This window comes from Albibacterium bauzanense (assembly GCF_004339765.1).
Taxonomy (GTDB): Bacteria; Bacteroidota; Bacteroidia; order Sphingobacteriales; family Sphingobacteriaceae; genus Albibacterium; species Albibacterium bauzanense.
The window spans coordinates 953014-1068356 of the sequence record NZ_SMGO01000002.1; the positions used below are offsets into that span (position 1 = coordinate 953014).

At 36.3% G+C, this 115343-nt stretch carries 119 protein-coding genes and 1 tRNA gene (2 of these 120 only partly in view); 87 read left to right on the forward strand and 33 right to left on the reverse strand.

Annotated elements, in window-relative coordinates; translation table 11 throughout:
• The 29 genes from rplD to dnaK form a co-directional block, all read left to right on the forward strand.
• Nucleotides 1-157 carry the 3' portion of a 50S ribosomal protein L4 gene (rplD, locus tag C8N28_RS10085; RefSeq protein WP_132224428.1) on the forward strand. 473 nt of this gene lie to the left of the window's left edge, so only the last 157 of its 630 coding nucleotides appear in the window; the start codon falls outside the window, past its left edge; the stop codon is at nucleotides 155-157.
• Between the two features lies 1 nt (nucleotide 158).
• Complete coding sequence (gene rplW / locus C8N28_RS10090) at nucleotides 159-452, forward strand: 50S ribosomal protein L23 (protein WP_132224430.1); 294 nt, start codon at nucleotides 159-161, stop codon at nucleotides 450-452.
• A 3-nt stretch (nucleotides 453-455) separates the two neighbouring features.
• Nucleotides 456-1280, forward strand: a complete 825-nt coding sequence (gene rplB / locus C8N28_RS10095; RefSeq protein ID WP_132224432.1) for a 50S ribosomal protein L2 — start codon at nucleotides 456-458, stop codon at nucleotides 1278-1280.
• Nucleotides 1280-1546, forward strand: a complete 267-nt coding sequence (rpsS, locus tag C8N28_RS10100; RefSeq protein ID WP_132224434.1) for a 30S ribosomal protein S19 — start codon at nucleotides 1280-1282, stop codon at nucleotides 1544-1546. Before rplB ends, rpsS begins: the two co-directional genes overlap by 1 nt.
• A 3-nt stretch (nucleotides 1547-1549) precedes the next feature.
• Nucleotides 1550-1918, forward strand: a complete 369-nt coding sequence (rplV, locus tag C8N28_RS10105) for a 50S ribosomal protein L22 (protein ID WP_132224436.1) — start codon at nucleotides 1550-1552, stop codon at nucleotides 1916-1918.
• A gap of 4 nt (nucleotides 1919-1922) precedes the next feature.
• On the forward strand, nucleotides 1923-2729 hold the full coding sequence (gene rpsC, locus C8N28_RS10110; RefSeq protein ID WP_132224438.1) for a 30S ribosomal protein S3: 807 nt from the start codon (nucleotides 1923-1925) through the stop codon (nucleotides 2727-2729).
• 46 nt (nucleotides 2730-2775) lie between these two features.
• Nucleotides 2776-3198 carry a 50S ribosomal protein L16 gene (gene rplP, locus C8N28_RS10115; protein WP_132224440.1) on the forward strand — a complete coding sequence of 141 codons (423 nt, stop codon included), beginning with the start codon at nucleotides 2776-2778 and terminating at the stop codon, nucleotides 3196-3198.
• 94 nt (nucleotides 3199-3292) lie between these two features.
• Nucleotides 3293-3523, forward strand: a complete 231-nt coding sequence (gene rpmC, locus C8N28_RS10120) for a 50S ribosomal protein L29 (RefSeq protein WP_132224442.1) — start codon at nucleotides 3293-3295, stop codon at nucleotides 3521-3523.
• 12 nt (nucleotides 3524-3535) lie between these two features.
• The gene (gene rpsQ / locus C8N28_RS10125) at nucleotides 3536-3790 is read left to right on the forward strand and encodes a 30S ribosomal protein S17 (protein WP_132224444.1); all 255 of its coding nucleotides are present in this window, start codon (nucleotides 3536-3538) and stop codon (nucleotides 3788-3790) included.
• Nucleotides 3790-4158: a 50S ribosomal protein L14 gene (gene rplN, locus C8N28_RS10130; RefSeq protein ID WP_132224446.1), complete on the forward strand. Its 369-nt coding sequence runs from the start codon at nucleotides 3790-3792 to the stop codon at nucleotides 4156-4158. The genes rpsQ and rplN overlap by 1 nt, the downstream gene beginning before the upstream one ends.
• Nucleotide 4159: 1 nt before the next feature.
• On the forward strand, nucleotides 4160-4501 hold the full coding sequence (gene rplX / locus C8N28_RS10135; protein ID WP_132224448.1) for a 50S ribosomal protein L24: 342 nt from the start codon (nucleotides 4160-4162) through the stop codon (nucleotides 4499-4501).
• Nucleotides 4501-5076 (forward strand): 50S ribosomal protein L5, encoded by a 576-nt coding sequence (rplE, locus tag C8N28_RS10140; protein WP_132224450.1) that lies wholly within the window; start codon nucleotides 4501-4503, stop codon nucleotides 5074-5076. The genes rplX and rplE overlap by 1 nt, the downstream gene beginning before the upstream one ends.
• Nucleotides 5069-5338: a 30S ribosomal protein S14 gene (rpsN, locus tag C8N28_RS10145; protein WP_132224452.1), complete on the forward strand. Its 270-nt coding sequence runs from the start codon at nucleotides 5069-5071 to the stop codon at nucleotides 5336-5338. Before rplE ends, rpsN begins: the two co-directional genes overlap by 8 nt.
• 85 nt (nucleotides 5339-5423) lie before the next feature.
• On the forward strand, nucleotides 5424-5822 hold the full coding sequence (gene rpsH / locus C8N28_RS10150) for a 30S ribosomal protein S8 (RefSeq protein ID WP_132224454.1): 399 nt from the start codon (nucleotides 5424-5426) through the stop codon (nucleotides 5820-5822).
• Nucleotides 5823-5837: 15 nt separating this feature from the next.
• The gene (gene rplF, locus C8N28_RS10155) at nucleotides 5838-6395 is read left to right on the forward strand and encodes a 50S ribosomal protein L6 (protein ID WP_132224456.1); all 558 of its coding nucleotides are present in this window, start codon (nucleotides 5838-5840) and stop codon (nucleotides 6393-6395) included.
• 5 nt (nucleotides 6396-6400) lie between these two features.
• Nucleotides 6401-6754 carry a 50S ribosomal protein L18 gene (gene rplR, locus C8N28_RS10160; protein WP_132224458.1) on the forward strand — a complete coding sequence of 118 codons (354 nt, stop codon included), beginning with the start codon at nucleotides 6401-6403 and terminating at the stop codon, nucleotides 6752-6754.
• An 11-nt stretch (nucleotides 6755-6765) separates the two neighbouring features.
• Entirely contained in the window at nucleotides 6766-7284 is a 519-nt protein-coding gene (rpsE, locus tag C8N28_RS10165) for a 30S ribosomal protein S5 (RefSeq protein ID WP_132224460.1), read from the forward strand.
• A 5-nt stretch (nucleotides 7285-7289) separates the two neighbouring features.
• The gene (rpmD, locus tag C8N28_RS10170; protein WP_132224462.1) at nucleotides 7290-7469 is read left to right on the forward strand and encodes a 50S ribosomal protein L30; all 180 of its coding nucleotides are present in this window, start codon (nucleotides 7290-7292) and stop codon (nucleotides 7467-7469) included.
• A 97-nt stretch (nucleotides 7470-7566) separates the two neighbouring features.
• Nucleotides 7567-8013 (forward strand): 50S ribosomal protein L15, encoded by a 447-nt coding sequence (gene rplO / locus C8N28_RS10175; protein WP_132224464.1) that lies wholly within the window; start codon nucleotides 7567-7569, stop codon nucleotides 8011-8013.
• A gap of 3 nt (nucleotides 8014-8016) precedes the next feature.
• Nucleotides 8017-9351, forward strand: coding sequence for a preprotein translocase subunit SecY (gene secY, locus C8N28_RS10180; protein ID WP_132224466.1), 1335 nt, complete (start codon nucleotides 8017-8019; stop codon nucleotides 9349-9351).
• Between the two features lie 4 nt (nucleotides 9352-9355).
• Nucleotides 9356-10141 (forward strand): type I methionyl aminopeptidase, encoded by a 786-nt coding sequence (gene map, locus C8N28_RS10185; protein WP_132224468.1) that lies wholly within the window; start codon nucleotides 9356-9358, stop codon nucleotides 10139-10141.
• Nucleotides 10142-10213: 72 nt separating this feature from the next.
• Entirely contained in the window at nucleotides 10214-10432 is a 219-nt protein-coding gene (gene infA, locus C8N28_RS10190) for a translation initiation factor IF-1 (protein WP_132224470.1), read from the forward strand.
• Nucleotides 10433-10446: 14 nt separating this feature from the next.
• Nucleotides 10447-10563, forward strand: coding sequence for a type B 50S ribosomal protein L36 (gene ykgO / locus C8N28_RS10195; RefSeq protein ID WP_132224472.1), 117 nt, complete (start codon nucleotides 10447-10449; stop codon nucleotides 10561-10563).
• 17 nt (nucleotides 10564-10580) lie between these two features.
• The gene (gene rpsM / locus C8N28_RS10200) at nucleotides 10581-10958 is read left to right on the forward strand and encodes a 30S ribosomal protein S13 (protein WP_132224474.1); all 378 of its coding nucleotides are present in this window, start codon (nucleotides 10581-10583) and stop codon (nucleotides 10956-10958) included.
• 16 nt (nucleotides 10959-10974) lie between these two features.
• Nucleotides 10975-11364 (forward strand): 30S ribosomal protein S11, encoded by a 390-nt coding sequence (gene rpsK, locus C8N28_RS10205; RefSeq protein ID WP_132224476.1) that lies wholly within the window; start codon nucleotides 10975-10977, stop codon nucleotides 11362-11364.
• 63 nt (nucleotides 11365-11427) lie between these two features.
• On the forward strand, nucleotides 11428-12036 hold the full coding sequence (rpsD, locus tag C8N28_RS10210) for a 30S ribosomal protein S4 (protein WP_132224478.1): 609 nt from the start codon (nucleotides 11428-11430) through the stop codon (nucleotides 12034-12036).
• An 84-nt stretch (nucleotides 12037-12120) separates the two neighbouring features.
• Nucleotides 12121-13113, forward strand: a complete 993-nt coding sequence (locus tag C8N28_RS10215; RefSeq protein ID WP_132224480.1) for a DNA-directed RNA polymerase subunit alpha — start codon at nucleotides 12121-12123, stop codon at nucleotides 13111-13113.
• 78 nt (nucleotides 13114-13191) lie between these two features.
• The gene (gene rplQ, locus C8N28_RS10220) at nucleotides 13192-13743 is read left to right on the forward strand and encodes a 50S ribosomal protein L17 (protein ID WP_132224482.1); all 552 of its coding nucleotides are present in this window, start codon (nucleotides 13192-13194) and stop codon (nucleotides 13741-13743) included.
• A 250-nt stretch (nucleotides 13744-13993) separates the two neighbouring features.
• Nucleotides 13994-15910 carry a molecular chaperone DnaK gene (dnaK, locus tag C8N28_RS10225; RefSeq protein WP_132224484.1) on the forward strand — a complete coding sequence of 639 codons (1917 nt, stop codon included), beginning with the start codon at nucleotides 13994-13996 and terminating at the stop codon, nucleotides 15908-15910.
• A gap of 73 nt (nucleotides 15911-15983) precedes the next feature.
• On the opposite strand, the gene C8N28_RS10230 is transcribed toward dnaK, so the two are convergent.
• From C8N28_RS10230 to C8N28_RS10245, 4 genes are all read right to left on the reverse strand, one after another.
• Nucleotides 15984-16898: a nucleotidyltransferase family protein gene (locus C8N28_RS10230; RefSeq protein ID WP_132224486.1), complete on the reverse strand. Its 915-nt coding sequence runs from the start codon at nucleotides 16896-16898 to the stop codon at nucleotides 15984-15986.
• A 31-nt stretch (nucleotides 16899-16929) separates the two neighbouring features.
• Nucleotides 16930-18468, reverse strand: a complete 1539-nt coding sequence (locus tag C8N28_RS10235) for a helicase HerA-like domain-containing protein (RefSeq protein WP_132224488.1) — start codon at nucleotides 18466-18468, stop codon at nucleotides 16930-16932.
• Nucleotides 18469-18532: 64 nt separating this feature from the next.
• Nucleotides 18533-19642 (reverse strand): M42 family metallopeptidase, encoded by a 1110-nt coding sequence (locus tag C8N28_RS10240; protein WP_132224490.1) that lies wholly within the window; start codon nucleotides 19640-19642, stop codon nucleotides 18533-18535.
• 13 nt (nucleotides 19643-19655) lie between these two features.
• Entirely contained in the window at nucleotides 19656-21197 is a 1542-nt protein-coding gene (locus tag C8N28_RS10245; protein WP_246012792.1) for an acyl-CoA carboxylase subunit beta, read from the reverse strand.
• Between the two features lie 196 nt (nucleotides 21198-21393).
• Here C8N28_RS10245 and C8N28_RS10250 point away from each other — a divergent pair, with 196 nt between their 5' ends.
• Nucleotides 21394-22059: a carbonic anhydrase gene (locus C8N28_RS10250; RefSeq protein ID WP_132224492.1), complete on the forward strand. Its 666-nt coding sequence runs from the start codon at nucleotides 21394-21396 to the stop codon at nucleotides 22057-22059.
• A 6-nt stretch (nucleotides 22060-22065) separates the two neighbouring features.
• On the opposite strand, the gene pruA is transcribed toward C8N28_RS10250, so the two are convergent.
• Nucleotides 22066-23700 (reverse strand): L-glutamate gamma-semialdehyde dehydrogenase, encoded by a 1635-nt coding sequence (pruA, locus tag C8N28_RS10255; protein WP_132224494.1) that lies wholly within the window; start codon nucleotides 23698-23700, stop codon nucleotides 22066-22068.
• A 103-nt stretch (nucleotides 23701-23803) separates the two neighbouring features.
• On the opposite strand from pruA, the gene lpxK reads away from it, so the two are divergent.
• Genes lpxK through C8N28_RS10280 form a run of 5 tightly spaced genes read left to right on the forward strand, consistent with a single transcriptional unit; the run spans nucleotide 23804 to nucleotide 28687 of the window.
• Entirely contained in the window at nucleotides 23804-24862 is a 1059-nt protein-coding gene (lpxK, locus tag C8N28_RS10260; protein WP_246012793.1) for a tetraacyldisaccharide 4'-kinase, read from the forward strand.
• 34 nt (nucleotides 24863-24896) lie between these two features.
• Nucleotides 24897-25709, forward strand: coding sequence for a purine-nucleoside phosphorylase (locus C8N28_RS10265; protein ID WP_132224496.1), 813 nt, complete (start codon nucleotides 24897-24899; stop codon nucleotides 25707-25709).
• A 3-nt stretch (nucleotides 25710-25712) separates the two neighbouring features.
• Nucleotides 25713-27728, forward strand: a complete 2016-nt coding sequence (locus C8N28_RS10270; protein WP_246012794.1) for a putative porin — start codon at nucleotides 25713-25715, stop codon at nucleotides 27726-27728.
• 41 nt (nucleotides 27729-27769) lie between these two features.
• Nucleotides 27770-28207 carry a peptidylprolyl isomerase gene (locus C8N28_RS10275; protein ID WP_132224498.1) on the forward strand — a complete coding sequence of 146 codons (438 nt, stop codon included), beginning with the start codon at nucleotides 27770-27772 and terminating at the stop codon, nucleotides 28205-28207.
• 45 nt (nucleotides 28208-28252) lie between these two features.
• On the forward strand, nucleotides 28253-28687 hold the full coding sequence (locus C8N28_RS10280) for a DUF5606 family protein (protein ID WP_132224500.1): 435 nt from the start codon (nucleotides 28253-28255) through the stop codon (nucleotides 28685-28687).
• A gap of 48 nt (nucleotides 28688-28735) precedes the next feature.
• On the opposite strand, the gene C8N28_RS13920 is transcribed toward C8N28_RS10280, so the two are convergent.
• Nucleotides 28736-28864 (reverse strand): hypothetical protein, encoded by a 129-nt coding sequence (locus C8N28_RS13920; protein WP_262708403.1) that lies wholly within the window; start codon nucleotides 28862-28864, stop codon nucleotides 28736-28738.
• An 84-nt stretch (nucleotides 28865-28948) separates the two neighbouring features.
• Nucleotides 28949-29422: a 23S rRNA (pseudouridine(1915)-N(3))-methyltransferase RlmH gene (gene rlmH / locus C8N28_RS10285; protein ID WP_132224502.1), complete on the reverse strand. Its 474-nt coding sequence runs from the start codon at nucleotides 29420-29422 to the stop codon at nucleotides 28949-28951.
• Between the two features lie 88 nt (nucleotides 29423-29510).
• Between rlmH and C8N28_RS10290 the strand changes: the two genes are divergently transcribed.
• From C8N28_RS10290 to fabG, 3 genes are all read left to right on the forward strand, one after another.
• Nucleotides 29511-31319, forward strand: coding sequence for a MutS-related protein (locus tag C8N28_RS10290; RefSeq protein WP_132224504.1), 1809 nt, complete (start codon nucleotides 29511-29513; stop codon nucleotides 31317-31319).
• A gap of 17 nt (nucleotides 31320-31336) precedes the next feature.
• Nucleotides 31337-32179, forward strand: coding sequence for an urea transporter (locus tag C8N28_RS10295; RefSeq protein ID WP_132224506.1), 843 nt, complete (start codon nucleotides 31337-31339; stop codon nucleotides 32177-32179).
• Between the two features lie 290 nt (nucleotides 32180-32469).
• Nucleotides 32470-33213, forward strand: coding sequence for a 3-oxoacyl-[acyl-carrier-protein] reductase (fabG, locus tag C8N28_RS10300; protein WP_132224508.1), 744 nt, complete (start codon nucleotides 32470-32472; stop codon nucleotides 33211-33213).
• 15 nt (nucleotides 33214-33228) lie between these two features.
• Here fabG and C8N28_RS10305 read toward each other — a convergent pair whose 3' ends face one another.
• The 10 genes from C8N28_RS10305 to rpoN all read right to left on the reverse strand — a co-directional run bounded on the left by C8N28_RS10305 (nucleotide 33229) and on the right by rpoN (nucleotide 43030).
• Nucleotides 33229-33519, reverse strand: a complete 291-nt coding sequence (locus tag C8N28_RS10305) for an FtsB family cell division protein (protein WP_132224510.1) — start codon at nucleotides 33517-33519, stop codon at nucleotides 33229-33231.
• A gap of 348 nt (nucleotides 33520-33867) precedes the next feature.
• Nucleotides 33868-34752: a hypothetical protein gene (locus tag C8N28_RS10310; RefSeq protein WP_132224512.1), complete on the reverse strand. Its 885-nt coding sequence runs from the start codon at nucleotides 34750-34752 to the stop codon at nucleotides 33868-33870.
• Nucleotides 34753-34794: 42 nt separating this feature from the next.
• The gene (locus C8N28_RS10315) at nucleotides 34795-35172 is read right to left on the reverse strand and encodes a hypothetical protein (protein WP_221410217.1); all 378 of its coding nucleotides are present in this window, start codon (nucleotides 35170-35172) and stop codon (nucleotides 34795-34797) included.
• A 271-nt stretch (nucleotides 35173-35443) separates the two neighbouring features.
• The gene (locus C8N28_RS10320) at nucleotides 35444-35839 is read right to left on the reverse strand and encodes a hypothetical protein (RefSeq protein WP_132224514.1); all 396 of its coding nucleotides are present in this window, start codon (nucleotides 35837-35839) and stop codon (nucleotides 35444-35446) included.
• Between the two features lie 28 nt (nucleotides 35840-35867).
• Nucleotides 35868-36524 (reverse strand): DUF4145 domain-containing protein, encoded by a 657-nt coding sequence (locus C8N28_RS10325; RefSeq protein ID WP_132224516.1) that lies wholly within the window; start codon nucleotides 36522-36524, stop codon nucleotides 35868-35870.
• Nucleotides 36525-36629: 105 nt separating this feature from the next.
• Nucleotides 36630-37535 (reverse strand): hypothetical protein, encoded by a 906-nt coding sequence (locus tag C8N28_RS10330; protein ID WP_132224518.1) that lies wholly within the window; start codon nucleotides 37533-37535, stop codon nucleotides 36630-36632.
• Complete coding sequence (locus tag C8N28_RS10335) at nucleotides 37528-38550, reverse strand: hypothetical protein (protein WP_132224520.1); 1023 nt, start codon at nucleotides 38548-38550, stop codon at nucleotides 37528-37530. The genes C8N28_RS10330 and C8N28_RS10335 overlap by 8 nt, the downstream gene beginning before the upstream one ends.
• A gap of 265 nt (nucleotides 38551-38815) precedes the next feature.
• Nucleotides 38816-40105: a phosphopyruvate hydratase gene (gene eno, locus C8N28_RS10340; RefSeq protein ID WP_132224522.1), complete on the reverse strand. Its 1290-nt coding sequence runs from the start codon at nucleotides 40103-40105 to the stop codon at nucleotides 38816-38818.
• Nucleotides 40106-40242: 137 nt separating this feature from the next.
• Nucleotides 40243-41340 (reverse strand): glutamine-hydrolyzing carbamoyl-phosphate synthase small subunit, encoded by a 1098-nt coding sequence (carA, locus tag C8N28_RS10345; RefSeq protein WP_132224524.1) that lies wholly within the window; start codon nucleotides 41338-41340, stop codon nucleotides 40243-40245.
• 217 nt (nucleotides 41341-41557) lie between these two features.
• Complete coding sequence (rpoN, locus tag C8N28_RS10350; protein ID WP_132224526.1) at nucleotides 41558-43030, reverse strand: RNA polymerase factor sigma-54; 1473 nt, start codon at nucleotides 43028-43030, stop codon at nucleotides 41558-41560.
• 209 nt (nucleotides 43031-43239) lie between these two features.
• On the opposite strand from rpoN, the gene mscL reads away from it, so the two are divergent.
• The 5 genes from mscL to tsaB all read left to right on the forward strand — a co-directional run bounded on the left by mscL (nucleotide 43240) and on the right by tsaB (nucleotide 45334).
• Nucleotides 43240-43644 (forward strand): large-conductance mechanosensitive channel protein MscL, encoded by a 405-nt coding sequence (gene mscL, locus C8N28_RS10355; protein ID WP_132224528.1) that lies wholly within the window; start codon nucleotides 43240-43242, stop codon nucleotides 43642-43644.
• Between the two features lie 105 nt (nucleotides 43645-43749).
• A complete protein-coding gene (gene rpmH / locus C8N28_RS10360; RefSeq protein WP_132224529.1) occupies nucleotides 43750-43908 on the forward strand; it encodes a 50S ribosomal protein L34 in 159 nt (52 codons plus the stop codon).
• A gap of 73 nt (nucleotides 43909-43981) precedes the next feature.
• Complete coding sequence (locus C8N28_RS10365) at nucleotides 43982-44374, forward strand: ribonuclease P protein component (RefSeq protein ID WP_132224531.1); 393 nt, start codon at nucleotides 43982-43984, stop codon at nucleotides 44372-44374.
• Nucleotides 44346-44600, forward strand: coding sequence for a membrane protein insertion efficiency factor YidD (gene yidD, locus C8N28_RS10370; protein ID WP_132224533.1), 255 nt, complete (start codon nucleotides 44346-44348; stop codon nucleotides 44598-44600). The genes C8N28_RS10365 and yidD overlap by 29 nt, the downstream gene beginning before the upstream one ends.
• A gap of 32 nt (nucleotides 44601-44632) precedes the next feature.
• Entirely contained in the window at nucleotides 44633-45334 is a 702-nt protein-coding gene (gene tsaB, locus C8N28_RS10375; protein ID WP_132224535.1) for a tRNA (adenosine(37)-N6)-threonylcarbamoyltransferase complex dimerization subunit type 1 TsaB, read from the forward strand.
• Between the two features lie 44 nt (nucleotides 45335-45378).
• Here tsaB and C8N28_RS10380 read toward each other — a convergent pair whose 3' ends face one another.
• Together C8N28_RS10380 and C8N28_RS10385 are read right to left on the reverse strand one after the other, a co-directional pair.
• Nucleotides 45379-47931, reverse strand: a complete 2553-nt coding sequence (locus C8N28_RS10380; protein ID WP_132224537.1) for an adenosylcobalamin-dependent ribonucleoside-diphosphate reductase — start codon at nucleotides 47929-47931, stop codon at nucleotides 45379-45381.
• Nucleotides 47932-48192: 261 nt separating this feature from the next.
• Nucleotides 48193-49755 (reverse strand): hypothetical protein, encoded by a 1563-nt coding sequence (locus tag C8N28_RS10385; protein WP_132224539.1) that lies wholly within the window; start codon nucleotides 49753-49755, stop codon nucleotides 48193-48195.
• An 81-nt stretch (nucleotides 49756-49836) separates the two neighbouring features.
• Between C8N28_RS10385 and C8N28_RS10390 the strand changes: the two genes are divergently transcribed.
• The 3 genes from C8N28_RS10390 (at nucleotide 49837) to C8N28_RS10400 (ending at nucleotide 53396) form a co-directional block, all read left to right on the forward strand.
• Complete coding sequence (locus tag C8N28_RS10390) at nucleotides 49837-50220, forward strand: DUF423 domain-containing protein (RefSeq protein WP_132224541.1); 384 nt, start codon at nucleotides 49837-49839, stop codon at nucleotides 50218-50220.
• Entirely contained in the window at nucleotides 50221-52671 is a 2451-nt protein-coding gene (gene priA, locus C8N28_RS10395) for a replication restart helicase PriA (protein WP_132224543.1), read from the forward strand.
• Nucleotides 52672-52739: 68 nt separating this feature from the next.
• On the forward strand, nucleotides 52740-53396 hold the full coding sequence (locus C8N28_RS10400) for a protein-L-isoaspartate(D-aspartate) O-methyltransferase (protein WP_132224545.1): 657 nt from the start codon (nucleotides 52740-52742) through the stop codon (nucleotides 53394-53396).
• Between the two features lie 14 nt (nucleotides 53397-53410).
• Here the strand turns inward: C8N28_RS10400 and panB are convergent, their stop codons facing one another.
• Nucleotides 53411-54226: a 3-methyl-2-oxobutanoate hydroxymethyltransferase gene (gene panB / locus C8N28_RS10405; RefSeq protein ID WP_132224547.1), complete on the reverse strand. Its 816-nt coding sequence runs from the start codon at nucleotides 54224-54226 to the stop codon at nucleotides 53411-53413.
• A gap of 47 nt (nucleotides 54227-54273) precedes the next feature.
• On the opposite strand from panB, the gene C8N28_RS10410 reads away from it, so the two are divergent.
• Both C8N28_RS10410 and smpB read left to right on the forward strand, forming a co-directional pair.
• The gene (locus tag C8N28_RS10410; protein WP_132224549.1) at nucleotides 54274-54930 is read left to right on the forward strand and encodes a metal-dependent transcriptional regulator; all 657 of its coding nucleotides are present in this window, start codon (nucleotides 54274-54276) and stop codon (nucleotides 54928-54930) included.
• A 2-nt stretch (nucleotides 54931-54932) separates the two neighbouring features.
• Nucleotides 54933-55391, forward strand: a complete 459-nt coding sequence (gene smpB, locus C8N28_RS10415; RefSeq protein ID WP_132224551.1) for an SsrA-binding protein SmpB — start codon at nucleotides 54933-54935, stop codon at nucleotides 55389-55391.
• 25 nt (nucleotides 55392-55416) lie between these two features.
• Here the strand turns inward: smpB and obgE are convergent, their stop codons facing one another.
• The 3 genes from obgE to C8N28_RS10430 all read right to left on the reverse strand — a co-directional run bounded on the left by obgE (nucleotide 55417) and on the right by C8N28_RS10430 (nucleotide 57136).
• Nucleotides 55417-56415, reverse strand: coding sequence for a GTPase ObgE (obgE, locus tag C8N28_RS10420; protein WP_132224553.1), 999 nt, complete (start codon nucleotides 56413-56415; stop codon nucleotides 55417-55419).
• A gap of 12 nt (nucleotides 56416-56427) precedes the next feature.
• Nucleotides 56428-57003 carry an adenylate kinase gene (locus C8N28_RS10425; protein WP_132224555.1) on the reverse strand — a complete coding sequence of 192 codons (576 nt, stop codon included), beginning with the start codon at nucleotides 57001-57003 and terminating at the stop codon, nucleotides 56428-56430.
• Nucleotides 57004-57062: 59 nt separating this feature from the next.
• Nucleotides 57063-57136: transfer RNA gene (locus C8N28_RS10430), tRNA-Arg, on the reverse strand.
• Between the two features lie 216 nt (nucleotides 57137-57352).
• Between C8N28_RS10430 and C8N28_RS10435 the strand changes: the two genes are divergently transcribed.
• Nucleotides 57353-58207, forward strand: a complete 855-nt coding sequence (locus tag C8N28_RS10435) for an alpha/beta fold hydrolase (protein ID WP_132224557.1) — start codon at nucleotides 57353-57355, stop codon at nucleotides 58205-58207.
• 30 nt (nucleotides 58208-58237) lie between these two features.
• Here the strand turns inward: C8N28_RS10435 and C8N28_RS10440 are convergent, their stop codons facing one another.
• Complete coding sequence (locus tag C8N28_RS10440; protein WP_132224559.1) at nucleotides 58238-60121, reverse strand: TonB-dependent receptor plug domain-containing protein; 1884 nt, start codon at nucleotides 60119-60121, stop codon at nucleotides 58238-58240.
• Between the two features lie 84 nt (nucleotides 60122-60205).
• Between C8N28_RS10440 and C8N28_RS10445 the strand changes: the two genes are divergently transcribed.
• The 19 genes from C8N28_RS10445 (at nucleotide 60206) to C8N28_RS10535 (ending at nucleotide 82168) form a co-directional block, all read left to right on the forward strand.
• Complete coding sequence (locus C8N28_RS10445; RefSeq protein ID WP_132224561.1) at nucleotides 60206-61693, forward strand: aminotransferase-like domain-containing protein; 1488 nt, start codon at nucleotides 60206-60208, stop codon at nucleotides 61691-61693.
• Between the two features lie 120 nt (nucleotides 61694-61813).
• Entirely contained in the window at nucleotides 61814-62821 is a 1008-nt protein-coding gene (gap, locus tag C8N28_RS10450; protein WP_132224563.1) for a type I glyceraldehyde-3-phosphate dehydrogenase, read from the forward strand.
• Nucleotides 62822-62827: 6 nt separating this feature from the next.
• Nucleotides 62828-63265 carry a GNAT family N-acetyltransferase gene (locus C8N28_RS10455; RefSeq protein WP_132224565.1) on the forward strand — a complete coding sequence of 146 codons (438 nt, stop codon included), beginning with the start codon at nucleotides 62828-62830 and terminating at the stop codon, nucleotides 63263-63265.
• Nucleotides 63266-63333: 68 nt separating this feature from the next.
• Nucleotides 63334-64524, forward strand: coding sequence for a phosphoglycerate kinase (locus tag C8N28_RS10460; RefSeq protein ID WP_132224567.1), 1191 nt, complete (start codon nucleotides 63334-63336; stop codon nucleotides 64522-64524).
• Between the two features lie 313 nt (nucleotides 64525-64837).
• A complete protein-coding gene (gene mraZ / locus C8N28_RS10465; protein WP_132224569.1) occupies nucleotides 64838-65305 on the forward strand; it encodes a division/cell wall cluster transcriptional repressor MraZ in 468 nt (155 codons plus the stop codon).
• The gene (gene rsmH / locus C8N28_RS10470; protein ID WP_132224571.1) at nucleotides 65295-66200 is read left to right on the forward strand and encodes a 16S rRNA (cytosine(1402)-N(4))-methyltransferase RsmH; all 906 of its coding nucleotides are present in this window, start codon (nucleotides 65295-65297) and stop codon (nucleotides 66198-66200) included. Before mraZ ends, rsmH begins: the two co-directional genes overlap by 11 nt.
• 4 nt (nucleotides 66201-66204) lie before the next feature.
• Entirely contained in the window at nucleotides 66205-66612 is a 408-nt protein-coding gene (locus C8N28_RS10475; RefSeq protein ID WP_132224573.1) for an FtsL-like putative cell division protein, read from the forward strand.
• Between the two features lie 15 nt (nucleotides 66613-66627).
• Nucleotides 66628-68697 carry a penicillin-binding protein gene (locus tag C8N28_RS10480; RefSeq protein ID WP_132224575.1) on the forward strand — a complete coding sequence of 690 codons (2070 nt, stop codon included), beginning with the start codon at nucleotides 66628-66630 and terminating at the stop codon, nucleotides 68695-68697.
• Complete coding sequence (locus C8N28_RS10485) at nucleotides 68694-70151, forward strand: UDP-N-acetylmuramoyl-L-alanyl-D-glutamate--2,6-diaminopimelate ligase (protein ID WP_132224577.1); 1458 nt, start codon at nucleotides 68694-68696, stop codon at nucleotides 70149-70151. Before C8N28_RS10480 ends, C8N28_RS10485 begins: the two co-directional genes overlap by 4 nt.
• Nucleotides 70152-70163: 12 nt before the next feature.
• Nucleotides 70164-71417: a phospho-N-acetylmuramoyl-pentapeptide-transferase gene (gene mraY, locus C8N28_RS10490; protein ID WP_132224579.1), complete on the forward strand. Its 1254-nt coding sequence runs from the start codon at nucleotides 70164-70166 to the stop codon at nucleotides 71415-71417.
• Between the two features lie 3 nt (nucleotides 71418-71420).
• Nucleotides 71421-72794 (forward strand): UDP-N-acetylmuramoyl-L-alanine--D-glutamate ligase, encoded by a 1374-nt coding sequence (gene murD / locus C8N28_RS10495; protein WP_132224581.1) that lies wholly within the window; start codon nucleotides 71421-71423, stop codon nucleotides 72792-72794.
• Nucleotides 72795-72814: 20 nt separating this feature from the next.
• Nucleotides 72815-73981, forward strand: a complete 1167-nt coding sequence (locus tag C8N28_RS10500) for an FtsW/RodA/SpoVE family cell cycle protein (RefSeq protein WP_185140139.1) — start codon at nucleotides 72815-72817, stop codon at nucleotides 73979-73981.
• Nucleotides 73982-73986: 5 nt separating this feature from the next.
• Nucleotides 73987-75096, forward strand: a complete 1110-nt coding sequence (murG, locus tag C8N28_RS10505) for an undecaprenyldiphospho-muramoylpentapeptide beta-N-acetylglucosaminyltransferase (protein ID WP_317127333.1) — start codon at nucleotides 73987-73989, stop codon at nucleotides 75094-75096.
• Between the two features lie 2 nt (nucleotides 75097-75098).
• Nucleotides 75099-76460: a UDP-N-acetylmuramate--L-alanine ligase gene (murC, locus tag C8N28_RS10510; protein WP_132224585.1), complete on the forward strand. Its 1362-nt coding sequence runs from the start codon at nucleotides 75099-75101 to the stop codon at nucleotides 76458-76460.
• A gap of 79 nt (nucleotides 76461-76539) precedes the next feature.
• A complete protein-coding gene (locus C8N28_RS10515) occupies nucleotides 76540-77262 on the forward strand; it encodes a cell division protein FtsQ (protein WP_132224587.1) in 723 nt (240 codons plus the stop codon).
• Between the two features lie 7 nt (nucleotides 77263-77269).
• Nucleotides 77270-78613, forward strand: a complete 1344-nt coding sequence (gene ftsA / locus C8N28_RS10520) for a cell division protein FtsA (RefSeq protein ID WP_132224589.1) — start codon at nucleotides 77270-77272, stop codon at nucleotides 78611-78613.
• Nucleotides 78614-78750: 137 nt separating this feature from the next.
• On the forward strand, nucleotides 78751-80436 hold the full coding sequence (gene ftsZ / locus C8N28_RS10525) for a cell division protein FtsZ (protein WP_246012796.1): 1686 nt from the start codon (nucleotides 78751-78753) through the stop codon (nucleotides 80434-80436).
• 112 nt (nucleotides 80437-80548) lie between these two features.
• On the forward strand, nucleotides 80549-81790 hold the full coding sequence (locus C8N28_RS10530; RefSeq protein ID WP_132224591.1) for an aminotransferase class I/II-fold pyridoxal phosphate-dependent enzyme: 1242 nt from the start codon (nucleotides 80549-80551) through the stop codon (nucleotides 81788-81790).
• 186 nt (nucleotides 81791-81976) lie between these two features.
• Nucleotides 81977-82168 (forward strand): histone H1, encoded by a 192-nt coding sequence (locus tag C8N28_RS10535; protein WP_132224593.1) that lies wholly within the window; start codon nucleotides 81977-81979, stop codon nucleotides 82166-82168.
• A 67-nt stretch (nucleotides 82169-82235) separates the two neighbouring features.
• On the opposite strand, the gene dapA is transcribed toward C8N28_RS10535, so the two are convergent.
• From dapA to yihA, 6 genes are read right to left on the reverse strand one after another with little or no spacing between them, the layout of a single operon-like run.
• Nucleotides 82236-83111, reverse strand: coding sequence for a 4-hydroxy-tetrahydrodipicolinate synthase (dapA, locus tag C8N28_RS10540; protein WP_132224595.1), 876 nt, complete (start codon nucleotides 83109-83111; stop codon nucleotides 82236-82238).
• A gap of 37 nt (nucleotides 83112-83148) precedes the next feature.
• Nucleotides 83149-85167: an NAD-dependent DNA ligase LigA gene (gene ligA / locus C8N28_RS10545; protein WP_132224597.1), complete on the reverse strand. Its 2019-nt coding sequence runs from the start codon at nucleotides 85165-85167 to the stop codon at nucleotides 83149-83151.
• 26 nt (nucleotides 85168-85193) lie between these two features.
• Entirely contained in the window at nucleotides 85194-86408 is a 1215-nt protein-coding gene (locus C8N28_RS10550) for a multidrug effflux MFS transporter (RefSeq protein WP_132224599.1), read from the reverse strand.
• A 20-nt stretch (nucleotides 86409-86428) separates the two neighbouring features.
• Nucleotides 86429-88144, reverse strand: a complete 1716-nt coding sequence (locus tag C8N28_RS10555) for a M3 family oligoendopeptidase (protein WP_132224601.1) — start codon at nucleotides 88142-88144, stop codon at nucleotides 86429-86431.
• A gap of 10 nt (nucleotides 88145-88154) precedes the next feature.
• Nucleotides 88155-89003, reverse strand: coding sequence for a UbiA-like polyprenyltransferase (locus C8N28_RS10560; protein ID WP_132224603.1), 849 nt, complete (start codon nucleotides 89001-89003; stop codon nucleotides 88155-88157).
• A 25-nt stretch (nucleotides 89004-89028) separates the two neighbouring features.
• Nucleotides 89029-89631, reverse strand: coding sequence for a ribosome biogenesis GTP-binding protein YihA/YsxC (gene yihA / locus C8N28_RS10565; RefSeq protein ID WP_132224605.1), 603 nt, complete (start codon nucleotides 89629-89631; stop codon nucleotides 89029-89031).
• 112 nt (nucleotides 89632-89743) lie between these two features.
• Here yihA and ubiE point away from each other — a divergent pair, with 112 nt between their 5' ends.
• The 19 genes from ubiE to C8N28_RS10660 all read left to right on the forward strand — a co-directional run bounded on the left by ubiE (nucleotide 89744) and on the right by C8N28_RS10660 (nucleotide 111948).
• On the forward strand, nucleotides 89744-90475 hold the full coding sequence (gene ubiE, locus C8N28_RS10570) for a bifunctional demethylmenaquinone methyltransferase/2-methoxy-6-polyprenyl-1,4-benzoquinol methylase UbiE (RefSeq protein WP_132224607.1): 732 nt from the start codon (nucleotides 89744-89746) through the stop codon (nucleotides 90473-90475).
• Nucleotides 90476-90532: 57 nt separating this feature from the next.
• Nucleotides 90533-91297 (forward strand): SDR family NAD(P)-dependent oxidoreductase, encoded by a 765-nt coding sequence (locus C8N28_RS10575; protein WP_132224609.1) that lies wholly within the window; start codon nucleotides 90533-90535, stop codon nucleotides 91295-91297.
• A 52-nt stretch (nucleotides 91298-91349) separates the two neighbouring features.
• Entirely contained in the window at nucleotides 91350-91799 is a 450-nt protein-coding gene (locus C8N28_RS10580; RefSeq protein WP_132224611.1) for a GatB/YqeY domain-containing protein, read from the forward strand.
• A gap of 100 nt (nucleotides 91800-91899) precedes the next feature.
• Nucleotides 91900-92658: an alpha/beta fold hydrolase gene (locus C8N28_RS10585; RefSeq protein WP_132224613.1), complete on the forward strand. Its 759-nt coding sequence runs from the start codon at nucleotides 91900-91902 to the stop codon at nucleotides 92656-92658.
• Nucleotides 92659-92696: 38 nt separating this feature from the next.
• The gene (locus C8N28_RS10590) at nucleotides 92697-93359 is read left to right on the forward strand and encodes a CBS domain-containing protein (protein ID WP_132224615.1); all 663 of its coding nucleotides are present in this window, start codon (nucleotides 92697-92699) and stop codon (nucleotides 93357-93359) included.
• Nucleotides 93360-93412: 53 nt separating this feature from the next.
• On the forward strand, nucleotides 93413-94294 hold the full coding sequence (locus tag C8N28_RS10595; protein ID WP_132224617.1) for an NAD kinase: 882 nt from the start codon (nucleotides 93413-93415) through the stop codon (nucleotides 94292-94294).
• Between the two features lie 156 nt (nucleotides 94295-94450).
• Entirely contained in the window at nucleotides 94451-95191 is a 741-nt protein-coding gene (locus C8N28_RS10600; RefSeq protein WP_132224619.1) for an isoprenyl transferase, read from the forward strand.
• A 117-nt stretch (nucleotides 95192-95308) separates the two neighbouring features.
• Nucleotides 95309-97873: a BamA/OMP85 family outer membrane protein gene (locus tag C8N28_RS10605; protein WP_132224621.1), complete on the forward strand. Its 2565-nt coding sequence runs from the start codon at nucleotides 95309-95311 to the stop codon at nucleotides 97871-97873.
• A gap of 115 nt (nucleotides 97874-97988) precedes the next feature.
• Nucleotides 97989-98522: an OmpH family outer membrane protein gene (locus C8N28_RS10610; RefSeq protein WP_132224623.1), complete on the forward strand. Its 534-nt coding sequence runs from the start codon at nucleotides 97989-97991 to the stop codon at nucleotides 98520-98522.
• Between the two features lie 246 nt (nucleotides 98523-98768).
• Entirely contained in the window at nucleotides 98769-100679 is a 1911-nt protein-coding gene (locus C8N28_RS10615; RefSeq protein WP_132224625.1) for an amidophosphoribosyltransferase, read from the forward strand.
• 18 nt (nucleotides 100680-100697) lie between these two features.
• Complete coding sequence (locus tag C8N28_RS10620) at nucleotides 100698-101147, forward strand: deoxycytidylate deaminase (protein ID WP_132224627.1); 450 nt, start codon at nucleotides 100698-100700, stop codon at nucleotides 101145-101147.
• Between the two features lie 31 nt (nucleotides 101148-101178).
• The gene (locus C8N28_RS10625) at nucleotides 101179-103017 is read left to right on the forward strand and encodes a UbiD family decarboxylase (protein WP_132224629.1); all 1839 of its coding nucleotides are present in this window, start codon (nucleotides 101179-101181) and stop codon (nucleotides 103015-103017) included.
• A gap of 77 nt (nucleotides 103018-103094) precedes the next feature.
• Nucleotides 103095-103460 (forward strand): DUF6686 family protein, encoded by a 366-nt coding sequence (locus C8N28_RS10630; protein WP_132224631.1) that lies wholly within the window; start codon nucleotides 103095-103097, stop codon nucleotides 103458-103460.
• 137 nt (nucleotides 103461-103597) lie between these two features.
• The gene (locus tag C8N28_RS10635; RefSeq protein ID WP_132224632.1) at nucleotides 103598-104125 is read left to right on the forward strand and encodes a ferritin; all 528 of its coding nucleotides are present in this window, start codon (nucleotides 103598-103600) and stop codon (nucleotides 104123-104125) included.
• Between the two features lie 163 nt (nucleotides 104126-104288).
• A complete protein-coding gene (locus C8N28_RS10640) occupies nucleotides 104289-106976 on the forward strand; it encodes a TonB-dependent receptor (protein WP_132224634.1) in 2688 nt (895 codons plus the stop codon).
• The gene (locus C8N28_RS10645) at nucleotides 106973-107944 is read left to right on the forward strand and encodes an NAD(P)H-quinone oxidoreductase (protein ID WP_317127334.1); all 972 of its coding nucleotides are present in this window, start codon (nucleotides 106973-106975) and stop codon (nucleotides 107942-107944) included. The genes C8N28_RS10640 and C8N28_RS10645 overlap by 4 nt, the downstream gene beginning before the upstream one ends.
• A 65-nt stretch (nucleotides 107945-108009) precedes the next feature.
• Nucleotides 108010-109560 (forward strand): glutamine-hydrolyzing GMP synthase, encoded by a 1551-nt coding sequence (guaA, locus tag C8N28_RS10650; protein ID WP_132224636.1) that lies wholly within the window; start codon nucleotides 108010-108012, stop codon nucleotides 109558-109560.
• Nucleotides 109490-110755, forward strand: coding sequence for an ABC transporter substrate-binding protein (locus C8N28_RS10655; protein WP_132224638.1), 1266 nt, complete (start codon nucleotides 109490-109492; stop codon nucleotides 110753-110755). The genes guaA and C8N28_RS10655 overlap by 71 nt, the downstream gene beginning before the upstream one ends.
• Before the next feature lie 26 nt (nucleotides 110756-110781).
• Nucleotides 110782-111948, forward strand: a complete 1167-nt coding sequence (locus C8N28_RS10660; RefSeq protein ID WP_246012797.1) for an RsmB/NOP family class I SAM-dependent RNA methyltransferase — start codon at nucleotides 110782-110784, stop codon at nucleotides 111946-111948.
• Here C8N28_RS10660 and C8N28_RS10665 read toward each other — a convergent pair.
• The 3 genes from C8N28_RS10665 to C8N28_RS10675 all read right to left on the reverse strand — a co-directional run.
• Nucleotides 111945-112517: a MarC family protein gene (locus tag C8N28_RS10665; protein ID WP_132224640.1), complete on the reverse strand. Its 573-nt coding sequence runs from the start codon at nucleotides 112515-112517 to the stop codon at nucleotides 111945-111947. The genes C8N28_RS10660 and C8N28_RS10665 overlap by 4 nt on opposite strands.
• A gap of 17 nt (nucleotides 112518-112534) precedes the next feature.
• The gene (locus C8N28_RS10670; RefSeq protein WP_132224642.1) at nucleotides 112535-114043 is read right to left on the reverse strand and encodes an amino acid permease; all 1509 of its coding nucleotides are present in this window, start codon (nucleotides 114041-114043) and stop codon (nucleotides 112535-112537) included.
• 140 nt (nucleotides 114044-114183) lie between these two features.
• Nucleotides 114184-115343, reverse strand: partial view of a sodium-translocating pyrophosphatase gene (locus tag C8N28_RS10675; RefSeq protein ID WP_132224988.1) — the 3' portion only. The gene runs 1042 nt beyond the window's last position; only the last 1160 of its 2202 coding nucleotides appear in the window; its start codon lies beyond the right edge, outside the window; it ends in the stop codon at nucleotides 114184-114186.

Consider the following 115343-nt stretch of genomic DNA (forward strand, 5'->3'; position numbering starts at 1 on the left):
GGCAATTAATAACAACGTTTATTTATCCAGCAGAAACCTTAAGAAAGTAAAAGTTATTACTGCAGCTGAACTGAACACATATGATGTTCTTAATGCAGGTAAATTATTACTTACGTTGGATTCTGTTAAAATTTTGGAGGAGGCATTGGCCAAGTAAGATGGAAATATTAAGGAAACCAATACTAACAGAAAAAGCATCTGCTTTAACCGAAAAGTTAAATCGTTATGCTTTTCAAGTAGATCATAGAGCAAACAAGTTGCAAATTAAAGCCGCTGTTGAAAAAATGTTTGGAGTTCAGGTTAAAGCAGTAAACACAGCAGTGGTTACTGGTAAAATGAAATCTCGTCAAACAAAAACAGGGATTGCATCTGGCCGCGTTGCAAAATATAAAAAGGCTATCATCACTTTAAATGATGGCGATATTATTGACTTTTACAGTACTATACAATAAAACATGGCAGTTAAAAGATTCAAACCGGTAACACCTGGTACTCGCTTTAGAGTGGGCGCTGACTATTCTGGAGTTACAACAAATGTTCCTGAAAAATCATTAGTTGTAAAGATCAAGAAGTCAGGTGGAAGAAATAATTCCGGTAAAATGACTATGCGTAATCTCGGTGGGGGACATAAAAGATCATACCGATTGATAGATTTTAAACGCGATAAAAAGAATATCCCCGCTACAGTTGCTACAATAGAATATGATCCAAATCGTTCTGCTCGTATTGCATTATTGCATTACGCAGATGGTGAGAAGCGTTACATTATCGCTCCTGAAGGATTAGCTGTAGGACAAGTTATTATCTCTGGAGATGATGTTGCTCCTGAAATTGGAAATACATTACCTTTAAAAAGCATCCCTTTGGGTTCTATTATTCATAATATTGAATTGAACCCTGGACAAGGTGGTACGATTGCACGTAGTGCTGGTACTTATGCACAATTATCTGCTCGTGATGGCAAGTATGCAATTATCAAATTGCCTTCAGGAGAAACGAGAATGATTTTAGCTACTTGCTTAGCTACTTTAGGTTCGGTTTCGAATCATGAGAGAGCCAATCAGGTTATGGGTAAGGCTGGTGCTAAGCGTTGGTTAGGCCGTCGTCCTCGCGTTCGTGGTGTTGCTATGAACCCTGTGGATCACCCTATGGGAGGTGGTGAAGGAAGAACATCTGGAGGTCACCCACGTTCAAGAAACGGTATATTAGCTAAAGGCTTTAAAACACGTGATAAGAAAAAAGTATCGAATCGTTACATCATTGAGAGAAGGAAGAAATAATGGCACGTTCAATTAAAAAAGGTCCTTATATAGACCATAACTTAGAGAGAAAAGTTCTTTCTATGAATGAAACCAGCAAAAAATCAGTAGTTAAAACTTGGTCACGCAGATCAATGATTTCACCAGATTTTGTTGGCCATACCTTCGCGGTACATAACGGTAACAAATTTATTCCGGTTTACGTTACGGAAAACATGGTTGGCCATAAATTAGGAGAATTTGCCCCAACCAGAACATTTAGGGGTCACTCTGAAAAGAAAAGATAAGCAATGGAAGCAGTAGCAAAATTAAATAATTGCCCTACGTCGCCACGCAAAATGCGTTTAGTAGTAGATTTAATCCGTGGTCAGCGCGTGGAGAAGGCACTATACATTTTAAAGTATACGAATAAAGAAGCCGCAATTCGAGTTGAGAAACTTTTATTATCGGCTATTAAGAACTGGGAATCAAAAAACGAAGGTCAGCGTCCTGAAGAAAGTGAATTGTATGTAAAGACAATTTCTGTTGATGGAGGCCGTCAGTTGAAAAGATTAAGACCAGCACCGCAAGGTCGTGGTTACCGTATTCGTAAACGTTCTAACCACGTTACAGTAGTTGTAGATAGTAGTAAGAACTTGGTAGAAGCACAAACTAATTAAGGAAATGGGACAAAAAGCACATCCAATAGGTAACAGATTAGGAATCATCAAAGGTTGGGATTCTAACTGGTTCGGTGGCAACAACTACTCCGATAAATTAGTTGAAGATGAAAAAATAAGAAAGTATCTTTCTGTTCGTATTGCTAAAGGTGGCGTTTCGAAGATTGTTATCGAACGTACATTGAAACGCATCACAGTTACGATTCATACTGCTCGTCCGGGTATTGTGATTGGTAAAGGTGGACAAGAAGTTGATAAGATCAAAGAAGAATTAAAGAAGATCACTAAGAAAGACGTTCAAATCAATATTTTTGAGATTAAACGTCCTGAATTAGATGCTCAATTGGTTGCAGAAGGAGTAGCGAAACAGCTTGAAGCTCGTATTTCTTTCCGTAGAGCCATGAAAACTTCAATCGCTTCTACCATGAGAATGGGTGCAGAAGGTATTAAGATTATGTGTTCTGGTCGTTTAGGCGGTGCTGAAATGGCGCGTACAGAGCAATATAAAGAAGGTAGAGTTCCATTGCATACATTCCGTGCTGATATTGACTATGCTTTAGCAGAAGCTCATACTACTTATGGTAAAATAGGTGTTAAGGTATGGATCTGTAAAGGTGAAGTATACGGTAAACGTGATTTGTCTCCTAACATCGGTCAAACAAGCGGTCCTAAAGGACGTGCTCCTGAGGCAGGTGCTGGTGCTGGTAATGCTGATCGTCGTCGTGGCGGTGGAAATGATCGTAATGATCGCAGAGGTGGTGGACATGGTGGTCAAAACCGCGGTGGTGGTGCAGGTAGAGGAAGAAATTAATTTTTAACAATATTCTCCGTTTAATACGGAATTAAATAATACGAACATGTTACAGCCAAAAAGAACAAAGTTCAGAAAAATGCAGAAGGGACGTATGAAAGGTAATGCAGGCCGTGGGGCTGAGCTAGCTTTTGGTTCATTCGGTATTAAGTCTTTAGAACCTGCTTGGATTACCAGCCGTCAAATAGAGGCTGCGCGTATTGCCGTTACACGTTTTATGAAACGTGAAGGACAAGTATGGATTCGTGTATTTCCTGATAAGCCCGTTACAAAGAAACCTGCAGAGGTTCGTATGGGTAAAGGTAAGGGTGCACCAGAATACTGGGTAGCCGTTGTGCGCCCAGGCCGTATGTTATTTGAAGCTGAAGGTGTTTCTTTAGAAGTTGCTAAAGAAGCTTTACGCCTTGCTGCTCAGAAATTACCGGTTCAAACTAAGTTTGTTATACGTAGAGATTACGTAGAAGCATAAACATTGGCAAGGTTTTTTTGTTTAAATTGCCTAGCCGTTACCGGGCAATTGTATCTAAAACAAAAAATTGAGCTGAGATTAACTGAAATATAAAATGAAAAATTCAGAAATTTTAAATCTGACAACTGAAGAGATTGTAGATCAAATCGCAGAAGAGAGAACTACACTCAGCAAATTAAAATTTGCTCATGCTGTTTCGGCTATTGAAAATCCTAACCGGATTAAATATGCACGTAAAGCAATTGCACGTTTACAAACAGAATTATCAAATCGTAAATCGGCAGATGCTTCTACAGAAGGTGAAACAGCCACTGAAGCTCAATAATTTAAAATCCAAATGGAAAGAAAGTTAAGAAAAACAAGAATTGGGTTGGTGGTAAGTGATAAGATGAACAAGTCTATTGTTGTGGCTGTTGAACGTAAAGTGAAGCACCCAATGTATGGTAAGTTCGTTAAAACTACTACGAAATTCAAGGCTCATGATGAGTCTAATACCTGCGGTATCGGCGACAAGGTATTAATTATGGAAACACGTCCTTTGAGTAAAACAAAGAACTGGAGATTGGTAGAAATTTTAGAAAAGGCTAAGTAATGGTACAACAGGAATCAAGATTAAATGTTGCCGACAATAGCGGAGCTAAAGAAGTTTTAGTGATCCGTGTATTAGGAGGTACCGGTAAGCGTTATGCGTCTATTGGCGATAAAATTGTTGTGAGCGTTAAAAGTGCAATCCCTTCTGGTAATATAAAGAAAGGTACAGTTTCTAAAGCTGTCGTAGTTAGAACGAAAAAAGAGATTCGTCGTAAAGATGGTTCTTATATCCGTTTTGATGATAATGCTGCAGTATTGTTAAACAATCAAAATGAACCACGTGGAACACGTATTTTTGGCCCTGTTGCCAGAGAATTGCGTGAAAAACAGTTCATGAAAATTATTTCATTAGCACCGGAGGTATTATAAAATGGGAAAGATACAAATAACACAACCAAAATTGAAGATCCGCAAAGGTGATTTGGTACAAGTTATCGCTGGTAATTCAAAAGGGATACAAGGGAAAGTTTTAGAAGTAAATGTGAAAACCAGCCGCGTAACAGTGGAAGGTGCAAGCATTGTTTCTAAACATACAAAACCTAATGCCACAAACCCAAACGGTGGAATTGTTAAACAAGAAGCTCCAATACACATCTCTAACGTTGCTTTTGTAGATCCTAAGTCAGGAAAACCTACACGCATCGGACGTCAGAGAAACAGCGAAGATAAACTCGTTCGTGTTGCTAAAAAATCAGGGGAGGAAATTAAGTAATGAGTAACGTTAACGTACCTCGGTTAAAAACCAAATATAACGAAGAGATTCGTACAGCACTGAAAGAGAAATTTCAGTATAAGAGTGTAATGCAAGTTCCTAAATTGGAGAAAATTTCAATTAATCAAGGTGTTGGTGGTGCTACTACTGATAAGAAATTAATTGAAAGCGCTATCAATGAAATGACAACCATTACAGGTCAGCAAGCAGTTTCAACTAAATCTAAGAAAGACGTTTCTAACTTTAAGTTACGTAAAGGAATGCCAGTAGGTGTTCGTGTTACGCTTCGTGATGTTAAAATGTATGAGTTTTTAGATCGTTTAATTGCAGTTGCACTACCTCGTATTCGTGATTTTAGAGGAATTAATGATAAAGGATTTGATGGCCATGGTAATTATACTTTGGGTGTTACTGAACAAATCATTTTTCCTGAAATAAACATTGATAAAATCAATAAAATTACGGGTATGGATATTACTTTTGTAACCACAGCTAAAAACGATGTTGAAGCTTTGGAATTATTAAAGCAATTTGGATTACCTTTCAAAAATCAAAATCAAAATACTAATGGCTAAAGAAGGAATTAAAGCTCGTGGTGTAAAACGTGAGAAATTAGTCGCCAAATTCGCTGAGAAGCGTGCTGCATTAAAAGCAGCAGGTGATTATGAGGCTTTAGATAAATTACCAAGAAATGCTTCACCTGTTCGTTTGCACAATCGTTGCAAATTAACTGGACGTCCTAAAGGGTATATGCGCCAATTTGGTATTTCACGGGTTACTTTCCGTGAGATGGCCTTAGCTGGTAAGATCCCGGGGGTAAGAAAAGCTAGCTGGTAATTTAATACCAATAAGCAAATAAATTTTAACCGATAAAAGGTCTGAGACTATGCTGGTCCGGAAACCATTATCATAACTATATAAAATGAATACAGATCCAATAGCAGATTACCTTACACGAGTAAGGAATGCCATGAAGGCCAACCACAGGGTTGTAGAAATTCCTGCATCAAACCTTAAAAAAGAAATAACAAAGGTTCTTTTTGATAAGGGTTACATTACGAACTATAAGTTTGAAGACGAAACAGTTCAAGGAACAATTAAAATTGCCTTGAAATATCATCCGATTACTAAAGTTCCTGCTATTCGCACGCTTAGCCGTGTGAGTAAACCTGGTTTAAGAAAATATGCAGGTGTAGATAATATTCCACGTGTTTTGAATGGCCTGGGCATCGCAATTTTGTCTACTTCTAAAGGAGTAATGACAGATAAAGAAGCTCGTATGCAAAATATCGGTGGAGAAGTTTTATGTTACGTATATTAATCAGGAGAAAACACGATGTCAAGAATTGGAAAAGCGCCAATCGCTATCCCGGCCGGAGTAACTATAACTGTTTCTGATAAGAATCTAGTTACAGTTAAGGGGCCTAAGGGAGAATTAAGTCAACAAGTTGATTCTGCTATAACTTTTTCTCAAGAAAATGGTGAGTTAATAGTTAGGCGTGCAACTGAACAAAAAACACATAAATCTCTTCACGGTTTATACCGTTCTTTAGTTGCCAATATGGTAACAGGAGTTACAGAAGGATTTAAAACAACACAAGAACTAGTGGGTGTTGGTTACCGTGCTTCACACCAAGGAAATACCTTGGATTTAGTATTGGGTTTCTCACATCATATTGTGTTTGTCTTACCGAAAGAAGTTAAGGTTACTACCGCTTCTGAAAAAGGTAAAAACCCAACAATTACATTAGAGTCTATTGACAAACAACTTATTGGACAAGTAGCAGCGAAGATTCGTCAACTACGTGCTCCTGAGCCTTACAAAGGAAAAGGTATTAAGTTTGTGGGTGAAGAGTTAAGAAGAAAAGCAGGTAAATCAGCAGCTAAAAAATAATCATCATGGCAGGAAAAAAATTATCTCGCAGAGAGCGAATCAAAAGAGGGATTAGAAAACGCCTATCAGGTTCAACCGAACGTCCTCGTCTGTCTGTTTATAGAAGCAATAAAGGCATCTATGCACAGGTCATCGATGATATTAATGGTAAAACACTGGTTGCGGCATCCTCTTTATCTAAAGATTTCAGTGGATCAGGCAATAAAATTGAGCAATCGAAAACGGTTGGTAAAATTATCGCAGAGAAGGCTATCGCCGCTGGAATTAATAATGTAGTTTTTGATCGTAACGGATACTTATATCACGGCAGAGTTAAGTCTTTGGCTGAAGGTGCTCGTGAAGGCGGTCTTAATTTTTAATAAGAAGAGAGATGTCAACAAGTAGTATAAAGAGAGTAAAATCAAGCGATATTGAATTAAAAGATCGCTTAGTAAGTATTCAGCGCGTTGCCAAGGTAACCAAAGGTGGACGTACATTTAGCTTTTCAGCAATTGTTGTTGTAGGTGATGAAAATGGCGTTGTAGGTTTTGGTTTAGGTAAAGCTAAAGAGGTTACTGAAGCTATCGCTAAAGGTATCGACGATGCTAAAAAGAATTTAATTAAGGTTCCTGTAATTAAAGGAACTGTTCCACATACCCAAAATGGTAAATATTCTGGTGGTAGAGTTTTAATTAAACCTGCTGTTAGTGGTACGGGAGTTCTTGCAGGTGGTGCTATGCGTGCTGTTTTAGAGAGCGCTGGTATTACTGATGTATTAGCAAAATCAACAGGATCTTCTAACCCTCATAACGTGGTTAAAGCAACAATTGATGCTTTAGTTAAAATGCGCGATGCTTATACAGTAGCACAACAACGTGGTGTGGAATTAAGTAAGGTTTTTAACGGATAATCATCATGGCAAAAATTAAAATTACACAAATTAAGAGCATCATTGATAGAAGTGAGCGTCAAAAAAGAACAATGCAGGCATTGGGTTTGAGAAGAATCAACCACTCTGTTGAAGTTGAAGCTACGCCTTCTATTATTGGGATGGTTAGAAAAGTAAACCACTTAGTAGCTCTAGAGAGTTTATAATATTGTAGGGTTGTCTGAATAAGGCTACCCTGCATTTTACGTTAATCTTTATGCCTGTACAGTGAAAGCGAAGGCATAAACAACAAAAGTTATTACAATGGATTTAAGTAACTTAAGACCTGCAGCAGGTTCTATTAAAGCTAAAAAACGTATTGGTCGTGGTACAGGTTCTGGTCGTGGTGGTACATCTACCCGCGGTCATAAAGGAGCTCAATCTCGTTCTGGTCACAGTACAAAGGTTGGTTTCGAAGGTGGACAAATGCCACTTCAGCGCCGTGTGCCTAAGTTCGGTTTCAAGAATATCAATCGTGTTGAATACGCAAGTGTTAACTTAGATGTTATTCAAGCTTTAGCAGATAAATTTAGTCTGACTGCAGTTGATTTTGATATCTTGAAAGAACATGGTCTTGTTTCAAAGAATGACCTTGTTAAGATATTGGGTCGTGGAGAGGTAACCTCAAAATTAGAAATTAAAGCTCATGCTTTTTCTGCTTCGGCTCAGAAAGCTATTGAATCCGCTGGTGGATCGATCGTTAAACTTTAGTAAATGAAGAAGCTGATCTCAACATTAACGAATATCTGGAAGATTGAAGATTTAAGGACGCGTATTTTAAATACGCTTCTTTTTCTTTTAATTTATCGTATTGGTTCGCATATTGTATTGCCTGGTGTTAACCCTGCCGCTTTAGATCAAGAAGCGAAAGAAGGTTTACTAGGTTTGTTAAACATGTTTGCTGGAGGTTCTTTTTCACGTTCTGCAATTTTTGCATTGGGGGTTATGCCCTATATTTCAGCCTCAATTGTTATTCAATTATTAGGTATAGCTGTTCCATATTTCCAGAAATTACAGAAAGAAGGAGAGAGCGGAACTAAAAAAATGACGCAGATTACGCGTTATTTAACGTTGGTTATTACCCTGCTCCAATCAGTAGCTTATATTCGCTCGCAGATTAGCCCGGAAGCTATCATGATGGCTGAGCCATTATTTACAGTTCTTTCAACTATTATCCTTACATCAGGAACTATGTTCGTGATGTGGTTAGGTGAGAAAATTACAGATAAAGGTATTGGTAACGGTATCTCACTAATCATTATGGTTGGTATTATTGCTCAGTTGCCAGGTGGTTTGATCCAAGAGTGGGCTTCCAGAATGGGAGGCAATGGTGGTCCGATTCCATTTATTTTGGAAATGGTAGCTTTGTTTGCTGTTGTGGTATTTACCATTTTGATTGTACAAGGTGTTCGTAAAATACCTGTTCAATATGCGAAGAGAATAGTTGGTAATAAACAATATGGTGGTGTTCGTCAGTACATTCCTTTAAAAGTGAATACATCTGGTGTAATGCCTATCATCTTTGCTCAGGCAATTATGTTTGTTCCAATGACGATTCCTCAATTTTTCCCTAATCTTCAATCAAGCTTCATCACTTCATTGAGCGATTATACATCGGTTGCTTATAATGTTACGTTTGCATTCCTGATTATAGGATTTACGTTCTTTTATACAGCTATCATGGTTAATCCTCAGCAAATGGCTGATGATATGAAGAAGAATGGTGGTTTTATACCAGGCATTAAACCAGGTATTGCTACCAGTGGATACATTGACGGAGTGTTGTCGAAGATCACATTGCCCGGATCTGTATTTCTAGCGATCATCGCTATTTTTCCAGCGATTGCTACTTTGTTAGGTGTAAATAGTCAGTTCGCTCATTTCTATGGCGGAACGTCATTACTTATCCTGGTAGGGGTTGTTTTGGATACACTTCAACAAATTGAAAGTCACTTATTGATGCGCCATTACGATGGTTTGATGAAAACGGGCCGTATGAAAGGACGTACTGCTGTGAGTAGCAGTAGTACTGCAAGTTCGCCTATATAGAATCATGTCAAAGGTAATTTTTAAGACCAAAGAACAGATTGAACTAATTCGACAAAGTGGTGATTTATTATCAAGAACACTAGGCGAGTTAGCAAAAGAAATAAAGCCGGGTGTACGTACCATTGACTTGGATAAATTGGCATTTGAATTTATTCAGGATCATGGAGGTACACCGGCATTTTTAAATTACAGCGGGTTTCCTTATTCATTATGTATTTCTATGAACGATCAGATTGTTCATGGTTTTCCAAGTGATTATGTTCTTAAGGAGGGTGACCTGATATCAGTAGACGGTGGAGTTACTTTGAATGGCTATATTAGCGATTCGGCCTATACTTTTGCAGTAGGAGAAGTAAGTGAAGAGATTAAGACTTTACTGAATGTAACGAAAGAATCTTTGAGATTAGGAATTGAACAAGCTGTATCAGGAAGACGTGTTGGCGATATCTCTTTTGCAATACAAGATCATATTGATCAATATGGTTATGGTATTGTAAAAGAATTAGTAGGACATGGTGTTGGGGTAGAATTGCATGAAAAACCAGAGGTTCCTAATTATGGTCGCCGTGGTATGGGGCCAAAATTAGTGGAAGGTATGGTCATTGCAATTGAACCTATGATCAACTTAGGAAAATCAGGGGTGAAATTCTGGGATGACGGTTGGACAGTTAGTACCATTGATGGGAAAGTTTCTGCTCATTATGAGCATACAGTGGCTATTTCAAAAGGAAAACCTGATATTTTAACAAGTTTTTCTTATATCGAAGATATTTTAAATGAAAAGCATTGATATTAAATTTATTTATTAGTATTTTTGCAACCCTGTTTGTATTACGTATTAACAGATAATAATCAGTATAATATGGCTAAACAAGCCTCGATTGAACAAGATGGAATTATTAGAGAAGCATTATCAAATGCTATGTTCCGTGTTGAGTTAGAAAATGGACATGAAATTGTTGCCCATATTTCTGGTAAGATGCGGATGCATTACATTAAGATTTTGCCGGGCGACCGTGTAAAGTTGGAAATGTCTCCTTATGATTTGACAAAAGGTAGGATAACCTATAGGTATAAATAAAAAATCAAGTTAAGATGAAAGTTAGAGCATCCATAAAAAAACGTAGCGCCGATTGCAAAATCATTCGTCGTAATGGTAAATTGTATGTAATCAATAAAAAGAACCCTAGATTCAAACAAAGACAGGGATAACAATATTAAATTAATATATGGCAAGGATAGCAGGTATAGATTTACCGAAAAACAAAAGAGGAGAAATCGGACTAACTTACATTTATGGTATTGGTCGTTCAACAGCACAACGTATTTTGAACGAAGCTGGTATTAGCTATGATGTGAAAGTTGAAGAATGGACCGATGATCAGTTAGCGACTATACGTACGCTTATTAATGATGAGATCAAAGTTGAAGGAGCTCTACGTTCTGAAGTTCAATTGAACATAAAACGTTTAATGGATATCGGATGTTACCGCGGTCTTCGTCATCGTAAAGGTTTGCCAGTTCGTGGACAACGTACTAAGAATAACTCACGTACACGTAAAGGAAAACGTAAGACTGTTGCAAACAAGAAAAAAGCTACTAAATAATAATTGACAAGATATAATGGCTAAGAGTAAAAAAGTAACCAAAAAGCGTCTTGTAACAATTGAGCCTGTTGGTCAGGCACATATAAGCGCTACATTTAATAATATCATTGTTACTTTAACTAACAATCAAGGTCAACCTATTTCCTGGTCATCATCAGGTAAAATGGGTTTTAGAGGTTCTAAAAAGAACACACCTTATGCAGCTGGACAAGCAGCAGCAGATTGTGGTAAAGTTGCGTATGATTTAGGTTTACGTAAAGTTGAAGTATTTGTAAAAGGTCCAGGTTCAGGTCGTGAATCTGCAATCCGTACTTTACAAATTGCAGGGATTGAAGTAACGTCTATTCGTGACATTACACCGCTTCCGCACAACGGATGTCGTCCTCCTAAAAGAAGAAGAGTTTAATTAAATTATTTTAAAGCTAAGATTCTCTCGCTTAAGGCGGGAAGATACTTTAAAAACAACAACATGGCTAGATACATCGGACCAAAGTCCAAAATTGCACGTCGTTTCAGAGAACCTATTTTCGGTCCTGATAAGGTTTTAGATCGTAAGAATTACCCACCAGGGCAACACGGTAACGCCAGACGTCGCGGTAAACAATCTGAGTACGCAACTCAGTTGTTAGAAAAACAAAAAGCAAAATATACTTACGGTGTATTGGAGCGTCAGTTTGCAAACTTATTTACTAAAGCTGCTTCGAAAGAAGGAATTACAGGTGAAGAGTTGCTTAAATTATTGGAAGCTCGTTTAGATAATACAGTTTACCGTTTAGGGATTGCTCCTACACGCTCGGCTGCTCGCCAATTAGTTGGTCATAAGCACGTAACAGTGAATGGTGAAGTGGTGAATATTCCATCTTATAGCCTTCGTCCTGGAGATGTTGTTGCTGTTAGAGAGCGTTCAAAATCACTTGAGGCTATCACGAACTCTGTTGCTGGTAAGCAGATTAATAAGTTTTCATGGTTAGAGTGGGAGTCAAAAGAACTTAGTGGTAAGTTTTTAAATCTCCCTAGCCGTGATGAGATTCCTGAGAATATCAAGGAAAACTTAATCGTCGAGTTATACTCTAAATAATCTTTTTAGCGAGAAAAGCATATACTTAATGTATCATGCTTTTTCGTTTGATATAATCATTTCAACAACATTAAATAGAAATAAATGGCAATCTTAGCATTTCAAAAACCGGATAAAGTTATCATGCAGAAATCGACTGATTTTGATGGTCAATTTGAATTTCGTCCGTTAGAACCAGGATTTGGTATAACCATAGGCAATGCTTTACGTCGTATTTTGCTTTCTTCACTAGAAGGATATGCAATTACTGCAACACGGTTTTCCGGAGTTTCCCACGAGTTTTCTACCATTAAAGGTGTTGTAGAGGATGTAACGGAAATTATTCTTAATTTGAAACAAGTACGTTTCAAAAAGACTGGTGAACTAGGTGACACAGAGAAGATTTTCATTGTGATTAATGGACAAGAACAATTTAAAGCAGGTGATATTACTAAATTCTCATCTAACTTTACAGTTCTTAATCCGGATCTAGTGATCTGTAATCTTGATAATAATATTCCTTTAGAAGTTGAAATAACAGTGAGTAAAGGAAGAGGATATGTTAATGCTGAAGAGAACAAAGTTGCAGATTCTGCACTTGGAGTAATCGCCATTGATTCAATCTTTACACCAATAATTAATGTAAAATATACTATTGAGAATTTCCGGGTTGAGCAAAAAACTGACTACGAGAAATTGCTTTTGGATATTTCTACTGATGGGTCTATTCATCCTGAAGATGCATTAAAAGAGGCAGCTAAGATTTTGATTCATCACTTTATGCTTTTCTCTGATGAAAACATCTTATTGGAATCTCAAGCTAAGGAAGAAACTAAAGAAGTAGACGAAGAGATTTTACATATGCGTAAAGTTTTAAAAACAGAATTGGTAGATCTAGATCTTTCAGTTCGCGCATTGAACTGTCTTAAAGCTGCTGATATACGTACATTAGCTGAATTGATTTCTTACGACGTTGCTGATATGTTAAAGTTCAGAAACTTCGGTAAAAAGTCATTAACTGAAATTCAAGAATTAGTAAAATCAAAAGGATTGTCTTTCGGGATGAATCTGAATAAATTTAAATTAGACGAAGACTAGATCTTCAATTAATAAGCGACCTGCTGCATAATTCCCTCCTAAAATTAGTCGAGACGGTATGCACAAATTATAATAAAAATGAGACACGGAAAAAAATTTAATCACTTAGGCCGCACCAACAGCCACCGCCAGGCAATGTTGTCAAACATGGCTACTTCGCTTTTAAAACATAAGCGTATTACCACAACTTTAGCAAAAGCAAAAGCTTTGCGTCAATATGTTGAGCCTCTTATTACTAAATCAAAGACAGACTCAACTCATTCTCGTCGTACTGTTTTTTCTTACTTGAAAGATAAAGACGCTATTACTATCTTGTTCCGCGAGATATCTGAAAAAGTTGCTAACAGACCAGGAGGTTATACTCGTATTATAAAATTAGCTAATCGTTTGGGAGATAACTCTGAAATGGCAATTATTGAGCTTGTTGATTACAACGAGGTTTACAATAAAGGAGAGGCTAAAGTTGAGAAGAAAACTACACGTCGCCGTGCTTCTTCTAAGAAAAAAGCAGATGCACCTGAAAAGGCAGAAGCTATTGAAGAAGCTACAATTGTAGAAGCTGCTTCGACAGAAAATGTAGAAGAAGTTGAAAAAGCAGATGATGCAGAACCAACTGAAGATAAAAAATAAGATTAAACAATACGTTTAATTCAACAAAGAAAACACCCAAATCTTATAGGTTTGGGTGTTTTCTTTTTGGTCAATTTTTCTTGACAACTTTCAATTATTATGGCAAAATTGTGACATCGTGCCATTTTGACACCAGTAGAGATTAAAACATGTGTTTTTATAAGTAATATGGATCAAAGTTGTTGCTTGGTATAAGGTTTGATAAGCTATTAATGTTATTCTTATTAAATAAATTGAAAAAATAAAACATATGTCAAAAATTATTGGAATCGACTTAGGGACTACAAATTCCTGTGTTGCAGTAATGGAAGGGAACGAGCCTGTTGTAATTTCTAACAATGAAGGTAAAAGAACAACACCATCTATTGTTGCATTTGTAGAAAATGGTGAACGAAAAGTTGGAGATCCTGCTAAGCGTCAAGCTATTACAAATCCAACTAAAACTATTTCATCTATTAAGCGTTTTATCGGACAAACTTTTAATGAGGTTACATCTGAAATAAAACGTGTTCCTTATACAGTTGTTAAAGGTGATAACAATACACCTCGTATTGTTATTGATGACAGGAAATATACTCCTCAGGAGATATCTGCAATGACTTTGCAGAAAATGAAAAAGACTGCCGAAGATTTCTTAGGTCAGGAAGTAACTGAAGCCGTTATTACGGTTCCGGCTTATTTTAATGATGCACAACGTCAGGCAACAAAAGAGGCTGGAGAAATTGCAGGATTGGTTGTTAAGCGTATTATTAATGAACCTACTGCTGCTGCTCTGGCTTATGGCTTAGATAAAGCTCATAAGGATATGAAGATTGCAGTATTTGACTGCGGTGGCGGTACGCATGACGTTTCAATCCTTGATTTGGGTGATGGTGTATTTGAAGTAAAATCTACGGATGGTGATGTACACTTAGGTGGAGATGACTTTGACCAGGTAATCATTGATTGGTTGGTAGAAGAATTTAAAACCGAGAACAACGGCTTTGATTTAACAAAGGACGCTATGGCTTTACAGCGTTTGAAAGAAGCTTCTGAAAAAGCAAAAGTTGAATTGTCAAGTGCTACTGCAACTGAGATTAATTTGCCTTATATCACTGCAGATCAAACCGGACCTAAGCACTTGGTTCGTAATCTTTCTCGTGCTAAATTCGAGCAATTAGCAGATAGTTTAATTAAACGTACTATTGATCCTTGTCGTTCTGCATTGAAGAATGCCGGATATGATAAGTCTGATATTGACGAAATTATCTTAGTTGGTGGTTCAACCCGTATTCCTGCTATTCAGGAAGCTGTTAAGAATTTCTTTGGAAAAGAGCCGTCTAAAGGTGTAAATCCAGATGAAGTTGTAGCCTTAGGTGCTGCTATCCAGGGTGGTGTATTAACCGGAGAAGTTAAGGATGTTTTATTACTTGATGTAACACCTCTTTCTTTGGGTATCGAAACCATGGGTGGTGTTATGACGAAGTTGATAGAATCTAATACGACCATACCAAGTAAGAAATCTGAAGTTTTCTCAACAGCTTCTGATAATCAACCTTCGGTAGAAATTCATATTCTGCAAGGAGAGCGGCCAATGGCTGCACAGAACCGTACAATTGGACGTTTCCATTTAGATGGTTTGCCACCTGCACCAAGAGGTATTCCGCAAATTGAGGTTACTTTTGATATTGATGCAAACGGTATCTTGCATGTTTCTGCTAAAGATAAAGCTACTGGTAAGGAACAGAAAATACGTATTGAAGCATCTTCTGGTTTGACAGATGATGAGATCAAGAGAATGAAAGAAGAAGCAGAGGCAAATGCCGAAGTTGATAAAAAAGCGAAAGAAGAGGTTGACAAGATCAATGCTGCTGACGCGTTAATATTCTCTACTGAAAAGCAGCTAAAAGAATACGGAGATAAGATCTCAGCTGATAAGAAAGCTCCAATTGAAGAAGGCCTTAAAAAGGTAAAGGATGCTCATGCAGCACGTGACTTTGATGCATTAGATTCAGCTCAAACCGAATTGCAAGAAGCTTGGAATGCTGCATCTGAAGAGATGTATAAGGCATCGCAAGAAGGAGGCGCACAGCAGCCAGAAAATCCATCTGAAGGAGCTTCGGGTCAGGGTGGAGACGATGTAACTGACGTTGACTTTGAAGAAGTAAAAGAAGACGATCAAAAATAAGTTCGATCTATAAAAAGAGAAAGGGTTCCAATTATTGGAACCCTTTCTCTTTTTATAGATAATAATTATAATATTACTTCCACAGATTTTCAGGATATACTCCTTCTTGAATCAATTTGGAAATGCTCTCCTGAACAATTGGCTTATCTTCTTTATAAGTAACTCCAAACCATTTTTCAGACGTAGGAATAGTCTTAAACGTAGCTTTATTTTCTTTGATTAGTTCATCTGCCACTAAAGGAATAAAGAACTCAGCTTTCGGGTTTGTATGATTTTCTTCAACAAACTTTTTAAAGAGATCCAATGTGTCATTGAAAATTGCCGGATTAAAGCCCCAAAAATTCATGGATACACGTGCGTCTAAAGGTAGTTCAACTTCCTGATCATTCTCTTCAAAAAAGATTTTCTTTTCATCATCTACGTCCTTGAAATAGACCTTTGTTCGTTCTACAATCTCAGTCATGTTCCCTTCGTCATCCACTTTACAAACACCTCTGGATACCGATCCATAATCAGATAATGTTTTGTCGGCTCTAAAGCCCATCAAAGCAAATGAATTATCGCTTACTTCCTTTGTTAAGAAGTCTGCCATCTTTTTAAAAGAATCATAACCATAGTAGTCATCTGCATTAATTACGCAGAAAGGCTCATTGATAGCGTCCTTTGCGGCCAATACAGCATGGGCTGTACCCCATGGTTTTGCTCTTTCTACTTCTCTTTCTATATCATATTTCTTAAGGTTAAAATCCTGGAAAACATAGTCCGTTTTAACCTTATTCTTTAGTTTGGGCTCAAAAATAGATTTAAAGTTTTCTTCAAACTCCTCTTTTATTATAAAGATCACTTTTCCAAAACCAGCACGAATTGCATCATATATTGAATAGTCTATTATTGTTTCTCCATTAGGGCCAAATGCGTCAATTTGTTTCATACTGCCATAGCGGCTTGCCATGCCTGCTGCCAGAATTAAAAGGGTAGGTTTTTTCATATTTAATTTTTGTAAATTTTTATTTAAAGTTTTAGCGCTTTTTCTTTCCGATCAGGAAGGCAGAAATTGCTGTCAGAATAACCCGGCCTGCGCCTGCAGCTAACGTCCTGATCAAAGTTTTTTGCGCTGCTTCCATAGACGTTTGTCTGTTACTCGTTCTTCCTGTTGTCTTTACTTTATCGTGTTGCTGTTCAGCACGGATAGTATCTGAGGTATCTTGTTTGACTTTTTCAGCTACAATCTCACTTGCACTGTGGTTGTCAACCAGCTCAGAATACTTTCTGGAAAGATCAGAAGACTTCACTAATTGTTGGTAAGTAGCTTCGTTTAAAGGCTCCATACTTGCCCTCGGTGGAATTAAGTGCGTGGCAACTACTTCTGTCGGAATTCCTTTGTCGTTTAAGACAGTAATTAAAGCTTGTCCGGTTCCTAACTGCGTTAAAACCTGATCGATTTCATAAAACTCTGACCTCGGGTAAGTTTTAACAGTTTGTCTTAAAGCCTCAGCATCGTTTGGAGTAAAAGCTCGTAAGGCGTGTTGAATACGGTTTCCTAATTGTCCTAATACATTGGCAGGAACATCTGTAGCAGCTTGCGTACAGAAGAATACTCCCACTCCTTTAGAGCGTATAAGCCTAATAATTTGATCTACATGAGATAAGAAAGTTTTAGAAGCATCCTTGAACAGCAAATGTGCTTCATCAAAGAAGAAGACCAGATTTGGCTTATCCGGATTTCCTACTTCAGGTAACTTTCTAAATAGTTGATCTAAAAGACTCAATAAAAATGTAGAAAATAAGATAGGTTGATTTTGTATATCAGAGATATTCAATAGATTGATCACCCCTTTGCCGTCAACCTTTTGAAAAAGATCATTAATATCGAAGGATGGTTCACCAAAAACTGTCGACAAGCCCTGTTGTTCAATTCCAACAATCTTTCGTAGAATGGTTCCTGAAGTACTGCTGCTAATTTTACCGTAATCGTTCTTAATTTCCTCAGCACCCTTGCCTTGAGACAGGTAGCTTAAGAGAGATTTTAAATCAGCGAAATTAACAAGAGCCATTTTATTATCATCCGCATACTTATAAAGAGCTGTCAGAACTCCCGTTTGAGTTTCATTGAGTTCAAGGATCCTCGCGAGCATAATAGGGCCAAAATCACTTAAGGTTATTCGCATAGGTATGCCCTTGTCCCCGGTAAGTGAAAATAACTCAACAGGGAATCCGGCAGGAACAAAAGGTCTTTCAAGAATTTCCCCTCGCTCAATTAAAGCAGGATTGCTTTGTCCGGCTTCATACAGTCCTGATAAATCGCCTTTTACGTCCAGCATAAAAACAGGAACAGCCTCGTCCGATAATTGCTCAGCGATAAGTTGGAGGGTCCGAGTTTTACCTGTACCAGTTGCACCAGCAATTAAACCATGACGGTTCATCATCTTCAGTGCTAAATTTACCTGTGCAGGGGCAATGATTTCTTTACCTAAAATCCCTGATCCTAAATAAATAAACGCTCCTTTCGGTTTGTATGAGGAGGTTATTTTTTCAATAAAAAGCTCTTTATTCTCCATGAATCACAATTTACGAATAACTAAACAGATATCTCTATTATCCTTTGGTTAATAAAAGTAAAACTTATTTGGCAAAAGACCGATAGTCTTTATCCGCTTCCAAAGAACTCACTACCTCATAAAGTAAGCGAATTGCGTTGTCAACATCATCGATATGAGCCATTTCCACTGTCGTATGCATATAACGCAAAGGAAGTGAAATTAGTGCTGACGCTACTCCCATATTAGAATAGGCAAATGCATCTGTATCAGTTCCTGTAGTTCTTGAGGAAGCTTGTCGTTGAAATGGAATGTTTTTATCCTTTGCCGTATCAACAATCAGTCTGTTTAGGTTGATCTGAACTGCCGGAGCGTAAGAAACCACAGGCCCTAATCCACATGCTAAATCACCCTGTACATTCTTCTCAATCATAGGCGTTGTGGTGTCATGCGTTACATCTGTAACGATCGCTACATTTGGTTGTATACGTTCGGCAATCATTTCAGCACCCTTTAGTCCAATCTCTTCCTGAACCGAGTTAACAATATATAAACCAAATGGCAGCTTTTTCTTGTTCTCTTTTAGAAGTCTGGCAACCTCAGCAATCATGAAACCTCCAATGCGATTATCCAATGCTCGTCCAACATAATAACGATCATTTAAAATCATAAATTCATCTTCGTAAGTTATCACAGAACCTACATGAATTCCCAAAGCTTCCACCTCTTCTTTAGATGTACATCCACAATCCAGGAAAATGTTCTTTTGATTAGGATTCTCTTCTTTTTCTTTTCCTGATCTGGTATGGATAGCCGGCCAGCCAAATACAGCCTTTCTAATTCCCTGGTCAGTATGAATATTAACTCTTTTTGATGGTGCAATTTGATGGTCAGATCCACCATTTCTAATTACATAGATCAGGCCTTCATTATTGATATAATTTACAAACCACGAAATTTCATCTGCATGAGCCTCTAATACAACCTTGTATTTAGCCTTCGGGTTAATTACACCTACGGCTGTGCCATAAGTATCTGTAAAAGATTCATCTACATATTTATTTATATAGTCTAACCAAATCCGTTGACCTTCCCACTCAAACCCCGTAGGAGAAGGATTATTAAGGTAATTTTCTAAAAAGTCAATAGATTTTTGATTAACAATTTTGCTTTGTATTTTTTTGTTCTTACTCATAAAGATTTAAAAATTATAGTGGAATATTACCATGTTTCTTTTTGGGGATATTAACAACTTTATTCTCTAACATTTTGAATGCATGGATTAGTTTTTGCCGGGTTTGAGCAGGTTCAATAACCTCATCAACGAAACCCCTTTCAGCAGCCCGATAAGGATTAGCGAATTTATCTGAATACTCTTTTTCTTTCTCTAACCATTTTGCCTGTTTATCTTCAGCTGTAGTAATTTCTTTCTTGAAAATAATTTCAGCAGCACCTTTAGCACCCATAACAGCAATTTCGGCTGTTGGCCAGGCATAATTCATATCTGCACCAATATGCTTACTATTCATTACACAATAAGCACCCCCATAGGCCTTTCGTGTAATTACGGTAATTCTTGGAACCGTGGCCTCACTAAAGGCAAATAATAATTTAGCTCCGTGTGTAATAATGCCATTCCATTCTTGATCGGTACCGGGTAAGAAACCAGGAACGTCTTCAAGCACTAATAATGGAATGTTAAAGCAATCGCAAAAGCGTACAAATCGTGCCCCTTTAATTGAAGCCTTTATATCTAAAACGCCTGCCAGAGAAGCCGGCTGATTAGCAACAATGCCGATGCTTCTGCCAGCAATTCGGGCGAAGCCAACAACAATGTTTTCTGCAAAGTCTTTATGGATCTCTAAAAATGACTTTTCATCAGCCAGTTCTTGAATAACTTCCCGAATATCATAAGGTTGTGAAGGATTTTCCGGAATAATGCTGTTTAGTTTTATCCGCGACTCATCTTTGGCTTGATATTCTTTTCTTGCAGGTTCATCCTCACAATTCTGAGGCATGTAGCTTAACAGATCTTTTATTTTGTTAATTGCTTCGAGTTCATTTTCACAAGCAAAATGGGTTACGCCCGATTTACTGGCATGTGTATCAGCTCCGCCTAATTCCTCGGCCGTCACAGCTTCGTGAGTAACTGTCTTCACTACATTTGGCCCCGTTACAAACATATAGGAAGTGTTTTTCACCATTAAAGTAAAATCTGTGATGGCAGGGGAGTATACAGCACCACCGGCACTAGGGCCCATAATAGCAGAAATTTGTGGGATAACTCCTGATGCCAGGGTATTCCGATAGAAGATGTCTGCATAACCACCCAATGATACCACGCCTTCTTGAATCCGGGCACCTCCTGAATCATTTAATCCAATAATTGGAACTCCGTTTTGAAGAGCAAGATCCATTATTTTGCAAATCTTCTCAGCATAGGTTTCAGATAAAGAGCCACCAAAGACAGTGAAATCTTGCGAGAACACATATACCGCACGCCCGTTGATCGTTCCATAACCTGTAACAACACCATCGCCGGGGTATTTTTCTTTCTCCATACCGAAGTCAGTACTTCGATGTGAGACGAACATTCCAATCTCTTGAAATGATCCTTCATCGAGTAAAAAAAGAAGTCGTTCACGTGCGGTGAGCTTTCCTTTTTTGTGTTGGCTTTCAATACGTGCAGCTCCTCCGCCCAGCATAGCAAGGGCCGTTCTATCTTTTAATAGTTGAAATTTATCTTTCAATTTAATCGATTTTGAATTACAGAAATGTTTTATTGATAACCTCCGCTAAAGGTAAGAAATTTGTTTGTTTAAGCCTGACTGATAAAAGGAAATCAAAATCAGATTTTTATTTTGATATTTTTCTTACAAAGCCGCACATAAATTCTTAATATTACAACAATTTTATAATTCTTCTAAAATTAATACCCTCCAAATAATGTGTACTAAAAAATTTGATAATGAAAAACTCGCTCAGAGTTTTGAAAAAATTATGGCTGGAAACAGAGAATGGGCACAAGAAGTACAGAATGATAAGACAGGCCTATTTCATGAACTAGCTAAGGGGCAACATCCAGATTTGTTATGGATAGGGTGCTCTGATAGTAGGGTTCCTGCAAATCAAATAACGGGCACTCGCCCGGGCGATGTATTTGTACATCGTAATGTTGCAAATCTATGCGTGCATTCAGATATGAACATGTTAAGCGTACTCGATTTTGCTGTAAATATTCTAAAGGTAAAACATATTATTGTAGCCGGTCATTATGGTTGTGGTGGTATAACAGCCGCTATGAATAGAAAGCAATATGGATTGCTAGACAATTGGTTAATCCATTTAAAAGATGTTTACCGGGTTCATGTCGATGAATTAAATGCCATTACAGATTTAAAAAAGAGAGAAGACCGCTTTGTAGAGCTTAATGTGGTAGAGCAGGTTGCTAACCTGTGTAAAACAACAATAGTACAAAATGCATGGCAAGAACGAGATGACCTTGCCATTCATGGTATGATTATCAAAGTAGAAACCGGTGAACTTGTTGACTTAAACGTGACAGCTACTCAATCAGATAACAGACTAGAGGAATTCTTTTCTTTCGATTAACCAAGGTTATTCTTCTTCCATAAAGGGGTATCGATAGTTTGTTGGCGAGTCAAAAACTTCTTTAATTGTACGTGGAGAAACCCATCGTAATAAATTTATCATTGACCCAGCCTTGTCGTTGGTTCCAGACCCTCTGGCACCACCAAAAGGCTGTTGTCCAACAACGGCTCCTGTACATTTATCGTTGATATAAAAATTACCGGCAGCGTTTTTCAAGCTTTCCGTAGCTTGAGCAATGGCATACCTGTCTTGTGCAATCACTGCTCCTGTCAAAGCATAAATAGAAGTTTCATCAACAAGCTTTAAAGTTTCCTCAAATTGATCGTCTTCATAAACGAAAATAGTAAGAACAGGTCCGAATAGCTCATCGCATAAGGTAATATAGTTTGGTTTTGAGGCGACAAGTACTGTAGGCTCAATAAAATAACCTTTACTTTTATCGTAATTCCCTCCGATAAGAATAGAAACATCGGGGTCATTCTTGGCAGCATCTATATAGCCTGTTAATTTATCGAATGATTTTTCGTCGATAACTGCATTGATGAAATTGCTAAAGTCTTCAACTCCACCCATCTTAAAAGATGAGATATCGCGAATCATGGCATCTTTTAGCGCAGGCCATAAACTCGCCGGTATATATACCCTCGAAGCGGCCGAGCATTTCTGGCCTTGATATTCAAAAGCCCCGCGTATAATTGCAGTATTTGCAATTTCTATATTAGCAGAGGGATGAACGAGAATAAAATCCTTTCCACCAGTTTCTCCAACTATTCGCGGATAGGTTTTGTAGCGATGAATATTCTCGCCGATTGTTTTCCATATATTTTGAAAAACGGCGGTCGAGCCTGTGAAGTGTATCCCTGCAAAATCCGGATGTTTAAAAATAATATCTCCAGCTTCCGGGCCATCTACATAAATTAAATTAATTACTCCATCTGGTAAGCCGGCTTCCTTAAATATCTGCATAATTACATTAGCAGCATAAATCTGCGTATCTGCCGGTTTCCATACAACCACGTTTCCCATAAGAGCAACACTGCTTGGCAGGTTACCAGCAATGGCAGTAAAATTAAAAGGCGTTAGTGCAAATACAAAGCCTTCCAAAGGTCTGTGTTCAACTTTATTCCAAACCCCTCGCGGAGATATTGGTGGTTGCTGAGCATAGATCTCACTCATATACTCCACATTAAAGCGGAGAAAATCAATAAGCTCACAAGCAGAATCAATCTCTGCCTGGTAGGCATTTTTTGATTGTCCAAGCATTGTAGCGGCATTTAGTTTGTTTCTATAAGGTCCGGCAATTAAGTCGGCAGCCTTTAAAAAAATAGAGGCTCTTTCCTGCCATGCTAATTTCTCCCAATCTCTTTTGGCATCCAATGCTGCTTGAATAGCCGCATGGATATGACTCTTATCACCTTGATGATAATAGCCTAAAATATGTTGATGATCATGTGGAGGCCGTAAAGCTTTTTTATTATTTGTTCGTACTTCTTTAGCTCCAATATACATTGGAATATCTACTTCAAAAGAGCGTGCAGCCTCAATGGCTTCTTTTAGTAATTTGCGTTCTGTACTGCCTGGTGCATATGAGAGAACCGTTTCATTAATAGGTATGGGTACCTTGAAAAATCCCTTTGACATAGTAAAAGCTTTAGGTACAAAGATACTGTTTTATATAAAAACGCATCGTTTGTAATTAGTTATATCATTGTAAACTTAAATTATTGTTTATTTTTGATCTGAAATGATTAATACCCTTCGATTACTTTTATGGCCGTTTTCTCTGCTTTATGGATTGGTGATTGCCATTCGTAATTTCCTGTATGACAAGAACATTTTTAAGTCTCAAAAGTTTGACCTGCCTGTCATTGTAATTGGAAACCTGGCGGTTGGCGGCACTGGTAAAAGCCCTTTAACCGAATACCTGATTCGTTTATTAAGAGATTCTTTTAAAGTAGCAAGCCTCAGCAGAGGTTATGGAAGAGAAACAACCGGATTTATATACGTAGAAACAACGGATAGCTTCACAAAAGTTGGAGACGAACCCCTGCAGTTTAAAACCAAATATCCTGAAGTTACTGTTGCGGTATGTGAAGATCGGGTAGAAGGGGTGAAGCGATTAAAAGACACCCATGATGTTATTGTTTTAGATGATGCCTTTCAGCATCGGGCATTAACTCCTGGTTTAAGTATCTTATTATTTGATTATGAAAGCCTGTTTAAACCTCGCTTGTTGTTGCCTGCCGGTAATTTGCGCGATTCCTTTACACAGCGTAAAAGGGCAGATCTGATTATCATAACAAAAACACCGTCTTCGCTTTCCGAAGAAAAGAAAACAGCAGCAGTTAAAAGAATGGCAGTAAATGCTAATCAACAAATTTTGTTTTCTTCATTAAGCTATGGAAGCCCTTATAATATATTTAATGCATCAGAAACCAAGGACGATTTGCTTAATCAGGAAAGCGATATCTTATTGGTTACCGGTATTGCCAACCCAAAACCTTTATTGAATTATTTAGAAGGTAAGTGCCATAAAATTGAATTAGTTTCATATCCTGATCATCACAGCTATACAGAAAAGGATATGGAGTTTATTGTTAAAAAGTATACAGCTCTATCTGCTAAGAATAAAATCATAGTCAGTACAGAGAAAGACCTTCAGCGTTTAAGGAAATTTTTAAACAACCCTCTTTTAAGCAATTTACCCATCTGGATTATACCTGTCGAAGCCTGTTTTAACGAAGAAGATAGCCGGCAATTCACTTCTCTTATTTTAAACTATTGCCACAAAAAGGTAAAGTGAAGAGATAAATGTATTTTCGTAAAAAATAAAGATTATGAACAGAGAGCTAGAAGAAACGTTAAAATATATCAACCAGCATGTCGGCGATTTTAAACCAGAAGTTGGAATCATATTAGGTACCGGCCTTGGTAAACTAGCTGGTGAAATTGAGATAGAAAAGCAATTGATGTATGCTCATATCCCTAATTTCCCTGTTTCTACGGTTGAGTTTCATTCCGGTAAATTAATATTTGGTACACTCAACGGTAAAAAAGTGGTTGCTATGCAAGGCCGTTTACATTATTACGAAGGCTATTCCATGCAGCAGATAACTTTCCCGGTACGTATTTTAAAGCTGTTGGGTATTCAACGATTATTTGTTTCAAATGCCAGCGGTTCATTAAATCCGGCCATAAAAAAGGGCGATTTGGTCTGTATCGAAGATCATATAAACCTCCTTCCTGATAATCCGTTGCGTGGCAGTAATTTAGATAAATTAGGCCCTCGCTTTCCTGATATGAGTAAGCCTTATTGCAGAAATCTGCAGAAAGAAGCCATACGAATTGCTGCTGAGAAAAACATAAAAATGCATCAAGGTGTTTATGTTGCAATTATGGGTCCCAATCTTGAAACACGTGCAGAATATCGTTATATGCGTATCATCGGTGGTGATATTGTAGGTATGAGTACAGTGCCGGAGGTAATAGTTGCCAACCATATGGACTTAAAAGTATTTGCCATATCAGTTGTTACAGATGAGGGCTTTCATGAAGACCTGCAGCCGGTTTCTTTTGAAGAAATCGTCGAAGTTGCATCACAAACAGAACCATATATGACTGAGATTTTAAAAGAATTAATAGCTTTGTAAAGAATGATGAACTTCCGCTTTTTTATAATTGGAGTCCTTTTATGTCTCACCTCGCAAATCCTTTTTGCACAGGTTCCAATAGGAAGTGGAGAACAATGGGGTGAGGATCTTGATTCTCTTCGAAATGCAGAGGAATTAAAGGAAGATTCAATTATTTACAATGCAAGCTACATTCGCTATACCACATTAGAGCGTATGAAGCTTGGTACCTATACCGTTCAGATAGATACCGGCTTAAGAGGATTTCAATATTATAACCCTCAAAATAACCCCTACAACCCCAGTATCAATAATGGAAGTTATGGTTTAGCAACACGCGATCTGCTCTTTAGTCCATCAAAAACCATAGGTTTTCAGACCGGCTTTCACAGTCTTGAGCGTTATTTGCTTCACCCGGATTCTATTCGTTACTATCGGGCTCGTTCACCTTTTTCAGAGCTGGGTTTTGTAACTGGCGACCAGGTTTTTCGAGCTACGGTTGCCCAGAATATTACTCCTAATTGGAGCATTGGCGGTGAAATAAACTTTGCCCTTGCAAAAGGCATTTATCAAAATCAACGATACAATGATTCAAAATCAGCGGTTTTTTCCTGGTATGAATCTGATAATAACCGATATAATCTTTTAACCAATCTGGTGTTTAATACCTTGGTCGCGACCGAAAATGGATCGGTCTTAAACGACACGCTTTTTGACGTTAAAGGAAGGCAGCCTAGTGAAGCTGAAATTGTTCGGTTAGTAGGGCAAAGGGAAGAACGCCCACGACAAACCTGGAAAGATTATAGTTTCTTTCTTCGCCAAAGCTTCTTTATCGGCAGAATAGATTCTATTAATCCGGGCACGCAGGAGGTACAGATCTTACCTACCCAACGTGTTTCACATACTTTACGATTAAGCAGTAAAAAGTTTAAGTTTTATAAAAATGAGGATGATGCAAATGGTGCCTTCCCATTCACGCAAGATCCGGCTATTCTAACCAAAGATTCGACCCGCTTAAAATCAATCAGCAATGAGTTTGGGTATAGCTTCTATTTGCGGGGTAAATCAACTTCCTTTATAAAGAATGAGGTGAAGCTTGATTTACGTCTTCAGAATGAAATATCATGGTTTAATGCCAAAGATGATAAATTTAGCTTCCAGAATACAACCCTTAAAGCCGGTATTGGCTATCGCTTTAGCGATCGTGTAAACATTGTAGGAGACCTTAATCAGATTGTTGCAGGCAGAAATTTTGGCGACTATCTCTATGAAGCAAATGCAAACTTTTTGCTTAGCAATACCGTTGGCCGTATCATCCTGGGAGGTTATATACAAAACAAATCGCCTGAGTACCTTTTTGAACATGTTAACTACCAATACCATAAGTGGCCTGAGAATCCAGACGAAGCATTCAATTTTGATAAAACCAAGATCAACAACCTTTCCTTTACTTACGAAAACACCAAACTGGGCTTTACAGGTAAAGCAGAGTATTTCCTGATGAATAATTATCACTATTATAAGGAAGTTGATAATCCGGATTTTACTGATATACTGATGCGGAAGATAGAACCCACTCAAATAACAGCTAATATCAATATGCTGAAAATCTCGGTGGGAGAGAAGCTCACATTTGGCAGGTTCCATTTTGATAATTATGCCGTATATCAGAAGTCTGATTATATGAGCGTACTGCAAACTCCGGAATTGTACACCTGGCATAGTTTCTATTATAATAACATTCTCGTAAAAGTTGTAAACTTTAATATTGGCTTTGATGTGCGTTTTAACACACCGTTTGTGGCACCTTCTTATGCCATTAATGTTGGCCAGTTTTACAATGATAATGCAGATATTGAATTCTCAACATACCCCGTTGTTGATGTTTGGTTAACAGCAACGCTTAAGCGTACAAACTTCTTTCTTCGATACGATTATGCCAATCAAGGACTGCTTTCGAACGGCTATTATACAGTCAGACGTTACCCAATGGCAGATGCAAACCTTCGATTTGGATTAACATGGAAGTTTTATGATTAAGTTATTTGAAATATTATCTTTGTCAATTAAAATTGAAAAATATGAGTAAAGCAATAATAAAAACTGAAAAAGGAGATATGACCGTAGAGTTCTACGATAAAGATGCCCCTAATACGGTAGCGAATTTCCTGAAATTAGCGAAGTCTGGTTATTACGATGGAGTAACTTTCCACCGTGTAATTCCTGATTTTGTAGTTCAAGGAGGTGATCCAACAGGAACAGGAGCAGGTGGCCCGGGCTATTCAATTGACTGTGAGCTTGATGGTGAAAATCAATACCACGACCGCGGTGTTTTATCGATGGCACATGCCGGTAGAAATACAGGTGGTTCTCAGTTCTTTATTTGTCATAGCCGCAGTAATACTGCTCACCTTGACAGAAACCATACTTGCTTTGGTAAAGTAGTTGAAAACGTGGATGTAGTTGATGATATCCGTCAGGGAGATAAAATCACAGGCATTGAAATTATAGAAGAATAAATAACGGGTTCTGAATCGTTAGAACTGAATCCATAAATAACATAGATGAATTTAAGAGGAATTGTTGCAGTATCGGGAAAGCCCGGTCTCTTTAAGTTGGTAGGACAGAATAAAGCAGGTTATGTACTTGAAAGTCTGGATGCTCAAAAGATTAAAACGGTAGTAAGTTTATCTGCCAATAAAATGGCTTCTCTCGAAGACATTACTATTTTTGGCGATGAGGATGATATCCGTTTGCCTGATGTTTTTGAACAGATGAAGTCTGAAGAAAACCTGCCGGATGTTAAAACAGCTACAGGAAGTGATTTACGTGATTTCTTCAGAGTTGTAGCTCCTCATCACGATGAAACCCGTGTTTATAGTTCTGATATAAAGAAAATCGTAAGTTGGTTCAAGATCTTAAAAGAGCTGCCTTTGTTTCATGAAGAGGCACCAGAGCCTTTAGATGCAGGAAGAGAGAAAGCTGCGTCAGAAGAATAACAAAAAACTAACATAAAAAATAAAAGGGTGTCTTTACAGGCACCTTTTTTAGTTAGTAAAATAAATAAGCAAAGCAATAATAGCAACTCCTATAATAATTGCAATGGTCATTGATTTGCTTTCGCTGACTTGGTTGCCACCTTTAAAACGATAGTTTCTTTTTCCAAAATTACTCATAGCTTAATTTCCTTTCATTATTTTAATCAATCTACCCATATGATGAATATAACGACATTTTTCCATAAATAAAAGCTGGTATATCTATTCATGATGATAAGGCTCGCCCTTTAAAATGCTAAATGCACGATATAATTGTTCACTAAAGAATAAGCGAACCATTTGATGCGAAAAAGTCATTTTCGAAAGAGAAAGTTTAGCATCAGAACGATCCTCAATGCTTGCATCAAAACCATAGGGACCGCCAATAACGAAAATAAGATGCTGAGTACTTGATAGCATTTTCTTACTTAGAAAATTAGCGAACTCTACCGATCGGTATTCCTTGCCTCGTTCATCTAATAATATAACACAATCTCCACTGTTAATATGTTTTAATATTTGTTCAGATTCTTTTGCCTTTTGCTGCTCCTTGCTCAAGTTTTTACTGTTCTTTATATCCGGAATAACAATCATCTTAAAATTAATATAAAATTTTAAGCGTTTTTGAAAGCTGTCAATACCTTCAATTAAGTAGGAATCGTCTGTCTTACCAATACAAATAAGGCTTATCTTCATGAAGGCTGCTTTTTTATAACCTGAAATAACTGTAAAGTTAATTTTTCAAAGCCGTTCTTAAAGATTAAATTCGGAATTTATTATAAATATGAGCTTTCAGAAAGAAGAATACTACCAGAATAATATAACAAGTACCGCTACTAACATTAAACAGTTGAATAGCAAAATCAACCGTTTCTCGTTTTTACGGCTGGCTTTGATTTTAGTAGGAGGCTTTGCTTTGTTTCAGGTAATACAATCAGAACAACTAACACTTACTTTAATTACCTTTTTTGGAATAGTAATCTTGTTTTTCTGGTTGGTCTTCGTTCAAAGTAAACTGGTTAAAAGCAAAGAAGTACTTGAGCGCTTTTTGAAAATAAACGAAAATGAAATCGCGGTCTATAACAATCGCAGCAGCAATATCTATAGCAATGGAGAAAGCTATGTAGACGATAAGCATTTATATAGCTCTGATTTGGATATATACGGCGATTCTTCGCTGTTTCAACTGGTTAATAGATGCTCGAGCATTGGTGGTATTCGAAAGCTGGCAGAGTGGCTCAATAAGCCTTCAGGGAAACAAGATATTGAAGCGCGACAGGAGTTTGTTGAAGAGCTATCCGCTGATTTTAACTTTTGGCAAAATATTCAGGCTCAACTGATTTTTACACTCGACAAGCCTACTGATTATAAAAAGAAATTAGAAACATATCTTTCTAAGACGATCCCTATAACGTCAATTACGTTTCTTAGAACCTATGTAAAGATCACTCCGTTTTTAATGCTTGCCTTATTAGCAGGAAGTTTCTTTTCCTCTAAGCTATTGGCGCTATTTATAATTGTCGGTATCCTTCATCTGCTATTGAGTATTTTCTTTGCCGGAAAGGTTAACCAAATTATTGTCGATGTAAACATTGCCGGTAGTGCATTGCTATCCTTTTCTTCCGTTTTTCAATCTATTGAACAAAGAGAGTGGAAAAGTACATTAGCTAAATCTTTGCTTAATAACATTCAGGCCGAAACGAATAACCTGGTTTCGCTATCCATTAAAAACCTATCCAAGATCTGCGAAAGACTGGATGTACGTTTAAATGTCTTTGTCGGAACGGCATTGAATGTGTTTTTGTTATGGGATCTGAAACAGGTGTTTGCTTTGGAAGAATGGCGTAAAACGCAATCATCAGGCATCTCAGAGGCATTTGATTTACTATCAGAATTTGAAGCGATTGGTAGTATGGCAACCTTGCATTTTAATCGCCCCGATTGGGTTTTTCCTCGTATTAATAGCGATCAGACGCATGTATTCGAAGCAAGTCAGCTAGCTCATCCATTTATCAGCGATCAAGAGGTTGTAGCAAATGATTATTCATTAAAAAGCCATTGTATTGCCCTGATTACAGGCTCTAATATGGCAGGTAAAAGTACTTTTCTTCGAACTGTTGGTATCAATGCTGTATTGGCTTATGCCGGAGCTCCGGTCAACGCTTCGTCTATGGAAATATCGGTTATGCAAATGGTTACTTATATGCGTATCCGCGATTCTATTAATGAAAGCACATCTACCTTTAAGGCTGAGTTAAACCGTATTAAACAAGTGTTAGAGGAAGTGGAAATCAATGCAAATACGTTCTTCTTATTGGATGAAATGTTACGGGGAACGAATTCAGTTGATAAATATCTAGGCTCAAAAGCAATTATCGAAAAATTGATTGCCAATAAAGGAGTCGGCATGGTGGCAACACATGATTTAAAGCTAGCCGATCTATCAGAAGTATACCCTGATTATGTAAGGAACTTCCATTTTGATATTCAGGTTAAAGGAGAAGATATGCTGTTTGATTATCTGTTAAAAGACGGTGCTTGTACAATATTTAATGCATCCTTACTTCTGAAAAAAATAGGAATCCACATTTAAATCTATATTCATTCTGTATGCGGAATTATGTATTAGTAATCTTGCGCGGTATGGGACAAGTTATGTTCCAAAACAATGCATTGTCGGGTCTGCTGTTCCTTGCCGGTATATTCTATAATTCGTGGCTACTAGCTTTAGCTGTAGTTTTGGGTACAGTTATTAGTACGGCAACCGCTCAGCTTTTAAAATATTCGCAAAGCGAAATTGATGATGGCATTTATGGTTTTAATGGTGCTTTGGTTGGCGTTGCTATTTGGTTCTTCTTTGGTTTTAGCATCATTACTACTGCTGTTTTAATAGCAGGTGCCGCACTTTCTACTCTTCTTATGTATGGAATGAAGAAATTCGTTCCTCCATTTACTGCGCCTTTTGTGCTGGTTACCTGGTTAATGATCCTCCTTCTTCTTTTTGTTTTACAAGTACCCTTAGTAGCTCCGCCAATTTCGGAGAGCAATTCTTTCGATTTATTGTCTACCTTAAGTAAAGGATTTTCTCAAGTCTGGTTTCAGGATAATATAGTAACCGGAATCTTTTTCCTGCTTGCTTTGGCAGTTAATTCACGCACTTCGGCTATCTATGCATTATACGGATCTGCATTGGGTGCTTTGATAGCCATGCTGCTTTCCCAGCCTATTTCTATGATCAATGCCGGACTTTTTGGTTATAATGCAGTTCTCTGTGCCATTGCTTTAGGCGACAAAAAGCTGTCGTCCTTTTTATGGGCTACCTTAGCAATTGCTTTATCTGTTATTCTTAATCTGGGTATAGGAAGCCTTGGATTTATCACCTTAACTTCGGCTTTTGTTCTTGCAACCTGGGTTGTATTGTATATTCAACGACTATTCCCAAAAGCTCAATAAGCTCTTCCTGTTTTCATTTCACTTCTCGATTGTTTTCATTTCATTTCTTATCAATAAAAGCTTGGATCAAGCTTTAAAACTCTGTTAGTTAAACAAGAATCAGACACGATTCAAACAAGGTTCAAGCAAGGAACAAATAGGCCTAATACCACTGTTCTGTCCCTGTTTGGTCCCTGTTTGAACCCTGTTTAACCCTTGTTTGAATAAATCAAATTAAAAGCGGGAAGGATTGCTGATTAATTGTTATTTTTAAAAATTATTAAATTGACGAAAAAACGAATATTGATACTATGAAATTACTTGAAGGAAAAACTGCTTTAATTACAGGTGCGTCTAAAGGAATTGGACGTAGAATAGCAGAAATGTTTGCTGAACAAGGTGCGAATGTAGCATTTACCTATCTTTCATCTGTTGAAAAGGGAGAGGCATTGGAGCAGGAGCTTCAGGTTTTTGGAACAAAAGTAAAGGGTTACCGATCAGATGCTTCTAAGTTTGATGAAGCCGAGACATTAATTCAGTCTATTGTAAGTGATTTTGGAACGTTGGATGTTGTGGTAAATAATGCAGGTATCACAAAAGATGGTTTGCTGATGCGGATGAGTGAGGAGAATTGGGATGACGTTATTGATATCAATCTGAAATCGGTATTTAACGTTACAAAAGCTGCTTCAAAAATTATGATGAAGAACCGAAAAGGTGTTTTTATCAATATGAGTTCGGTAGTAGGGGTACAGGGAAATGCTGGTCAGGCAAACTACGCAGCCTCGAAAGCTGGTATAATCGGCTTTTCTAAATCAGTTGCGAAAGAGCTGGGTTCTCGGAATATTCGCACCAATGTGGTTGCTCCAGGATTTATCCGTACAGAAATGACTGATGTATTGGATCCGAAGGTAGTAGAAGGATGGGAGCAGGCTATTCCATTGAAACGTGCTGGTGAACCAGAAGATGTTGCTAATCTTTGTGTTTTCTTGGCCTCAGATATGAGTGCTTATATTACCGGACAAGTAATACCGGTTGATGGCGGAATGCTTTAATCAGGGTTGTTTACGTTATTTTTCATGAATGATAACGTAAACATCTTCGTTATCTTTTTTCATGAAATATTTCTCGCGAGCGAACTTCTGAAGTTTTTTAGGATCGGAGGTTAAGTCATTCAGATCGCTTTGGATTTTCTCGATCTCCTGTGTATAGAATTTCTTTTCTTGCTGAAGTTCTCTTAACTGGCTTTGGTAGTGATATTGAGAAGAAAGATCATTGCGATCAAAGAACAACATCCACACTACAAAAGCTAAGCTTGCAATTACATATTTGTTTTTGATGATATTCAATAACCGATGCATAAAACAAATATAAACTTTGGAATTGAGAAAGCACAAAAAAACGTGTAAAAAAGAAAAGGTTGATCATTTTCTGAATGATATAATCTCTCTTTTTCGTTTAAGATAGATGGGTCTTATATGAGCCTGATTTATACTCAGATTAACACTGATATCAACTTGTTGTCGTCTGTTTACCTTGCCGCTAAGATTTTTCTGCTTGGCTATGTGGCGGAAATCGAAGCACAAATGTTCGGTTTTGCATAAAAGTTCAATAGAATTACTGCTGTTGAACCTTATACAAATGTTTCATAGAAGCACTTCAGCCGGCATATTGCCAAACCGATGTTATGTGTTCGGTATTTTCTGTTGTTAGTTAATTCCAAGTTCTTTGTGCATTGTGTGCCATTCTTTTCCAAATTCAATCATCTCTAATGCAGCTTTTCGTTTGTCTTCGGGCAGGCATTGTATGCAAGTTGGATACTGAATGCCTTTGTAATGTACTTTACAATTAGGGCATAACTCCATATTTTTTAAATCATAGTTAGAAGCACATCTTCTACAAGCAGTTATTGTGTCTGCAAATGAAAGATATTTTATGTCGTCAGTTAAATAGAGTAAAAATGCTTCTTTCCCGATTGTTTCTTCATTTTTGGTTTTAGCTTTTTCTCTTTGAAACCAATATTTTATATTTGATAAATTGTGATTGTTTTTCCATTTGTCTTTAGATACAAAACACTTGTCTCGAACATCAAGAGCTTCTTCGTCTGCATAAAAAATTGTGATGAGTTCTTCTAACGATTTATAAATTGGTTCATCAAACTCGTGTTGGCATACTGCACAACGATATTGTGGTAGTTTCCTCACTCTCTTGTTAGGACGGTTGTCTCCACAATTTGTGCATAAAGGAACAGCTATGTAATCATAGTTTTTTACAATATGTTTCTTAAATTCTGATTTATCAATGTCAGAATTAGTTTCTTTAAAAATTTGAGTGTGTTTTCTTGTTATTTCTCTTTCGTAGTCGGAATATTTTTTTGGATGAGAACGATGCTGAATTGTTAAAGTGTCTGTACTGTCACATATTTCGCATTTTTCTTTAAGAATTTTAGCTCGTCTTTCTTTCCAATCTTTTGTGTGCCACGACCGTTGTCCTTCTCTGTAATCCTTCCAATATAGTTCCTTGGCAAGTTCTAATGAGATTTCTCCATCAGTCAACTTTTCCTTTAATTCGATACGTTCGTTATATGTCAACATACTTCAATCATATTGTTTTAAACTATTTACAAATCAAAATATTTAATATATTCGAGCTACCATTCTTTTTCCTGCGTCAAAGTTCCATTGTACCTGCCACGCTCTACCGTCTATTTGGTCAAGCAAAATGAAGTTATATGTGTTTGTTGTAGGATAAAGAAAAAATCTACCATTCTTCTCTTCATCTTTAGTTACCTGTGAAATGTCAGATAGTGTAGTCTCAAATTGATTGTCTTTTAGGCTCCATTGGACTTGCCACATTTGTCCATTTCTTGTATTTAATTTGATAAAATTATACGTATTATTTGTAGCAAAGAGCCGATAGACAACAGTGCTATCCGTAGAAATATTTTGAATAAGAGGTTGGGATGTGCTTTGAGCAAAAGTTAGCATTGTCGTTAATACAAAAATCGATGTCAAAAAAATGTTTTCATACAATCCGTTGTTATTAGTGTTTGTTTCAGGCGTAGTGTCGGTTTATGCTGACACATAACGTTTCGGGGCTTGACGACAGTGGCGGAATAGAAAGCAAAAACTTTCAATTATATACCAACCTTAGGATAAGCCAATTACTATTTACTAAATTATAAAAAAAGGAAATATAAATGGCTTATGCGGATAAAGAATTACTAACCTTGATTTAGCATTTAACCCGCCATTTCGCCAAACCCTTGTTAGCGGTAGTGCTATTTTAGATACTTCCAGTAGCGAACAATGCGCACAATGGTAAAGGAACGCTGCCTTCAATATTAAACACAACTGTTCCCATTGATGAGCTTCCTTGTCTCATATTTTTCCCGTCATGATTGTACAAAACTGTTCCCATTGAAGAACTTCCTTGTCTTATATTTTTTCCATCGATATTATATAAAATAGTTCCCATTGAAGAACTTCCTTTGCGAAGATTCTTGCCGTCCCAATTAAATAAAACGGTCCCCATCGAAGAACTTCCACTTCTGAAATTTTTTCCGTCAAAATTTAAAATTACAGATCCCATTGTAGAACTCCCTTGTCTTAAATTTTTATTGTCCCAATTAAATAAAACGGCTCCCATTAAAGAACTTCCTTGTCTAATTTTTCCGCTCATAATTTCTATATTTTATTTACAAATATTTTTATTTTTTATACTTACTTTGAATGTTAGCAATGTAATGTCGCTTTTGTTCGATACTGTGAATTTCGTCCATAACTAATTGAATTAACTCTTTCAAATCGTTAATATCAAAGTTGTCGTGATAACGTAAGTAGTGTGTCATATCATTGCCAAGCCAAGTTGCCCGTTGCAACAAATCTTTTAAATCAGCTTCCTGTGGAGTGCTGAAATTTTCACCGATTACACTTGCAAGTAATTTATCTTCAATTTTCCCTTCAAGAGAACTGTCTCTTTGAATTAAATAGTCTTTTACAAGATATTCAATCGCCTTTCTAAAACCCATACCAGCAATTTCATCAAGACCTGAATATTCGGCTTTTAATGACTGATTGTACGTTTCAATGAATTTTGATTTAAGTTTTTTTATTGTTTCAGGCCAATATGGTCCAATTGGTTGTCCATCTAAAAATCCAACAAACTTTGCTTGTCCTTGTCCTATGACTTGATGCACTGCAATAAATTGTTTACCACATTCTCTAAAAGTGCACTTCCAAACTGAATAGTTTATTCCTTGTTCAATGTTTTGGGAAATATGTCTTGGTTCTATTCCGTTATGACAATGCGGACATTGACTTGGATTGTCAACTCTACATTCAAAATTGTTATATACAAATTTCATCTGTTCAATATTTCTTTAGGGATCTGTTTAACATTACCGCTAACGTTTTGGCTATGCGCAGTGTCCCGAAGGGCATTGCGTATAGGTTTCATTGTAATGCGTTTTTCATTTTATTCCCTTCTCAAAGTCAACTTTTATTATTTCAAAAATTACTAATGCAATCCAGTTTAGGCCATGATTGATAATAGGCTTAAAAAAGTAATCAGGATATAAAATTTCTGTCGAGCTTAGGTTTTCTTGCCAAGTACCTTTTGTTAGATGGAAAAATCGATTTCTTATCAAAATCATAAAATCATAGAAACCGATAAAGGATAGTTTGATTTCTTGATTTAAAGTTTGACCCTTTAGTCCTTTTCCTGACATAGGTTTACCAGAGATTTTATCAATATAAATTTTATAGTATGCTTCTCTCAAGTCTATTTTGTCAATCGAATCAAAATCAATATCAATAGTTGACTTAAAAAAATCTTCTTCCTTAAATGTCTCTGATAAAAACCGTTTAAAAAACGCTAACTCCCCATCTTGTTCATTGTTAAAGAATGATTGAAGCTGCTTGTATGTTTTATCATAATTCTTATGTTTTGAAACATAAATTAGCGGTATGGAATATGAAATCCCCTCAATCACTCTATATAGGTAAAAAAAGGCTTCTAAGTGGTTATTCTTCTCAACAGCAATAAGACATTTAATGATTTCTGGCTCAATTGAGCCATAGAATTTTGAGTTAAATCTTGAACGCTTAAAGTACTCGTTCAAATCTTTTAATTTAACTTCATTTGGGTAGTTATTCAGAACAACCGACTGATTAATCTTGTCATTAGTTGAGAATGGAAAGTTTGAGTAGTTTACTCTAAACTTATACACCTTATTGTCATAGGTGTCCGTACAATTAATTGTGCCTGAGATCAAACGGAAAATGTTTAATATCTTATTTGCACTCTCAATTCTTAAATTCTGATGTTTAGTTGTCGATTTAAAAATTGGGTCTTCATATGTATAGCGGTTAATCATTGGTCAACTCGCTGAAATATTCCAATAACTCCAAACTATCCAATTCTCTGAGCTTAGAGTAATTCTTGAAGTAATCATATGAAAGTTCTCTTCTTAGTTTTCCTAATTTAATTTTTGAAGGATTAAAGTCTGAAAAAGCCTGGTCGAATGTTTTAATTGAATTCTCAAATTGGTCTACAGACAATTCTTGAATAGTTTTAAAAGATGTCTTCATTCCTACTGCAAAACCAACCAAGTTGTTAGCTTGTTTCAACCATTTTAAAGAAATTGGACTTACTTGAAATTTGGCTATGGCTTTTATTACATTTTCAAACGTAGAATCCTTATCAACTTTTTCTGCAGAAACGATCTTACTAACTATAAGTTCGTCCATTTTGTCTTGTATAATTTTCTTATTATCAACCATAGGGCTGTCAGCCATGTATGCCAGATAGGCTTGAACAAAGTCTGATTTATTGAAAGAATTCATTTTCATTTTAACAGCTCTTTCTTTTTCAGTTTGAACTTCAATCCCAAGTTCTTTAAAATCGAAAACATTTGCCATCATCACTTCAACTTGATGTCGAGGTGTCATTGGTTTTTGCCCGTTATTCAGAGTAATCATTCGGTAAAGCAGTTTGTCTACTGAATCACTGAACACAATATTTAGATACAATTTTCTTTCCAGGTCTATCTCCTTAGAGTCACTCACTCTCGAAAGAGTATTTAATCGTTGAATACCATCTAATACAAATGATTTTTTATGATTTTTTTCAAAGTACGCAGCGATATCGTCTTTTTTAGAAGCTTTAGAAATTGTCTTATCCACAAAAGCTATCGTTAATGATGGCATAATACAGCCGTCTACAATGTCTCGTTCCAGTTTTTCATAGAATTTTTTGTCTTGAAGTTTTCTTTGAAATTCGGTCTTACTAATTAGAGGAACCAACTTTTCAATTGCCTCCTTATAAGTGATTGAGCCACTAACGACAATTGCGTTAATTACTTCGTCAGAATCAATTTCGTATATATTCATTTTGTTTTTTTCTTTAATGCATTACAACAACACAATTAACGAAACGGAATTTCGCTAAACCGCTTCTATATCCGTATTACGTAATGTGTTCTTGCAAATATAATATTTACCTGTAAACCAGCAAGATAATAACTTTGCATTTTATAAATAGCGAAAAGTTGATATCAACGTTAACCTACATAAATCAGGCTTATACAAGACCAAACTATCTTAAAAAAGAAGAGGTCGGTGAATTCACCGACCTCTTCTTTTTTAAACAGGTTAATTATTTTGCAAATTTGAAGTTCTTTCCTAAGAATCTTGCATTGCTTCCTAATTCTTCTTCGATACGAAGAAGTTGGTTGTATTTAGCGATCCTGTCTGAGCGAGATGCAGAACCAGTTTTAATTTGTCCACAGTTTAGAGCTACTGCAAGATCTGCGATTGTATAATCTTCAGTCTCACCAGATCTGTGACTCATTACTGATGTATAACCGTTGTTTTGAGCTAATGAAACTGTATTGATAGTTTCTGTTAAGCTACCAATTTGGTTAACCTTTACTAAGATTGAATTAGCGATATGCTCAGTAATACCTCTTTGTAAACGAGTAACATTAGTTACGAATAAATCGTCACCTACTAATTGTGTTTTGTCGCCAATAGCTTCTGTTAAAGCTTTCCAGCCAGCCCAGTCATCTTCATCCAAACCATCTTCAATAGAGATGATAGGGTATTTCTTAGTCCAATCAACCCAATAGTTAACCAACTCTTCAGTGGTCATTTTCTTGTTGTCAGATTTGTGGAAGGTATATAGTCCGGTTTTCTTATCGTAGAACTCAGATGAAGCAGCATCCATAGCGATGTAAACATCTTCTCCTGGTTTAAAACCAGCAGTTTCAATTGCTTTCAATACAGTTTCAACAGCTTCTTCGTTTGATCCGATGTTAGGTGCAAAACCACCTTCGTCTCCAACATTTGTTGAGTAACCTTTTTTCTTTAATACATCTTTCAGATGGTGGAAAATCTCTACTCCCCAACGAAGTGATTCAGAGAAAGATTCTGCCCCTACAGGCATTACCATAAATTCCTGAAAATCTATTTTGTTGTCGGCATGTGAACCACCGTTTAAGATGTTCATCATTGGAACTGGCAATGTGTTTGCGTTTACACCACCGATGTAACGGTATAATGGTTGTCCGCTTTCTTGTGCTGCTGCTTTTGCAACTGCTAAAGAGACACCTAATATTGCGTTTGCTCCTAATTTTGCTTTGTTTTCAGTGCCATCTAATTCGATCATTAATTTGTCGATAGCATTTTGTTCAAAAACGTCAGCTCCATTTAATTCAAGAGCAATGGTTTCATTTACATTCTTTACTGCTTGTAAAACTCCTTTGCCTAGGTATGTTGATTTGTCGTTATCACGAAGTTCAACTGCTTCGTAACTTCCGGTTGAAGCACCAGAAGGAACTGCTGCACGTCCTACAAATCCATTTTGGGTTGTAACATCAACTTCGATTGTTGGGTTACCGCGCGAATCCAAAATTTGTCGCGCATGTACATCAATAATTAAACTCATTTTTATTATTATTTATTATAAAGGTTCTTAGTGTTAAAAGCACCCTAGTAAAAGGAATGTCAAATATAGGATATTTTAATTAAAATATTATTTCTCTAAATATAATACAATCTAACTAATCTGTTGTGCTTATGAAGTTATCGTATTGTATCTATGAAGTTATCAAAAAGGTACACTGAATCGTGTGGGCCTGGTGAAGCTTCCGGGTGATATTGTACAGAAAATGCTTTCTTTCCTTTAACCCGGATACCTTCAATGGTATTATCGTTCAGGTTTCTATGTGTGATCTCTACTTTGTCTGATTTCTCTACATCAGCGGCTATGATACCGAAACCATGGTTCTGGCTGGTAATTTCGCATTGGCCGGTAATAATGTTTTTAACAGGGTGGTTTATTCCACGATGCCCGTTAAACATTTTCTCTGTTCCGATTCCATTTGCCAGTGCAAGTAATTGATGTCCTAAGCAAATACCAAACATTGGTTTTTCTGAAGCGATGATATCTTTAACGGTTTCCAGCGCATAAGGCATTGCTGATGGGTCGCCGGGGCCGTTTGATACGAAATAGCCTGCAGGTTTCCATTCTTCCATTTCTGCGAAGGTAGTTTTGGCAGGGAATACTTTTACGTAAACATCACGATTGCCGAAGTTTCTCAGGATGTTTTTCTTTATTCCTAAATCTAATACAGCTATTCTGTATTCAGAGTTTTCATCTCCGTAATAATAAGCTTCTTTTGTCGATACTTTTGAAGATAGCTCAAGACCTTCCATGGATGGTACTTCTTTTAAGCGTGTTTTTAGCTCCTCAATGTCCAGGATTTCTGAGGATATGATAGCATTCATTGCTCCTTTGTCGCGGATATGACGAACAAGTGAGCGTGTATCAATGTCTGAAATACCGACTAAGTTTTCTTCTTCAAAATAGTTCTGAATAGACTTACTCGACATTTTTCTGCTCGGTGTAATGTTGTAGTTTTTGCATACCAGACCTGCTATTTGAATTTTCGCCGATTCCTCTTCATAATCGCTTATACCATAGTTTCCAATATGTGCATTGGTGCTTACCATGATTTGCCCGAAATAGGATGGGTCTGTAAAAATTTCCTGGTAACCGGTCATTCCAGTATTGAAGCAAATCTCGCCTGTTGTGGTTCCGATTTTTCCGGCTGCTTTACCATAATAAACAGTGCCGTCTTCTAATAATAAAATAGCTGGTAGATTTGTGTAAGTAGTCATTCTTTTAATTATTTCTTTTTCTAAATAGTAAGGCGTGAAAATTTTCAGAAATTATCGGATAAAAAAAATGGCCATTGAAGGCCTCAAATAAATGGAAAAGATGATTTATACCGTTGTTTTTGACAGTATCTTTGCATTGGGGAATGAAGTAAAAGACTTCAATTTTCACAAAGGACAAAGGTAAGAATTTTTTAATATATGTTTAAGCTTTTTTTAATTAAAGTTCTTTACGTAATCGGGCAACGGGGATATTCATAGCCTCCCGATATTTTGCTACAGTTCTTCTTGCAATGGGATAGCCCTTTTCCTTTAATATATCAGTTAACTTTTCGTCGGCCAGAGGTTTTCGTTTGTCTTCATTGGCAATGCACTCCTCTAATATTTTCTTGACTTCTTTATTAGATACTTCTTCTCCACTTTCTGTTTGAATGGCTTCTGAGAAAAAAGATTTTAATAAGAAGGTGCCGAACTCTGTTTGTACATATTTTGAGTTTGCCACACGTGAAACAGTGGATATATCCATATCAACCCGGTCTGCGATATCTTTCAGGATCATGGGACGTAAATTTCGGTCATCTCCTGTAAGAAAATATTCGTATTGATAGTTCATGATGGCACTCATGGTTTTTAAGAGCGTTTGCTGTCTTTGTTTGATGGCATCAATGAACCATTTTGCAGAATCTAGTTTCTGTTTTACAAACTGAACAGCTTCTTTCATCTTCTTATCTTTCTGATCTGATTTTTCATAATGCTGAAACATTTCCTGGTAGGATTTGCTTACCCGGAGTTCGGGCGCATTGCGTGAATTTAAAGTCAGAATTAATACACCGTCGTTGTTCTGAATATGGAAGTCGGGAATAACATGAAGTTGTTTTCCTGCAGCGGCTCCGGAATCGCCCGGTTTGGGGTTTAACTTTAAGATTTCATCGATAATAGCTTTCAGTTCTTCTGAATTGATGTTCAGAGTTCTTTCTAGCTTGTCATAATGTTTTCTTGTAAACTCTTCGAGGTGATTTTCTATAAGCTGTATAGCCTTTTGTATGGTTATGTTATCGCTGTCTTTCTTTCTTAATTGGATTAGTAAGCATTCTTGCAGATTGCGGGCTCCAACACCCGGAGGATCAAAGCGCTGAACTTTTTCCAACACATTGAGGATTTCTTCCTCGCTGGCAATGATATTTTGAGAGAAAGCCAGATCGTCTGTTAAAGATTCGATCGGGCGGCGCAGATAACCATCATCGTCTAAGCTTCCTATAATCTGATGGCCAATCAGTGAATCTTTTTCTGATAGAGACAGTAAATCTAATTGCTGCTTCAGGTTTTCAAAGAATGAATGCTGAATAGCTATTGGAATTTCTTTGCGGTCGTCTTCATCGTCATTGTTATGATTGCTTGAGCCGCTGTAATCATTGATATTGTCATCTTGTAAGTATTCCTCGACATTGAATTCTTCGTTATCCGAGGTTTGTTCTTCCTGCGTGGCTTGGTCGCCCGGATCTTTGTCGGGATAATCCTCTTGCGGCTCGTTCATATTTGCAAGGCTGAGATCTTCGAGAGCGGGGTTTTCCTCAAGCTCTTCTTTGATTCTTGCATCTAATGAAACGGTAGGCACCTGCAGTAGTTTGATAAACTGTATCTGCTGAGGTGATAGTTTTTGTAATAGTTTTTGTTGTAGACTTTGTTTAAGCATATTCTTTATACAGGGCAAACTTACATTAAAAACTGTAAAAATTTGCTGCTTGACAAAAATGCAGTTTCTGTTATATATGTTATTAGTGTTAATATAAAAAATCTTGTCGGTATCTTTATATTAATTTTCTTTTCTGGTAAAAATGAGTTTTAATTTTTCTAATATTGTAATACAATTTTTTCTTATCTATTCATTTAAACGACGAAACAATGGGAATGATTAAAGAATTTAAAGAGTTTGCCATGCGTGGCAGCGTGGTAGATCTTGCTGTCGGTGTGATTATTGGTGCTGCTTTTGGAAAGATCGTAACATCATTAGTTGATGATATGATTATGCCAATCGTAGGATTTATTACTGGTGGAATCGACTTTTCTTACATGAAATATGTGATAAAGGAGGGTGATGCCGCTAATAATGTTCCGGATGTGGCCATTATGTATGGTAATTTTATCAATGTAGTTGTTCAGTTCCTGATTGTTGCTTTCGTCATATTTTTGGTGATAAAAGGGATTAACTCATTACAGAGAAAGAATAAAGCAGAAGAGCCTGCACCTATACCTGGACCGACCCAAGAAGAACTACTTGCTGAAATTCGGGATTTGCTAAAGAAATAGATGTAAAATATTATCGTGTGATTATTTGATAATATAACGATTAAGGTTTACATTTGCATTCTCAATTTTTTTAGAATTAATATACAAGAGTTTTAATATAACGTCATGAAAAGAACATTTCAGCCTTCGCAGCGTAAAAGAAGAAATAAACACGGATTCAGAGAGCGTATGAGCACTGCAAACGGTAGAAGAGTTTTAGCTGCCAGAAGAGCTAAAGGAAGAAAAAGATTATCTGTATCTGACGAAGGTCGTCATAAATCTTAATTCATTATTAGCTGGTTGCTTTTCTACCTTATTATCCGTTAGGGTTTGAGTGTATTTGAGAAGTACCTGTTAAATGAAAAAAAATAAATTTAAAAAAGAAGAACGGCTTTGTAATAAAAGACTTATCAATGTCCTTTATGAAAGCGGTTCTTCTTTTATTTTATACCCTTATAAGGTAGTATTCCATCCGACCGACGAGCTTGCCGTACCTGTGCAAGTTTTGATATCTGTACCTAAACGAAGGTTTAAGCGTGCTGTTGATCGTAATTTATTGAAGCGCCGGATCCGGGAAGCTTATCGTTTACAAAAGAACAGTTTAATATATCCATCTCTGGGAGATAATCACATTTTGCTTTCTATTCAATATATAGGAAATAAGATTGAGCCTTATGATTATATTTTCAGCAAGATGAACGCACTTATGCTTAAATTGCACGATGAATATAGCAAAGTTCATATGGGATAAAGTTATAAAGAAGTTTTTTGGGTGGTTGTTTTTATTGATCATCCGAATCTATCAGATCTTTATTTCTCCTCTTTTTGGTGCTTCATGTCGTTATACACCAACCTGTTCTCAGTATGGCCTTCTCGCCATTAAAAAATATGGCCCTTTTAAAGGGGGGTGGCTGGCTCTGAAAAGAATTGGCCGCTGTCATCCATGGGGTGGCCATGGCCATGACCCTGTTCCTTAAAACACATTTATAAATAATAAATATCTTTGTGCATGAAAATCCTTCAGATTGAAACCGCTACTTCTGTTTGCTCCGTTGCTTTGTCTGTTTCTGGGACAACGACTCATTTGGCTGAATTGGATGAGCCCAATGCGCATGCTGCTAAGCTAACTCGTTTGATTGAACAGGTTGTGCAGGAAGCATCGTTGACTTTATCTGATCTGGATGCTATAGCAGTGAGTAAAGGGCCGGGCTCTTATACGGGTTTGCGTATTGGTGTTTCTACGGCAAAAGGATTGTGCTATGGACTGGAGATTCCTTTAATAGCCATTGACTCATTGCACTCGTTGGCAGCTGGCTTTGTGCATAAAAATGTAAGCTTGCCTGCAAATGCATTGGTTTGTCCGATGATTGATGCACGCCGTTTAGAGGTATATACAGCAGTTTTTAATAAAGATCTGGTATTACAGCAGCCTACTAAAGCTCAGATCATTGATGTAAATTATTTTGATTCCTTGCCTTCGGATATCCCCTTAGTTTTGTTTGGAGACGGTGCAGATAAGTTTAAAGAGATGTTTGCTGATAAGAAGAATATTCGGGTAGTTTCTGATTTCAGACAATCTGCCGCTTTTCTTAGCAAGCCGGCTTATGAGGCATTTCTTAATTCTGATTTCGAAGATGTAGCTTATTTTGAGCCTTTTTATCTGAAAGATTTCGTTCCTATGAAACCTAAGAAAAAGCAAGAAGGAGTATAAATATATACTCCTTCTTCTTGTTATTTATCTAATGTCAATCTTGTTTACCCACATTTAGATGAGCCACAATCTTTACAGGTCAGGCATCCTTCCTGGTAGTGTAAGTTTGTTGAATTACAGTTCTGACACTTTTGCTTAGTTGCTTCAGTACCATCCGGAACATAGCGTTTCAAGGCACGGGCAACACCATTTTTCCAGGTATTGATAGATTCATCTAATTGTAAGCTGCTGATCAGGTCAACCACTTTTTCAATAGGCATTCCGTGACGCAATGTGCTTGAAATTAGTTTTGCATAATTCCAGTATTCCGGATTGAATTTATAGGATAGTCCTTCAATGGTTGTTTTGTATCCACGTTTGTTTTCGTATTGGAAGTCATAACGGGAAGTTCCATCTTCATTGTAGTTTTTGATGATGAGTCCTTTATTCAGCCATCTTGGGATAATTATTCCATCCTCATCGTCTGTAAGACCCGTAAATATTTCATAAGGACGATCGTCTATTAATCCGATAAATGCTATCCATTTATCTTTGTTGTTTTGGAAGCGGACAATGTCAGCATCTAAAACGGTTGGACGAATGGTCGGGAATATAGAAAGACCTCCTATGGTTTCTTCTTCTTTCTTTTCTTCGTTTGAAATAAGAACTCCGGCACGAGATCCATCGCGATAAACGGTTACCCCTTTACATCCTGCTTTCCAGGCTTCCATGTAAAGCTCACCTACAAGATCTTCGGACACATCGTTCGGCATATTAATGGTTACGCTAATGGAATGATCTACCCATTTTTGAATAGCACCTTGCATTTTAACCTTCTTAAGATAGTCTACATCATTGGATGTAGCTTTATAATAAGGAGATATTTCAATAAACTTATCAAGCTCTGCCTGAGTATAGTTCCTGGTAATATCGTGTCCATTAATTTCCATCCATTCTTTAAAGCGATGGTGGAATACTACGTATTCTTCCCAAGAATCACCTACTTCATCTACGAAATCAACGCGCACATTTTTATCATTGGGATTAACTTTTCTTCTTCTTTTGTAAACAGGAAGAAATACTGGTTCAATTCCAGATGAAGTTTGTGACATCAAACTGGTGGTTCCTGTTGGCGCAATGGTAAGTAAGGCAATGTTTCTTCTGCCATACTCGGTCATCTGATAATAAAGTTCAGGATCAGCTTCTTTTAAACGCAATACGAAAGGGTTGTTTTTTTCTCTTTCGGTATTGTATATAGCAAATGCACCACGGTCTTTTGCAGTTAAAACAGATCCACGGTATGCTTCGATAGCCAATGTTTTGTGGATGTTAACTGAAAATTCTACTCCTTCATCGCTTCCATATCTTAAGCCTAAGGCAGCTAACATATCACCCTCTGCAGTGATTCCTATGCCGGTTCTGCGACCTTCTTTTGCTTTTTTACGGATTTCTAACCATAAGTTATGTTCAACTCCCTTAATAATGATATCTTCCGGGTCGTTTTCAATCTTTTTTAAGATGGCATCAATCTTTTCTAATTCAAGATCGATGATGTCATCCATGATTTTCTGTGCATAATGCACGTGTTTTTTGAACAGATCCCAGTTGAAGCTTGCCTTTTCTGTAAAAGGATTATCAACATAAGAGAATAGGTTGATAGCTAATAAGCGGCATGAATCATATGGACAAAGAGGTATTTCTCCGCAAGGATTGGTGGAAACAGTTTTATAACCCAAGTCTGCATAACAATCAGGTAAAGATTCGCGGATGATGGTATCCCAGAATAGAATTCCCGGTTCAGCAGATTTCCATGCATTATGAACAATCTTTTTCCATATTCTGCCAGCGTCTGTCTGGTTTTGATGGCTAGGATTGTTGCTTTCAATAGGATACTGCTGTGTATAAGGCGTATTGCTTTCTACAGCACGCATAAAGGCATCGTCTATACGAACGGATACATTGGCACCTGTAACCTTACCTTGAGTCATCTTGGCATCTATAAAGCTTTCTGCATCTGGATGTTTTATAGCAACTGACAGCATGAGAGCTCCTCGTCGGCCATCTTGTGCTACCTCACGGGTAGAGTTAGAATAACGCTCCATGAAAGGAACTAGTCCGGTAGATGTTAGCGCAGAGTTTTTTACAGGTGAGCTTTTTGGCCGGATATGAGAAAGGTCATGACCAACACCTCCTCTTCGTTTCATTAATTGTACCTGTTCTTGATCGATCTTCATAATTCCTCCGTAGGAATCGGAAGGGCCGTCTGAGCCAATTACAAAGCAGTTTGAAAGAGAGGCGATTTGGAAAGGATTTCCAATTCCTGTCATCGGGCTGCCTTGAGGTATGATGTATTTGAAATCCTTTACCAGATCGAATATTTCATCTTCTGTTAATGGATTTGAATAGTTCTTCTCGATTCTGGCTATTTCACTGGCAATTCTCCGATGCATATCATCCGGAGTTTGCTCAAATAAAGTTCCGTAAGAATCTTTTAATGCATATTTGTTTACCCAAACGCGAGCAGCAAGTTCATCGCCTTTGAAATATTTGAGGGAAGCCTCGAATGCTTCATCCAAGGTGTAGGTTTTAGTTTTTTCGGTGGGCTTCGTTATTTCCATATCAATTTGGGGTTTTGTATTATTTAATGAACTATATTGATAATATACCTGAGAATAAAATAGTATAAACAAATATACCTTTTTATAATTTTATTTTAAACTCAAAAATGAAGATTGGTGTAAATGTTTACAAACATTTAATGTTAATATGTTGATAACAAGATAATTGTGTTTTTATAATTGTGGAGAAGTTTTATTTTTTGACAATTATATAGAAATCTGTGCTAGAAGAATTAAAAAATTATGTATGGTTTATAAGGGTTATTCAGCTAGAAACCTGCCATACAGGTTGGTAATGAACTGATCACCGTTTCCGGATAGCTGTAATGAGAAGGCATAGAATTTTTTGAACCCAAAGTTAGTTGAATTCTGATAGTTTTTTAGAAAAGGTGCGTTTAGATTTCTTTCGATGGCAGCATCTGAGTTTTCACGTTGAATAAAAAGTGAAAAGTTAGATGATGTAGCTTGAAGTTCATTGTAGAGAATGTAGTTTTCATCTTTAATCAAAAGGTCATTCTCATTAATGTTTTCTAAGTACGCGGCTAAAATGGATTCTGTATTTGCTAATACAAGGTATCCGTTTGCATAGGTAAAGAATGGTCTTTTAAAATCTTTGAATGGATCTCCCAGGGAGTAATATAGAAGATTGGAATTGTCGAATTGGCGACTGCTGCTATCACTGCTTGCTGTACTTATTTTATTGGCAATTTGAGAATATTCTAATGAATCACGAATAGCAATTAATCCGATCTCTTCTCCTGATTTCAAAGTAAGTTTGGCAAATTCATTTCCCCAGATAGATAGCAGTTCATCGTCAACAACGACATCATTCTCACTTTCAATATACCTGATCTGCTCTTTTAGCTGCTTTATTTCGTTTCGTTTTTCTAAGATCTTTTCAAGATTATTATGGAAATCTGTATAGTCTGAAATGCCATAAGTCGCGACTTCAGCGGTATTTCCGGGTAACCAGTTTTTTAATTGATGAGTGACCGGCTCTTGTGAAAGAAAGAGACTTAAATAAGATGAATCGGAGGAAGAGACAGAACTTGTGCCGCTGAACATAAGTACGTCAGACTTATAATTTAAATCGAGTGTCGATACACCATCCAGAGATTCAAATAAAGGAAGAGCACCTGTTTGTCTTTTAGCGAATAAGGAAAGAAATGACTTTAGTTGACTGTGGTTAATATAGAGTTGTAAGGGGGAATTGTTTTTAAGGTTGTTCTCCTGAAACTTTTCCAGAAAAAGCTCAGAAAGGTGTTCCGATTCTTTATCTAATGAGTGTTCGATCAGTGATTTTGAAAAGCTAAGCATAGCTCTATCCGGTTGAATGGAGGCGTAGACCTTTTTAGAGATAGAAGGTACGGATAGTTCAAAATAGCTGATATCGCCATTTTCAATCAGCCTTGAATTTGCCGTTGAACTAAAGTTAGCTTTAAAAAGATCAAAGTCATCGACAGTTTTAAGAGGAATGTTTAGTAGCCAGTATAAACTATCGTTTTCATTATGAAAAGAAAGATATATGGGCTGCTGGCTTGTAGCAGCTATAAAATTATTATTCTCAAGAAAGGTTGTTTTAAGAGTTTTAAGTTCGTTTATCTCTTCTTTTCCAAGTATAAATTCAAAGCCTTTATAATCTTTGAAAAGATCGTAAAAGGTTGAATCGTTATCGAATGATAGCAATAGTGCAGCATTTGCAGGAATGGCGGCCAGGTATTGCTTTGAAGCATTATGACCTTCATTTAATCGCGAAAAATATAAACCTGAAACAATGATTATTGCAATTAATAAGAAAACTATAAGAAAGATTGTTTTTTTCATGTTTGCTAACAAAGTTAAATATTTAAGAGCGAAGGGAACGAAAATCTAAAAGGTTTATTAAATTTAACCGAAATTAGCATTATGAACAAACGTATTATTCTTATCGCAACGTTATTTGGTCTTACGGGTGTAATTCTCGGAGCTTTTGGGGCACATGGACTTGAGGGCAAAGTGAGTGCTATAAGCTTGGATAATTGGAAAACTGCTGTTAGTTATCAGTTCTATCATACATTTGCTATATTATACCTATCTACTTTCTCCAGAGCTAAGAACGGCTTGATCAATTTTTCTTTCATCGCTTTTTCGCTGGGTATTATTCTTTTTTCCGGTTCTCTTTATTTATTAGCAACGCGGGAAATAAGCGGACTTTCTGTTTCGTTCCTGGGCCCTATAACTCCATTAGGTGGTTTGTTTTTTATTTTGGGATGGATAAGTTTGTTTATAGCAACCATAAGGCATAAATAATTGAAGACTTATTTCGTAGATGTAATTTTACCCCTTGCAATTGGGAAAACCTATACATATCGTATACCCAAGCAATTTAATGATTCAATAGCGGTAGGTAAGCGGGTGGTGGTTCAGTTTGGAAAAACAAAGATCTATTCGGCTATTATTCATAATGTTCATGAGAAAGCTCCTGAACGCTATGAAGCAAAATACATATTGGATGTACTGGATGAGAAGATTATTGTAAAGGCTGAGCAACTTGCTTTGTGGGAATGGATTGCTGATTATTACTTATGCCAGTTAGGTGAAGTGATGCAGGCTGCTTTGCCTTCGGCTTTGAAACTGGCAAGTGAAACTAAGATCATTGCTGCCGATCTGGATACGATTGATCGTAATGAATTAAATGAGAAGGAATATCTGATATTGGATGCATTGGAGATATCGCCTGAAATAAAAGTCAGTGATATTATCAAACTATTAGGTCAGAAGACAGTTTTACCCATCCTAAAAGGTTTACTGGACAAGGGTGTTATTCGTATTTCGGAGGAGATAGCTGAACGCTATAAACCAAAAAAGAAAGCTTTTGTCAGCTTAAACCCTGTTTATGAAGATCAGGAGGCAAAGCGTGAGTTGTTTGAAAGCTTAAACAGGGCTCCTAAGCAACTGGATGCAGTGATGACTTATATTCACTTTAAAAGAAGTCAGGAAAAGATTTCAAAAGCTGAATTGTTGGAAAAATCGGGCTGCGGAAGTTCAGCTTTAACTGCTCTGGTTAATAAAGAAGTTTTCAATATCCAGGAGGAGGTAGTTAGTCGGATTTCTGAGAACAGTGATGAGTTTTTAAAAGAGGTAATATTAAGTGAAGCGCAACAGAAGGCGTTTGATGAAATCAAAGAAGGGTTTATCAATAAAGAGATTGCTTTGTTGTATGGTGTAACGGCATCGGGTAAAACAGAGATTTATATTAAACTTATTCATGAGGTAGTGGATGAAGGTAAATGTGCTTTATACCTGCTTCCTGAAATTGCGTTAACTACTCAAATAATAGAAAGGCTGCGTTTTCATTTTGGATCGAAGATAGGTGTATATCACTCTCGTTTAAGTGAGAATGAAAGAGCTGAGGTTTGGAAGAAAGTGCTTGATGGAGAAATTCAAATTGTATTGGGAGCTCGTTCTTCTGTGTTTCTTCCATTTTGTGATTTAGGACTGGTGATTGTGGATGAAGAGCATGAGGTTTCTTATAAGCAATTTGATCCGGCACCGCGATACCAGGCAAGGGATACAGCTATTTTTTTGGGGTATTTGCATCAGGCTAAAGTTTTATTAGGTTCAGCAACACCTTCTATCGAGAGTTATTACAATGCTAAGGCTGGGAAATACACGTTGGTAGCTTTGAATCAACGTTATGGAACAGCTCAATTACCTGTTATTGAAATTGTCAGTTTAAAATCGGATGTAAAGCAAAAAGCTGCTAATCCGTATTTTACACCAACTTTGATCAAGAATATTGAAGAAACGCTGGCAAAGAAAGAGCAGGTTATCTTGTTTCAGAACAGAAGAGGGCATACACCAATTTTGCTTTGTGCTACCTGTGGCTATTCTCCTAAATGTATTCATTGCGATGTGAGTTTAACATACCATAAGAGCAGCGGACAAATGCATTGTCATTATTGTGGTTTTCGTGAAGATCTTATCCATGTTTGTCCTGCTTGCGGCTCTACTCATCTTCAGAATAAGGGTTTTGGTACTCAGCGTATTGAAGAAGAACTTGGTTATTTATTGCCGGATGCAAAGATGGCAAGGCTGGACTTAGATTCAACACGTTCTAAGTATAGTTTTGAAAAGATACTTGCAGATTTTGATGAGCATCGTTATGATATTTTGATCGGTACGCAGATGGTTGCCAAAGGTCTTGATTTTGGGAAAGTTAGCTTAATTGGGATCATTAATGCTGATAGTTTGATTAACTATCCTGATTTCCGCGCATTTGAAAGAAGCTTTTCGATGTTATCTCAGGTAAGTGGCAGAGCCGGGCGCCGGGATATTCAGGGAAAGGTAATTATTCAGGCTTATGCTACTGGTCATCGTATCTTGGAGCAAGTGGTGAATCATGATTATGAAACGATGTTTCTGACTGAAGTAACTGAACGTAAAAGTTATGGTTATCCGCCATTTTACAGGTTAATTAAAATAGAAGTTAAGCATAAGGATAATCTTCGGGTTGTAGATTGTGCAAACCGATTGGCAATACAATTACGTCAACAGTTTGGTGAACGTGTATTGGGGCCTGAAGAGCCTTTAATTGGGCGGATTAGGAATTACTATATCAACACTTTATTGTTGAAAATGGAACGCGCTACTGTCAGTATTTCCAAAGTGAAAGAAGTTCTTAGAAATACTCTTGAGAGCTATCATACTGATAAACTGAACAAAGGATCATTCTTGCATGTGGATGTAGATCCTTATTAATTCTTTCTTATTTATTAAGTGTATTTTGTTTCAATAGAAAGGCTTTTTTTGTGTATTTTTGGCTAGTTATGGCCTATAAGTTTATTGATAATTACCGGGAAAAAGGAGCTAGAAAGTTGCTGGTGAAATTGCTCGAAAAGCGTGGTATTGAAGACAAGAGTGTTTTGAGAGCGATAGGAAAAGTTCCACGGCATTTCTTTTTCGACGAAACTTTCTGGATTAAAGCTTATCAGGATATTGCCTTTCCTATTGGCGATGGCCAAACAATATCTCAGCCTTATACAGTGGCTTATCAAACCGAGTTGCTGCATATTAAAAAAGGGGACAAAGTTCTTGAAATAGGCACGGGGTCGGGTTATCAGACTTGTATTCTTATGGAATTAGGGGCGGAGGTCTATACCATAGAAAGACAAAGAAATCTTTATGAACGTGTAATCCAGGTTTTACCTCATATGGGTTACTGGCCTTCTTTCTTTTATGGGGATGGTTCGAAAGGAATTGAAGAGCACGCGCCTTACGATAAGATAATAGTTACTGCCGGTGCGCCCATGGTGCCGGAGGTTATGTTAAAGCAACTCAAAATAGGGGGTATTCTTGTGATACCTGTGGGTGATGAGAAGCAGCAAAAGATGGTGACAATTTTGAGAGTAGGAGAAGATGATTTTGATCGGATAGAATTAGATACCTTTCGCTTTGTTCCTCTTGTGGGCGATGAAGCCTGGTAATTGATATTTCTTAGTTAATATTGTTCGTCTGTATTTGGGAAGGTGTTATCTTTCACATCGCTTATATACTGTTGTACGGCACCTTTAATCTCACCATGTAAATTTAAGTACTGCCTTAAAAATTTAGGCTTGAAGTTTTCGGTCAGCCCCAGCATATCATTTACTACCAATACTTGTCCATCACAACCCATTCCGGCTCCTATACCAATTAATGGAATTCGTGAATGGTTTGATAAGTCGGCAGCTAATTTGGCCGGTATTTTTTCCAGAACGACTGCAAAACATCCAGCTTCCTGAAGGATATGGACGTTGTTTTTCAAGGTGTGAGCCTCTGATTCACTTTTTGCACGTACTCCGAATCCTCCGAATTGATTGACTGATTGAGGTGTTAGCCCAAGATGTCCTACGACCGGGATGCCTGCTGAAACTATTTTTTCGACTGTTTCCTGGATTTCTGCTCCTCCTTCTAATTTAACACCGTGTGCTCCGCTTTCCTTCATAATCCGGATTGCTGATTCTAAACCTTTGCTTGATGAACCTTGATAACTTCCAAAAGGTAAGTCGACAATTACCATGGCTCGTTTTACTGCTCTTACAACAGATGAAGCATGGTAAATCATTTGATCTAAGGTGATTGGTAGTGTTGTACTGTGTCCTGCAAAGACATTGGCAGCAGAATCGCCCACCAATATTATCTCAATGCCGGCCTGATCCAGGATAGTCGCCATTGAATAATCATAAGCTGTTAACATCGTTATTTTTTCACCAGAATTCTTCATCTCCATGATGACAGAAGTGCTGATGCGTTTCATTTCTTTGTGTTCAGACATAACACAAATGTAAATAATTCATTTCATTTTTTGCTATCTTTGTTCGTATGTTAACGATAACCGAAGAGAACTATTTAAAAGCATTGCTGCATCTTTCTTCTCGTGAAATAAAGAATCCAGGTGTTGGAACGAATCAACTTGCAGTACAATTAAATGTCCGTCCGGCTACAGTTAATAATATGGTTAAGAAGTTGAGAGATAAAGAGTTGGTTGATTCTGAGAAGTATGGGAAGATATCTCTTACAAGTAAGGGTAAAGCGCTGGCTGTACAGATTATCAGAAAGCATCGGTTGTGGGAAACTTTCTTATTCACAAAGCTTGATTTTACCTGGGATGAGGTACATGAAGTAGCTGAACAGCTTGAACATATTCAGTCTGAAAAGCTAATTGAGAAGTTGGACAAATTTTTGGATTATCCGCAGTATGATCCACATGGAGATGAAATTCCTTCTAAAAATGGTAAGTTTAAAATTGAAGTTAAAAAGACTTTAGCCGATTGTAAGCCAGGTTCTATATGTGAGGTTGTATCTGTAAAGGATAATGATACCGATTTCTTGCAGTATGTAGGTTCTCTTGGTATTGGGATTAATAGCAAAGTGGAAGTGATCAATAAATTAAATTTTGATGGAACACTTTCTTTGCAAATAGATGATAATAAGGTCAGCGTTTCGCAAAAGATAGCTGAGAATATATATATAAGATAATTATGAATTTGTCGTCAGACATTAATGTAAAGAACAAAAAGGCTTATTTTGAATACCATATACTCGATAAATATATTGCTGGTATTTCCTTGTTAGGTACGGAAATTAAGTCGATCAGATCGGGTAAGGTTAATATCAATGATTCATTTTGTTCCTTTTTGGATGGTGACCTGTATATTCGTAATATGCATATCTCGGAATATTCTCATGGGTCATTTTATAATCATGAGGCACGTAGAGACCGGAAATTACTATTGACAAAAAAAGAACTTAAAAAGCTTTTAGTTAAGGGAGAGGAGCGAGGTTATACGATCATTCCTTTAAGAATGTTTATTAGTAATCGCGGTTTTGCTAAATTGGAGATAGCTTTAGCGCAGGGTAAAAAAGATTTTGATAAACGAGATACCATTAAGGATCGCGAAAATAAACGCGAGCTTGACCGGGTGATGAAGCGCGGTTAGTTGTTCATTCATTACAACAACAGAGCTAATCTTGTATTGCTCTCCAGATTAAATCTTTTAATTCCGATAAATTCTTTTGCGTAGCCGCAGATACAAAAACATAAGGTACGTCTTTCGGAAGTTCCTTTTCCATTTCTTGTTTTAGCTCATCATCCAATAAATCAAGTTTAGTGATTGCTAAAACGCGTGGTTTATCGATAAGTTCAGGGTTATACTCTGTTAGTTCCTTTAATAGAATTTCATATTCCTGAGTAATACTTCTCTCTGTATCAGAAGGAATGGTAAATAATAATACAGAATTTCTTTCGATATGTCTTAAGAATCGGTATCCTAATCCCTTGCCTTTTGAAGCGCCTTCAATAATTCCGGGAATATCTGCCATGATAAAAGATTTGTTATCACGATAAGAAACAATTCCCAGGTTTGGCACGAGTGTGGTAAAGGCATAATCTGCGATCTCTGGTTTAGCTGCAGATACTACTGATAAAAGCGTAGATTTACCAGCATTCGGGAAGCCAACTAATCCGACATCTGCCAGAATTTTTAATTCTAATATCATCCAACGTTCTTGACCTGCTTCTCCGGTTTGTGCGAAACGCGGCGTTTGTTTGGTTGCGCTTTTGAAGTGCCAGTTTCCAAGACCGCCACGACCGCCGGGGGTTAAGATTTTCGTTTCGCCATCTTCAGTGATTTCAAAAAGTATTTCACCTGTTTCAGCATCTTTTGCAACCGTTCCTAAAGGGACTTCTAAGATATCATCTTTTCCATCTTTGCCTGTACTAAGTGATTTACCGCCATTCTCTCCATTTTCAGCAATTACGTGCTTTCTGAATTTTAAATGGAGCAGGGTCCAGAGTTGTTTATTTCCTTTTAATATAATATGTCCACCACGACCACCATCACCTCCATCCGGACCACCTTTGGCTGTATTTTTATCTCTATGGAGATGCGCAGAGCCAGAACCTCCTTGTCCCGAACGGCAGCATATCTTTACATAATCAACAAAATTGGAGCCTTGGGACATTTCTTTTCTTTTTTAATTTAATTTTTCAATAACCTCAGATATCTTTTTAAAGATATCGTCGATTGAGCCAATACCATAAACTGTATTAAGCTTTCCCTGTTGTTTATAAAAATTAGCAACGGGTGTGGTTTTTGATTGATATTCAGCAATACGTTTGCGAATTATTTCCGGATTGGCATCATCAGCTCTTCCTGAGTCTTTTCCACGTAAAAGCAATCTCTTTTCCAGTTCATCTTCGTTTACTTCGAGAGAAATCATTCCGGCAATCCGCTCGTTATGCTTTTGTAACAGAGCATCCAAAGCTTCTGCTTGTGCAACCGTTCTTGGAAAACCATCAAAAATGAAACCTTTAACATTTGGGTTTTCAGTTAATTTGTTGCTGATCATTCCTATTACCACTTCGTCAGGGACTAATTTTCCCTCATCCATTAGCTTTTTTGCTTCTAAGCCTAATGTGGTGCCTTTGCTTATTTCATTTCGAAGTATATCTCCTGTTGATAAATGAATCAGTTGATATTTCTCGATTAGCTTTTGTGATTGAGTTCCTTTACCAGCTCCTGGTGGGCCAAATAATACTAAGTTTAGCATAGTAGTATAAAGTTAAAAAGCCTAATCAGCTGTTAGATTAGGCTTTGTAATGTAAATTGTGCACTTGAAGGGAGTCGAACCCCTAACCTCCTGATCCGTAGTCAGGTGCTCTATCCAGTTAAGCTACAAGTGCGTCCTGAATCGGAATGCAAAGATATGATTCAAATCTAATATCCGAAAATATTTCTACTAAAATATTGAATTAATTTTTTAGTCTTCCAGAATGAATAACGGCTGTGCTTGGCATTCAGTTGATTAATGCTTTTCTTTATCGTAATTTTTCAGTGTAATTAAATCAGATTGAAATTCTTTGACACTATTCTTCACTTTTAATGTTATATTTAGGAGTATGAAAATTTCCAGTTATCTGCAATTTAATGAAAAAGTTACGATAAAGCGTAAAACGGTTCGCGTCAGGGATATAAGTATTTCTTATTTACTTAAAGATAACCCTCAAGCAGAATCTACAATCATTTTTATTCACGGTTTCCCATTTAATAAGAATATGTGGATTGGTCAGTTGGAGGCCTTACCATCTGAGGTTCGAGGGATTGCAATGGACGTTCGTGGTCATGGAAACACAACAAGCGGGCATGGATTTTTTAATATTGATGTATTTGCGAAAGATTTAATCGCATTTATTGAAACTTTAAAGTTAGGCAAAGTTGTAGTCTGTGGGATTTCTATGGGCGGTTATATTGCTTTAAGGGCTTTTGAATTGAGATCTGATTTGTTTTCGGGCATTATTTTAAGTGATACCCATTCTTTTGCAGATACAGATGCAGGAAAGATTAAGCGATTTGCTACGATTGAGTCGGTATTAAAGCATGGAAAAAGAATTTACGCAATCGGGTTCGTAGCGAATATATTCTCTAAGAAATCTATTGATGAGAAGCCTGAGATTGTAGATCTTATAAAAAGTTCTATTCGCAGAAATACGGAATCAAGCATATGTGCTACCTTATTAGCTTTGGCTTCAAGGACAGATACGACAGCTGTTCTGAAGGATATATCTGTTCCCGTTTTGATACTTCGTGGGGAGGAGGATAGTATTGTTTCTATGGAGCAAGTGGAAAGTATGGAAGAATTAATACCAGATGTAAAGCATATCGAAATTCCAGATTGTGGACATCTACCTAATCTGGAGAATCCGGTACGCTTTAATGGAGAAATCAGAAACTTCTTAATAAGTAAAATTCTTTAGACTCCTGTTTTGTGGATATTCTATCGTAATTTATAATTGTTTCCAGCCATATTTTATACCTAAGCTGAACCAACGTGTAGGCATAGGCACTGCGCCTGCTTCTTTATATTCGGCATCGAACAGATTGGTTACGTTAGTGTATAGAAGGAGTTTTTTCACTTGGTAATTTATTCGGATATCTGCAATGCTATAAAGTTTGCCAAGTTCACGTTTTAATAATCGATTTTCTATTTGAAAGGTAAGGTTATTTATGGTATAATTAACTCCTGTAATAAATTGATGTCTCAGAGATTCTAGAGCATATTTAGATTGGGTTCCCTTTAAAGTTTTAACTGTCGGATGTAAATAATTATAACTTACATGATAACCTAATGATTGTTTATTGCCTAAGTCAAAATTCTGACTTATTCTAGCGTGAATGCCTTGCATTTTGTTACTCTTAAGATTAATTGGAGAATAAGGTTGTGACGGGTCTTCTCTCATCCAATCAATAAAGTTGGTTATATTGCGGAAGAAATATCCGGTTTGAAAGTTCAAATTAGCCTTGTTATACTGGATATTTCCTTCGTAATTCCAAGCATTTTCGGATTTAAGAAATTCATTTCCTACGTTTCCCGGAGCTTGGTTTAGGTATAAATCTGTAAAGGAAGGGATTCGCTGCCCAGAACCAATGCTAGTAGAAATTTTCCAATAATCATTGATAAGGTAGGCTAAATCTATACCCGGATATAGTTGCCATCCATAATTGGTATTGTAGTTGGCATAAAAACCAGCAATGCCTTTTATCTTCTTTCCCAAAGTGGTTTCTAACTCTGCGTATACCCCATGATTATCTTGATTGTGTTCTCCAATATTGGAGCTGTTGATTTTTTCCAAACGTGATTCTCCTCCAAAACCAAAGGTTCCTATTCTTGTTTCAAGAGTACTATTCAATTCGAGCATCAAGGCGTTGGTATAGTGTAAAGACCGTCCTTTACTTAAGTCGTCTTTAAAATACCGATAGTCATCTTCGCTATAACGGTCGCTGATTCTTGGAGATATTGTAAAGTTATTCCATTGATGTTTTGAGGAGAGACTGAACATAGAAGATTCGACGAGTTCTTCTGAGTTGATGTCCCCTGGAGCTGCGTAAAAACCATTGGCTCCGAAATGGCTTCGAGCATAACCAGCCATTGCCTGAATGCTGTTGTTAGCATCGAAATTATAATTGCCATTATAAAAGAGTCGTGTATTTTTGGATTTCGAGTTGTAACGCTGACCGTTGTAATTGCTTTGAGCAATCGAAAAAAGATGACTTTGTTGTTCCGTTCCGAAATTTCCCGTAAACTCAGCGCTTCCGCCACCGTATATACCCGAACCGTCATTCTCCTCTTTATTCTTAAAAGAACTGCTGGTCTGTATATCCGCGATAATAGAGGAGTATTTTTCTCTTTTGGTTACGATATTAATGGCACCAGTAAGAGCATTGATTCCATAAACTCGAGCTGCAGCGCCTCTTAATACTTCAATATGATCTATGGCACTCAAAGGGATGGGGATATTCATCATATTATGGGCAGACTGTGAATCAATCATTTTTACACCATTTATTAAAACCAAGGTTTGTTCGGATGTTCCTCCGTCAATAGAAATATCAGCCTGTGTTCCAAATGGGCCTCTCTGGCGAATATCCACTCCACTGACATAGGATAAAACTTCATTGATCGATTTTGCAGGAAACTGTTCGATCTGTTTCTGTGTAATGATCTGAATGTCCCGAGTTGTTTGACTAAAGGGAATTTGTATCCGATTTCCTTGAATGATAACTTCTTCCAATTCACTGCTTGAATTTTCTCGATTAGGGAATAAATCTTTCTGTTGTGCAAAGGCAGGTAAAGCTATTATTACTCCCAAAATAACTATTATCTTTTTCATATTTGATATTATCCGATATATTTAAAAACTGCGGCGCAAAGATTAAAGTTTAAATGGTAACTTTGATAGTCCGAATTAATTATAATGAGTAGTCCGGTTGGTATTAGTTTTCATTCCTTCATCAAAATAGATCGCCGCAAAGAGGATTCGGTCTATATGCAAATTGTTTATCAGTTTATCAATGCTGTAAAAAAAAACCTTTTAGAAGACGGCGACCAGCTTCCAGGAAGTAGAAAGATTGCAGAAGAATTGCAGGTTCACAGAAAAACAATTGTAGCTGCTTTGATGGAACTAGAGGGACAAGGGTGGGTAGATATTATTCCAAACATTGGCACTTTTGTAAAAAATCCCGATCTTTCTTCAATTAAGCCATTGAACGTCAGAGTTTTTAGACAGCCTCCCGAAAAGGCTCTATTTCAATTTAGAAGAGAATCAATTTTGGATATTCCTATATTGGAAATTCCAGAACGGTTGTGTTTTACTGATGGTACGCCAGATTATAGAATTATTGGAACCGAAGAATTAGTCCGTTTTTACGCATCGGTGTTGAAGAGAAAAAAGGGAACCAGTGAATTGACGAATAATACTGATGGAAATTTGTTTTTTAGGGATCAATTGAGTTATTATCTGAATTTAACCAGGGGGTTTCATCTTTCCAGAAATTTTTTATTGCCCATAGCTGGTCGAGAACAAGTTTTTTCTATTTTATCGCGCTTATTGATAAACACAGGGGATGTCATATTGGTAGAAAGTTTGAGCTATTTTTTGCCAAATATGATCTTTAGTCAAGCAGGTGCAAAGTTGAAAATTGTCCCGGTAGATGAGGAAGGGATGGATATTGATTATATTCAGAAACAATTTAAAATCGGTGAGATAAGGTGTGTTTATATAAACACCAAATGCCAATATCCCACAACGGTCAGCCTATCCGAAAAGCGAAAGACTCAATTGCTGAGTTTAGCAGATCTTTACGATTTTATCGTGATTGAGGATGATGTCGATTTTGAATTTTCAATGGTAAAAGATAAGCGAGAATCTTTATTTAGGAAAGATGGAGGAAGTCGTGTAATCTATATCGGAGCTTTCGGAAGATTTCTGAATTCTAGCTTTCAAATGAATTTTTTGATTGCTTCAAAGGATCTGTTGGAAGAAGGAAAGAAATACCTAAATATCTATGGTAAACCTAATTTTATGCTGGAAAAAGCTCTGGGAGAAATTATTAGTCAGGGGGATATGTTCAGGTATCAACGGAAATCCCAAAAAGTAATTGTCGAAAGAAAGGAGATGTTTGCTCAGTTGCTCAAGGGCTATTTTAAAAACCAAATTACTTTTCATGTGCCAGATTCTGGACTGGCCTTTTGGATCAGATTTAATAATCCTTTTTCATTGATTCGGTTACAAGAAAAAGCAAGAGAGGATGGGTTGGTAATTTCTAGTATTTGTCTCTATCAGAATCGAACAATAACCGCTGCAAGGTTGAGCTTCGCCCATCTTAATCAACAAGATATGGAGGAAGCCGTCAGATTGCTTTACGAAGCTTATTGCAAGGTTCTAAGTTCTCCAACTATGTAGAAATTGGTTTCTCCAATTCTTATAAGTCGTTGTGTTTTAAGCGCTATATATACCTTTGATTTCATTTAATAACTTTTTACACAAAAAAATGGATTAGATTTGTATCTAATTTTAACAGAAATGATTCGTGTCGCAATAAATGGTTTTGGCCGGATTGGCCGAAATACTCTTCGTACTATTCTCAATAGGAAAGAAAATATAAAAGTTGTTGCAATAAATGATTTAAGTGATAGTAAAACATTGGCTCATTTATTTAAATATGATTCTGTGCATGGTCCTTATCCCGGTGAAGTTGTTAGTGAGCCTGGAAAAATAATTATTGATGGCAATGTAATCCAGGTTTGTAGAGAAAGAGACCCTGGTATGCTGCCTTGGAGTGAATTGAATATAGATGTTGTAATTGAATCAACAGGCTTTTTTACTCATAGGGTAGATGCTGAAAAGCATTTATTGGCGGGGGCGAAACAAGTAGTAGTTTCGGCCCCGTCTCCTGATAAAGAGATACCAACAGTTGTTTTAGGAGTTAATGATTCCAGCGTTGATCTGAGTTTGCCTATTCTTTCCAATGCCTCATGTACTACTAATAATGTTGCTCCTTTGGTGAAAATATTGGATGATAATTGGGGGATTATCGATGGATATATTACTACGGTTCATTCTATGACGGGTGACCAAAATTTGCATGACGCGCCGCATCGTGATTTGAGAAGGGCTCGGGCAGCGTCTGCTTCTATTATTCCTACCAGTACTGGAGCTGCTAAGGCAATTACCAATGTATTTCCACATTTGGAGGGTAAGTTAGGAGGAGCTGGAATACGGGTTCCTGTTTTGAATGGTTCTCTAACTGATTTTACATGTATTCTTAGAAAACAGCCAACTGTAGAAGAGATTAATGCTGCTTTTAAAACAGCATCTGAAGGCTCTTTGAAAACAATATTGCAATATACAGAAGATCCTATTGTATCGGTGGATATCTTGAATAGTTCTTATTCATGCGTTTTTGATTCGTTATTGACTTCTGTGGTTGGGGGTTTAATTAAAGTGGTAGGTTGGTATGATAATGAATTTGGCTATTCTAATCGCTTAGTTGATTTGCTAAGTTTAATTGAACAAAGAGAATCAAATTAACAGGGAATGAAAATAGCATTTATTACTGCTGATGAAACGCTGCATTTAAGAAGCTTGCAATTAAGAGATGGCTGGGAATTGGAGCGATGTCGTTTTGATTCGGATGAGATAGAAGGAGCCTTTCATTTAGCACAGATCAATGATGATGAGGTAGTTTGCGTTTTATCATTGCACCCGCAGGGGTATGAAGGTTTACAAGGCGAAGGTTTTCAATTGAGAGGGATGGCAACTCATCCTCATTATTATAAGAAGGGACTTGGCAAATCTTTAATAGAATTCGCTATTCAGGATTTAAAAAGTAAAGGGGTTGACTATATCTGGTGCAATGCGCGAAGAAATGCTTATCTTTTTTATGAAAAGATGGGCTTTAAGTATATGTCAGATGAGTTTGAAATACCTACTGCCGGCCCGCATCGAAAAATGTATTTACTGCTTTCTGTCTGAATTTGTTTCTGTCGTGAATTATTCTAAATTTGTTGCGCGAATAGAATATTTTACAAAGATTATAGATAATGAGAACAATAGATGATATAAGTTTTTCGGGTAAAAAGGCTTTGGTACGTGTAGACTTTAACGTTCCTTTAGACGAACAGTTTAATGTGACGGATGATACACGTATTCAGGGGGCTTTGCCAACAATAAAGAAAATATTAAATGATGGTGGAGCGGTTATTTTAATGTCGCATTTCGGTCGCCCGAAAGACGGTCCTACTGATAAATATTCCTTAAAGCATATTGTAAATCATCTTTCAAAAGCATTGGGTAAACCTGTGCAATTTGCTACTGACTCTATTGGTGAAGATGCTGTTAAAAAAGCTTCTAACTTAAAATCAGGTGAAGTATTATTACTTGAAAACCTTCGTTTTTATAAAGAAGAGGAAAAAGGAGATGCTGATTTTGCTAAAAAGTTAGCTGCATTAGGTGATGTTTATGTAAACGATGCTTTTGGTACTGCTCATAGAGCACATGCTTCTACTTCAATTATAGCAAGTAATTTTGCTGATAATAAAGTTGTTGGTTATTTAATGGCAGCAGAATTGGAGAATGCACAAAAAGTTTTAGAACATGCAGATAAGCCGTTTACAGCCATTATGGGTGGTGCGAAAGTTTCTGATAAACTGCAGTTAATTGAATCTCTTTTGAATAAAGTTGATAATCTGATTATTGGCGGAGGAATGGCTTATACATTTATTAAAGCTCAAGGAGGTAAGATAGGTGATTCATTGGTTGAATTAGATAAATTAGATCTGGCTCTTGATTTAATGAAAAAAGCAGATGAAAAAGGGGTTAATCTGATCCTTCCTACTGACGCAATTATAGCTGATTCTTTTTCGAATGATGCACCGCATTATGCTGGTGCGAATAATGAAATTCCTGATGATAAGATGGGTTTAGATATTGGCCCTAAGTCTGCTGAACATTTTGCTCAGATCATTAAGGCTTCTAATACTATTTTGTGGAATGGCCCGATGGGAGTTTTTGAAATGGATAGTTATGCAAATGGAACTAAATTAGTAGCAAGTGCAATTGTGGCTGCTACTGAAGGAGGAGCTTTTTCATTAATTGGCGGTGGAGATTCTGCTGCTGCGATATCTAAGTTTAAAATGACAGAGCATGTGAGTTATGTTAGTACAGGTGGTGGAGCTCTTTTAGAATATATGGAGGGTAAGGAATTACCAGGTGTGAAAGCAATAACTGAATAACAACTGATTATAACCCTATATTTTTAATCCCTGATAGCTTCGTTATCAGGGATTTTTTTGTGCTTTAGATTTTTATGCCAATGCATTTTCACATCGTTTTGATTTTTCTGTTATGATAATTAGCAGTGATAAGAGCGTTGTTGGTCTAAAATGAAAGAACTCTTCTCAATTTTTCTTCTAATAATCTTTGTTATTATTATAATGAGGGGCCTTTTGTCAGGATATAGCTGTGGAAAACTTTTTTGTGGGAGAAAGTGGGAGAAAGTGGAAGAAATTCATACTTTTACATTTGATTAGTTGAAATCTCTAAAGTATGGAACACTTTCTCGGAGAATATGAATGCAAGTTAGACGCCAAGGGAAGAATGGTGTTGCCAGCTGCGCTCAAGAGGCAAATGCCTGATGTTGAGCGAGAGGGGCTTGTTATTAACCGAGGTTTGGAAAGCCATTTAGTGATTTATACTCGTCGGGAGTGGAATAAAATAATGGACGAGCTGAGCCGCTTGAATCAGTTTGAGAGAAAGAGCAGAGAGTTTATCCGGAAATTTATGCGTGGAGCTTCTGAATTGACATTGGATGCATCGGGTCGTGTATTGATTCCAAAATCTTTGCAGGCTTATGCTGATATATCTTCCGAAGTTGTTCTGGCAAGTCAATTTAACAAGATTGAGGTTTGGTCGAAAGCAAAATATGATGAGCAATGGGAAAATGAAGGGGATGATTTTGCAATTCTTGCGGAGGAGGTTATGGGTAATCTGAGAAGGAGGGAAGATGGAGAATGAGTATCACATACCGGTAATGCTTAATGAGTGTATTGAAGGACTTCATATAAATCCGGATGGAATTTATGTTGATGTAACTTTTGGTGGTGGAGGGCATTCAAGGGAGATACTAGCAAAATTAAGTGATTTAGGAAGATTGTATGCTTTTGATCAGGATCCTGATGCAAAGAGAAATGTAATTCTGGATAGTCGTTTTACCTTGATTCAGCAAAATTTCCGCTTTTTGAAGAATAATCTAAGACTTCATGGTGTTGAAACTGTAGATGGAATCTTAGCCGACTTGGGTATTTCTTCTCATCAGATAAATGAACGTGAACGTGGGTTCTCAACGCGTTTTGATGCACAATTGGATATGCGGATGGATCAAGTAGGAGAATTGAATGCAAAAGAAGTTGTTAATAGTTACTCGGAAGAAGAGTTGCATCGGATATTTGGTATGTATGGAGAAGTGCAAAATGCTAAAACATTGGCAAGGGCAATCGTTTCAGCCCGGTCTCAAGAACCTATTGTTAGTATCGATCAATTAAAATCTTCTATTAGTAGAGTAGCACCCAGAAATAAAGAGAATAAATATTATGCTCAGGTTTTCCAGGCTTTACGTATTGAAGTAAATAAGGAGCTTGAAGCGCTGGAGGCTTTTTTACAACAGTCGGTTTCTGTCTTAAAACCAGGAGGGCGGTTAGTTGTAATGTCATACCATTCACTTGAAGACCGACTAGTGAAAAACTATATGTTGAAAGGTAAGTTTAGAGGAGAGGTGGAGAAAGATTTTTATGGGAATGAGATAAAGCCTTTTAAAGTGATTTCAAAGAAAGTTATTGTTGCTTCGGCTGAAGAAGTTGAAAGGAATAATCGTGCTCGAAGTGCAAAGTTAAGGATTGCAGAAAGGATCTAAAGCTATGGCGAATACGTATAAGAAACAACCATTGAGTGAGAAAGCACAACAGGAAATGCAAGATTCTGTTGAAGCGAAAGCATCGGCTACTGAGGAGTTTGTACATAAAGTATTGACTGGTGGAAAGATGTCTTCTGTGACAGTGGTAAATAGTATTCCTTTTTTGCTCTTTTTTGCCTTTTTGGGTATAGTATATATCGCTAACAGGCATTATGCAGAGAATACTGTACGTAAGATATCTAACTTAAATGGAGAAGTAAAGGTTTTGAGTTGGGAATTTAAAACCTTAAAAGCAGACTTAATGCTTAAGAGTACACAGTCTGAGATATTGGCACAGGTTGATACGGTGGGTTTAATGGAGCTGGTTGCACCACCGAGAAAGATTATTGTAAAAAAAGAAAGTAAGAAATAGAAATACTTGGTTGACATGAATATTAGGACTGACATATTGCTAAGAGCCTATATTTCCTTCGGGATTATGGTAGTGATAGCGTTAGCTGTGTTGTATAAGATGTTTATCATTCAATTGGTTCAAGGTGATAAATGGGCTGCTATGGCTGATAGTTTATCCACGCGTTATGTAGATATAGAACCTGCCCGTGGTAATATATATTCAGTAGATGGGAGTTTGTTAGCTACATCAGTTCCTGAATATGATATACGAATGGATTTGCTTGCCCCGGGTATCATAGACGATGATGTTTTTTACTCGAAGGTAGATTCTCTGGCTAGATCATTATCGTCATTTTTTGGCGATAAATCTTCGGCTCAATATACTCGTTTATTACGATCAGCAAGAACTCAGCGGAATCGTTATTTCCTTATAAAGCGTGATGTGAGTTATCAATCAATGAAGAAAATGCGAGCGTTCCCGATTTTTAATCTCGGTATAATGAAGGGTGGGATGATAGCAGAACAGAAGAATAAAAGAATTTTACCTTTTAAAACCTTAGCTGAACGTACGATTGGTTATAAAAATGAGCATGTTCAGCCGGTAGGTTTGGAAGGAGCATATGCAAATTATATTGATGGTGAAGGAGGAAAGCGTTTGGTTCAACGTATTGCAGGAGGAGTTTGGATGCCGGTAAATCCAGATATGGATGTTGCACCTGTTGATGGTGCAGATATTATTTCGACAATTGATATTGGGATGCAGGATGTTGCACAGCGAGCTCTGGAAAATCAATTGATTAAAAGTAATGCTGACAATGGTTGTGTTATTTTAATGGAAGTAGCAACTGGTGAAATCCGTGCTGTCGCTAATTATACAAAAGTTTCGGAAGGAGTATACCAAGAGAAATTTAATTACGCAATTGCACAAAGTGCAGAACCTGGTTCAACATTTAAATTAGCCTCATTTTTAGTGGCAATTGAGGATGGGAAAATAGATACGGGAACAGTTGTAGATACAGAAGATGGTACTTACCGGGTTGCTGGTAAAACTATTCGGGATTCTCATAATGGGGGTTATGGAAAGATCAGTGCTAAAAGAGCTTTTGAGGTTTCGTCTAACACGGCTATTACAAAGCTTATTTACACACATTATAAAGATAATCCGGCAGAGTTTACTAAACACTTGCGCAGACTTCATTTGAACGAAAAGTTGGGTTTGCAATTTCCAGGTGAAGGTAGTCCGTTAATTAAAACACCGGAGTCAAAATCATGGAGCAAATTATCATTAACACAAATATCTTATGGTTATGAGCTGTTGATGACTCCGTTACAGATGTTAACCTTTTATAATGCTGTTGCTAATGATGGAAAAATGATAGCTCCTCTTTTCGTGCGAGAAATTCGTCGATTGGGGAATACAATAGAAAGATATCAAGCACGCGTTATTGATGAAAGCATTGCTTCTGCTACTACCATTAAAAAATTGCAAGAGATGTTGGTAGGAACAGTTGAACATGGAACAGGTACTGTAGCAAAAAATGCATTGTTTAAAGTTGCAGGTAAGACTGGTACAGCTCAAATGGCAGATGGAGCATTAGGCTATCGTGGAAATGTAAGATATCAAGCCTCTTTTGCAGGTTACTTTCCTGCAAGTAATCCTAAGTATTCGATGATTGTAGTGATACAGAACCCTCGGAATGGTTATTATGCGGCTACTGTTGCCGGACCGGTATTTAATGAAATTGCTCAACGTGTTTATGCGGGAGATATTTCTATGTATCAGAGTTATAATTCGTTTAAGTCGGCTAATAATAATGTGCAGCCTGAGACAAAGAGAGGTTCACAGGAAGCCATTAATCGTTTATATGCAGAATTTGGTGTGACCAGAAATAATGCGATTGAAACAACGCCATCTGAAGATAAGGATATTAAGATAGGTAAGGTGCCGGATCTAATTGGTATGGGCCTGAAGGATGCGCTGCATGTTTTGGGTAATGCCGGATTTAAGGTATCAGTTAATGGTAAAGGTAAGGTTGTAAATCAATCTTTAGCAGCTGGTGAGCAATTGGCAAAGAATCTTTTAATTTCAATTGAACTGAAATGAAGAAGCTGAATAATATATTGACAGGAGTAACGATTTTACAGTTAGAAGGATCGTTAGATGTTTCTATCAATCAAATTAATTTCGATTCAAGAAAGATTACAAAAGGGGATTTATTTATTGCCGTAAAAGGAACTCAAACAGATGGTCATAGTTACATTGAGAAGGCAATTGAAAAAGGAGCGAAAGTTATTGTTTGTCAAGAATTACCGGTTAAATTAAATAAAGCAATAAGCTATTGTTTAGTTGCTGATTCTGCTTTTGCATTAGGGGTTATTGCTCATAATTATTACGATAAACCTTCGGAGAAGATTAAACTGGTTGGTGTGACCGGTACGAATGGAAAGACTACAGTAGCCACTCTTTTATATCAGTTGTTTGAGGGTTTAGGTTATTATTCAGGGTTGCTATCTACGGTGCAGAATAGGATTGGAGATCATATTATTCCATCAACACATACTACGCCGGATCCTATAAGTTTGAACGCTTTACTTTATGAAATGGTTGAGGATGGTTGTGATTATTGTTTTATGGAGGTTAGCTCACATGCAATTGTTCAACATCGTATCTCGGGTTTGAAATTTACAGGGGGCTTGTTTACTAATATCTCTCATGATCATCTCGATTTCCATTTAACCTTTGATAATTATATTAAAGCAAAGAAAATGTTTTTTGATACACTTCCTAAAAATGCTTTTGCTTTAACCAATGTTGATGATAAGAATGGGGTGGTTATGTTGCAAAACACGAAGGCCTACAAGAAAACTTATGGATTAAAGTCGTTGGCAGATTATAATGCCCGTATTATTGAAAGTCATTTTAGTGGAATGCTGTTAAACATTGATAAGGAAGAGGTTTGGGTAAAACTTGTTGGCGAATTTAATGCTCATAATATATTAGCAGTGTATAGTACTGCTATGCTGTTGGACCAAGACAGTAAAAAGGTGCTTACTGTTTTGAGCCGTTTAAAGGGGGCAGAAGGAAGATTTGAGACTATGATTTCAGCTGATGGTAAAGTTGCTATTGTTGATTATGCCCATACACCAGATGCATTAGAAAATGTATTATTAACTATTCGGCAGCTACGAATGAATGAAGTACAGATAATTACGGTAGTTGGCTGTGGCGGAGATCGGGATAAAAGTAAGCGTGCGGTTATGGCAAAGGTGGCAGTTGATTTAAGTGATAAGGTGATCTTGACTTCTGATAACCCTCGTAGTGAGGATCCCTTGGTAATTCTTAAGAATATGGAAGCAGGAATTCCTGCGGATATGAAACGTAAGTCTTTTACGATTTCGGATCGAAGAGAGGCTATTCGTGCTGCTTGTCATTTGGCCCAGGAAGGTGATATTATTTTAGTAGCTGGTAAAGGTCACGAAACCTATCAAGAGATTATGGGAGTTAAGCACCCATTTGATGATAGAGAAGTATTGAAGGAAACTTTTAGGGAACAATAATAGGCGAAATATATGCTATACTATTTATTCAGGTATCTCGAACAATATGTCCACATCCCAGCGGGTGGTTTGTTTAATTATATTTCGTTTAGAACGGCTATGGCTGTGATTCTATCGTTGATAATTACAACTGTATATGGGGGGCGTTTAATCCGAATGTTACAAAATAGACAGGTGGGAGAAACTGTTCGGAATCTTGGTTTAGTAGGTGAAAGCCAAAAACAAGGTACACCAACAATGGGAGGTTTGATCATCCTGGGAGGTATATTGATTCCTACACTTTTATTTGCCAAGCTTGAAAATATATACGTGATTCTGATGTTGGTAACCACGGTTTGGATGGGAGCGATTGGATTCTTAGATGATTATATTAAAGTATTTAGAAAGAATAAAGAAGGTCTAGCAGGAAGATTTAAAATAATCGGACAGGTGGGATTGGGAATAATTATAGCCTGTACAATGCAATATCATCCTGATATTTTAGTTCGACAAAAAGTAGTGGTTAGTCAAACTCCCATCGAAGCACAGTCGGAACTAGAAGAACAAGTAGGGGCGAACGGACAGAGTTATTATACAGAGAATGTAAAGTCGACGAAAACCAATCTTCCTTTCTATAAGAAGAATGAGTTTGATTATGGAAATGTACTTACAATATTCGGTGTTCCTTCAGGTAAATTTGTGTTTCCCTTATTTTTGGTGGTCGTCGTTTTTATTGTTACAGCGGTCTCCAATGGTGCCAATATTACAGATGGAGTTGATGGTTTAGCTACCGGTATATCGGCTATAATCGGTATAACGCTCGCTATACTCGCTTATGTCTCGGGTAATACTATTTTCGCCGAATATTTAAATATAATGTATATCCCTGATTCAGGAGAGCTCGTTGTTTTTGCGGGAGCCTTTGTCGGAGCATGCGTAGGTTTCCTTTGGTATAATTCTTATCCTGCTCAAGTTTTTATGGGCGATACGGGTAGCTTGGCCATCGGCGGAATTATTGCAGCTTTCGCTATTATGATTCGGAAGGAATTATTGATTCCGGTTCTCTGCGGTGTATTTCTTATTGAATTAGTATCGGTAATTGTTCAGGTTTCTTATTTCAAATATACAAAGCGAAAGTATGGAGAGGGAATCAGGATCTTTTTAATGTCGCCTCTGCATCATCATTTTCAGAAGAAGGGTTATCATGAATCTAAGATTGTAACCCGGTTCTGGATTATTGGGATATTGTTGGCGATCATAACTATTGTAACTCTTAAGATTCGGTAAACTATGTTAAGTGAACAACAACATATGGAGCAGTCTGAGAAGAAATTGGTCGTTTTGGGAGCAGGAGAGAGCGGCGTTGGTGCAGCTGTGCTTGCTAAACAAAAAGGTTATGATGTATTTGTGTCGGATTCAGGGCTTATTGCTGAAGATTATAAACAACAGCTTATTGACCTTAATATCGAATTTGAAGAAGGGTCTCATACGGAGGGCCGAGTATTAAATGCAGATATAATTGTAAAGAGTCCTGGTATTCCACAGAAAGCTGCAATCGTTAAAAAAGTAAGAGAGAAAGGTATCGAAGTGTTGTCTGAGATTGAATTTGCAGCTCGATATACTTTAGCAAAGTTGATTTGTATAACTGGGTCTAATGGAAAATCTACTACGGCTACTTTGACTTGGTTTATTTTACAGAAGGCCGGGTTAAATGTTGGTTTAGCTGGCAATATTGGAAAAAGTTTTGCCTTACAAGTAGCTAATGAGAGTTTTGATTATTATGTCCTGGAAATAAGCAGTTTTATGCTTGATGATATGACTCAATTGAAAGCTGATTTTGCAGTGCTGTTAAATATAACACCCGATCATTTGGATCGATACGACTATAAAATGGAGAACTACGTTGAATCTAAGTTTAAGATAATTCAGAATCAACGCGAAGATGATTTCTTTATTTATGATATAGACGATGAAGAAATCCTTAATGGATTAAGAAAATATAAAAGTAAAGCAACTTATATTCCGTTTAGTCAGCAGAAAATACTAAGCGAAGGTGCTTTCCTGGATGAAAATAGTACAATAATTATAAAAGTTACTAACCAACCTACATTTGCTATGTCAATAAATGAACTGGCCCTACAAGGGAAACATAATGTGTATAATAATATGGCTTCAGGTATTGTGGCGAAAGTATTAGAGCTCCGGAATGAATCTATTCGTGAGAGTATGGGGGAATACCAAAATATTGCACATCGGCTAGAGCATGTTGCTCAGATTGCCGGTATAAATTTCATAAACGATTCTAAAGCAACCAATGTAAATTCTGTTTGGTATGCTTTAGAAAGTATGCCTGCAAATGTTGTTTTGATTATGGGAGGTGTAGATAAAGGAAATGATTACAATATTTTAAAGGATTTAATTCATAGTAAGGTAAGTGCAATAGTTTGTATCGGTAAGGATAATGCACGCATTCATGAAGCATTTGATGATGAAACGGATGTGATTGTAAATACAAGCTCAATGAAAGAGGCCGTTACGTTAGCATATCATTTAGCGAAAAAAGGAGATACCGTATTACTTTCTCCTGCATGTGCAAGTTTTGATTTATTTAAAAATTATGAAGATCGTGGAGATCAGTTTAAAGCTGCGGTTCGCGAATTGTAGAATTATTTAATATTAGGACAATGATAGACAGAGTATTTAGCAAATTAAAGGGTGATCGGTGGATATGGATAATTGTAATTATTCTATCTATATGGTCCATGCTTGCTGTTTATAGTTCAGTAGGAACCTTGGCTTATAAGAATAGTAAAGGGTCAGAGGTATATCTTATAAAGCACACTTCTATGATCGTTGGAGGTTTTGCATTGATGTATTTCTCACATTTGCTTGATTATAGATACTATGCCGGAATTTCAAAAATATTAATGATCGTAACCATTCCAATCTTGTTATATACATTGATTTTTGGAGAAACCATTAATGACGCTAATCGTTGGGTTACGATCCCTGTAATCAATCAGACGTTTCAGACCTCGGATTTGGCAAAGTTAGCTTTGATAACTTTTCTGGCAAGAATGTTAACTCGAAAGCAGGGTAATATCAAGGATGTAAAGAAAAGTTTTATTCCTGTAATGGGTTCTGTTTGTATCATCTTCGTATTGATTGCATGGGCTAATTTATCGACTGCCTTGATGTTATTTGGTGTGAGTATTCTACTATTAATAATTGGCAGAATTAGTTTAAAGCAAATCGCATTGGTTTGTGTGGGAGGAGGATTGCTTCTTTTATTAGTGATTTTTGTGGGTCCTCGAAGAGATACTTATGTTTCGAGGGTTAATACTTACATGAATGGTGGAGAGGCTGATCCTGATAAATCTTATCAGGCCGATCACTCTAAGATAGCAATTGCTACAGGAGGCTTCTTTGGTAAGGGACCTGGAAATAGTACAGAGAGAAATGTGCTTCCTCATCCATATTCTGATTTTATTTTTGCAATAATCGTAGAAGAATATGGTGCTTTGGGAGCTATAGTGCTGATTGCCTTATATATCGTTTTTATGTATCGATGTATAAGGATTGTAACACAAAGCCCGAAGGCATTCGGTGCTTTGCTGGCTGCCGGTTTAGGGTTTAGTTTAACTATACAAGCTTTAGCAAATATGGCTGTTGCTGTAGGTTTAGGTCCGGTTACAGGGGTTCCGCTCCCATTAGTGAGCATGGGTGGAACTTCTATACTCTTTACGAGTGTTGCTTTAGGAATTATATTGAGTGTTAGTAGAAATATTGAAGAAGCAAAATTAGAATCTAATAAAAAAGTAGTTGTGGGAGAGATTCCTGCAATGGGTTAATGGTTATGAAAACAGGCAAACGAATAGTAATTAGTGGAGGTGGAACAGGCGGACATATCTTTCCGGCTGTATCGATTGCACGTGCTTTACAACGGATTGCGCCTGATACTGAGATTTTATTTGTAGGAGCTCAGGGACGTATGGAGATGGAGAAGGTTCCTGCGAGTGGATTTAAAATTATTGGCTTAGATATTCAAGGATTTAATAGAAAGTCTTTATTGAAAAATTGGAATTTGCCTTTTAAATTGTTAGGTAGTCTGAGGAAAGCAAATAAAATCTTGAGTGATTTTAAACCGCACGTTGCAGTTGGTGTAGGGGGGTATGCTTCAGGTCCGCTTCTTTATGCAGCAGGAAATCAGAATATCCCTTATATTATTCAGGAGCAAAATTCATACGCTGGTATCACTAATAAAAAATTAAGCAAGAAGGCAAATAAGATATGTGTGGCCTTTGAAAATATGGATAAGTTTTTTCCAGCTAATAAAATACTTTTAACCGGAAATCCGATACGCAGGGAGTCTGTTGATATACAAGGAAAGCGAGAAGAGGCCTTGGAGTTTTTTAATTTATCAGCAAAGAGAAAGACTATTTTATTGACTGGAGGAAGTTTAGGGTCTTTGACTTTAAATAATAGTGCCTTTGGAGCAATCAATAAAATTATTGATCGCGATCTTCAACTAATATGGCAATGTGGTAGTTACTATTATGAGCTGTTTAAAAACAAGCTTCTTCAAGGGTCTGAAGATCAAATTAAGTTGTTTCCATTCTTGCAACGCATGGATTTAGCTTATGCTGCAGCTGATGTAATTATTTCAAGAGCTGGTGCGGGGACTATAGCTGAATTGTGTGTTGTTGGAAAGCCTGTGGTTTTGGTTCCTTCTCCAAATGTGGCAGAAGATCATCAAACTATTAATGCAAGAGCTTTGGCTGATAAAGATGCCGCTGTTGTGGTAACAGATGATAATGCCCAGGAGTTTTTGATAGATGTAGTTATAGAATTGTTGAATAACGAAGTGCATTGTACAGATTTAGCTTTGAATATTATGCGAATGGCGATTTATAATGCTGATGAGGTAATAGCAGATGAAGTGTTAAAATTAGCAGAACAGAATTGAAAATGAATATCGATCGAATTAAAAATGTTTATCTAATTGGTATTGGTGGTATCGGAATGAGCGGTCTTGCTCGTTATTTTCATCACCTTGGTTATTTGGTGAATGGTTATGATAAGACAGAGACTCCTTTAACAAGCGAGCTAATTGCTGAGGGAATAAGCATTGTGTTTGAGGATTCAGAAAATCTTATTCCTGAGATATTTATTAAAAACATTGATGAAACTCTTGTAATTTATACGCCTGCAGTGCCTGCGGATTCGAAGATTGTTCAGGCTTTCAAGAACTCAGGACATGTTCTTCATAAAAGATCGGAAGTTCTGGGCTTTTTAAGCTCTAGTAAATTTACAATTGCAATTGCTGGTACTCATGGTAAAACCACTACTTCTACACTTGTTGCACATATTCTAAAAGACAGCGGTTTTGATTGCTCGGCATTTCTAGGTGGTATTTCTATTAACTATAATTCGAATGTTCTATTTTCTTCAGGCAATATTATGGTCGTGGAAGCGGACGAATTTGATCGTTCATTTTTAACGCTCCATCCAGATGTTGCTATTGTGACCTCAATGGACGCTGATCATTTAGATATATATGGAGATCACCAACATCTTATTGATTCATTTAAATTATTTATAGATCAAGTTAAAGATGGCGGAACCCGCATAATTTATGATGGCCTGGATCTGCCAGCTACTTCGTTTTATAGCATTGATAAAAGAACAGATATATATGCATCTAATATCCGAATAATTGAAAGTGAATTTCACTTCGATTACCATCATGGGGAAGAGATTATTAAGGACATTCAATTAGGGATTCCAGGCAGGCATAATGTTAGTAATGCAGTAGCAGCAATAGCAGCAGCGAAGGTGTGTGGAGTGCCTGATGAAGCAATTAAAAATGCTTTGGCTCGCTTTAGAGGCATAAAACGCCGCTTTCAATATATTGTAAAGAATGAGAATGGTATTTACATTGATGATTATGCCCATCATCCAAAAGAGTTAGAGGCATGTTTTGAGGCTGTAAAAAGTATTTATCCAGATCGTACATTGACGGTTTTATTTCAACCTCACTTATTCTCAAGAACACGTGATTTTGCCGACGATTTTGCTAAGGTATTAAGTTCTGATGGAATTGATAAATTAATTCTATTACCTATATATCCGGCAAGAGAAAAACCTATTGAAGGTGTTTCATCAGAATGGCTGCTTGATAAAATAGATTTGTCTGATAAGGTTTTATTAACGCCTGAAGGTGCTTTGAAATATATTAAAGAAGAGCGTCCTGAACTAATTCTAACAGTGGGCGCTGGAGATATTGATCGTTTGGTTAAACCTATAAAAGAAATTTTGACTAATGATTAGCTGGATAAAAAATATAAGGTGGAGAAGGGTATTTCTCAGCATTTTATGGTTGGGTTGCTTAAGCGGTTTGATTTTTTTGATGAGCTTTATATCTATTAAGAGTAATAGTTTGGTTTGTAATGACTTGCGCGTTCTGATTCCTGGGGAGCAGTCTTTTGTTATTCGTGAAGATATTGATCAGTTATTAATGAAGAAACATGGTGAAATTGTAGGTAGAACATTGACATCGCTACCTATTCATGAAATTGAGCAAGATTTACAAGCAATACCGTTCATTGAACAGGCTATGGTGAATGTTGATATGAATGGGATGATGACTGTTAATATTAAACAAAGAATAGCTGCTTTGCGTGTTATTAATGCACAAGGTGAAGATTTTTATATAGATGAAAATGCAGTGAAGTTCCCATTGTCTAAACACTACGCACCTAATGTTTTGGTAGCTAATGGCCATATAGAAGAGAGGTTTGGAGCAAATACTGATAGCGTTCAAACTGCTTTGTTAATGGAATTATTTGAAACAGCTGAGTTTATTCAAAGCGATTCTCTTTGGAATGATCAGATAGAACAGCTATATGTGAATGCAAATAGGGAGATAGAGATGGTTCCGCGGATTGGAGGACAGCAGATCATCTTGGGAAATGCAGATTCGTTACAAACTAAGTTCAATAAATTATTATTGTTCTATAAACATATAGCACCGACCGTTGGTTGGGATGTTTATAAAACAGTGAATCTGAGCTTCGCGAATCAGCTAGTATGTACTAAAAAAGAAAATTTACTTAATAACAGTATTAATTAATAGGGATATGGAAAAAAGAATTACAACCAATAATGAAACACCAATTGTTGTAGGACTTGATATTGGCACTACAAAAATCTGTGTTACGGTTGGCAGACGTAGTGGAACCAATAAGATTGAAGTTTTAGGTGTTGGTTATGCCGAATCTTCAGGAGTTAATAGGGGCATGGTTGCTAATATTCAAAAGACGGTTTCCAGCATTACACAGGCCGTTGAAGCGGCTAGTGTTCAATCGAATGTGAATATAAATATTGTTCATGTTGGAATTGCCGGTCAGCATATCAAAAGCTTGCAGCATCGCGGGATATTGACCAGAAAGGATGATACTGAAATAAACCGCAAAGACATTGAGCAGCTTGTTGAAGACATGTATAAATTAGTATTACCTCCAGGTGAAGAAATTATCCATGTTTTACCTCAAGAGTTTACGATTGACAATGAGCCAGGAATTAAAGATCCTATTGGTATGGCAGGTAGAAGGATGGAAGCCAATTTTCATATCATATCTGGTCATGTAAGTGCTGTAAAGAATATTCAGAAATGTGTTGCTAAAGCCAATCTTGAAGCTCAAGAACTTATATTAGAACCTCTTGCATCGTCAGAGGCTGTTTTGGATGAAGCAGAGAAAGATGCTGGTGTGGTGCTCGTTGATATTGGTGGCGGTACAACAGATGTAGCGATCTTCCATGAAGGAATTATTCGGCATACTGCAGTAATTCCTTTAGGTGGGAATATTGTAACAGAAGATGTTAAACAAGGCTGTTCTGTTCTAAGAAACCAAGCAGAGCTTTTAAAGATCAGATTTGGATCAGCTCTGGCTGATGAAAATCGCGATAATGAGATTATAAGTGTTCCTGGTTTAAGAGGAAGAGATCATAAAGAAATTTCAGTAAAGAATCTTGCTTACATTATTCAAGCAAGAATGGAAGAGATCATCGAGCATGTTTACTATGAAATTAAATCGTCTGGGTATGAACGTAAATTAATTGGAGGAATCGTAATCACTGGTGGCGGTGCACAATTAAAACACTTGGTTCAACTGGTTGAATATGTAACGGGATTGGATTGCCGTATAGGTTTTCCAAATGAGCATTTGGCCAAAAATGAAGAATTACCAAAGAAGGTTTTTGATGAACTAAAGAGCCCGCTTTATGCTACTGGAATTGGATTGTTAATTAAAGGGATTGAAGCTGCAGAATACAATGCAGATTCAAAAGAAAAACCTGGTAAATTGGATGTGGTGGGTATATCTGAAAGGGGACGTTCTCGTTTCGGTTTTTTAGATCGTATAGTTAAATTTATCAGTGATGATAGCAATGTAAACGTGGATGATAAGGAGTATACCAAGTAATTTTCCACATTTGCCAATTTTTCCACAGTTTGAACATTTGTGGAAAACATTTGTGGAAAAACCTTATTATTACATTAGAATAATTGAATAAAATAATAATATTTATATCGCTCAGCAAGAGTTAAATAAGGATTGATATGGCAGAATTAAAATTCGAAATGATCAAAGAGCAATCATCGATTATAAAAGTAATTGGTGTTGGAGGTGGAGGTGGTAACGCTGTTAACCATATGTATAAGCAAGGAATTAGTGGTGTGGATTTCATAATCTGTAATACAGATGCGCAAGCTCTTGAGTTAAGTCCGATACCTAATAAAGTTCAATTAGGTACCAGTTTAACAGAAGGTATGGGTGCTGGTTCTGATCCTGATGTGGGTGAAAACTCTGCTATAGAAAGTATTGAAGATATTAAGCGCATGCTGGGCGTTAATACTAAGATGTTGTTTATTACTGCTGGAATGGGTGGTGGTACAGGAACAGGAGCGAGTCCGGTTTTAGCGAAGGCTGCAAGAGAGTTGGGTATTTTAACAGTTGCGATTGTTACCACTCCTTTTACTTTTGAAGGTAAGAGAAGACGTTTGCAAGCTGAAGAAGGTTTATCCGAATTGAAGAAATATGTTGATTCGTATCTGGTTATTTCAAATGATCGTTTGAGAGAGATTTTTGGTAACTTAACAATGGGTGCTGCATTTGCAAAGGCCGATGATATTTTAACAACAGCAGCCAAGGGTATTGCTGAAATTATTACAATACCTGGTTATGTGAATGTTGATTTTAAAGATGTTAAAACTGTAATGAATGATAGTGGAGTAGCTATCATGGGTAGTGATAAAGCTGAGGGCGAGGATCGTGCGCAGAAAGCCGTTGAGGGAGCTTTGGCTTCACCTTTATTAAAAGATAATGAGATAGAAGGTGCTCGTTATATTTTATTGAATATTACTTCTGGTAAGAAAGAAGTAACAATGGATGAAGTGACTATTATTACCGATTATATTCAAAGCCAGGCAGGAATGACTGCTGATCTTATTTGGGGTAATTGTGTGGACGAGTCGTTGGAAGATCATTTGTCTGTAACAATTATTGCAACAGGGTTTCAGACTTCAGAGGATCGGATAAAAGAAAAAGAAAATCAGCGTGTTGAGATTCCTTTTGAGGAAACACCTTTAGTTCGTCCGGTTAATCAAATGAATCCAGTATCTCAGCTGCAAGAAATAAAAGATCAGAAGAATGTAGAGGTTGAAACAACGGCTGAGAAACAGGAAACTGTAAAGGTTCAACCTATTGATCTGTTTAGCACGTTTTCAAAAAAATCAAATAATCCAAAAGCTGAGTATGAAGCTAAGGAACCAATAGTTCGTCATACTCTGATTGAGGAAGAAGAAGTAGTAGAGGAAGAGGAGTTAAATGTTAAAGATGAGTATGTTTTAAAGGAAAGTGAATCAGAGTTTCACTTTAAACTTACTGATGAATATGCTTCGGAAGAAAGAGTAATATTTGACAAACAAGATGATTCATATTCTGGTGCATCGCCTGATGTGCCTGTTTCTAACCCTGATGCTAATCGTACCGAAGAGTCTGTAGAAGAACAGTTGAGAAAAGCAAAAGAGCGTATTTTGCGCCTTAGGGATTTGGGTATTAAGCTTAGGTCTGCAAGTGGTTTACAAGAGATTGAAAGCGAACCTGCCTTTCGTCGTAAACAAATGTCATTGGATAATGTAGTGCATTCGTCAGAATCACATGTTTCAAGATTTACACTTTCAAAAGATGATGAAGAGGGTGGCATAAGACCTAATAATAGTTTCTTACATGACAATGTAGATTAGTAAAGTCTTTCTAATAAATAGAAGTATGCCCATTGGGACTGTCTAGTCTTATGATTAAAAATCATATATTTGTGAATCTATTAATATTGTTTTAACAAAAAATAACTATACTTTGGATTTATTTGAAAAGATATCGAACAACCTTGGGCCTCTTGGTCAACATCATAAATGGTCTCATGGGTATTTCTCTTTTCCAAAACTAGAAGGTGAGATTGGGCCTCATATGAAATTTAGAGGGAAAGAGCATTTAGTGTGGAGTTTGAATAATTATTTGGGATTGGCCAATCATCCCGAGGTTCGTGAGGCAGATATACAAGGATCTGTAGATTATGGGTTAGCTTACCCGATGGGAGCAAGAATGATGTCAGGGAACTCCAATCATCATGAGGCATTAGAGCAAGATTTAGCAGCCTTTGTAGATAAAGAAGATGCTTTTTTATTAAATTATGGTTATCAGGGCATGGTGTCAATTATTGATGCCTTAGTGGACCGTAATGATGTGATAGTTTATGATGCCGAATCGCATGCTTGTATAATTGATGGAGTACGTTTACATATGGGTAAGCGTTTTGTTTATCAACATAATGATATAGAGAGTTGTCGCAAGCAATTAGCACGCGCAACTAAACTTATTGAGCAAACCGGAGGTTCAATATTATTAATTACCGAGGGAGTTTTTGGAATGTCGGGCGCGCAAGGTAAATTAAAAGAATTAGGAGAGTTAAAGAAAGAATTCCCATTCCGTATGCTGGTAGATGATGCTCATGGTTTTGGAACAATGGGAGAAACTGGTGCCGGAACGCATGAGGCTCAGAATTGTAAAGATACTGTTGATATATACTTCGGCACTTTTGCGAAGTCAATGGCTGGGATTGGTGCTTTTGTAGCTTCGACAGAGGAGATTGTTACTTTCCTTCGTTACAACATGCGTTCTCAAACATTTGCAAAATCTTTACCGATGCCGATGGTTATCGGTCTTAGAAAAAGGCTTGAGCTATTGAAAAACCATCCGGAATTTCGTGAGAGGTTATGGAATATCGCAACTACATTACAAAAAGGATTGAGAGACAGAGGTTTTGATATAGGTACAACAGATACGGTTATTACACCTGTTTTTCTAAAAGGCGATTTGACAGAGGCTACATCTCTGACAATGGACTTAAGAGAAAATTACGGTATATTTTGTTCAATTGTAGTTTACCCTGTAATTCCTAAAGGACTAATAGAGCTTAGATTAATACCGACAGCTATGCATTCTTTAGAAGACGTTCAGCGTACTCTTGAAGCTTATACTGAAATTGGTAAAAAGCTAAAAGAAGGGTACTATAAGCAACAGAACCTTGTCCATATCTAATTCCAATCTTCTACATAAAAGGGGTTTTTAAGGTTTGTAGTATTTGTTTTTTCGCTCTATTTGCATTATAAATGCACTTATTAATGTATTTTATAGCATATTTAGTTTTTTTTTTCGAAAAAAGATTCTACTTTTAGATTAATATTCATATTAACTTAATTTACAAATTAAAAGGAGTAATTAATTATGGCAACTATCGAAAAATTCAATGAATTAAAAAGCCTATTAGAAGGTCTAGAATCTGACGCAGATAAATTCTTTAATAAAGGAAATAGCGCTGCAGGTACACGTGTAAGAAAAGGTCTTCAAGAACTGAAGAATCTTTCTCAAGATCTTCGTTTGAAAATCCAAGAGTCGAAAAACGCTGGTTCTAAATAGGAAACTAAATAAAAAAAGAGATTGACCTCCAAAGCCAATCTCTTTTTTTATTTAGTTTAAAATATTTCTAGAGATTTTTTAATTCTCTAATTATATTATTCCTAGTTTCATCACTTACTGAAGTTAGAGGTAACCTAGTTTTTTCACCACAAATACCCAGCTGTTTTAGAATTGCTTTAACTCCTGCAGGATTCCCTTCAATAAAGCATAGATCTATTATCTTTGAAAGCATGGTATGTATTTTACGTGCTTCCTCAAAGTTGTTTTCATTACACATTTTGGCTAAACGACTAACTTGGGTAGGGAGGGCATTTGCCAACACTGATATTACTCCTGATGCACCAAGTGCAGCCATTGGTAGTAAAAGCGCATCATCCCCTGAGATTAAAAAGAAGCCAGCAGGTGTATCTCTTATTATTGTACTATATTGATGGAAGTTTCCAGAAGCTTCTTTTATACCAATAATATTCTTAAAAGTATTTGCTAATCGAACGGTTGTTTCAGCTTGTATATTACTGCCTGTTCTGGCAGGAACATTATACAGTATTATTGGAAGAGGTGATGCTTCTGCTATAGCTTTATAATGTTGAAATAAACCTTCTTGTGTAGGTCGATTGTAATAAGGGCTTACTGATAGAATTGCCGAATATCCGGTTAGGTCAAAATAGTCGAATTCATCCAGAATATCTTTGGTGTTGTTTCCTCCAATTCCTGCAATTAATGGAACCCTACCATTCACTTTTTCGGCTATAGTTTTAAATATCTCTTGCTTTTCCTTTTTGTTCAGTGTTGCTGTTTCACCAGTTGTACCGAGAACAACAATATAGTCTATTCCTCCTGTTATTTGATATTCGATCAATTTGTCTAATGATGGAATATCAAGGGTGTCATCTTCATTAAATGGAGTGATCAAGGCAACTCCAGAGCCAGTAAGAGCTTTCATTAACTTCTTTTTATTCTTTTATTTTTTACAAATATGGCTATTTTATCATTTCAAATAACTCTTCTTGAGAAATTATGTTAATATTTAATTTCTGAGCCTTTACTAATTTAGCAGGACCCATGTTTTCACCCGCAATTAAATAATCTAAATTCCCTGAAATGCTGCTTAACATCTTTCCCCCATTCATTTCTATTATCTGCGTTAATTCATTTCTGCTTATGTTTTCAAAGACTCCGGATATTAAAAATGTTTTCCCAATTAGTTTTATTCCAGTAGATTGTTTTTCTATTTTCTCTGTTTGAAACTTTAAGCCTGATAGTTTTAAAAGAGTGATTTGTTCTATATGTTCTGAATTGTTAAAGTAATTAATTAGGCTTTCGGCAATTCGATCTCCAATTTCATGTACTGCAGTGATTTCTTCTTTAGTTGCTGAAATTAAGGAATCTATATTTTCAAAATGCTCTGTAAGCTTTTCTGCTATAGTAGCACCAATGTGCCGGATACCTAAGCCAAAGAGCACTCGGTGAAATGGTTTTTCTTTTGATTGTTCAATTCCTAAGAGCATATTGCTGATCGACCTCTCTCCAAACCTTTCCATTTCAACTAGTTGATCATAGTGGCTATCTAAAGTATATAAATCACTTATATGTTGTATAATCCCTGCTTTGTATAATGCTTCAACAGTTTCGTTTCCTAAGCCGCTTATGTCCATGGCTTTTTTGCTTGCAAAATGTTGTATTCCACCAATGATTTGAGGAGGACAATGTTGATCGTTTGGACAGTAATAAATAGCTTCACCTTCCTCTCGTTCTAAAAGACTGTTACATTCTGGACAATTGATTGGGTATTGAATGGGTAAAGAATCTGGTTTTCTTTTACTTAAATCAACAGAAATAATCTTAGGAATGATTTCACCACCTTTCTCTATAAACACTGTGTCGTTTTCATGTAAATCTAATCGTTTTATTTCATTAGCATTGTGAAGCGTTGCGCGCTTTACGGTTGTGCCTGCTAATAAAACAGGTTTTAAATTAGCAACTGGTGTTACAGCGCCTGTACGACCTACTTGATAGCTGACTTTATTTAAGATTGTTTGAACTTCTTCAGCTTTAAATTTATACGAAATTGCCCACCTTGGAGATTTAGCTGTAAACCCTAAATCCTCTTGTTGGATATAATTGTTTACTTTGATAACTATACCATCGATATCAAAACTTAGAGAGCTTCGGTTTTTCTCCCAGTAAGAGATGAATTCTAAAACCTCTTCAATGTTTTTACAAGTTGAAAAATATTTGCTTACTGGAAATCCCCATTCATTTAATGCTATTAAGCTTTCAGAATGTGTTTTAAAGAATTTGTCGCGGTTGTTTGTATATAAGAAATAGAAATAGCAATCGAGCGGACGTCGGGCTACTTCTGTTGAATCTTGGAGTTTAATGGTTCCAGCTGCAAAATTTCGTGGATTTGCAAAAGTAGTCTCTCCTAATTCTGCCCTATTGTTATTTAAACGAAGAAATGCAGCACGATGCATAAAGATTTCTCCGCGGACTTCGAAGACCTCTGGGTAGTTGTTTTTTTTTAGTTGGTGAGGAATGCTACGTATAGTTTTAACGTTATTTGTAACATCATCTCCTCTAGTGCCATCCCCTCTCGTTATAGCTCTAACAAGTTTTCCATCCTCGTATCGAATACTTATTGATAAGCCATCAAACTTAAGTTCGCAAATATATTCTATATTTTCACCTACAGCTTTTTTTACCCGATCGTCAAAGTCTTTTAATTCCTGTTCGTTATAAGTATTACTTAGAGAAAGCATCGGCCAGGTATGTGCTACTGCCTCAAATTTTTTAGTAATATCGCCACCTACTTTTTGAGTAGGTGAATCATTATCATAAAATTCTGGATGAGCGCTCTCTAATTCATAAAGTTCTTTTAACTTTTGGTCGAAATCATAATCAGAAATAGTTGGCTGTGCTAATACATAATAGTTATAATTATGTTTCTTTAACTCAGCTCGTAAAGTTTCAATTTTCTTTTGAATTGTTGAACTAACCATAAATACGAAGTTAAATATTCAGAGAATTAATTAAGGTCTAGACTAGCAGTATTTATTGTTTTATTTTTTGGAATAAATAGTAAAATCAAATAACTCACAATTGCACAAGCAGCCATTATTGAAACCATAGGTATATTTGTTCTATTATGAGCAATACTTACTAATACAGATGCAATTGCTCCAATAGAAAGCTGAATAGTACCTAATAATGCCGAGGCGCTTCCAGCAGATTTAGAAAATGGATTAAGAGCTAAAGCCGATGTGTTTGGAAATACGAAACCCTGACAAGCTAGGAAGCAGAAAATAAGAATAATAATTCCATATAATGTTAAAGAGTTACTGAGTGCTAGAATTAGCATCAGAGATCCTGCAATAGCTTGAGCCATTAAAGCGTATTTAGAAATACTTTCACTGCTAAATCTTTTTAACATTAGGGTATTTAACTGACTTGTTGTAATTAAACCTGCTGCTAATAGCGCAAAGACCCATCCATATTGTTTTTCATTCAAGCCGTATATCTCCATCATAACAAATGGAGATCCTGAAAGATAAGCATATAATCCTGATGATGCTGTTCCCCCTGCTATAGCATATATGAGGAATTGAGGGTTTTTAAGAACTTTCCAAAAGCCTTTCATAATTGGAGCAGGCAATAAAGAAATAGTTGTGTTAGGTTTGCTTTTTGGAAGTACAAAGATAACACCTAATAAAATTAAGATCGTCAATACTGTAAGAAAAACAAAAATATAATGCCAACCCCATATTTCAATGATATATCCTCCTATTGTAGGAGCTAATATTGGTGAGATACCAATTACTAACATCAGCATAGAAAAAATCTTTGCAGTTTCGGTTGGTGGAAAATAATCACGAACCATTGCCCTTGAGGCAACCATTCCGGCGCAGCTACCTAAGGCTTGAACGAAGCGAAGAAAAATAAGTCCATCTGCTGATTGTATAAAAACACAACCTATAGAAGCTCCAATATAAATTAACAACCCAATAAGTAAAGGAGACTTTCTTCCGAACCGATCTAGTAGGGGACCATAAATCATTTGACCACCAGCAATTCCTATGAAGAAACTAGTTAAGGACAATTGAATATGCTCAATATTTGTTTGTAGATCTAATGCTATTGCTTTGAAGCCAGGAAGGTACATGTCAATAGAAAATGGTCCAATTGCTGATAATAGACCAAGCATTAATATAATTAAAAACTTATTATTTTTAGTTTGAGTCATTGACAATTTTTTTCGAAAGATCAACTTAGCTTATCAAGTTCTAGTTTAACGAAATCTACAAGTTCTTTTACATACTCTTTGTTAAACTTAAATGTGATGCCGGCGGTTTCATATATTTCTGGAATAGTTTTAGTATAACCGAGCTTCAGGGCACTTAAGTAGTTATTTAAACCCTTTTCTGGATTTTCGATATAGTTTTTCCATATGGCGATGGCTCCCAATTGGGCCATTCCATACTCTATATAGTAAAAAGGCACTTCAAAAATATGCAGTTGTTTTTGCCATAAATTCTTGAGTGCAGCTGGATGTTTATCCCAATCAGCAAAACTATGTCCGAACCGTATAAATATCTTTTCCCACTCTTGCTCTCTTTCTAAATCAGTATGGTTTGGATGAGTGTAGATCCAATGTTGAAATTGATCTATTGTAGCAACCCATGGTAGTGTTTTCAACACATCAATAAGCTGATCACGTTTGGCGCGTTTTAAATCTTCTTCATTGTTAAAGAAAACATTCCAGTGTGACATAGAAATTAGTTCCATAGACATTGAAGCCAGTTCTGCTACTTCACTAGGTAGATGTTTAAAATCGTTCAGTTCTAAGTCTGCTGATATAAATGTATGTAAAGCATGACCCCCTTCATGTACCATTGTGGTAAGGTCGCGAAAAGTATTAGCAGAATTCATGAAAATAAAAGGAGCCCCACTTTCTGACAATGGGTAGTTGTATCCACCTGGAGCTTTCCCCTTCCGACTTTCTAAATCGAACAAATTATTGGCCTTCATTATTTTAATACGCTCGCCGATATAACTATCAAGCTTATAAAAACATTGCTGAGTTTTTTGTATTAAATCTTCCCCATCATTAAAAGGTTTTAAAGGAGTTTGTCCTGAAGGATCAACATCCATATCCCATGGTTCTAGATTCTTTAGTCCAAGTTTTTCTTTTCTTCTCTTTGCTTCTATGGCCAGGACAGGCACTACCGTTTTTTCAATAGCATCATGAAACTGGTAACAATCTTCTGGAGAATAATCGAAACGACCCATTGCTTCAAACATATAGTCTCTGAAATTAGTAAAACCAGCGTTATTCGCAACTTGATGTCTTAGACTTCTTAATTTATTAAATAACTTATTAAGGTCTGCTTTATCCTCCAGTCTTCGAGTAGTAATTGCATTCCATGTTGTTTCTCGGATGGACCTATCAATACTTTTTAAAAAAACAGCTGCTTGTTCTAATGTGTATTCTTTTTCATTCAACAATACAGACATAGAACCTGTAATTGATTGATATTTTTGTTGTTCTAGCTGAATCTCAGTTTGGAGACGAATGTTTTCTTCTCTAAAAAGGTCAAGAGATTTTTGGACACTGCGTAAGTAAATAGAATATTTCTTAGAATCGAGTTCTTTAACAAAAGGAGAATCGACCAATTTTTTATTTAATTGATTATTGATGGGAGCTATTTTAGGTTCAATTTCAGTTGCGAAATATTGGAAATCAAGAAGAAGTTTCTCATCGGTGGTATTGCAGGTCATTCTAATATAACGCCAAGCGGCATCTTCTTCCAAAATTGCTTCTAGTTCGCTACGGTTTAGCATCCATTCTTCAAGTTCTTTTAATGAATTGATAGGTCTATTTAGTAGATCAAGAAATAGAGGATGTAACTCTTCCCAAATAATTTGAAGACCTTGTGGTACAAAATGTCTTTTCTTTTTATTTAGTGTCAATTTTTTCATTCTTTATTATTTAAAACCAGATATCTAATAAGAAAAACAGAGCGAAAATAACGGATGCTATTCCGTTGGTTGTCATAAAAGCTTTATTCACTCGTCTTAGATCTGTAGGACTGATAATTATATGTTGATAAATCAATAGCAAAATATAAAACAATACACCTATATAATATAACCATCCTAGATCTAAATAGAATATAGGTAATGTGATAAAAATCGCTGATAGAATATGAAAGATTTCAGATATATGCAAAGCGTTTTTCGTTCCAAAGAAAGCAGGTATAGAATTTAATTCGTGATCCTTGTCAAACTCTTCGTCTTGTAAAGCATATATAATATCGAAGCCACTAACCCAAAAAATAACCGCTAAAGAATAGAAGACAGGTACAATGTTGAATGTTCCTGTTACAGCAAGATAAGCGCCTAAAGGAGCCAAGCCTAAACCAATTCCTAAGACAATATGGCATAAAGCTGTGAATTTCTTGGTGTAACTGTAACCTAAAACAACAGCTAAGGCTATTGGAGATAAATAGAAACAAAGAGGATTAATAAACCATGTAGTAGCTATAAATAATGCGCAGTTCAGAAGAGTGAACGTCAGGGCTTGAGATGCTGAAATTTTTCCAGCAGGAATATCCCGCATCGCTGTTCGTGGATTCATTGCATCGATATCACGATCGAGGTATCGATTAAAAGCCATTGCAGCATTTCGTGCAAAAACCATACAGCAAAGCATTAGAATAAAGAGTAGTAAGGTAAAGTTTGCGTCGGTAGTATAGATAGCTAAAAAGAAACCAATTATAGCAAAGGGAAGTGCAAAAATACTATGAGCAAAAAGAACCAATGAAAAATACTTTTTCATATATTAAACGAAGACAATGTTTCAACTAGGATTGGAAATTCTTATTAATATCATTAATAGCAATTAATATCTCAGGACAGCCCAAATGTGTTTCTGCAGATGAAAGAAATACTTCTGGTACCTCCTCAAACCACTCTAATAGAGCTTTTTTAAATTTAGCGATGTTTTGAGTAGACCTTAAATTCGACTGTTTATCTGCTTTCGTGAAAATTAGTAAAAAAGGAATGCCATTTTCTCCAAGCCATTGACAAAATTCTAAATCTATTTTCTGTGGTTCATGCCGACTATCAATTAGCACAAATAGACATTGCAGGTTTTCACGTACACGTAAGTATTTGCGAATGAACTTTTCCCATTCATCTCGATTGGAACGAGAGGTTTTTGCATATCCATATCCAGGTAGATCAACTAAATACCACTCATTGTTAATTATAAAATGATTTATTAATTGAGTTTTTCCGGGCGTTTGAGAGGTTTTTGCTAAATTCTTCTTGTTAGTAAGTGCATTTATAAGCGAGGATTTACCAACATTTGAACGGCCGATAAAAGCGTATTCAGGTAAATTAAGTTCAGGTAATTTGTCGGTTCTTGTATTACTACATAGAAATTCAGCGCTTTTAACATTCATATTGCAAAGTTAAAACATTAATGCGAGAAATTGAATGTTCATTCGGTCGTATGAAATCAAGCTTTTGTTTATAGGTTTTTGTGGATTCAGCTTTGTATATTTGCATTGAGCAATGTCAAGAATTATTACACCGTACGAACAAGAAGATATAGGCAAGAAGCAACAGGTTGCTGATATGTTTAATAATATCTCAAAGAAATACGATTTTTTGAATCGTGTTTTATCTTTTGGAATTGATAAGATATGGAGAAGAAAAGCCATCTCTACTTTGAAAACGTTGAGGCCTCAGCTTTTGTTAGATGTAGCTACAGGTACAGGCGATTTTGCTTTAGAAGCAATTCGAATTTTAAAACCAAAAAAGGTTATCGGTATTGATATTTCGGAAGGTATGTTAACTATTGCGAAAGACAAAATATTAGATCGTAAATTGTCAGATTGTTTCGAAGTTCAATTAGGAGATTCTGAAAAACTGGCTTTCTCAAATGATACTTTTGATGCCGTTACAGTAGCTTTTGGGGTTCGTAATTTTGAAAATTTGCAACAAGGATTAGATGATATCTGTCGGGTTATTCGTCCAGGTGGGCAAGTGGTTATTTTAGAGTTTTCTAAGCCAAGGAGATTCCCTATAAAGCAATTGTATACATTCTATTCTAAAAATATTTTGCCACAAGTAGGGAAGTTGTTTTCTAAAGATAATAGGGCTTATTCTTACCTTCCTGAATCAATCGCTCAATTCCCTGATGGTGATGATTTCACTGATTTATTATTAAATGCCGGATTTAAGCAGGTTTCATGCAAACCGCAAACTTTTGGCATATGCACTATATATATTGGAATTAAATAAGATCTTTAACATTCCTACTAAGGAGGTTATTTGATCTCAACGAATACATAATCAGTTATGGCAAAGATAGCAATGATTACAGGAGCCAGCGCCGGTATTGGAGAGGCCTGCGCAGAAATTTTCGCTAAGAATGGTTATAATCTCATTTTATCTGCAAGGCGGTATGGTCGTCTTGAAAAACTATCTAAACGGTTATCGAATGATTATGGCATCCTTATACAGATAATGGAAGTTGATGTTCAGGATAAAGAGGATGTGATTAATAATTGGGATAAATTGCCGGAAGAGTGGAGACATGTCGATGTCCTGATTAATAATGCTGGTTTGAGCCTTGGGCTAGAACCTATTTATAATGGTGAAATAGATGATTGGGATAAAATGATTGATACCAACATAAAAGGTTTATTATATGTTAGCAGAATGGTAATTCCAGGGATGAAAGAAAATAAATTTGGTCATATAATTAACATTGGCTCAATAGCCGGAAAGGAAGTATATCCTAATGGCAATGTTTATTGTGCGACAAAGCATGCTGTAGATGCTTTAAGTAAATCAATGAGAATTGATTTATTGCCCTATTCTGTGAAAGTAACAGTTTTACATCCCGGTGCAGTTGAAACAGAATTCTCGGTAGTGCGTTTTAAAGGAGATGCAGGTCGGGCAAAAAAGGTTTATGAAGGATTTGACCCACTTTTAGCAAATGATATTGCCGATGCTGCATGGTATGCTGTTTCGCGACCACAGCATGTAAATATCAATGAAATGTTAATTATGCCGACAAGTCAGGCAAATAGTGTTTTTTTTAATAAGGAATCTAATTAAGAGTTTGCAGTAAAATATTAGTAGAATAGAATTTTTAATAATTTAGTTTTATATGGCACTAAAGAATCAAATTGACCAAGATATAAAGGCAGCTATGTTGGCAAAAGACCAAGCACGTTTAAGAGGTCTTCGTGCTATAAAATCGGCAATTTTAATGGCTGAAACAGAAAAGAATGCTGGTGTTTTTAATGAAGAATCAGAGATAAAAGTTTTACAACGTCTTATTAAGCAACGAAAAGAATCAGCAGAGATCTATCAGCAGCAGAATCGTCCAGATTTATATGCAATTGAGAAAGAAGAGCAGGATGTTATTGAGAGCTATTTGCCGAAGCAGTTAGATAGAGATGAAATCAGAAAAATCATTCTTTCAATTATTGAAGAAAATGGTTTTACCAGTATAAAAGATATGGGTAAAGTTATGGGTATGTCGAATAAAATACTTGCTGGAAAAGCAGATGGAAAAACTATCTCAGAAATAGTTAAAGAAGTATTGGCACCTTAATAAACAATAATAAATTTAACCTAATTTTATTACATTTAGAAAAAATTGGGCAAGCATTAAATGTAGTCTAAAGGAAATAACAAATAGTTAAAGATACTCTATGGATTTTACCATAAAAGAAGATAAAGGTTTTAAATACGTTGATGAAGGGGAAGGAGAAGTAATTGTATTGCTTCACGGGTTAATGGGCGCATTAAGTAATTGGGAATATGTAGTTAATCAATTTAAGGATAATTATCGGGTAATTATTCCCATGTTACCGATTTATGAAATGCCCATTCTAACTACCGGTGTAAAAAGCCTGTCAAAATTCTTGAAGAAATTTGTGACTCACATGCAGCTTAAGGATTTTATTATTGTTGGTAACTCTTTAGGAGGGCACGTAGGATTGATGTATGTTGCATCCAATCAGTCAAATGTTAAAGCATTAGTATTGGCAGGAAGTTCTGGTTTATATGAAAATGCATTTGGCGGGTCTTTTCCTAAAAGAGGTAATTATGAGTATATAAAAGAAAAGGTTCAGTTTACTTTTTATGATCCAGCGACAGCTAGTGAAGAGCTTGTCGATGAAGTTTTTGCTACGGTAAACAATAGAGAGAGAGTGATTCGTATTTTGGCAAATGCTAAATCGGCCATTCGTCATAACATGGCTAAAGACCTTCCAAAGATAAAAATACCTGTTTGTATAATATGGGGAAAACAAGATAAGGTAACACCGCCAGATGTGGCAGAGCAATTTAATGCATTGTTGCCTAATGCAGAATTACATTGGATTGATAAATGTGGGCATGCTCCTATGATGGAGCAGCCGGTAGAGTTTAATATTGTATTAAAGGAATATTTAAGTAAATTAAACTAAAAGCAATATTAATCGTTTAATCTATAAAGAAAACAACGGTGACTGCAAAAGAAATAGTATCAAATTCTATCTACCCTGCTAAGACTTCCGATAGCTTGCGGGCATTGTTGAGCCGTATGCAAGAATATCGGGTTGAACATTTACCGCTTATTCGTTATAATCAATTAGTTGGCTTAATACACGAAGATGATGTTATTGCAGCTATTGATAGAAAGGATGACTCTAAACTTAAGGACCTTCCTCATGAGTTGATTTATATATATGAAAATCAACATATCTATGATGTAGTACGACTGTTCTACATTCATCAACTTGATATATTACCAGTTATTGACGAAAAACAGTATTATGTAGGGTGTATTACTATACATGACGTCCTCAATGAGGTTGCAATGATTACCACGTCAGATGAACCAGGTGGAATTATTATTCTCGAAGTAAATAATCGTGATAATTCTTTATCACAAATTGCTCAGATTGTTGAATCAGACAATGCTCAGATTATGAGTTCCTATGCACGATCTTTCCCTGACTCAACAAGGATGGAAATTACTTTGAAGCTCAATAGAACAGATATTGCATCTATTGTAGCATCATTTCTAAGATATGATTATGAAGTGAAAGCTACCTTCAACGATGTTCGGGTTTATGACACTTCTCGTGATAGGTATGAACAGCTTCTTAATTATTTAAATATGTAACTTAGCCGTCTATAAACAGATAGCTTTGTAATGCCAAGACCCTTAAGAATAGAATGAAAGTTGCAATTTACGGTATAGAGTTTCAAAAAGTAGTAATTCCATATGTTGAACAGCTCTTTAAGTTATTGAAGAGTAGGAATGTTGAGATCTGGGTATTTAAAGAGTTTGATTCTTTTCTATCCACCTTTATGGAGTGTGGTTCACGTAATACTTATAAAGATAGGTTTGATTTGCCTCATGATATTGATTTTATGCTGAGTCTTGGAGGAGATGGAACGATGCTTTCTGCTGTTTCAATCTTACGCGATTCAGAAATTCCAATAACCGGGATAAACTTAGGCAGATTAGGTTTTTTGGCGAGCATAAATAAAAACCATATTGAACAAGCTTTAGAACTATTATTGAATCGAGAATATAGTATTGAAAAAAGAACTCTTTTATCTGTTGAGGCAGATGGTATGGAATTGTTTAATGGCGATAGGTTTGCTTTGAATGATGTTACCGTTCTTAAAAGAGATTCATCAGCTATGATCACTGTCAATGTTTATCTAAACGGAGAGATTTTAAATGCTTATTGGGCAGATGGGATGATATTTGCGACTCCTACAGGATCAACTGCCTATTCATTAAGTTGTGGCGGACCAATCATTCTGCCAGGCTCTGGAAATTTTGTTATAACACCTGTTTCTCCGCATAATTTAAATGTAAGACCACTGGTAATCTCTGATAAGGATGAGTTAACTATTGAGATTGAAAGTCGAAGTGAAACCTATCTATTATCATGTGACTCACGAACATGTGATCTAAAGACAAGTGTGAAGCTTAAAATAACGAAAGCTAATTTTAATATTAATCTTATCAGATTGAAAGATGAGAGCTTTTTTTCTACCCTTCGTCAAAAGTTATTGTGGGGATTAGATACAAGAAACTATTAAATCTTCAGAAATTTATAACATTCTGCTTACCTTTGGCTCTTAATTTCAATTTAAGTATTAAAGATTTATTGCTTTTTTTGGAAAAATATTTTAATAAAAAGCTCTTCAGGGTAAGATTTTTATTTTTATATGCATAAATAGGTAATTACATTATAAATGGAACTAAAAGAACAGATAGACCTGAATAAGTTACCGAAACATGTTGCCATTATTATGGATGGGAATGGCCGATGGGCGAAAGAAAGAGGAAAATTAAGAGTATTTGGACATAGTAAAGGTGTAGATTCTGTTCGTCAGGTTGTTGAAGCAGCAGTTGAGGTCGGTATTCCATATCTTACCTTGTATGCATTTTCAACAGAGAATTGGAACCGTCCGAAGCTTGAGGTTGTAGCATTAATGGAAATTTTAGTTTCGGCAATTAATAAAGAAACTAAAACGTTAATGAAGAATGGGGTGAAATTAAATGCAATAGGAGATTTAAAACATTTACCTGAATCTTGTTATAAACAATTATCAAAAGCAATTGATCTTACATCCAAAAACACAAGTTGTACTTTAACTCTTGCATTGAGCTATAGTTCCAGGCAAGAAATTACAGAAGCTACTAAAAAGATTGTTAAGCAAGTATGTGATGGGACGTTAAGTATTGATCAGATTGATCAGGATGTTTTTTCTAATAATTTGGAAACTGTAGATATACCAGATCCAGAATTAATGATTAGAACAAGTGGAGAACAACGAATAAGTAATTTCCTGCTATGGCAACTTGCTTATTCTGAATTATATTTTGTTGATAAATTATGGCCTGATTTTAACAAAAATGATTTCTACGAGTCTATAATAGCGTATCAGAAGAGGGAAAGAAGGTTCGGACTTACAAGTGAGCAGGTATCCTAAAAAAGATATAGCTTGAAAAATGCGATATTGTGGATTATTTCTACTTTTTTTGCAAAATAATATTTTAACAAAAATTAACAACTGTTTGCGCTACTTTAGCAGCGTTAAATTATATCAATGAAGCAACTACTTTTTATATTTTGTTTGATGTTACTGGGAAGCGGTGTTTCTTTAGGTCAGATCCAGTCCGGAAATATTAATAATACAAATTCGTTAACTCAAGATGATGGGTTCAGTTATATAAGACCGCAAGAATATATTATCGGTGGTGTTGAAGTAAGTGGGACTCAGTATTTAGATAATGATGTTTTAATTACGATATCTAAATTGAGTGTCGGCAATCGTATCGAAGTACCTGGTGAAGCAATTTCTAACGCAATAAAAAACCTTTGGCTTCAAGGTTTATTTGATGATGTGGCTATCAATGTGAAATCTGTTAAAGGAGATTCGATTTTCTTTGATATAGCGGTGGTTGAGCGGCCTCGTTTAACACGAATTGATATAACAGGTTTAAATAAGTCTCAGATTAAAGATATCCAAGAACGTGTTAATGGAAATTCTGGTAAAATATTGAATGAAAATTTATTGAGTACAACCAAAAATACGATTGAAAGATACCTTGCTGAAAAGGGGTACCTTTATCCTGAAATTAAAATGTCTCAGGTGAAGGACACTACTGAAGTAAATAATCAGATCCTAGTAGTGGATGTCGATCGTAATAGTAAAGTAAAAGTAAACCGAATCAATATTGATGGAAACAGTGTTTTTTCTGATAGTAAGCTTCGGAAGTTTATGAAGAAGATCAAGCAGCGTACATGGTGGAGAGTTTGGGGGTCTGGTAAGTTTAATAATAAAAAATACGATGAAGCAAAGGTTAATCTAATTACCAAGGTTCATGAAGAAGGATACCGCGATGCTGAAATTTTATCAGATACAGTACGTAAAGTGAGTAATAAACGAGTAGATATTGATATTAAATTATATGAAGGTCCGAGATATTATTACGGAAATATTAGTTGGTCTGGAAATGCAAAATATAGTGATACAGTTCTAAACACAGTGCTGGGAATTAAGAAGGGGGATGTTTTTAGTGAGGATAAATTGATGGTGAAGCTTTATGGACCATCTCGTTCCGGAGCAGATGTTTCATCTCTTTATTTGAATGATGGATATCTAACATTCAGTGTTGACCCTGTTCAGACCAAAATTTACGGAGATACCATTGATATGGAGCTTCGTATGTATGAAGGACCACAGTATACGGTTAGTAAGGTGAGTGTTAAAGGAAATGATGTAACGAATGACCGTGTAATTTTAAGAGAAATAGCTAATAAGCCAGGTCAGAAATTCTCTAAAGATCTGGTAATGCGTACAGTACAGACCATTGCACAATTAGGTAATTTTGATGAAACGAAAACCAATCCTGTTCCAATTCCAAATCAACTTGAAGGAACTGTGGATATGGAATATAATGTGGTTGAGAAGCCTTCTGATCAAATTGAACTTTCTGGAGGTTTTGGTGGAAACCGGATCATCGGTACTTTAGGATTAACATTTAATAATTTCTCTACCAGGAAATTGTTTGATAAAGGTGCCTGGAAACCATTACCAAGAGGAGACGGACAGAAATTGAGCCTTCGGGGTCAAACAAATGGTAAACAATATCAGTCATATAGCTTCTCATTCTCAGAGCCATGGTTAGGGGGTAAAAAACCTATCTATTTTGGTATAAGTGCATTTACTTCATCATCATCTTATGGATATAATCCATGGACAGGGAAGCAAACTGTTCCTGATGAGGAAATGCAGCGTATTAGAATGAATGGATTTACAATAAGCTTAGGTAAGCGATTAAACTGGCCGGATAATTATTTTAGACTAAATTATGCAGCGAATGTTCAACAATATAAGCTTCAGAACTGGAGAGGATATTTATTTGAAACAGGAACTTCTTATAACTTTAACTTAACACAAGAAATAAGCCGGAACTCATTGGATGCCTTAATTTATCCAACTTCAGGAACGAACATTAAGTTTACAATTCAGGCTACTCCACCTTATTCTTTATTTAATAATACAAATTATTTAACTGCATCTGATAAGGAACGCTATAAATTTACAGAGTATCATAAATGGAAATTTGATTCTCAGTGGTTTCAACGAATTGCTGGTAAGCTGGTATTGAAGGCACAGGCACAATTCGGGTTCTTAGGAACTTATAGCAGTGCAACTGGCCAACCTGCATTTGAGCGGTTTAAATTAGGAGGAGATGGAATGCAAGGTTTTGATTTTATTCAAGGTTCTGAAATCATTGCCATGCGTGGTTATGCAAATGGATACATTATTCCTGAAGGATCAGATCCTGGAGTTGCGCAAAATTCGGGAAGCCCAATTTATACTAAATATCAGTTAGAACTTCGCTATCCAATTATGGTAACTGATCAAGCTACTGCTTTTGGTCTGGTATTTGGAGAAGCAGGTAATACTTGGAATAATTTTAAAGATTTTAATCCTTTCCAGGTTCGTCGTACTTTAGGTGTTGGTGCACGTGTATATTTACCTATTTTTGGTATGTTAGGTATAGATTACGGATATGGGTTTGATGCAATTCCTGGAGTAGCAGAGAGTCAGTGGAGACAGAATGTTACTTTTAGTATTCAACAAAATATAGGAGGATTTTAAATAATCAAGACTTACCTTTGTATGAAGGTAATCTTAAGTATCTTTCAAATCGAAACAATTTTAACAAACGAGATATAAACTAGAATAAATAATAATAAAAAAAGAACAATTTAAAATGAAAAATTTAATAAAAGCAATCGCTATAGTTGCCGTGATCTTCTTCTCTGCTGGAGTTGCTAATGCTCAACAGAAATTGGGACATATTAATTCCGGTGAGATTCTACAGGCAATGCCTGAAGTAAAAACGGCTGATGCAGCCTTTGAAGCATTTCGTCAAACAAAACTAAGTGAATTAGAAGCGATGGATAAAGAGCGTCAAGGAAAAATCACTACATTTCAAGAGAAGTATAAAACACTTACTGAAGCAAATCAAGCTGCACTTGGTCCAGAACTTGAAGCATTAAATCAAGAAATTCAGGATATAGAGCAGAGAATTAATGATTTAGATCAGAAAGCTCAAACAGACCTTACACAAAAGAGAGAAGAACTTTACAAACCTATTTTAGATAAGGCTGGAAATGCAATCAAGGCTGTTGCTAAAGAGCAAGGTTTTGCTTACGTTTTTGATACACAAAATCAAGCAATAGTTTATTTTGATGGTGGACAGGATATCACAGCTTTAGTTAAAACTAAATTAGGTATACAATAAACCAAATCTAAGGGACATTGTAGAAGACATAAGGGCAAAGCTTTATAAAGCCACAACAATGTCCTTTTAAGATACATGAATAATCTTTATTGTTTTATAAGGCAGTTGAGTAAAACATTCACTAACAAAAAAAGCGAATCAATTAGATTCGCTTTTTTTGTTAGTGAATTAATATTATTGATGACAAATGAAATAATACTTTAAATGGCGTTAAGAATTACGTAATTTTGTAATTCATTTTCAGCTATGAGTGATTCAATCAAACACGAGTGTGGTATAGCACTTATCCGTTTATTAAAACCCCTATCATTTTATCAAGAAAAATATGGCACATCCTTATATGGATTGGATAAGCTGTATTTACTTATGGAGAAACAACATAATAGAGGGCAGGATGGTGCCGGTATTGCTACCATAAAGCTTGATATAAAACCAGGACACCGATATATTAGTAGATATCGTGCATTAGGTAAGAATGCAATTTCGGAGATTTTTGCACATGTTCAGGAGAAGTTTGCTAATCTTCAGAAAACTAACCCAGAGAAACTTTCTGATAGTGTTTGGTTAAAGGAAAATGTTAGTTTTACCGGAGAGGTATTGATGGGGCATTTGCGCTATTCTACACAGAGTAATAATAGTCTTGAAAACTGCCATCCTTTTCTTCGTCAGAATAACTGGAAGACTAGAAATCTTGTTATATCGGGGAATTTTAACATGACCAATGTTGATGAATTATTGGAACAATTGTTTGAGTTAGGTCAACATCCGAAAGAACAAGTTGATACAGTAACTGTATTAGAGAAGATAGGGCACTTTTTGGATACAGAAAATGATGTTCTGTTTGATCAATTTAAAAGAGAAGGTTATACAAATGTTGAAATAAGTGAGTTGATTGCTAAAAATCTGGATGTGGCTAAAATTCTTCGACGTTCAGCAAAGACCTGGGACGGTGGGTATGCAATAAATGGAATTTTTGGTCATGGAGATGCTTTCGTTATGCGTGACCCTGCAGGTATTCGCCCAGCATTTTATTATCAAGATGACGAAATTGTTGTTGTTACATCTGAACGACCAGCAATTCAAACAGCATTTAATGTTTCAATTGACGATGTTAAGGAAATAGATCCTGGACACGCCTTGATTATTAAGAAAAATGGAACAGTATCTGTCGAACAATTTATTACTCCTACAGTAAAGAAAGCTTGTTCTTTTGAACGAATATATTTTTCTCGTGGAAGCGATGCATCAATTTATCAGGAAAGAAAAATGCTTGGACAGTTACTATGTAAACCTGTTTTGAAGAAAGTAGATTATGATATAGAAAATACTGTTTTTGCCTTTATCCCGAACACTGCAGAGATTGCTTTTCAAGGTTTGCATGACGGAATTAATAGTTATGTGAGAGAACTGCAAGGGAATAGTCTTCTACACCGGGCAGATAAGATCTCTGATGAGGAGATGAGTAAGACTCTTAACATTGTTCCTCGTTTTGAGAAGCTAATTATCAAGGACGCTAAGCTGCGTACATTTATTACACAAGACGCAGATAGGCAAGATATGGTTGCCCATGTTTACGATACTACGTATGGTGTTGTTAAACCAAAGGTTGATACCATTGTTGCAGTTGATGATTCCATTGTAAGGGGAACTACTTTAAAGCAGAGTGTTCTTAAAATTTTGGACCGTCTTGAGCCTAAAAAGATTATTATAGTTTCTTCTGCTCCTCAAATCAGATATCCTGATTGTTATGGGATTGATATGTCACGTATGGGAGAGTTTGTAGCATTTGAAGCAGCAATTTCATTATTGCGCCAGAGAAATATGCATTCTATTATAGACGATGTATATCATAAATGTTTGCTTTCTCAGGAAATGGATAAAGAGAAGGTTATAAACTATGTGAAGGAAATTTATGAACCTTTTACCTATGATGAAATATCTAAGGAAATTGCTAGAATAATTACACCTTCAGATATTAATGCTGACGTAGATGTAATATATCAAACGCTTGAAGATTTACATATAGCCTGTCCGGATCATCTAGGTGATTGGTATTTCTCTGGCGACTATCCAACACCTGGAGGGAATAAAGTGGTTAATAAAGCATATATGAATTGGATGGAAGGTAAAAATGCAAGAGCATATTTTTCTGCTTAAAGTTAACCGATTTTGAATTTGAGAAAGCCAAGTTTTGATGACATCTTTATGAACCTTGCAGAGGAACTTGCACTAAAATCTCATTGTGTAAGAGCCCAAGTAGGTGCAGTTCTGTCCAAGGATACCAGGATCATTTCGATTGGTTATAATGGTCCACCTGCAGGAACTCATAATTGCGATGAAGAGTGGCCAGGTGTTGGATGTGATAGAGATAGTAAAGGAAGTTGTTCGCTTGCATTGCATGCAGAGCAGAATGCGATTTTATATGCCGTAAAGAATGGTGCAGACTTGCAGCAGGCCACTTTGTATACAACACTTTCTCCGTGTTTACCTTGTGCACGGTTAATTTTCTCAGCAGGAATTGTACAGGTTTTCTATAGAAACTCTTATGCAGAATATAAGGGTTTGGCGGAAGATGAAGGTATTGATTTTTTAAATCGCTTTGGAGTAGAGACAATACGTTTTTAAATAGGTATTATTGGTGAAAAGGTAATAATCTATGGGATATAAAAGTTTAGCGCATTGTGTAGAGGATTTAGAAAGGAATGGACATTTAATCCGAGTAAAGGAAGAGGTTGATCCTTACCTCGAAATGGCGGCCATCCATATGCGTGTTTATGATCAGCAGGGCCCTGCATTGCTTTTTGAAAATGTTAAGGGTAGCCAGTTTCCCGCAGTTTCTAATTTGTTTGGCACTTTAGAGCGGTCGCATTTTATGTTTCGCGACACATTAGAGAATGTAAAGAGATTAGTAAGTCTTCGCTCAGATCCTTTTAATGCTATTAAGAAACCTATTCAGTCGTTTAGGGCTGCCTGTGCCGGGGTTGCTGCTATTCCTATTAAATCTCGATCAAGTACTCCTATAGACTACGCTAAGATTCAAATTAGCAGTTTACCTCAAATAGTAAATTGGCCTATGGATGGAGGAGCTTTTGTTACCATGCCTCAAGTATATACAGAGGATATTGATAATCCAGGCCCAATGAAAGCCAATCTAGGGATGTATAGAATTCAACTTAATGGAAATGATTATATACAAGATCAAGAGATTGGGCTACATTATCAATTACATCGAGGTATTGGTATTCATCAAACTAAAGCCAATGAATTAGGGAAGCCATTAAAAGTGAGTATTTTTGTAGGAGGTCCACCTTCTCATGCATTGGCTGCAGTAATGCCTTTGCCGGAAGGTTTGTCTGAACTTACTTTTGCTGGAGTTCTAGGAAATCGACATTTCCGTTATTTTTATGATAAAGAAGGTTTTTGTATTTCAGCAGATGCAGATTTTGTAATAACAGGGACCGTTTATCCAAATGAGAATAAGCCTGAGGGGCCATTTGGAGACCATCTAGGCTATTATAGTTTGGTTCATCCTTTTCCATTAATGCGTGTTCATAACGTTTATCATCGTAAAGATCCTATTTGGTCTTTTACGGTTGTAGGCCGACCACCACAAGAAGATACAAGTTTCGGTGCCTTAATACATGATATTACAGGCTCGGCAATGTCAAACGAAATTAACGGTTTACATGCTGTAAATGCTGTAGATGCAGCAGGAGTTCATCCTTTATTATTGGCTATTGGAAGCGAGCGTTATACTCCTTATCTGAAATTAAAACGCCCTCAAGAGATTTTGACGATAGCAAACCAAATATTAGGTACGAACCAATTAAGCCTGGCTAAGTATCTTTTTATTTCAGCGTATGAAGATCAACCAGATCTTGACATTTATGATGTTCCAAAATTCTTTCAACATATACTAGAACGTTTGGATCCAAGCCGTGATTTACATTTTCATACTCAAACATCCATTGATACTCTTGATTATTCAGGAGAAGACATTAATTCAGGATCGAAAGTGGTTTTTGCTGCAGCTGGAGATAAACTACGAGAACTTATTACCGATAAACCTTTAGACTTTCCAGAGTTAAGAGGGTTCATAAATTCTAAGTTCGTAATGCCGGGAATTATTGCAGTTGAAACGATAGCATTTAAAGATTATGAGACAGATGGTAGGATAATTAATGAATATGCAGCTGTATTAGAGAATTATAATTTAACCGGTATTGGTTTAATTGTATTGTGCGATGATGCTTTCTTTGCCTCTGAAAGCTTGAATAATTTTTTATGGGTAACGTTTACTCGCAGTAACCCTTCACATGATATATATGGAGTAGGAAGCTTTATATCTCATAAACACTGGGGGTGTAAGGGGCCAATTATTATTGATGCTCGCAAAAAGCCTCACCACGCTCCTGAATTAGTGAAGGATGAAGCAGTAGAGAATAGAATCAACCGTTTGGGAATTAAAGGAAAATCTTTGTACGGTATAATCTAAAAAAATATTTCTTATTATTATTTGGACTCATTATAGATAATGCATATCTTCGCATGTCTTAAGAGTGGAAGTACAATATGTGTAGAAATTTTAATTGTTTAGATGAGTTATATAGAACAGAATTCGGAGCTGTTTATCAATGTAATTTAAAAAACTGTTATTGGTTGGAGTTTGCGGGTGAGTGGTATTCCTTGAATGTTTCTGATTTTTTATTTTTTAAGAAGGAAGTTGATTCTATCGATATTGTATCTATGCTGGTAGATTCCTCTAGACATTCAGATGTAGTTGTTTTACAGTCGTATAGAGCAAGACGCTGTTTTGTATTAAACGCAGTTGAAATATTACAACTCAAAGACCTGCTAAGCGCTGCTCGCTTTATGATTGAATTAAACAGTGTAATTCAAGAGTGCTTAAGCTATTCTCCATCCACTTCAGTAAAATAGGTTAAGGCAATTTTCTTGTATCCTCTCTTCTATTAATTTAGATTGAATTTGTATTGTAGATTCTCAAACAATGTAATCCTATAATTGTTATTTTTGAAGTGTATCACGGAATTGTGATAAGATAAATATATAGGATCATGAAAGACTTACTTCGCTTAAAAACTTCTTTGAAAGAAGAAATCGAGAATATTTTAAATGAGCAAATCAAGGTAGAAGCTCATTCCTCTTCAATATACTTAGCCATGTCTTCTTGGTGTGATGATCAAGGATTGGATTATAGCGCTCAATTTTTTGAAAAACAGGCAGCAGAAGAACGTGTACATATGATGAAATTTTTTAAATATGTAAATGATCGTGGTGGCCGTGCAATATCACCTGAGATAAAAAACATTCCTAAGGATTTTGAATCTTTCCGTGCGGTGTTTGAAATGGCTTTAGAACAAGAAATGCATGTAACACAACAAATCAATAACATTGCTGATAAATGCATGAAAAGTAAAGATTTTGTTACTTTTCAATTTTTGCAATGGTTCCTGGAAGAACAAATTGAAGAAGAATATGTTGCTAGAAGAATTCTAGAAATATTCGATGTAGTTGGAGAAGAAGGAACTGGTCGTTGGGAGATCGATAAACATGTTCAGAAGGTATCGTATTCTGGCGAATAGTTTTAATAAAAACTAAATAAAATAGGGTTATCATTGTAAAATGGTAACCCTATTTTATTGTATTAACTCGGAGAAAGTTCTATATTTCGGTAAATATACTTTATATTCTTCTTGGGAGTTGATTAAGAATTTAAAAGGAAAGTAACCTTATATATCATCTTTTATGCGGTTAATTCTGGTCTTTACACTAATTTCTATTTCGTTTCTGGCTAAAGGCCAGCAAACGGCGGATATTCGTGGAGTAGTTCAGGATTCTGCAGGTGTAGGCTTGGCTGGGGTTAATGTTAGATTGATCTCTAAAACGGATAGTTTATTGACTTCTACAAGTAATACAGGCCGATTTGTTTTCCGAAATGTTAAATCTTCGGAGTTCCGTCTTAACGCTAGTTTATTAGGATATCAGGTGCATGATGACTATTATAAATTAGATGTAGATAACCAACTTCTTATCGTTATGGAACCTCAAAAGAATGTTCTTGATGAGGTTGTTGTTTTTGGAGTCCCAGTTGTTATAAAAGAGGATACGATTCAATATAATGCTGCTGCTTTTAAAGTGGCTAAGGGGGCGCTTCTGGAAGAATTATTAAAGAGGTTACCCGGAATAGAAGTTGATAGATCAGGCGCTGTGAGAGCTCAGGGAAGTCTGATTTCCAGAGTAAAGGTAAATGGAAAAGATTTCTTTGGCGGAGATGTTTTGACAGCAACCAGGAATTTGCCTGCTGAAATTGTTGAAAATATTCAAGTTATAGATGATTATGGCGAACAGTCGAATTTTACAGGGATGCGAAAGTCTTCTTCAGAAAAGATTATTAATATTTCAATAAAAGAAGATAGAAATCAAGGAATGTTTGGCCAGTTAACTACTGGTGTTGGAACCGATTATCGATATTTGGCAAGTGCTTCTGCAAATAGTTTCAGTGATGATCGTCAGTTATCAGTACTCGGTTCTATAAATAATACAAACTCTAGTTTATTTAGCTTCGGAGATGTTACCGGCGGTGGCCGAGAAAGTAATCCATCAGACCTTAGTAGTATAATAGAATTAGATGATGGTATTAATCGAACTAACTCCTTTGGATTTAATTTTAGAAATGATTTAAATGAGACGGTTAGTACTTATGGAGGTTATATTTATACTAATCGAAAAAATAATACAGAAGGATCAACCAATTTAACCAGTGTTTTTCAGAATAATACGATTAATAGTGAGGAAAATAGGAATACAGATACAGAAAATGGCCGACATAGTCTTATCTGGAATTTTGAGTCTAATGCTAGTGGCAGGACCTATTTTAAAATAAGCCCTACTTTATCTTATTATTCTACCAACGGTCTTTCCTCAAGTGTGAGCACAATAAATAACAGATATTTAAGTACGCATCGTTCATTAAATTCGGAAAATAATGTCTTTTCTCCTGATGGAGATATTAGTTTTATATTGAACCATAGATTTAAGAAAGCGGGTCGGAAGTTTAGTATAAACATTCAGAGTAGTATTTCAGGAAATGAAAAGAAAGATCGGATTAATGAATATCGTACAAACACAGATTCTAGTCTATTTGAACCCTTGGAAAAAACCGAGCAACTTCAGCAGCTTTTATTAAATGATCAGAATTCAGGGAATATTCATGTTCTTGGTTCTTATGTAGAACCAATTAATAAGAATAGCTTTATCGAACTGAATTATGAGCATAATTATGTTTCGAATAAGAATAAACACGAAACCTTTAATACTGGAAATTTACAGTCTAATTCATTAGAAGTTGATTCTACTTATATGAAGTATGCTTATCAATTTCAAAGCGATCAGATTGGGTTTAACTATCAATATAATGATGAGCAAACAAGTTATACAGTCGGATTTGGTTTACAACCCACTAATATTGTTGGATATACATTAAATCGTGATATCTCTACAAATAAGAAATTCATTAATTTTATTCCAAGTGCCCGCTTTTCTTATAAGGTTAATAAATTTAGTAATTTCTCAATTACCTATATGGGAAGGAACAACCAACCTGATTTTTCACAGATTCAGCCTATTCGGGATCTCTCAAACGTTCAGAATTTAATTATTGGTAATCCAGATCTTGAAAGTGAATTTGTAAATAATGTAAGTTTTCAGTTTAGAAACTTTAACCTTAAATCTGGTAATACTTTCTTTAGTAACTTATCATTTCAGAACATTAAAAATAAAATTGTAACTAATCGGGTTTCTGTTAGTAATAGTACCCGTCAGGAAACTAGTTTCTTAAACACATCAGGCTATTTCGATGCAAATGCATACTATCTTTATTCATTATCTATGATAGAGCAGGTATTCAATATTAATGTAAGTGGCTCAGCAAATTATAGTAATAATATATCCTTCATTAATTTCAGAAAAAATAGCGGTCGTTATTTGGTCTATACACAGTCAGCTGATGTCTCATATAATTTAGGGGATTGGTTAGATCTAGGATTAAGAAGTTCGTTTACATTAAATCAAACTAGGAATACATTATCCTCAATGATAGATAACGATGCCTATACCTGGACATTTGGTTTGGGGGGTAAAACATATTTTAAAGAATGGTCTCTTAGTTTTGATATATCTCAACGTATAAACAATGGATTTAGTGACTTTATTAGTGCAAACCCAACGTTATTAAATGTTTATATAGAGCATTCATTTTTGAAAAATAAGAGAGGAACCTTTCGTATTCAAGGTTATGATCTTTTCAATGAAAATACAGGTGTTACTCATGAAGTTTTGGGAAATGATATTTACCAAACTCGTAATAATCGCTTAGGGCGCTATTTCCTTGCTTCATTTAATTTTAGGATACAGAAATTTCCAGATATGAAATGATAAGAGCGATCATATATAACGAGCCTGGCAATGCCGAGGTATTGAGAATCGTAGAACGAGAAAAACCGCGATGCGATAGTAATGAGGTTCTGATAAAGGTGTTTGCTTCGGGTATTAATAAGCCGGATATTTTTCAGCGTAAAGGAAATTATAATGCACCTGATGGGATAGTTCAGAATATCCTTGGATTGGAAGTGTCTGGCATTATTGAAGAATGTGGAATTGAAGTAACCAGATGGAAAATAGGGGACCAGGTATGTGCATTATTAGCAGGTGGTGGTTACTCAAGTTATGTTGTTGTAGATGAGAGACATTGTTTACCTAAGCCATTGAATTTAACTTTTACAGAGGCTGCTACATTGCCAGAAGTGATTTTTACAGTGTGGCATAACGTTTTTCAACGTGGGAAGCTGTTACCTGATGATAGTATTCTTATTCATGGGGGAAGTGGTGGAATAGGAGTTGCAGCTATTCAGCTTGCTCGTATTTTTGATCATCCGGTTTATGTAACTGCTGGTAATGATGATAAGTGTCAGAAATGTATTGATTTAGGCGCATCGATTGCTATTAATTATAATACAGAAGATTTTGAAGTAGTATTGGGATCTAATAAGGTTGATGTAATTCTGGATATTATAGGGGGTTCTTACTTTGAAAAAAATATAAATATACTGAAGCCTGATGGTAGATTAATTTATATTAATGCAATTAAAGGAGCAAACGTTCATCTCAATATTGGAAAGATCATGAAGGAACGGTTAACAATCTCTGGAAGTACATTAAGAAATAGAAATGCTCAATTTAAAGCTGATCTTGCTCGCGAAATTGAGATCAATGTTTGGCCAAAGATCATTGCAGGCTTATATAAACCTATTGTTTATAAGTCTTTTCCCTATAAAGATGTAATTATGGCGCATCAATTAATGGAGAGTGGAACTCATTTTGGAAAAATTGTTTTAGATTGGTGAGATTACCTTTAATTCCATAAATCTAGTTGCCATAAAATTCAATATGATTTCCTAACTTTGGGGCCATGCAAGAAAAGATTATTATCCTTGATTTTGGCTCCCAATACACACAATTAATTGCAAGGCGAGTTAGAGAATTGAGTGTTTATTGTGAGATTCATCCTTACAATAATCCACCGAAAATTGACTCATCAGTTAAAGGTGTTATTTTATCTGGAAGTCCCTTTTCCGTTCATCAGGAAGATGCACCAGTTTTTGATTATTCGACAATATATAAACACCTGCCTTTATTAGGCGTTTGTTATGGTGCACAATATTTAGCTCAACACCTTGGTGGTGAGGTTAAAGCATCGAATGTTAGGGAATACGGAAGAGCTAATCTTCAGTTTGTGGACGATAGTAATCTTTTATTGAAGAATATATCGCCTAATTCTCAAGTTTGGATGTCACATGGAGATACTATCTCGATGGTACCTGATAACTTTAAGATAATTGCCAGCACTGATCATGTGAAAGTGGCAGCCTATCAAATAAATGATACTCAAACCTATGGTATTCAATTTCATCCAGAGGTAACTCATAGCATTGAAGGGAAAACTGTAATAGAAAATTTCCTGATTGGTATTTGTGGATGTCAGCAAGATTGGACTGCCGATATCTTTGTTGAAACTAGTATAAAAAACCTTCGTGAACAATTAGGAGACGATCATGTTATATTAGCACTTTCAGGAGGCGTTGATTCTTCTGTAGCTGCAATTTTATTACATCATGCAATTGGAAAGCATCTTCATTGTATCTTCGTTGATAATGGATTGTTGAGAAAGGGTGAATTTGAGCAAGTTCTTGATTCTTATAAGCATATGGGCTTAAATATAAAGGGGATAGATGCTAAGACTAAGTTTTATAAGCAATTAGAAGGGGTAAAAGATCCTGAAAGGAAACGTAAAATTATCGGTGGCGGATTTATTGAAGTATTTGATGATGCTGCACACGAGATAAGTAAAGAGTTACCTGAGGGAGTAGAAGTTAAGTGGTTAGGGCAGGGAACAATTTATCCGGATGTTATTGAATCTATTTCAGTAAACGGCCCTTCAGCCACTATCAAATCTCATCATAATGTTGGCGGTTTACCTGATTTTATGAAATTAAAGGTTGTAGAACCTTTGAGGTCTTTATTTAAAGATGAAGTTCGTAGAGTTGGAAAGGCATTAGAAATGGATCCGATTATCTTGGGTAGACATCCTTTTCCTGGTCCTGGATTAGGAATTCGTATATTAGGAGATGTAACTGCTGATAAAGTGAGGATTTTGCAAGAGGCGGATGCTATTTTCATACGTAATTTACGAGATGCAGGTTGGTATGATCAGGTTTGGCAAGCTGGTGCAATATTTCTTCCTGTACAATCAGTAGGGGTAATGGGAGATGAGAGAACTTATGAGCATGTTATTTGTTTACGTGCTGTAGGGTCGATGGATGGAATGACTGCAGATTGGATTCATTTACCTTATGATTTATTATCAAAGATATCTAACGAAATTATTAATCATGTTAAAGGAATCAATAGGGTTGTATACGACATTAGTTCAAAACCGCCAGCAACGATTGAGTGGGAGTAGGTTAGTTGGATTGTTAATACTACTTGTTTTTATAAGTAGTTGTTCTATATTAAAACCTAGACCTTCTGTTCCGGTTACTCCACCTGATGAAAAACCTGTTGAGTCAGAACTTCCTGAAGAAGATATTGCAAAACCAATAAATGAGGGGGTAAATTCCATTGTATTGTTGCTGCCATTTGAATTGGAGAAGATTAAATCTGAACCTACGCGGGCTGATATTAAACATGTGGAAGTACCACTTGACTTTTATCAGGGTTTCAAAATAGCTTTGGATAATTTGGTTCAGGAAGGATATAACTTTAAATTAACAGTACTGGACACGCGAGACAACATTGCGCAAAATGCTCGATTAGCAGTTACCCCTGAAGTTCAATCTGCAGATTTAATAGTTGGACCTATTTTTCCAAAAGAAATTTCTGCATTTGCTAGTGCCAGCAAACTAACATATAGCCTTCAGGTTTCTCCTCTTGCAGCTTCAAGACCATCTCAATTTAATATTCCTAATTTGGTGAGTTTAGTTGCACCAATAGATCTTCATAGCCAGGGTCTTGCAGGTTATTTAGAAGACGTTAAAAAGTCAAGTGATCATATCATTATTATTAATAAGTTAGATGATGATAGTAATGGATTTTTAAACCCATTAAAACAGAGTTTAACAGAAAGAGGGATTAGCTTTTCAGAAATTACTGATATTGATCAGATCACAGATAAATTTAGCTCTGCTGGAAAGAATCTTGTTGTATTAGGATCATTAGATAGATATGTGGTAAATTCAATACTTTCCAGGTTGGTTGAGATACAAGCTGAGTTAGGCATCTCTATTGAGCTATTCGGTCATCCTAATTGGAGTAGAGCATCTTTTGACGATTTCAATCTGAACACCCTTAAAACTAAAATTACTACTTCATTTTATGTAAGCCCTGATAAATCTAATGTGCGCGACTTTGAAAGAAAGTATTTGGAGGAATTTAAGATAAAACCCTCTGAGTATGCATATAAAGGGTTTGATACAGGTTATTTCTTTGGTTCTCTTTTAGGAAAATATGGTGTTAACTATCCTCAGTATTTAATTTCTGAAGAGTATAGCGGTTTGCAAACTAATTACAGATTCGAGAAGAATTCTAAGTGGGGGTATGTTAATTCTTATATACGTATACTCCAGTTTGATGGGTCGCAGTATACTCCTGTTAATTAGTTTTTATTTTCCTAGAATATAATTATATGATTAATGAGAAGCGGTTGGAGCAACAGCTCCGTACCTTTGAAAGAATTCTTCTAAGCTATAAGTTTGAAGAGCCACTGTCGAGATTTTTGACTAGCTATTATAAGCAAAATCGACAAATGGGTTCAAATGATAGACGAGTAGCGAGTAGATTGCTTTATAATTATTTTCGACTCGGAAAAGGGCTTCAAGATTTATCTATACTTACACGTTTAGCGATCTCAGAATTTCTTTGTACAAGTTCATCTGATTTTATAGCTTTAATAGAACCTAAATTAATACCTTATATTGAAGAAAGCTTAGATAAGAAGCTTAGTTACTTAGAAAAGGAGTATAAGTTTTCTATAAATACTGTGTTTCCTCTCATAGATAAGGTTTCGAATATGATTGATCTGGATAGGTTTATATTAGGTCATTTTAAACAACCTGATCTGTTTATCCGTATTCATTCTGGTCAAGAAGAGACAGTTAAAAGAGCTCTTAAAGAAAATGGTATTGATTATAATGAAATATCAAAAAACTCTTTAAGCTTTGTTAATGGGAGTCAACTGGATAAGATAAAATCAATCCAAGGTAAATATGAGGTTCAAGATCTAAGCTCTCAAAAAACAGGGAATCTTTTTAAAGCTGTAGATAGTGAGAGTTGGTGGGATGCTTGTGCTGGCTCCGGAGGTAAATCTATTTTATTAAAACAGTTACATTCTGGGGTTAAATTGCTTGTTTCCGATTCGCGAAATACAATATTAAGAAACCTGGATAGTCGCTTAGCAAATTCGAATATAACTGAGTACAGAAGAAAAATCATCGACTTAACGAAAAATCCTGTATCGGTGCTTAGCAACGAATTGTTTGATGGAATTATATTAGATATTCCATGTTCCGGATCTGGAACATGGGGTCGTTCACCAGAAGGAATGACATCTTTCTCTGAAGAAAAATTAAAATATTATTCAGACTTACAAAGACAGATAATTGAAAATGTAATTAAACATATTCGACCAGGTAAACCGTTAATTTATATTACTTGTTCAATATATAAACAAGAAAATGAGGATCAAGTCGCCTTTCTTGAGACTAAGGGTTTCAAATTAGAAGAAATGACTTATTTTGAAGGCACGGCTGATCGCGCTGATACACTCTTTGCTGCCCGACTAGTTGCTATTTAAAGCCCGGTATTTGAACGAAATAGCTTAATAGCTATAGCTAGTAGAATAATACCGAAAGCTTTTCTTAATACACTTAAGCCAGTTTTACCAAGCATCTTCTCTAGCCGGTATGTATTCTTTAGTACTAAATAAACCACCATGAAATTCAGAAAGATTCCTATGATAATATTTTGGGTTTCGAATTCTGTTTTTAATGAAAGAAGCGTAGTAAGTGAACCTGCACCTGCTATTAATGGAAATGCAAGAGGTATAATAGATGCAGTTTCGTAGCTGTCATCTTTAAAGACAGTAATCCCCAGAATCATTTCCATCGCAATAAAGAAGATTACCAAAGAACCTGCAATTGCGAATGATGCTACATCTACTCCAATAATATTTAGAAGCTGTTCTCCGATAAACAAGAAAGCCAGCATTATTCCCAACGCAACAAGGCATGTTTTCTCAGATTGGATTTTACCAACCTTTTGTCTAAGGTCAATGATAATTGGAATGGACCCTAGTATATCAATGATGGCAAATAATATCATTGATACTGAAAGAATTTCTTTGAAATTGAAATACGTACTCATGCTTTCGATTAGATTCTTTATTCTTGTTTGGCTTTAGTTTCGGCTCGAATAATACTATGTTTTTTACCATATAATAAATAGATAATAATACCTATTATCATCCATATAGCTAGTCTTTCCCAGCTTTCCACTGGCAATGACGCCATTAAAATAACACATACTATTATACCTAATATTGGTACGAAAGGAACCCATGGAGTTCTAAATGGTCGATGAATGTTTGGCTCTGTTTTTCGTAGGACCATAATTCCGATACATACTAGCGTAAATGCAAATAATGCACCAATACTTACCATATGACCTAAGTCTAGAATTGGAACGAAGCCAGCAAAAAGACTAACGAAAACCATAAATATTAAGTTGGTCTTCCAAGGAGTTTGTTTTTTTGATAAATCAGAGAACATCTTCGGTAATAAGCCATCTTTACTCATACTGTAAAATACCCTGCTTTGTCCTAATAACATTACCAGAATTACTGAAGTATAGCCAGCCAAAATTGCTATCATCATAAATTGATTTAAGAAAGTATAACCTGTTACTGCAAATGCTGTTGTAACAGGTTTAGCATTATTCTCAAATTCTGTATAGTTTGCTAATCCTGTCATAACGTAGGAAAACAAAAAATACAATATGGTACATATTAATAGTGAACCAATAATCCCAATAGGCATATCCTTCTGAGGGTTTTTAGCTTCTTGTGCTGCAGTACTTACCGCATCAAAACCGATAAATGCAAAGAAAACCACACCGGCACCCCTTAATATACCTGTTATACCATACTGTCCAAAGTATCCTTCATTGAAAAAATCAAACAAACCTATTTTGCCAGATTTTAATAACTCTTCTCCTTCATTGACAGGGATAAAAGGAGTATGATTAGCAGGATTCATAAATGACCAGCCCAGGCTGATAAAGATTAGAACAACAGCTACTTTTACTACAACAAGAACGTTGTTTACAAAAGAAGACTCTGCCGTTCCTCGTATTAATAACAAGGATAACAGACATACAATAATAATAGCAGGTAAGTTAACAATACCAGTTTCTATACTACCACCTGTTGTTTGGTAAGTTTCCCAAGGGCCATGGAGAAATTGCTGAGGTATATGGAGACCGTATTCGGATAGGAATTGGTTTAAATATTGAGACCAGCTCACTGCTACTGTTGCTGCTCCCAGGGCATACTCCAATACGAGATCCCAACCGATAATCCAAGCCATCCATTCACCCATAGTAGCGTAGGAATAAGTATAAGCACTTCCTGCTACGGGAATCATCGAAGCAAATTCGGCATAGCAAAGACCTGCTAGAGCACAAACAATTGCAGCAACAACGAAGGATAGAGTCACTGCTGGTCCGGTATTCTCAGCTGCTACTATTCCTGTAAGTGAAAATAGTCCAGCACCGATTATGACTCCTACACCTAAAGCAACTAAATGGTAGCTGGTTAACGTCCTTTTCAGTGTTCCTGTTCCAATCTCATTCGATTCAGCAATTAATTTCGATATTGATTTTTTGAAGAGCATGTTGTTATTTTTAACAATAAACAATATAGGATACTTAGTTCGGTATTACATCAAACGTACAAATTTCTAGTTAAAATAATAAGAGCGGCCTAAATATTTATTAGGTCGCTCTTACATTGGGTTTATAATTGGTAAAAAACTTAGTATCTGACTATCTTCGATTCCTGATTGTCTACAATGATTATTTTCTGTGTATCTTGTTTTATATTTTTTGCCTCCAGATTAGTTCCTACATTGATATGAGGAGCTATGATTAAAGATACGATTGACATTAATTTAATCAAAATATTCATTGAAGGTCCTGAAGTATCTTTAAAAGGGTCTCCTACGGTATCGCCGGTAACAGATGCTTTATGTGGTTCTGAATTTTTATAGTGCATAACACCATCAATTTCAACGCCCTTTTCAAAAGATTTTTTAGCATTGTCCCAAGCTCCACCGGCATTACTTTGAAACATACCCATTAATACACCAGAAACGGTTACGCCCGCTAATAAGCCTCCAAGAACCTCCGGGCCAAATGTAAAACCTACAATTAATGGAACTAATAACGCTATTGCACCTGGCAACATCATTTCTCTAATAGACGCTTTAGTTGAAATAGCTACACATTTTTCATACTCTGGTTTTGCTTTATATTCCATAATACCCGGAATTTCCCGGAATTGACGTCTAACTTCTTTTACCATATCCATTGCAGCCCGGCCAACAGCAGAAATACAAAGAGAAGAGAATATAAAAGGGATCATTGCACCAACAAATAATCCTGCAAGTACATCTGCATTATAGATATCAATTTTGTCTATTCCTGCTAATCCTACAAAGGCGGCGAATAAGGCAAGTGAAGTTAAGGCTGCAGAAGCAATAGCAAAACCTTTTCCTGTTGCTGCTGTAGTATTTCCTACAGCATCCAGATTATCAGTACGATTTCTTACTTCTTCAGGTAATTGACTCATTTCAGCAATACCACCTGCATTATCAGCAACAGGTCCGAAAGCATCAATAGCTAATTGCATAGCGGTAGTTGCCATCATTCCTGCAGCGGCTATAGCAACGCCATAAAAACCTGCAAAATGATACGAACCATAAATACCACCTGCTAAAACCAAAATCGGTAATACGGTTGATTCCATTCCTACTGAAAGGCCGCCAATAATATTAGTTGCGTGACCAGTAGAAGATTGTTTAATGATCGATAATACAGGTCTCTTTCCCATAGAGGTATAGTATTCTGTAATAATACTCATTAAGGCACCCACAATCAAACCTACTATAATAGCCATGAAAACATCTGTACTTG

Bases quoted from the DNA above. Each gene is read 5' to 3' on its own strand.
- C8N28_RS10660 (WP_246012797.1), top strand. From the start codon at position 110,782: ATGATTAATGAGAAGCGGTTGGAGCAACAGCTCCGTACCTTTGAAAGA.
- gap (WP_132224563.1), top strand. From the start codon at position 61,814: ATGATTCGTGTCGCAATAAATGGTTTTGGCCGGATTGGCCGAAATACT.
- rpmC (WP_132224442.1), top strand. From the start codon at position 3,293: ATGAAAAATTCAGAAATTTTAAATCTGACAACTGAAGAGATTGTAGAT.
- C8N28_RS10630 (WP_132224631.1), top strand. From the start codon at position 103,095: ATGTGTAGAAATTTTAATTGTTTAGATGAGTTATATAGAACAGAATTC.
- dnaK (WP_132224484.1), top strand. From the start codon at position 13,994: ATGTCAAAAATTATTGGAATCGACTTAGGGACTACAAATTCCTGTGTT.
- C8N28_RS10475 (WP_132224573.1), top strand. From the start codon at position 66,205: ATGGCGAATACGTATAAGAAACAACCATTGAGTGAGAAAGCACAACAG.
- rpsN (WP_132224452.1), top strand. From the start codon at position 5,069: ATGGCTAAAGAAGGAATTAAAGCTCGTGGTGTAAAACGTGAGAAATTA.
- fabG (WP_132224508.1), top strand. From the start codon at position 32,470: ATGAAATTACTTGAAGGAAAAACTGCTTTAATTACAGGTGCGTCTAAA.
- rpmH (WP_132224529.1), top strand. From the start codon at position 43,750: ATGAAAAGAACATTTCAGCCTTCGCAGCGTAAAAGAAGAAATAAACAC.
- C8N28_RS10335 (WP_132224520.1), bottom strand. From the start codon at position 38,550: ATGAATATATACGAAATTGATTCTGACGAAGTAATTAACGCAATTGTC.
- C8N28_RS10275 (WP_132224498.1), top strand. From the start codon at position 27,770: ATGAGTAAAGCAATAATAAAAACTGAAAAAGGAGATATGACCGTAGAG.
- C8N28_RS10235 (WP_132224488.1), bottom strand. From the start codon at position 18,468: ATGGAGAATAAAGAGCTTTTTATTGAAAAAATAACCTCCTCATACAAA.
- C8N28_RS10585 (WP_132224613.1), top strand. From the start codon at position 91,900: ATGGATTTTACCATAAAAGAAGATAAAGGTTTTAAATACGTTGATGAA.
- C8N28_RS10425 (WP_132224555.1), bottom strand. From the start codon at position 57,003: ATGCTAAACTTAGTATTATTTGGCCCACCAGGAGCTGGTAAAGGAACT.
- C8N28_RS10460 (WP_132224567.1), top strand. From the start codon at position 63,334: ATGAGAACAATAGATGATATAAGTTTTTCGGGTAAAAAGGCTTTGGTA.
- rplE (WP_132224450.1), top strand. From the start codon at position 4,501: ATGAGTAACGTTAACGTACCTCGGTTAAAAACCAAATATAACGAAGAG.
- C8N28_RS10365 (WP_132224531.1), top strand. From the start codon at position 43,982: ATGAAAAAAAATAAATTTAAAAAAGAAGAACGGCTTTGTAATAAAAGA.
- rplN (WP_132224446.1), top strand. From the start codon at position 3,790: ATGGTACAACAGGAATCAAGATTAAATGTTGCCGACAATAGCGGAGCT.
- rpsE (WP_132224460.1), top strand. From the start codon at position 6,766: ATGTCAACAAGTAGTATAAAGAGAGTAAAATCAAGCGATATTGAATTA.
- C8N28_RS10580 (WP_132224611.1), top strand. From the start codon at position 91,350: ATGGCACTAAAGAATCAAATTGACCAAGATATAAAGGCAGCTATGTTG.
- ftsA (WP_132224589.1), top strand. From the start codon at position 77,270: ATGGAAAAAAGAATTACAACCAATAATGAAACACCAATTGTTGTAGGA.
- murC (WP_132224585.1), top strand. From the start codon at position 75,099: ATGAATATCGATCGAATTAAAAATGTTTATCTAATTGGTATTGGTGGT.
- C8N28_RS13920 (WP_262708403.1), bottom strand. From the start codon at position 28,864: ATGAGTAATTTTGGAAAAAGAAACTATCGTTTTAAAGGTGGCAACCAA.
- lpxK (WP_246012793.1), top strand. From the start codon at position 23,804: ATGATTAATACCCTTCGATTACTTTTATGGCCGTTTTCTCTGCTTTAT.
- C8N28_RS10400 (WP_132224545.1), top strand. From the start codon at position 52,740: ATGGCCTATAAGTTTATTGATAATTACCGGGAAAAAGGAGCTAGAAAG.
- C8N28_RS10440 (WP_132224559.1), bottom strand. From the start codon at position 60,121: ATGAAAAAGATAATAGTTATTTTGGGAGTAATAATAGCTTTACCTGCC.
- smpB (WP_132224551.1), top strand. From the start codon at position 54,933: ATGAATTTGTCGTCAGACATTAATGTAAAGAACAAAAAGGCTTATTTT.
- panB (WP_132224547.1), bottom strand. From the start codon at position 54,226: ATGTCTGAACACAAAGAAATGAAACGCATCAGCACTTCTGTCATCATG.
- C8N28_RS10515 (WP_132224587.1), top strand. From the start codon at position 76,540: ATGAGCTTTATATCTATTAAGAGTAATAGTTTGGTTTGTAATGACTTG.
- C8N28_RS10295 (WP_132224506.1), top strand. From the start codon at position 31,337: ATGCGGAATTATGTATTAGTAATCTTGCGCGGTATGGGACAAGTTATG.
- rpsC (WP_132224438.1), top strand. From the start codon at position 1,923: ATGGGACAAAAAGCACATCCAATAGGTAACAGATTAGGAATCATCAAA.
- murD (WP_132224581.1), top strand. From the start codon at position 71,421: ATGTTAAGTGAACAACAACATATGGAGCAGTCTGAGAAGAAATTGGTC.
- C8N28_RS10550 (WP_132224599.1), bottom strand. From the start codon at position 86,408: ATGACTCAAACTAAAAATAATAAGTTTTTAATTATATTAATGCTTGGT.
- C8N28_RS10230 (WP_132224486.1), bottom strand. From the start codon at position 16,898: ATGAAAAAACCTACCCTTTTAATTCTGGCAGCAGGCATGGCAAGCCGC.
- mraZ (WP_132224569.1), top strand. From the start codon at position 64,838: ATGGAACACTTTCTCGGAGAATATGAATGCAAGTTAGACGCCAAGGGA.
- C8N28_RS10455 (WP_132224565.1), top strand. From the start codon at position 62,828: ATGAAAATAGCATTTATTACTGCTGATGAAACGCTGCATTTAAGAAGC.
- C8N28_RS10320 (WP_132224514.1), bottom strand. From the start codon at position 35,839: ATGAGCGGAAAAATTAGACAAGGAAGTTCTTTAATGGGAGCCGTTTTA.
- C8N28_RS10380 (WP_132224537.1), bottom strand. From the start codon at position 47,931: ATGGAAATAACGAAGCCCACCGAAAAAACTAAAACCTACACCTTGGAT.
- rplF (WP_132224456.1), top strand. From the start codon at position 5,838: ATGTCAAGAATTGGAAAAGCGCCAATCGCTATCCCGGCCGGAGTAACT.
- C8N28_RS10655 (WP_132224638.1), top strand. From the start codon at position 109,490: ATGTTAAAGGAATCAATAGGGTTGTATACGACATTAGTTCAAAACCGC.
- infA (WP_132224470.1), top strand. From the start codon at position 10,214: ATGGCTAAACAAGCCTCGATTGAACAAGATGGAATTATTAGAGAAGCA.
- rplP (WP_132224440.1), top strand. From the start codon at position 2,776: ATGTTACAGCCAAAAAGAACAAAGTTCAGAAAAATGCAGAAGGGACGT.
- rpsM (WP_132224474.1), top strand. From the start codon at position 10,581: ATGGCAAGGATAGCAGGTATAGATTTACCGAAAAACAAAAGAGGAGAA.
- C8N28_RS10645 (WP_317127334.1), top strand. From the start codon at position 106,973: ATGATAAGAGCGATCATATATAACGAGCCTGGCAATGCCGAGGTATTG.
- C8N28_RS10595 (WP_132224617.1), top strand. From the start codon at position 93,413: ATGAAAGTTGCAATTTACGGTATAGAGTTTCAAAAAGTAGTAATTCCA.
- C8N28_RS10635 (WP_132224632.1), top strand. From the start codon at position 103,598: ATGAAAGACTTACTTCGCTTAAAAACTTCTTTGAAAGAAGAAATCGAG.
- ftsZ (WP_246012796.1), top strand. From the start codon at position 78,751: ATGGCAGAATTAAAATTCGAAATGATCAAAGAGCAATCATCGATTATA.
- C8N28_RS10215 (WP_132224480.1), top strand. From the start codon at position 12,121: ATGGCAATCTTAGCATTTCAAAAACCGGATAAAGTTATCATGCAGAAA.
- C8N28_RS10665 (WP_132224640.1), bottom strand. From the start codon at position 112,517: ATGAGTACGTATTTCAATTTCAAAGAAATTCTTTCAGTATCAATGATA.
- dapA (WP_132224595.1), bottom strand. From the start codon at position 83,111: ATGAAAGCTCTTACTGGCTCTGGAGTTGCCTTGATCACTCCATTTAAT.
- rplW (WP_132224430.1), top strand. From the start codon at position 159: ATGGAAATATTAAGGAAACCAATACTAACAGAAAAAGCATCTGCTTTA.
- C8N28_RS10390 (WP_132224541.1), top strand. From the start codon at position 49,837: ATGAACAAACGTATTATTCTTATCGCAACGTTATTTGGTCTTACGGGT.
- C8N28_RS10310 (WP_132224512.1), bottom strand. From the start codon at position 34,752: ATGTTGACATATAACGAACGTATCGAATTAAAGGAAAAGTTGACTGAT.
- C8N28_RS10605 (WP_132224621.1), top strand. From the start codon at position 95,309: ATGAAGCAACTACTTTTTATATTTTGTTTGATGTTACTGGGAAGCGGT.
- rpmD (WP_132224462.1), top strand. From the start codon at position 7,290: ATGGCAAAAATTAAAATTACACAAATTAAGAGCATCATTGATAGAAGT.
- C8N28_RS10305 (WP_132224510.1), bottom strand. From the start codon at position 33,519: ATGCATCGGTTATTGAATATCATCAAAAACAAATATGTAATTGCAAGC.
- C8N28_RS10535 (WP_132224593.1), top strand. From the start codon at position 81,977: ATGGCAACTATCGAAAAATTCAATGAATTAAAAAGCCTATTAGAAGGT.
- map (WP_132224468.1), top strand. From the start codon at position 9,356: ATGTCAAAGGTAATTTTTAAGACCAAAGAACAGATTGAACTAATTCGA.
- C8N28_RS10600 (WP_132224619.1), top strand. From the start codon at position 94,451: ATGGAACTAAAAGAACAGATAGACCTGAATAAGTTACCGAAACATGTT.
- C8N28_RS10445 (WP_132224561.1), top strand. From the start codon at position 60,206: ATGAGTAGTCCGGTTGGTATTAGTTTTCATTCCTTCATCAAAATAGAT.
- C8N28_RS10270 (WP_246012794.1), top strand. From the start codon at position 25,713: ATGATGAACTTCCGCTTTTTTATAATTGGAGTCCTTTTATGTCTCACC.
- secY (WP_132224466.1), top strand. From the start codon at position 8,017: ATGAAGAAGCTGATCTCAACATTAACGAATATCTGGAAGATTGAAGAT.
- C8N28_RS10560 (WP_132224603.1), bottom strand. From the start codon at position 89,003: ATGAAAAAGTATTTTTCATTGGTTCTTTTTGCTCATAGTATTTTTGCA.
- rplQ (WP_132224482.1), top strand. From the start codon at position 13,192: ATGAGACACGGAAAAAAATTTAATCACTTAGGCCGCACCAACAGCCAC.
- C8N28_RS10435 (WP_132224557.1), top strand. From the start codon at position 57,353: ATGAAAATTTCCAGTTATCTGCAATTTAATGAAAAAGTTACGATAAAG.
- tsaB (WP_132224535.1), top strand. From the start codon at position 44,633: ATGAAAATCCTTCAGATTGAAACCGCTACTTCTGTTTGCTCCGTTGCT.
- C8N28_RS10330 (WP_132224518.1), bottom strand. From the start codon at position 37,535: ATGATTAACCGCTATACATATGAAGACCCAATTTTTAAATCGACAACT.
- C8N28_RS10265 (WP_132224496.1), top strand. From the start codon at position 24,897: ATGAACAGAGAGCTAGAAGAAACGTTAAAATATATCAACCAGCATGTC.
- C8N28_RS10625 (WP_132224629.1), top strand. From the start codon at position 101,179: ATGGGATATAAAAGTTTAGCGCATTGTGTAGAGGATTTAGAAAGGAAT.
- C8N28_RS10500 (WP_185140139.1), top strand. From the start codon at position 72,815: ATGATAGACAGAGTATTTAGCAAATTAAAGGGTGATCGGTGGATATGG.
- guaA (WP_132224636.1), top strand. From the start codon at position 108,010: ATGCAAGAAAAGATTATTATCCTTGATTTTGGCTCCCAATACACACAA.
- C8N28_RS10615 (WP_132224625.1), top strand. From the start codon at position 98,769: ATGAGTGATTCAATCAAACACGAGTGTGGTATAGCACTTATCCGTTTA.
- carA (WP_132224524.1), bottom strand. From the start codon at position 41,340: ATGACTACTTACACAAATCTACCAGCTATTTTATTATTAGAAGACGGC.
- C8N28_RS10290 (WP_132224504.1), top strand. From the start codon at position 29,511: ATGAGCTTTCAGAAAGAAGAATACTACCAGAATAATATAACAAGTACC.
- C8N28_RS10555 (WP_132224601.1), bottom strand. From the start codon at position 88,144: ATGAAAAAATTGACACTAAATAAAAAGAAAAGACATTTTGTACCACAA.
- mraY (WP_132224579.1), top strand. From the start codon at position 70,164: ATGCTATACTATTTATTCAGGTATCTCGAACAATATGTCCACATCCCA.
- murG (WP_317127333.1), top strand. From the start codon at position 73,987: ATGAAAACAGGCAAACGAATAGTAATTAGTGGAGGTGGAACAGGCGGA.
- C8N28_RS10250 (WP_132224492.1), top strand. From the start codon at position 21,394: ATGTGTACTAAAAAATTTGATAATGAAAAACTCGCTCAGAGTTTTGAA.
- obgE (WP_132224553.1), bottom strand. From the start codon at position 56,415: ATGTCCCAAGGCTCCAATTTTGTTGATTATGTAAAGATATGCTGCCGT.
- rplV (WP_132224436.1), top strand. From the start codon at position 1,550: ATGGAAGCAGTAGCAAAATTAAATAATTGCCCTACGTCGCCACGCAAA.
- C8N28_RS10610 (WP_132224623.1), top strand. From the start codon at position 97,989: ATGAAAAATTTAATAAAAGCAATCGCTATAGTTGCCGTGATCTTCTTC.
- rpsH (WP_132224454.1), top strand. From the start codon at position 5,424: ATGAATACAGATCCAATAGCAGATTACCTTACACGAGTAAGGAATGCC.
- C8N28_RS10575 (WP_132224609.1), top strand. From the start codon at position 90,533: ATGGCAAAGATAGCAATGATTACAGGAGCCAGCGCCGGTATTGGAGAG.
- rsmH (WP_132224571.1), top strand. From the start codon at position 65,295: ATGGAGAATGAGTATCACATACCGGTAATGCTTAATGAGTGTATTGAA.
- C8N28_RS10670 (WP_132224642.1), bottom strand. From the start codon at position 114,043: ATGCTCTTCAAAAAATCAATATCGAAATTAATTGCTGAATCGAATGAG.
- ubiE (WP_132224607.1), top strand. From the start codon at position 89,744: ATGTCAAGAATTATTACACCGTACGAACAAGAAGATATAGGCAAGAAG.
- rplX (WP_132224448.1), top strand. From the start codon at position 4,160: ATGGGAAAGATACAAATAACACAACCAAAATTGAAGATCCGCAAAGGT.
- rplR (WP_132224458.1), top strand. From the start codon at position 6,401: ATGGCAGGAAAAAAATTATCTCGCAGAGAGCGAATCAAAAGAGGGATT.
- yihA (WP_132224605.1), bottom strand. From the start codon at position 89,631: ATGAATGTTAAAAGCGCTGAATTTCTATGTAGTAATACAAGAACCGAC.
- rplO (WP_132224464.1), top strand. From the start codon at position 7,567: ATGGATTTAAGTAACTTAAGACCTGCAGCAGGTTCTATTAAAGCTAAA.
- pruA (WP_132224494.1), bottom strand. From the start codon at position 23,700: ATGTCAAAGGGATTTTTCAAGGTACCCATACCTATTAATGAAACGGTT.
- C8N28_RS10410 (WP_132224549.1), top strand. From the start codon at position 54,274: ATGTTAACGATAACCGAAGAGAACTATTTAAAAGCATTGCTGCATCTT.
- C8N28_RS10325 (WP_132224516.1), bottom strand. From the start codon at position 36,524: ATGAAATTTGTATATAACAATTTTGAATGTAGAGTTGACAATCCAAGT.
- eno (WP_132224522.1), bottom strand. From the start codon at position 40,105: ATGAGTTTAATTATTGATGTACATGCGCGACAAATTTTGGATTCGCGC.
- yidD (WP_132224533.1), top strand. From the start codon at position 44,346: ATGAATATAGCAAAGTTCATATGGGATAAAGTTATAAAGAAGTTTTTT.
- rpoN (WP_132224526.1), bottom strand. From the start codon at position 43,030: ATGCTTAAACAAAGTCTACAACAAAAACTATTACAAAAACTATCACCT.
- ykgO (WP_132224472.1), top strand. From the start codon at position 10,447: ATGAAAGTTAGAGCATCCATAAAAAAACGTAGCGCCGATTGCAAAATC.
- ligA (WP_132224597.1), bottom strand. From the start codon at position 85,167: ATGGTTAGTTCAACAATTCAAAAGAAAATTGAAACTTTACGAGCTGAG.
- C8N28_RS10280 (WP_132224500.1), top strand. From the start codon at position 28,253: ATGAATTTAAGAGGAATTGTTGCAGTATCGGGAAAGCCCGGTCTCTTT.
- mscL (WP_132224528.1), top strand. From the start codon at position 43,240: ATGGGAATGATTAAAGAATTTAAAGAGTTTGCCATGCGTGGCAGCGTG.
- C8N28_RS10485 (WP_132224577.1), top strand. From the start codon at position 68,694: ATGAAGAAGCTGAATAATATATTGACAGGAGTAACGATTTTACAGTTA.
- rplB (WP_132224432.1), top strand. From the start codon at position 456: ATGGCAGTTAAAAGATTCAAACCGGTAACACCTGGTACTCGCTTTAGA.
- rpsS (WP_132224434.1), top strand. From the start codon at position 1,280: ATGGCACGTTCAATTAAAAAAGGTCCTTATATAGACCATAACTTAGAG.
- C8N28_RS10480 (WP_132224575.1), top strand. From the start codon at position 66,628: ATGAATATTAGGACTGACATATTGCTAAGAGCCTATATTTCCTTCGGG.
- C8N28_RS10385 (WP_132224539.1), bottom strand. From the start codon at position 49,755: ATGAAAAAAACAATCTTTCTTATAGTTTTCTTATTAATTGCAATAATC.
- rlmH (WP_132224502.1), bottom strand. From the start codon at position 29,422: ATGAAGATAAGCCTTATTTGTATTGGTAAGACAGACGATTCCTACTTA.
- rpsK (WP_132224476.1), top strand. From the start codon at position 10,975: ATGGCTAAGAGTAAAAAAGTAACCAAAAAGCGTCTTGTAACAATTGAG.
- rpsQ (WP_132224444.1), top strand. From the start codon at position 3,536: ATGGAAAGAAAGTTAAGAAAAACAAGAATTGGGTTGGTGGTAAGTGAT.
- C8N28_RS10640 (WP_132224634.1), top strand. From the start codon at position 104,289: ATGCGGTTAATTCTGGTCTTTACACTAATTTCTATTTCGTTTCTGGCT.
- C8N28_RS10240 (WP_132224490.1), bottom strand. From the start codon at position 19,642: ATGAGTAAGAACAAAAAAATACAAAGCAAAATTGTTAATCAAAAATCT.
- rpsD (WP_132224478.1), top strand. From the start codon at position 11,428: ATGGCTAGATACATCGGACCAAAGTCCAAAATTGCACGTCGTTTCAGA.